The sequence below is a fragment of the Pseudomonas sp. JV449 genome, assembly GCF_032424295.1.
In the GTDB taxonomy this organism is placed as follows: domain Bacteria; phylum Pseudomonadota; class Gammaproteobacteria; order Pseudomonadales; family Pseudomonadaceae; genus Aquipseudomonas; species Aquipseudomonas marginalis.
The window spans coordinates 393,571-491,365 of sequence record NZ_VYKD01000019.1; the positions used below are offsets into that span (position 1 = coordinate 393,571).

Here is a 97,795-nt window from a genome sequence, read left to right on the forward strand (position 1 = left end):
ACCATCAAGGCCCAGGCCCTGCACGTGCCCGGGCATACCCCGGCGGACATGGCCTACCTGATCGACGACCGCTTGATCCTGGTGGGCGACACCCTGTTCATGCCCGATGTCGGCACCGCCCGCTGCGACTTCCCCGGCGGCGATGCGCGCCAGCTGTATGCGTCGATGCGCAAGCTCTTGGCCTTTGCCCCCGATACCCAACTGTACGTGTGCCACGACTACCCGCCCGAAGGCCGCGAGGCCAAATGCCTGACCACTGTGGCGGAGCAGCGCGCGGGCAATATCCATGTGCATGACGGAGTGGATGAAGCGGCGTTCGTGGCGATGCGCACCCAGCGCGATGCCGGGCTGGGGATGCCCACGCTGTTGTTGCCGGCGATCCAGGTGAATGTGCGGGCCGGTCATATGCCGCCAGCGGAGGAGAACGGGGTGGTGTACTTGAAGATTCCGTTGAACCAGCTCTAAAGCCGTCCTGCCTGGCGTCCATGCCATTCCATGCTCCGGGGGTGCTGCGCAGGTGTGATCAGGCTACGGCAAATTTCGACACGATCTGCTTGAGGTCCACCGCCAGCCTCGACAGTTCCTGGCTGGCGATCGAGGTCTGGCCGGCCGCCGAAGAACTCTGGATGGAAAGATCACGGATGCTGATCAGGTTCTGGTCCACCGAACGGGCCACGTGGGCCTGTTCCTCGGAGGCCGTGGCGATCAACAGGTTGCGGTCATTGATATCGGTAATGGCTTCGGTGATCTGAGTAATCGCCAGGCCCGCTTCATGGGCAATCTTCAAGGAGTCCACCGCTTCGTTGCGGTTGAGGGCCATGGAAGACACCGCTTCGCTGGAGCACGTCTGGATTTTCGCGATCATCTGCTCGATTTCCTGGGTCGAGGTCTGCGTTCTGTGGGCCAGGGCCCGCACCTCGTCGGCCACCACCGCAAAGCCCCGGCCCTGCTCCCCTGCCCTGGCGGCTTCAATGGCGGCGTTCAAGGCCAGCAGGTTGGTTTGCTCGGCAATCGAGCGGATCACTTCAACCACCCGGGCAATATCCTGGGCCTGCCTGGCCAGCCCTTCGACTTCGACGCCGGTCTGCTGCACCGTGGCGCTGAGTTTCTTGATGGAGGCGATGGTTTGCGTCACACGCTCCTGGCCCACTTTGGCCGAGCGTTGGGAGTCCTGGGTGGACTGGGACGCTGACACCGCATTGCGCGCCACTTCTTCAACTGCTGCCGTCATTTGGTTAACCGCCGTGGCGGCCTGATCGGTTTCCATGCTTTGGCGTTCAATACCGGCACTGGACTCGCGGGTGATGGCGCTCATCTCCTCCGCCGCCGCCGCCAATTGCCCGGACGCCTCGGAGATGTGCTGCAAGGTACTTTTCAGGTTCATTTGCATGGACGCCGTGGACCGTTGCAACGCGGTCAACTCGTCATTGCCATTGATGGCAATCGCCACGCGCAGATCGCCGTCGGCGATCTTGCCGGTCGATACCAGCAATTCACGCACCGGAGTAATGATGCTGCGAGTAAACAGGCTTGCTACCACGACGGTGATCAGCAAGGAGGCGGCCATCAATATCCAGGTGAACAGACGCGCCGCGTCATATTCGCTGGAAGCCACCTGCACCGCCGCCTTGGAGCCCCGTTCATTCAACGCGATCAACTCGCTGATGGAACGCTGCACATCCAGGGCAATCGGCCCGTTGACTTCGCGCAGGTAGGTCGACATCTGTTCAGCGGACAGGGTGGAGGCTTGCGCAAGAAATTCGTCCATCTTCTGGCTGTAGTTCTTTATGCCGGTTAAGGCGTCGTTGTACTTGGCCTGTTCTTCGGGGCTCGAGACTAAAGGCCCATAACGCTCGGCAACATCGAGGGCTTCCGTACGGGTCGCCTTGAGTTTTTCCAGGGAGGCCGGATCCTGGCGGCTGATATCCATGGCATAACGACGTAGATCGAGACGAAGTTTATAAAAGGCCGAATCTATTTCACCCGCCAAACGAATACTGGGGAGCCAGTTAGTTTCGATTCAACCGTCGACGAATAGACCTTATCGACTTTTACCACGGTCATTGCGCCTTGTATCAGCAGCAAAAGGCACACCAGGCCAAAACACAGTGTGGTACGGAAGTTCAACTTCAAGGCTCTCATGGACATCGCGGCTTACCCCTTTCCTGGGCCGCGAACTTCACGGCCTGATGGAGGCCAATGTGTTGAAATACGTGTGAAAAATACGTGACCGCTGATGCAATTTTTCATTAACCAAAAATAAAAAGCCCGCCCTGATTATTACTTGGCTAACTATCAGGATCAGCGGTGCAGCCCCCTATTGAGATCAAACCATTAATCCACCCGGCGGCAATGGCAGCGCCGTCTTGTAGCGCACTTGCTTGAGGGCAAAGCTCGAGCGGATGTTGGCGACACCCGGCACCTTGGTCAGAAAGTCCATCATGAAACGCTCCAGCGACTGGATCGTCGGCACCAATACCCGGATCAAATAGTCCGGGTCGCCGGCCATCAAGTAGCACTCCATCACCTCGGGCCGGTCGGAAATCGCGCCTTCGAACTGCTGCAACGCCAACTCGTTCTGCTTTTCCAGGCTCACATGGATAAACACGTTGACGTGCAGCCCCAGCAAATCGGCGTCGAGCAGGGTGACTTGCTCGCGAATCAGGCCCAGTTCCTCCATCGCCTTGACCCGGTTGAAACAGGGTGTGGGCGACAGGTTGACCGAGCGGGCCAGGTCGGCGTTGGTAATCCGCGCATTCTCCTGCAGGGCGTTGAGAATGCCGATATCGGTACGGTCCAGTTTGCGCATGAGACAAAATCACCTGTTTATTATGTTTATGCAGGTTTTTTATCCGCAAATGATCGCGGGCGCAATAAAACACAGATAAATATTCTTCTACGCCACGCCTATGATTGTTGTAGGACAAGATTTCTCTTACCCGGAGACTGACTGTCAGCTAGCGCGCCCACTACAAGAAATTCACAAGATCGAGCGTAGAAAGCCATGAATCAGCCGTATGCCCCACTGCGCCTGCACGTTCCCGAACCCTCGGGCCGCCCAGGCTGCAAGACCGACTTTACCTACCTGCGCCTGACCGACGCAGGCACCGTGCGCAAACCCGCCATCGACGTAGAACCCGCCGACACCGCCGACCTGGCCAAGGGCCTGATCCGCGTGCTCGACGACCAGGGCCAGGCCTTGGGGCCATGGGCCGAAGGGGTTCCCGTTGAAGTCCTGCGCAAAGGCATGCGCGCCATGCTCAAGACGCGGATCTTCGACAACCGCATGGTGGTCGCCCAGCGTCAGAAAAAAATGTCGTTCTACATGCAAAGCCTTGGCGAAGAAGCCATCGGCAGCGCCCAGGCCCTGGCCTTGAACATCGACGACATGTGCTTCCCCACCTACCGCCAGCAAAGCATCCTGATGGCCCGCGACGTGCCGCTGGTGGACCTGATCTGCCAGTTGCTGTCCAACGAGCGCGACCCGCTCAAGGGCCGCCAGTTGCCGATCATGTACTCGGTCAAGGATGCAGGCTTCTTCACCATCTCCGGCAACCTCGCCACCCAATTCGTACAGGGTGTGGGCTGGGGCATGGCCTCGGCGATCAAGGGCGATACCAAGATCGCCTCGGCCTGGATCGGCGACGGCGCCACCGCCGAATCCGACTTCCACACCGCCCTCACCTTCGCCCACGTGTACCGCGCCCCGGTGATTCTCAACGTGGTCAACAACCAATGGGCCATCTCCACCTTCCAGGCCATCGCCGGTGGTGAAGCCACCACCTTCGCCGGACGCGGCGTCGGCTGCGGCATCGCCTCCCTGCGCGTGGACGGCAACGACTTTATCGCGGTGTACGCCGCCTCCGCCTGGGCCGCCGAGCGTGCGCGCCGCAACCTCGGCCCAACCCTGATCGAATGGGTCACCTACCGTGCCGGTCCGCACTCCACCTCGGACGATCCGTCCAAATACCGCCCCGCCGACGACTGGAGCCACTTCCCGCTGGGCGACCCGATTGCCCGCCTCAAGCAGCACCTGATCAGGATTGGCCAGTGGTCCGAAGAGGAACACGCGGCAGTCAGTGCCGAACTGGAAGCCGAGGTGATCGCCGCGCAGAAACAGGCCGAACAGTACGGCACCCTGGCCGGTGGCCAGATCCCAAGCGCCGCGACCATGTTCGAAGACGTCTATAAAGAGATGCCGGAGCACTTGAAGCGCCAGCGTCAGGAGTTGGGGATCTGACATGAACGATCACAACAACAGCATCGAATTGGAAACCGCCATGACCACCACCACCATGACCATGATCCAGGCCCTGCGCTCGGCCATGGATGTGATGCTTGAACGTGATGACAACGTGGTGGTGTTCGGCCAGGACGTCGGTTACTTCGGCGGTGTATTCCGCTGCACCGAAGGCTTGCAGACCAAATACGGCAGCTCGCGGGTGTTCGACGCACCGATCTCGGAAAGCGGCATCATCGGCGTGGCCGTGGGCATGGGTGCCTATGGCCTGCGCCCGGTGGCCGAAATCCAGTTCGCCGACTACGTCTACCCCGCCACTGACCAGATCATCTCCGAAGCGGCGCGCCTGCGTTATCGCTCGGCCGGCCAGTTCACCGCGCCCTTGACCATGCGCATGCCCTGCGGCGGCGGCATCTACGGCGGCCAGACCCACAGCCAGAGCATCGAAGCGGTATTCACCCAGGTCTGCGGCCTGCGCACGGTGATGCCGTCCAATCCCTATGACGCCAAGGGCCTGCTGATCGCCTCCATCGAAAACGATGACCCGGTGATCTTCCTTGAACCTAAACGCCTGTACAACGGCCCGTTCGACGGCCACCACGACCGCCCGGTAACACCGTGGTCGAAACACCCGCAAGCCCAGGTGCCGGACGGTTACTACACGGTGCCGCTGGACGTGGCCGCCATCGTGCGCCCTGGCTCGGCTGTCACTGTGCTGACCTACGGCACCACTGTGTATGTGTCGCAGGTCGCCGCCGAAGAAACCGGCATCGACGCCGAAGTCATCGACCTGCGCAGCCTGTGGCCGCTGGACCTGGACACCATCGTCAAGTCCGTGAAGAAGACCGGCCGTTGCGTGGTGGTGCACGAAGCCACCCGCACCTGCGGCTTTGGTGCCGAGTTGGTGGCGCTGGTGCAGGAGCATTGCTTCCACCACCTGGAAGCGCCGATCGAACGCGTCACCGGTTGGGACACCCCCTACCCGCACGCGCAGGAGTGGGCGTATTTCCCAGGCCCGTCCCGAGTGGGCGCGGCGTTGAAACGGGTCATGGAGGTCTGAATGGGCACGCACGTTATCAAGATGCCGGACATTGGCGAAGGCATCGCGGAAGTTGAATTGTCGCAGTGGCATGTGAAGGTCGGCGACATGGTCGTCGAAGACCAGGTGCTGGCGGATGTGATGACCGACAAGGCGATGGTGGACATTCCCTCGCCGGTCCATGGCAAGGTGATTGCCCTCGGCGGCGAGCCGGGTGAAGTCATGGCGGTGGGCAGTATCCTGATCAGCATTGAAGTAGAAGGTGCGGGCAATGCCAAGGACGTGCCCGTGGTGGCGGAGCCGGTGAAAGCGGCTGCCGTTGTCGAGGCCAAGCCGGCACCGGTGGTCGAAAGCAAGCCTGCACCGGTGGCAGCCGCACAGGCCCCCGTGGCCCGCGATGCCGACGAACGCCCCCTGGCCTCTCCCGCCGTGCGCAAGCATGCGCTGGATGCCGGGATTCAACTGCGTCTGGTACAGGGCTCCGGCCCCGCCGGGCGGATCCTGCACGAAGACCTCGAGGCCTACCTGCAACAAGGGGCTTCAAAGCCTTCGACGGCCGCCAATCCTTACGCCGAACGCAACGACGAAGAACAGATCCCGGTGATCGGCATGCGCCGCAAGATCGCCCAGCGCATGCAGGACGCCACCCGGCGCGCCGCGCATTTCAGCTATGTGGAAGAGATCGACGTCACCGCCCTCGACGAGCTGCGCGTGCACCTCAACGAGAAGCACGGCGCCACGCGCGGCAAGCTGACGTTGCTGCCGTTTATCGTGCGCGCCATGGTCGTGGCGCTGCGGGAGTTCCCGCAGATCAACGCGCGTTACGACGACGAAGCCCAGGTCATCACCCGCCTCGGCGCGGTGCATGTGGGCGTCGCCACCCAAAGCGACGTCGGCCTGATGGTGCCGGTGGTGCGTCACGCCGAGGCGCGCAGCCTGTGGGGCAACGCCGAGGAAATCGCGCGTCTGGCCAGCGCCGCGCGCAACGGCAAGGCCAGTCGCGATGAGCTGTCGGGCTCGACCATTACCTTGACCAGCCTGGGCGCCTTGGGCGGTATCGTCAGCACCCCGGTGCTGAACCTGCCGGAGGTGGCCATTGTCGGCGTCAACCGCATCGTTGAGCGGCCGATGGTGATCAAGGGCCAGATCGTGATCCGCAAGATGATGAACCTCTCCAGCTCCTTCGATCACCGCGTGGTCGATGGCATGGACGCGGCGCAATTCATCCAGGCCATTCGCGGCCTGCTCGAACAACCCGCCAGCCTGTTCCTGGAGTAAGGGCATGACCCAGACATTGCATACCACGCTGCTGATTATCGGCGGCGGCCCTGGCGGTTATGTGGCCGCCATTCGTGCCGGCCAGCTGGGCATCCCGACCATCCTGGTGGAAGGCCAGGCGTTGGGCGGCACCTGTCTGAACATCGGCTGCATTCCGTCCAAGGCCTTGATTCACGTGGCCGAGCAGTTCCAGCAAACCGTGCACCACAGCCAGGGTTCCCGGTTGGGAATCGAGGTGGATGTGCCGACCCTGGACATCCGCAAAAGCGTGGAATGGAAAGACGGCATCGTCGACCGCCTGACCAGCGGTGTCGCTGCGCTGCTTAAAAAGCACAAAGTGCAGGTGATCCATGGCTGGGCCAAGGTGGTAGACGGCAAGACCGTCGACGTCGGCGACCAGCGCATCCAGTGCGAACACCTGTTGCTGGCCACCGGATCGAAAAGCGTCAACCTGCCGATGCTGCCGATCGGCGGGCCGATCATCTCCTCCACCGAAGCCCTGGCGCCAACCCGCCTGCCCAAGCGCCTGATTGTGGTGGGCGGCGGCTACATCGGCCTGGAGCTGGGGATTGCGTATCGCAAGCTCGGCGCCGACGTGAGTGTGGTCGAAGCTCAGGATCGTATCCTGCCGGCCTACGACGCCGAGCTGACGCAACCGGTGCACGAATCGCTCAAGCAGTTGGGCGTGAAGCTGTACCTCAAGCACAGCGTGACGGGTTTCGAGCACAACAGCCTGCAAGTGCGCGATCCGAATGGCGACACGTTGTCGCTGGCGACGGACCAGGTGTTGGTGGCCGTTGGTCGCAAACCCAACACCCAGGGTTTGAACCTTGAGGCGCTGAACCTGGAGATGAACGGCGCGGCGATCAGGATCGACAGCCGCTGCCAGACCAGCATGAGCAATGTGTATGCCATCGGCGACCTGAGCGGCGAGCCGATGCTCGCCCACCGAGCGATGGCCCAGGGTGAAATGGTTGCCGAACTGATCAGCGGTCAACACCGCGAATTCAACCCGGCGGCGATCCCGGCGGTGTGCTTCACCGACCCGGAACTGGTGGTGGTCGGCAAGACGCCCGATGAAGCCAAGGCCGCCGGCCTGGACTGCATCGTGTCGAGCTTCCCGTTTGCCGCCAACGGCCGCGCGATGACCCTCGAGTCGAAAACCGGCTTCGTGCGGGTGGTGGCGCGACGGGACAATCACCTGATTGTCGGCTGGCAAGCAGTCGGCGCCGGCGTGTCCGAGCTGTCCACCGCCTTCGGCCTGAGCCTGGAAATGGGCGCGCGCCTGGAAGACGTGGCCGGCACCATCCACGCCCATCCGACGCTCGGCGAAGCGGTGCAGGAAGCGGCGTTGCGTGCGCTGGGCCACGCGTTGCACCTGTAAATAAACACCCCCTGTAGGAGCGAGCTTGCTCGCGAAGAACCTGAGGGCGCCGCGTTCATTCTGGTTTGACGCGTTATCGTTGACGATTTTCGCGAGCAAGCTCGCTCCTACAAGGGACGCGGGGGATGCGAATGGGCCCGGGAATGAAGTATTGTTGCGCCCATTCAGAAAAAAACCGACTTGACCAAAGATAGAGGGTGTCATGGGTAACGAAAGCATCAATTGGGACAAGCTGGGTTTTGACTACATCAAGACCGACAAGCGGTTTCTCCAGGTCTGGAAAAACGGCGAATGGCAAACCGGCACCCTGACCGACGACAACGTGCTGCACATCAGCGAGGGCTCTACCGCCCTGCACTACGGCCAACAGTGCTTCGAAGGCCTCAAGGCCTACCGCTGCAAGGACGGCTCGATCAACCTGTTCCGCCCGGACCAGAACGCCGCGCGCATGCAGCGCAGCTGCGCCCGCCTGCTGATGCCGCACGTCCCGACCGACGCGTTCATCGACGCGTGCAAGCAAGTGGTCAAGGCCAACGAGCGGTTCATCCCGCCGTACGGCAGCGGCGGCGCGCTGTACCTGCGCCCGTTCGTGATCGGCACCGGTGACAACATCGGCGTGCGCACCGCGCCGGAGTTCATCTTCTCGGTGTTCTGCATCCCGGTCGGCGCCTACTTCAAGGGCGGCCTGGTGCCCCACAACTTCCAGATCTCCACCTTCGACCGCGCCGCGCCACAGGGCACCGGTGCCGCCAAGGTCGGTGGCAACTACGCCGCCAGCCTGATGCCGGGCTCGGAAGCGAAGAAATCCGGTTTCGCCGATGCGATCTACCTGGACCCGATGACCCACTCGAAAATCGAAGAAGTCGGCTCGGCCAACTTCTTCGGGATCACCCACGACAACCAGTTCATCACACCGAAGTCACCTTCGGTGCTGCCAGGCATCACCCGCCTGTCGCTGATCGAACTGGCCCAGACCCGCCTGGGCCTGGAAGTGGTCGAAGGCGAGGTATTTATCGACAAGCTGGATCAGTTCAAGGAAGCCGGTGCCTGCGGGACTGCGGCAGTGATCTCGCCGATCGGCGGTATCCAGTACAACGGCCAGTTGCATGTGTTCCACAGCGAGACCGAAGTCGGCCCGATCACCCAGAAGCTCTACAAAGAGCTGACCGGCGTGCAGACCGGCGACGTCGAAGCGCCAGCGGGCTGGATCGTAAAAGTCTAAGCCAGTAGCACCGCAAAACCCTGTGGGAGGGGGCCCCCTCCCACATTTGCTCTCCGGTGTATTCAAGATTCTTTCGGGATATTCTCGTCAATCTTCTTGCCCATGCTGATCCTCGGCTCCACCCCATACCCCAGCGCCTCATAGAACCCCACCACCGCCTCATTGCCACCGGTGATCTGCAGGTTGATCTTCATGCAGCCCAGGGCCGTCAGTACTTGTTCCGCATGCCGCACCAGCGAGGAACCGAGGCCATGACGCCGATAGCCCGGGTGCACGGCCACCGAGTACAACCAGCCGCGATGACCGTCGTAGCCGGCAAGCACCGTCCCGATAACAGTCTTTTTGTCCGTCGCCACAAAAAACAGCCCGTCATTGACCGCCAGTTTCTTATCGATCGCCAGGGTCGGCAGGTTATGCGCCGTGTCATACCCAAACGCCTCCTGCCATAACGCCACCACTTGCCCACGGTGCTGGCGGTCGCGATACGGACCGATGGGATGGCGTGACAACAGCGCTTTTTCCATCACCAACGTGCGCTCATTGCCGTGGTAGACGTCACGTACCGTGTGAAAACCCAGCTTGGTGTAGAACGGCTCGGCGGTCAGCGAGGACGGCACACTCAGCGTCGTCACCGCCGCTTCCCGCGCCCGCAGTTCGATTTCAATCATCAGCAACCGGCCAATGCCCTGCCCTTGCAGCGTCGGGTTGACGAACACCGAACGCACCACATTGGCATCCAGGGCCGCCGTGGCGACGATCACCCGGTCCTGGACCGCCACCAGCACCACACGGCGCTTGAGCAGGTCGAGCACCGCGTCCGGGGTGAAGTTGCTGGCCACCCGGGCAATCACATCCGCCGGATAGTCCCGCGCATTGCTGCTGTGCAAGGCCGCCAGGATGACCTGGCTGATCCCTTCGGCATCGTCGGATTGGGCAAGACGTACGACGGTAGACATGATTCCTCCTGGCTGACGGCGTTATTACAGTGGCCACTGTACCAATGTGGGAGGGGGCTTGCTCCCGATGGCGGTGTGCCAGTTGATGGATTGAGTGACTGATATACCGCAATCGGGGGCAAGCCACCCTCCCACATTTTGACCGCGCTCCAGCTCCCACCGCCGATTCGGCTGCCTCACCCCCCTTTTCAGCTTTCCCGGCTGAGCCGCCCCTTGGTTTCAGCCGGGATTCCCCTGCCACAGCGAACAAAATAGCCCCACTGCTCAACCCCAGGGATTCGTGCACCCATGCAAACCACCAACACCGTCCTGATGATTCGCCCGGCGCGCTTTGCCTTCAACCCGGATACCGCGATCAACAACCGTTTCCAACGCCCACCCCTCGACCCGCTCAGTGCACAGCAGAAAGCGCTGGAAGAGTTCGACGGCTATGTCGACACCCTGCGCCGGCACGGCGTGGAAGTGCTGGTGGTGCAAGACACTCCGGCGCCCCACACACCCGACTCGATCTTCCCCAACAACTGGTGGAGCAGCCACGCCGACGGCAGCCTGGTGCTGTACCCGATGGAAGGCCAGAACCGCCGACTGGAACGTAACAAAGGCGTGCTGCAAGTGCTGGAGCAGCGCTTTGCGATCAAGGACACCATCGACCTCAGCCACCTCGAACAACAGAACATCTTCCTCGAAGGCACCGGCAGCATGGTGCTCGACCGTCAGCACCGCATCAGCTACGCCTGTCACTCCGGGCGCACCCACCACGACGCGCTGCGCCAGTTTGCCGAACGCCTCGACTACCGGCTCTGCGTCTTCCACGCCGTCGACCGCCACCACGCACCGATCTACCACAGCAACGTGATGATGAGCGTCGGCCGCGACCTCTCGGTGGTGTGCCTGCAAGCGCTGCCCGACGCCGACGAACGCCAGGCCCTGGAACGCTCGCTGCGCGACACCGGCAAAGACATCCTCGGCCTCGACTTCGACCAGCTCGAAGCCTTCGCCGGCAACATGCTCGAAGTCCACGACCGCGACGGCCAGCCGCTGCTGGTGATGTCTGCCAGTGCCTGGGGCGCGCTGCAACCGGCCCAGCGCCGGCATGTGGAGCGCCACACCCGGCCGGTGGTGGTGAACATCGACAACATCGAACGCATCGGCGGCGGCAGTGCCCGCTGCATGCTGGCAGAAGTGCATCTGCCCGCCCGTCCCTCATTTCAATAAGGAGTCTTGCCATGACCCGCTATATCGACGTCAACGACCTCAGCTATCTGGTTTCGCAAAAAGGCCTGCACACCTGCATCACCGAGATGGCCGAGTACATCCGCGCCGACTACCTGCGCTGGCAGGACTTTGAGAAATGCGCACGCCTGGCCAACCACTCGCCGGATGGCGTGATCGAGTTGATGCCGGTGTCCGACGCCTCGCTGTACGCCTTCAAGTACGTCAACGGCCACCCGAAGAACACCTTGGCCGGCATGCTCACCGTAATGGCCTTTGGTGCCCTCGGTGACGTCGACACCGGCAAACCGGTGCTGCTGGCGGAAATGACCCTGACCACTGCCATTCGTACCGCCGCCACGTCGGCCCTGGTGGCCCGCTACCTGGCCCGCGCCAACAGCCGCAGCATGGCGTTGATCGGCAACGGCTCCCAGAGCGAATTCCAGGCCCTGGCCTTCCACGCCATGCTCGGCATCAACGAGATCCGCCTGTTCGACATCGACGCCAAGGCCACCGCCAAGCTGGCAGCCAACCTCAAGGCGTTCCCGGCAATCAAGGTGATCCTGGCCGGCAGCGTGGCCGAAGCGGTCAAAGGCGCGGACATCGTCACCACCGTCACCGCCGACAAGGCCTACGCGACCATCCTCACCGACGACATGATCGAGCCCGGCATGCACCTCAACGCCGTGGGCGGCGACTGCCCGGGCAAGACCGAACTGGACCGCCGCATCGTCGAGCGCGCCCGTGTGATCGTCGAGTACGAACCGCAAAGCCGCATCGAAGGTGAAATCCAGCACATGCCGGAAGACTCGCCGGTGACCGAGTTGTGGCAGGTCATCAACGGCCAGGTCGCCGGCCGCGAGCATGAGCGCCAGGTCACCCTGTTCGACTCGGTGGGCTTTGCCATCGAAGACTACTCGGCCCTGCGCTATGTGCTGGACGTGGCCAAGGCCCTGGATGTCGGCAGCGAACTGGAACTGGTGCCGGACCTGGCCGACCCCAAGGACTTGTTCGCACGCCTGGCCCAACAGCCTCGTGCACAGCACAAAAAGCGCGCCTGAGACCGCTCTGGCCTGCCCCTTTGCGCCAAGGGCAGGCCGGATTTCCAGGACTGAAAAGCCGATTCATAGGGTGCTACAGCCGATTCCGCTGCATTACGTGTTTTAACAGCGCAATTTGCGCTTTGAGCGCGGGGTAAACGACACAAAAAACGCACCATCATGAAGCATTCTGAGCCCGACCAAAGCGTCACAGAATGAATGCACGCTGCGCCCTTTTGACTGCCCTGACATCAATTACAAAATATAGGGACCGACACATGACTCCACTGCGATCACTCTTCGCTGCGTTGCTGTTGCCACTGTGCGCCAGCGCCGCCCACGCCCAGGATTGGAAAGAAATCCGCTTCGGCGTATTCCCCGAGTACCCCCCGTTTGAATCCGTGGCCGCCGACGGCAGCCTGCAAGGCTTCGATATCGAGTTGGGCAACGCGATCTGCGCCAAGCTCGAGGTCAAATGCACCTGGGTGCACAACGAATTCGACGGCATGATCCCGGCCCTGCGCGCGCGCAAGTTCGACGCGATCATGTCGTCCATGGCTGTAACCCCGGCGCGCGAGAAAGTCATCGACTTCACCGACCGCCTGTTCCTCAGCCCCACGTCGGTGATCACGCGCAAAAACGCCGACTTCGGCGGCACCCCGGAATCGTTGAAAGGCAAACAGGTCGGCGTGCTGCAAGGTTCGTTGCAGGAAGCTTATGCCCGTGCACACCTGGCCAGGCTGGGCGCGCAGATCAAGGCGTACCAGTCCCAGGAACAGAACTACGCCGACCTGCAGAACGGCCGTCTCGACGCTACCCTGACCGACAAGCTCGAAGCCCAGCTCAACTTCCTGTCCAAGCCTGAAGGCGCCGACTTCAAGACCGGCCCGGCCTTCAAGGACCCGACCCTGCCCCTGGACATCGCCATGGGCCTGCGCAAGAACGACCAGGACTTGCGTGCGCTGATCAACAAGGGCATCGCCGCCGTCCAGGCCGATGGCACCTACGCACAGATCCAGAAGAAATACTTCGGCGATCAAGACATCTACAACGAATAAGCCAACACAATCCCTTGTGGGAAGGGGCTTGCTCCCGATAGCGGTGGGTCAGTCAATACAGGTGTCGACTGGCACGCCCTCATCGGGAGCAAGCCCCCTCCCACAGGGGTATGTCTGCGCCCTTTAGAGATCTCCCCATGAACGAACTCCTCAACCTGCAAGGCTACGGCCCGATGCTCGCCCAGGGTGCCTGGATGACGGTCAAGCTGGCGCTCCTGGCGCTGGCCCTGAGCCTCGCCCTGGGCCTGATCGCCGCCGGCGCCAAACTTTCCAGCGCCCAATGGCTGCGGGTGCCGGCCACGCTGTACACCACGCTGATCCGCAGCGTGCCGGACCTGGTGCTGATCCTGCTGATTTTCTACAGCCTGCAACTGTGGCTCAACGACCTGAGCGAAGTGTTCGGCTGGGACTACTTTGAAATCGACCCGTTTACCGCTGGGGTCATCACCCTGGGGTTTATCTACGGCGCGTATTTCACCGAGAACTTCCGTGGCGCGATCCTCAGTGTGCCGGTCGGCCAACTCGAAGCCGCCACCGCCTACGGCCTGAGCCGCTGGCAGCGTTTTCACCTGGTGCTGTTCCCGCAGCTGATGCGCTTTGCCCTGCCGGGCCTGGGCAATAACTGGCTGGTGCTGCTCAAGTCCACGGCGCTGGTGTCGATCATCGGCCTGTCGGACCTGGTCAAGGCCGCGCAGAACGCCGGCAAGACCACCAACGAGCCGTTGTACTTCCTGATCCTCGCGGGCCTGGTGTACCTGGTGATCACCACCCTCTCCAACCGCATCTTCAAGCGCCTCGAACGGCGCTACAACCTCGGCATCAAGGGGATGGCGCGATGATCGAACTGTTCCAGCAATACGGCCTGGCCTACCTGTTCAGCGATGGCACCGGGTTGTCCGGCGTTGCCATGACCTTGTGGCTGTTCATTATCTCGGTGGTGCTGGGGTTTTTCCTCTCGATCCCCCTGGCGCTGGCCCGCGTGTCGGAACACTTCTGGCTGCGCTGGCCGGTGGAGGTCTACACCTACCTGTTCCGCGGCACGCCGTTGTATATCCAACTGTTGATCTGCTACACCGGGCTGTACAGCCTGGAGGTGGTGCAGGACAACGCCCTGCTCAACCAGTTTTTCCGCAATGCCCTCAACTGCACCTTGCTGGCCTTTGTGCTCAACACCTGCGCCTACACCGTGGAAATCTTCGCCGGGGCGATCCGCAACATTCCCCACGGCGAACTCGAAGCGGCCCGCGCCTATGGCCTGCACGGCTGGCGCCTCAACCTGTTTGTGGTGGTGCCTGCCGCACTGCGCCGCGCGCTGCCGGCCTACAGCAATGAAATGATCCTGATGCTGCACGCCACGTCGCTGGCGTTTACCGCCACCGTCGCCGACATCCTCAAGGTGGCGCGCGATGCCAATGCCGAGACGTTCCTGACGTTCCAGGCCTTCGGCATCGCCGCCCTGCTCTACATGCTGCTGTCCTTTGCACTGGTGGGCCTGTTCCGACTGGCCGAACGTCGCTGGATGCGTTTTCTTGTTCCTACCCGAGGCTAACCCATGAATCAGTCCGCGCAGGCCCTGGCCACTTATCCTGTCGATGTACCCGTTACCCAGGCGGCAACTGCTGCCGTCAAGCTGCAGGTCGAAGGCATCCATAAACGCTACGGCGAACACGAAGTGCTCAAGGGCGTGTCCCTCAACGCCCGCAATGGCGACGTGATCAGCCTGATCGGCGCCAGCGGCTCGGGCAAAAGCACGATGCTGCGCTGCATCAATTTTCTCGAACAGCCGGACGCCGGCGTCATCACCCTGGACGGCATCAGCATCGAAATGCGCCAGGGCCGCGCCGGCGCCCGTGCGCCGCACCAGGAACAATTGCAGAACCTGCGTACGCGCCTGGCCATGGTGTTCCAGCACTTCAACCTGTGGAGCCACATGACCGTGCTGGAAAACATCACCATAGCCCCGCGCCGGGTGCTGGGGGTAAGTGCCGCCGAAGCGGAAAAACGCGCGCGCATGTACCTCGACAAGGTCGGCCTGCCGGGCCGCGTGGCCGATCAGTACCCGGCGTTCCTGTCCGGCGGCCAGCAACAGCGCGTGGCCATCGCGCGGGCCCTGGCGATGGAGCCGGAAATCATTCTGTTCGATGAACCCACCTCCGCCCTCGACCCCGAACTTGTAGGAGAAGTCCTCAAAGTCATACAGACGTTGGCTGAGGAAGGTCGTACCATGCTGATGGTCACCCACGAAATGGGCTTTGCCCGCCAGGTGTCCAGCCAAGTGCTGTTCCTGCATCAGGGCCGAGTCGAGGAACAAGGCGGCGCCGAGATCCTCGACCACCCCAACAGCGAGCGCTTGCAGCAATTTCTTTCCAACCGTTTGAAGTGAAACCCATGGATACCAAGGCCAACGGACCCCATACCTCCCCTGCGCTGGATCGCATCGATGAGGCGATCATCGAAGTGCTGCGCCACCAGGGGCGTATCACCTATGAAAAGCTCTCGTCACTGGTGCACCTCACCCCCAGGCCCTGCCTGGAGCGGGTGCGCAAGCTGGAGCGACGCGGGGTGATTCGCGGGTACGGCGCGATCATCGATGTACAGATGGTCTCGCCCGGACTGTCGCTGCTGGTGCTGGTGGCCTTGTCCAACCAGAGCGGGCGCTCGGCGCAAAAGGCCTTCGAAGCCTGTATGAAGGCGTGCCCCCAGGTGTTCGAATGCCAGCTGATCAGCGGGCCGTTCGACTACAGCCTGCGCATGCGCTGCCGGGACATGGAGCACTACCGGGTGGTATCGGAGATCTGGCTGAACAATGATGAGTTGCACATCGATAAGTTGGTGGCACATCCGGAGTTGGCGGTGGTGAAAAATACCGCCATCGAACTGGCCTAGATCCTCAAACACTGGAAATCCAATGTGGGAGGGGTTTGCCCCTCCCAGATTTTTAACCGCGCCCGCTTGAAATACGCTTGCCGAGCTTGGTGCCAATCATCTTCGCCTGCCCATCCTTCTGCTTCCCCGTACGTGCCTCGCTGATCAACCCCGGGATCAACTTGCCCTCCGGCAGATTCTTCCAGAACCGGCTCGGCAAGTGCCCTTCCATCACCTTGGGGTTCAACCGCGCCGGGTTGAAGATATGGCTGTAGTACGTCAGCCACATCGCACTGTGGGGATCTTCGACATTCTGCGCCAGCTGCTGCCAGGCCTCAGGGCATTGGCGTTGATGAATCAACTGTTCGCCATCGTAATAAACCCCATCCAACGGCGTGGCGATCATCCAGCGATGGCGCCCCATGCGCCCGACAAAATGCTGGCTGGCGCTCTTGAGAATGTCATGGGCCGGCTCATGCCAGGCCACGTACTCCGGCAACTCGGGCCCTGCCCCTGCCGGCAAGGCGATAAAGCGCACAAACGCATGCAGATGATGGGCCTCGCGGCTGACCTGCTTGATGCGCTGCTGCAGCTCAGTGCCGAGTTTATCCCCCGCCAGCATCGCGGTGCGGTCGCCATGGCTGACGCGCCAGAGCACTTCGTACAACAGGCTCCAACGCTGGTCGCCGTGGTAGCAGGCGGCCGACTCCAGCAACTCCAGCAGCGCCTTGGGAATGCGCGCCTGGAACGGCCCCAAGCCTGCGGGGATCGGCTCATCGGTCGCAAACAGATCCGCCGCCTGCATCTCGCCCCAGCTGACCTGGCTGGGGTCGACCTGATGGCTGAGCAGCCAGCGCGCCTGTTCGCGCCAGGTGCTGAAAAGGTTGTCGCATTCCAGGCTGATCATCCCCACAACCCCATCTGCTGCGGCTGCGGGCGGTCGCGCAGTTGCTCGCGCAGCAGCACGCTGGTGCTGTCCGCCTGTTGCGGGTGGTAGTCACTGGTGATGAAAAACGGCTTGGCCTTGGCCAGCACACAGCGCATGCGCGCCAGGTCTTCAAAGCGGATCTTGCGTTCGCGGCGCAGGTCCACCAGGCGCTGGGTGGTGCGCAGGCCGATCCCTGGGATGCGGGCGATCAAGGTCGGCTCGGCGCGATTCAGGTCCAGGGGGAATACCTCGCGGTGCTCCAGGGCCCAGGCCAGCTTGGGGTCGATGTCCAGGGCCAGGTGGCCGGGGCCTTCGAACAGTTCGTTGGCACTGAAGCCGTAGCTGCGCAGCAGGAAATCCGCCTGGTACAAGCGATGCTCGCGCATCAACGGCGGCGCGGCCAGTGGCACGCTTTTCGGGCTGTTGGGGATGGGGCTGAAGGCCGAGTAATACACGCGGCGCAGCTTGAAGTTGCCATACAGCGCCTCGGCACTGTGGAGGATGGTGCTGTCGTCGGTCTCGTCGGCGCCGACGATCATCTGGGTGCTCTGCCCGGCCGGGGCGAAACGCGGTGCGCGGGGTTCGTTCAGGACCGTCTGCTCGCCGGTGTAGATGGTCTGCATGGCCTGCTTGATCGAGACGATCTGTTTTTCCGGCGCCAGGGTTTGCAGGCTGGCATCGGTGGGCAGTTCGATATTCACGCTGAGGCGGTCGGCATAGCGCCCGGCCTCGGCAATCAGCGCCGGGTCGGCTTCGGGGATGGTCTTGAGGTGGATGTAACCGCGAAAGTCATGCTCTTCGCGCAGCAGTTTGGCCACCCGCACCAACTGCTCCATGGTGTAGTCGGCCGAACGAATGATGCCGGAGCTGAGGAACAGCCCGCTGACGCAGTTGCGCTTGTAGAAATCCAGGGTCAGGGTGACCACCTCCTCCGGGCTGAAGCGTGCACGGGGCACGTCGCTGGAGCGGCGGTTGACGCAGTATTGGCAGTCGTAGAGGCAGAAGTTGGTGAGCAACACCTTGAGCAAGGATACGCAGCGACCGTCCGGCGTGTAGCTGTGGCAGATGCCCATGCCATCGGTGGAGCCCAGCCCCGCCTTGCCTTCGGAACTGCGCTTGGGCGCGCCGCTGCTGGCGCAGGAGGCGTCGTACTTGGCGGCGTCGGCGAGGATGCTGAGTTTTTCGATCAACTGCATGGAGGCTTACCGATACTGGTTTTTTGTACAGTATCAGAGCATAGCTACAAGCTACAAGCTACAAGCTTGTAGCCTGCAGCTTTCGTCAGCTGGCGGTGGCCAGGAGCAGATCCTGCACCGAACGCCCCTTGCCACGGCTACGGTCGTTTTCAAACAGCGACGCCGCAATCTCATCCGCGCGAATCGGCAGTACCGACAGCAACGTATCGCTCAAGCCATGGCTGGCCTGGCTGAAGCCCTGGATGTAGATGCCGGCCTTGCAGCGCTCATCGGTGACGATGCGGTAGTCGCGCGCCACTTCAAAATCACCCAGATACTCCTCCAGCGGCGCCAGCAATGCGCGGTGGGTCTCGCGCTCGTAGCCGGTGGCGAGGATCACCGCGTCGTAATGGTTGACGCTGGTTTCGCCGCTGGCGTTGTTGCGCAGGGCCAGTTCGATGCCCAGGGGGCCGGGGGTGGCCTTCTCGACCACGGTCATGGTGCGGAAGGCCTGGCGGGCGATGCCGGAGACTTTCTGGCGGTAGAAAATCCCGTAGATGCGCTCGATCAGGTCGAGGTCGACCACCGAATAGTTGGTGTTCTGGTACTCGGCGACCAGGCGCTCGCGCTCGGCACCGACTTGCTGGAACACCAGGTCGGTGAAAGCCGGCGAGAACACTTCGTTGACGAACGGGCTGTCATCGGCAGGCTTGAGCGCCGAACCGCGCAGGATCATGTCGACCTGTACCGATGGGAAGCTGTCGTTCAGGTCGATAAAGGCTTCGGCCGCGCTCTGGCCACCACCGATGATGGCGATGCGCATCGCCTTGCCGTCCACGCAAGGCTGGGTGGCCATGCGCTCCAGGTACTGGGAATGGTGGAACACCCGGCTGTCGCCCTTGAGGGCCTTGAAGGTTTCGGGAATGCGCGGGGTGCCGCCGGCGCTGACCACCACCGAACGGGTGGTGCGCACATGCTGCTCGCCCAGGGCATCGCGAGAGATCACGCGCAATGCCTCGACCTGTTGCTGGTGCAGGATCGGCTCGATGGCCAGCACTTCCTCGCCGTAGCGGGCCTGGGCCTGGAACTGCCCCGCGACCCAGCGCAGGTAGTCGTTGTACTCCATGCGGCACGGGTAGAAGGTGCCCAGATTGATGAAGTCCACCAGGCGGTCGTGGGCTTTCAGGTAATTGACGAAGGAGTACGGGCTGGTGGGGTTGCGCAGGGTCACCAAGTCCTTGAGGAACGAAATCTGCAATTCGCTCTGAGTCACCAGGGTATTGCCGTGCCAGCGGTAATCGGCCTGTTTGTCAAGAAACAGTACGTCCAGTTTGCCCTGCGCCTTTTCACGCTCCTGCAGGGCGATGGCCAGCGCCAGGTTCGAAGGGCCGAAACCGATACCGATCAGGTCATGAACCGCGGGCGAAGCAATTGCCTGTGTCATTCCAGTGTCCTCTGGATAAGCCCCTTGGCGGTGGGGCGGGAATACCTTCGAGACCTGCACAACAGGTCATGTGTTGATAGGAAACGAGGACAGTGAAAAAAAATTTAACCGATCAGTGATCAGTGCGCGTCCCACTCGCGCATCCGCACCCGGCAGTGCTTCATGGCGTTGACGATGTGTTTTTCCACCAGGGTGCGGGAAATACCCAGGCGCTCGGCGATTTGCAGGTGGCTCAGGCCCTCGAGTTTGCGCAGCAGGAAGCTGTCGCGACAGGCCGCCGGCAGCTCGGCCAGGGCGCGTTCGAGCAAGGCCAGGCGTTGGCCGTAGTCGTGGGTGGCATGGGGCGAACAGGCGGCAAAGCGCTCCTCGCTGTCGAGCACCTCCAGGGGTTCGACCTGGCGCAGGGCATTACGCCGGTGGCCATCGATCACCAGGTTCAGCGCGGTGCGATACAAAAAGGCACGCGGCTGTTCGATGGGCGTCTCGCTGGAACGTTCCAGCACCCGGACATAAGCGTCATGCACCACATCCTCGGCCACCTGACGGTTGCCCAGCTTGGCGTTGAGGAAACACACCAGCTCGCGATAGTAGTTTTCCAACATGACTCCCGGCCACCGGGTGGCGGCATTAGGTCCTGTAGGAGCGAGCTTGCTCGCGAAGTACGTCAACGATAACGCGGGAAACCAGAGTGAACGCGGCGTCATTGAGCTCTTCGCGAGCAAGCTCGCTCCTACACAAATACAGGCCATTCAGTAATGGCAGTTTGGGTAGGTGCAATTTATAGTAATTCTCATCTACTTTTAAACAAGACTTGCACCTACAGGCCGTTTTTTTTCTCCACAAGACCTGTAACCACTTATGTAACAACCTAAATCCTCGGCCAATTCTCTCGTTTAACTGTCAGCTCTGCGCAACTGCGCTCCGAACTTTCCCGGCTGGAACCTAAGCATGAAACGCCCTCGACCTGCCCGACGCGCCTTGCTCGCTATCGCGTGCCTGATTCCCATCATCGCCGTCGCCGCCTGGCAGGTGTTGCCGCCGGGGCGTGACAACCTGACCACCGTCACCGTCACCCGCGGCACTATCGAAAACAGCGTCACGGCCCTGGGCACCCTGCAACCGCGCCGGTATGTCGACGTGGGCGCCCAGGCGTCCGGGCAGATTCGCAAGATCCACGTTGAAGCCGGCGACCGGGTGCAGGAGGGCCAATTGCTGGTGGAGATCGACCCCTCGACGCAAAAAGCCAAGCTCGATGCCAGCCGCTACGCCATCGAAAACCTCAAGGCCCAGTTGCAGGAGCAAAAGGCCCAGCACGCCCTGGCCCGCCAGAAGTACCAGCGCCAGCAGCGCCTGGCCGCCGGCAACGCCACCCGCGAGGAAGACGTGCAAACCGCCAAGGCCGAACTGAGTGCCACCCAGGCCCGGATGGACATGTTCCAGGCGCAGATTCTCCAGGCCCAGGCCAGCCTGCGCAGCGATGAAGCGGAACTGGGCTATACGCGCATCTACGCACCGATGACCGGCACCGTGGTCGCGGTGGACGCGCGCGTCGGCCAGACCCTCAATGCCCAGCAGCAGACGCCGCTGATCCTGCGGATCGCCAAGTTGTCGCCGATGACCGTGTGGGCGGAAGTCTCGGAAGCCGACATCGGCCACGTCAAACCGGGCATGACCGCCTACTTCACCACCCTCAGCGGCGGCAACCGGCGCTGGACCAGTACCGTGCGGCAGATCCTGCCGATCCCGCCCAAGCCGCTGAATGAAACCCAGGGCAGCGGCAGCCCCAACAGTTCCAGCAAGAGCGGCAGCGGTCGCGTGGTGCTGTACACCGTGCTGCTGGACGTGGACAACAGCGACAACGCGCTGATGGCCGAAATGACCGCCCAGGTATTTTTCGTCGCCAGCCAGGTCAAGGATGTCCTCACCGCACCGGTGGCCGCGCTGCTGGGCACCTCAAGTGCCGACAAGCAGATCGCCCGCGTGGTCGCCACCAACGGCCGCATCGAAGAACGTGAAGTGCACCTGGGCATCAGCGATCGTCTGCGGGTCGAAGTGCTCGACGGCCTGCACGAAGGCGATCATCTGCTGATCGGCCCGGCCGACGGCAACGGGGGTTGAGGTGACCACGCCCCTGATCGAACTCAAGAACATCCGCAAATCCTACGGCGGTGGCGACAGCCCGCAGGTCGACGTGTTGCGCGGCATCGACCTGTCGATCCACGCCGGGGAATTCGTCGCCATCGTCGGGGCTTCCGGTTCCGGCAAGTCCACGCTGATGAATATCCTCGGTTGCCTCGACCGCCCAAGCCTGGGCGAGTACCTGTTCGCGGGGGAAAACGTCGCCCACCTGGACAGCGACGAACTGGCCTGGCTGCGCCGCGAGGCGTTCGGCTTTGTGTTCCAGGGCTACCATTTGATCCCCTCGGGCTCGGCCCAGGAGAACGTCGAGATGCCGGCGATCTACGCCGGCATCAGCGCCGCCGAACGCCATGCCCGCGCCCACGCGCTGCTCACACGCCTGGGCCTGGCCGAGCGCACCGGTAACCGTCCGCACCAGCTGTCCGGCGGTCAGCAACAGCGTGTCTCGATCGCTCGGGCGCTGATGAACGGCGGCCACATCATCCTTGCCGATGAACCCACCGGCGCCCTCGACAGCCACAGCGGCGCCGAGGTAATGACCCTGCTGGACGAACTGGCCAGCCAGGGCCATGTGGTGATCCTGATCACCCACGACCGTGAAGTCGCGGCGCGGGCCAACCGCATCATCGAGATTCGCGATGGCCTGATCATCAGTGACTCGGCCGATGACGAAGCAGCGCCCCCACCCGCCACCCGCGGCGCGCTGCAAGCCGTGGACCTGCGCCAGCGCCTGGCCGACGGCGCCGAACACAATGGCGCGTGGAAAGCCGAATTGCTGGACGCGGTCCAGGCCGCCTGGCGGGTGATGTGGATCAACCGTTTTCGCACCGCGCTGACCCTGCTGGGGATCATCATCGGCGTAGCCTCGGTGGTGGTGATGCTGGCCGTGGGCGAAGGCAGCAAACGCCAGGTCATGGCGCAGATGGGCGCGTTCGGTTCCAACATCCTCTACCTCAGCGGCTCATCGCCCAACCCGCGCACGCCGCTGGGTATCGTCACCCTCAATGACGTCGCGGCGCTGGCGGCGCTGCCCCAGATCAAGCGCATCATGCCGGTCAACGGCACCGAAGCCGGCGTGCGCTATGGCAACGTCGACTACATGGCCTATGTGGGCGGCAATGACACCAACTTCCCGGACATTTTCAACTGGCCGGTGGTCGAGGGCAGTTACTTCACCGCGGCCGACGAGCATGCGGCCGCCACCGTGGCGGTGATCGGCCATCGCGTGCGGGAAAAGCTGTTCAAGGGAGAGGTCGACCCCATCGGCCAGTACATCCTGATCGAAAACGTACCGTTCCAGGTGATCGGCGTGCTGGCGGAGAAAGGCGCCAGCTCCGGCAACAAAGACAGTGATGACCGTATCGCCATCCCCTACACCGCCGCCAGCGTGCGCCTGTTCGGCAGCTACAACCCCGAATACGTGGTGATTGCCGCCGCCGATGCGCGCAAAGTCCACGAGGCCGAAGTGGCCATCGATCAGTTGATGCAAAAGCTGCACAACGGCAAGCGCGACTACGAGCTGACCAACAACGCGGCGATGATCCAGGCCGAGGCGCGCACCCAGAATACCCTGTCGCTGATGCTCGGCTCGATTGCCGCGATTTCCCTGCTGGTAGGCGGCATTGGCGTGATGAACATCATGCTGATGACCGTGCGCGAACGCACCCGCGAGATCGGCATTCGCATGGCCACCGGCGCGCGCCAGCGCGACATCCTGCGCCAGTTCCTGACCGAGGCGGTGATGCTGTCGGTGGTCGGCGGCCTGTGTGGCATTGCCCTGGCCCTGCTGGTGGGTGGCGTGCTGGTGCTGGCCAAGGTGGCGGTGCAGTTCTCCCTGGTGGCGGTGTTTGGCGCATTCGCTTGCGCACTGGTCACCGGCGTCGTATTCGGCTTCATGCCGGCCCGTAAAGCTGCCCGGCTCGATCCGGTTAAGGCGTTGACCAGTGAATAAACGATCCATTCCCCCGTACCTGCCCGCACTTGGCCTGTGCCTGCTGCTCACGGCCTGCGCCGGTGACCCGCCCGCCGTGGACAGCGCTATTGCGCCGCCGGCTGCCTGGCAGTTCGCTGAACGCGACGCCGCCCAGGCCACTAACCAGCGCTGGTGGACGCAGTTCGGCAGCCCGCAGTTGAACCGCCTGGTCGACCAGGCCCGGCGTGACAGCTTCGACGTGGCCGCCGCCATGGCCCGCGTGCGCCAGGCCCAGGCCACGGCGGTGATTGCCGGGGCGCCACTGTTGCCCGAGGTGAAGTTCAACCTTGCCGCCAGCCACCAGAAGTTGTTGCACGGCACGGGCGGGCCGGACCTTGACGCCTCACAAAGCGATGACGCCGTCGATAATTTCGGCGCCAACTTCACCGCCAGCTACGAAGTGGATTTCTGGGGTGGCCGCGCCGCTGCCCGTGACAGTGCCCTGCACAGTCTGCGCGCCAGCGAGTTCGACCAGGCCACCGTGGAACTGACCTTGCTCAGCAACGTCGCCGACCGCTACGCGCAAACCCTCGCGGCGCGCCAGCGCCAGCAGATCGCCGAGTTGAACCTGACCAATGCGCGTAACGTCCTCGGCCTGGTGCAGACCCGTTACGACGCAGGCTCCGCTACGGCCCTGGAACTGGCCCAGCAGAAAAGCCTGGTGGCCAGCCAGCAACGCCAGCTGCCGTTGATTCAACAACTGGCCGAAGAATCCCAGATCACCCTTGCCGCCCTCCTCGGCCAACCGGTCCAGGCCTTGGACCTGGGCACCGAACCCTTCCAGGAGCTGACCTGGCCAACCATCGGCGCCGGCATGCCCAGCCAGCTGCTCAGCCGCCGGCCGGACATTGCCAAGGCCGAGGCCGAACTGGCGGCAGCCCAGGCGGACGTCACCGTGGCCCGCGCCGCCATGCTGCCGGCCCTGACCCTCGGCGCCACGCTCGGCTCCGATGCCTACAAGGCCGTGGACGTCCTGCGCAGCCCCTACTACACGCTGACGGCCGGCCTGGTCGGGCCGATCTTCAACAACGGCCGTTTAAGCGCCGAGCGCGACAAGGCGCGCGCGCGCCAGGATGAGCTGTTGCAAACCTACCGCGGCGCGATCATCAACGGCTTTGCCGATGTGGAAAAAGCCCTCAGCAGCATCACGCGCCTGGACCAGCAGCGCCACTGGCAAACGGAAGAACTGCAACAGGCCCAAACCGCCTTCCAGATCGCCGAAAGCCGCTACCAGGCGGGTGCCGAGGACTTGCTGACGGTACTGGAAACCCAGCGCACCCTGTATGCCGCCCAGGACTTGAACGTGCAATTGCGACTGTCACGCCTGCAGGCCAGCATTGCGCTGTACAAGGCATTGGGCGGCGGTTGGAAAACCAGCATCTGATAAACGAAACTCCAGTTTCGTACATAAGTCGTCTACCGCCCCTACATTCTTCGACTCAGGTTCCTTGGTAAAAAATGCCGCTATCACACGGCTGCCAGGGAACACTGGATGAATGTTGCAAAATACCTCGCGTGCGGCTGTCTCTGGTTGATGGCAAACCTTGGCCAGGCAGAGCCACTGATCAAACCCACCGCCATTGATTGGCTGCTCGATTGCCCCCTCCCCACCACCGAACGGCTTGACCCCGAGGTGCTGTCGCGCACCCAGTGCGGCATCGTCACCGTCCCGCGCAACCATGCCGCCCCCTGGCAAGGCCACCAGCGCCTCTACCTGACCCGTGTCGGCGCCCGCGATCCCCTGAACCGCAAGGGCGTGGTCTTCACCCAGGCCGGCGACACCGCGCAAAAAAACTACGGAAGCACCTTCGCCATTCACCTCGCCAGCCGCTGGGACACGTATTCCACACAAGCCTATCGCACGCTGCTCAACCGCTACGACATGATCGAACTCAGCCCCCGCGACCTCACTCAGGAGCATGGCGTCGAACAGGCCGTACGGGACATGGAGTACGTCCGCGCCCAGTTGGGCGACGCCCAACTGCATTACCTGGGGGACACCATCGCCACGCGCCTGGGCAGCCGCTATGCCGCAGTGTTTCCCGAGCGCGTCGCACGCATGGTGCTGGTCAACGCCGAACACACCATGGCGGGTAGGCTTGGGGTCGAACAACTGCGCCTCAAGGAGCCCGCCAAACCGGACGCCGGCGGCTGTATCAACCGATGGGTGGGTGACTTCCTCGCCTATGGCAAACAGCCGCCACCGTCGACTCGCTGCCTTGACGTGGCAGGCAGGCAGTAGCGCGTCGTTTACGACCTGTTGCCGCCGAAAACGACACCCTGCGTTGACGCTCCGTCGCAATCGTTATTAAGTGCTATTTATCCGCATTAATACGATAAATCGAACCCATGCTGAGTCGCCCGCTACGCCGCAAACGCCAGAAGCTGTCCGACGTGATTGTCGAGTCGGTCAAGCGCTCCATCGTCACCGACGCCTTGAAGCCCGGCGACCGCCTGCCCACCGAGCGTGAGCTGATGGAGAGCTTCCAGTGCTCCAAGGGCTCGGCCCGTGAAGCGCTCAAGGCCCTGGAGGTCGAGGGGCTGGTGAGTACGCGCACCGGCCCCAGCGGCGGTGCGTACCTGAACCAGGCCGGCACTGAACCCGCCAGCCGCGCGCTGCGTAACTACCTGCACTTCCAGCACCTGGACGGCGAGCAGGTGTACCAGTTGCGCAAGGTCATCGAAGTGGAACTGGCGGTGTCGGTGCTCGGGCGCCTGAGTGAGGACGACTACCGGGCATTGCAGGACAACGTGGATTTCTGCAGCGCCCCCGAAGACAGCGAAGCCGGCCAGCGTGAGCAACGCCTGGCGGAACTGGAGTTCCACAATTTGCTGGCCAAGGCCTGCCCCAACCCGTTGCTGAGCTTTATGGCGCAATTTCTCAACGACCTGCTGCGCGACCTGGTGGTACTGAAAAAAGCCTACAAGCCCAAGCGCAAGCAGTTCGACGCGGCCAACCTCGACTATCACAAACAGCTGCTGAACGCCTTTCGCGCCGGGGATGAAGGCGCGGTACGCAGCCTGATGCATGAACATATGTGCGACGCCGAACACCATATGACCGCGCTGGAAGGCCAGGTCAGCCCGCACTTTCTACTGGAGTTCGACCACAACCACTGAAAACACCCCTCCCACAGTTGACTGCATTCACTGCGTTATCCCAATAACAGGCCTGCCCACAGGCCCTGCTCCACCGTATCGCCCTTGCTACTCCTGCCAATAACTAAACCAGGGAGTCACCCCATGCAGCGTCGTACGTTATTGAAAGCCAGTCTTACCGCCGCCGCCGCCCTCAGTCTTCCACTGAGCGTGCGTTCGGCATTCGCCGCCGAGCCCTTTACCTTTTACGGCCTCAAGTCCATGTCCGGCGCCTTTGCCAGCTATGGCAAGTTTGCCGACATGGGTTCGCGCCTGGCGGTGGCACAACACACCGAGCTACTGGGCCGCCCCTTGAACTACAAGGTCATCGACACCGAGGGCAACGCCGGCAAGGCCGTGCGCAAGGTGCAGGAGGCGATCCAGCAGGACGGCGCGCGCTTCTTCCAGGGCTGCACGCTGTCGTCGTCGGCACTCGCGGTGGCCAAGGAAGTCGACAAGGTCGGCGGTGTATTCATGACCCCGGTCGGTGCCGATGAAGTCACCGGCAAAGACTGCAACCACGCCACGTTCCGCTGGTCGGTACCTACCTACGGCGCGATCCGCGAAACCATGGTGCCGCTGATCAAGCTGCTGCCGGATGCCAAGCGCTGGTACACCATCACGCCGCAATATGTGTTCGGCGAAGCGCTGCTCGAAGGCGCCAGAAACGTACTCAAGGAACATGGCCTGGAGCATGTCGGCAACAGCTACCACTCGCTGCAGGAGCAGGAATTCTCCGGCTACCTGACCAACGCCATCTCCACCAAACCCGACGTGCTGGTGTTGCTGAATTTCGGCAGCCAATCGTCCAACACCCTGCGCCAGGCGGTGAACTTCGGCATCAAGGAGCGCATGAAAGTGCTGCTGGTGTGGTCCGCCGGCCTCGACCAGTTCCAGGAACTGGGCAGCGACATCCTCGACGGCGTGTACCTCGGCGCGCAGTACTGGCATCAGGTCGACACCCCGCTCAACCGCGAGCTGGTCAAGCTGACCCAGGCCAAGTACGGCATCAACCCCACCTACCCGTTGGCCGCCGACTACATCAGCACCAAAGTCATGCTCGACACCATCATCGCCACCGCCAGCTTCGACGGGCCGACCGTGGCCAAGGCCATGCAGGGCCTGAGTTTCGAAGGCCCCACCGGCAAGGAGTCGATCCGCGCCGGCGACCACCAGGTGATCAAGGACTACTACCTGCTGGTCGGCAAGGCCGCCGGCGAGATGGCCGACAAGGATGACCTGGCCAAGGTACTCAGCGCCGGCCAGTCCTTCCCGCCGGTGGAAGCCACGGGCTGCACGCTCGCCTGATCCGCTAAAACACCACCGTTGTACACGGCAGGGCCGCCCGGGCGGCCACCTGTTCGAGGGTTTCTGCATGCTTAATCTTTACCTGTTCCAGATACTCAACGGCCTTGGATTGGGAATGATCTACTTCCTGATCGCGGTCGGGCTGACGATCATTTTCGGCCTGCTCAACTTCGTCAACTTCGCCCACGGCGCGTTCTTCCTGCTGGGCGCCTACATCTGCTACACCGCCGTGAGCCTCACCGGCAACTTCTGGCTGGCGCTGTTGATTGCGCCGCTGGTGGTGGCCGCGTTGGCCTGGGTGATCGAGCGGCTGTTGATCCAGCGGATCTATCACTTGCCGCACATGTTCCAGATCCTGGTCACCCTGGGCATCGCACTGATCATCCAGGAAGCCAGCGTAATGATCTGGGGCCCGGTGGGCAAAAGCGTCGCCGTGCCGGAACTGCTGCGCGGCGTGCTGGTGGTGGGTGATTTCGTCTACCCCTACTACCGCCTGTTCCTCATCGTGTTTTCCGGGCTGGTGGGCCTGGGCCTGTGGCTGCTGCTGGAACGCACACGCTTCGGCGCCCTGGTGCGCGCCGGCAGTGAAAGCACCGAGACCGTGTCGCTGCTCGGCACGAATATCTTCCGCCTGTTCTCCATGACCTTCGCCCTCGGCGTGGGCCTGGCCGGCATGGCCGGGGTGCTGTTCGCGCCGTTGCGCGGTGCGCAGCCGTTCGTTGGCCCGGAGATTCTCGGCATCGCCTTCGTGGTGGTGGTGATCGGCGGCATGGGCTCGTTCAGCGGTGCGCTGGTCGGCGGTTTGCTGGTGGGCGTGGTGCAAAGCCTGATGACCACACTCTGGCCCCAAGGCGCGAGCCTGATGATCTACGGCGCCATGGCCGTGGTGATTCTGGTGCGGCCTTACGGCCTGTTTGGGAGAGCCTGACATGAGCGAGAAAAATCCCCTGCCGTTTGCCAAAACCCAATCACGCGCCATGTTGCTGTGGGTCGTGGCGGTGCTGATCGGCCTGCCCGTGCTATTGCCCTCGGCGACCCTGGCCAGCGAGATCCTGATCTTTGCCATGGCGGCCCTGGCCTGCAACCTGTTGCTGGGCTACACCGGGCTGCTGTCATTCGGCCAAGGCATCTTCTTTGGTGCCGGTGCCTACTGCGCGGCGCTGCTGATGATCCACCTGCAACTGGGCCTGTTCACCGCGCTGCTGGGCGCCGCCATCGCCGGTGGTTTCCTGGCCTTGCTGGTGGGTGCCCTGGCGATCCGGCGCACCGGCATCTACTTCGTGATGCTCACATTGGCCTTCAGCCAGATGGCGTACTTTGTCGCCTACACCTTGAGCGACTGGACCGGCGGCGATAACGGCCTGCTCAGCGTGCCACGCCCGGAAATCCGCATCGGCGACGCCGTACTGTTGTCCCTGGCCGACGCCCGCGCGTTCTATGGTTTTGTCGCGGTGCTGTTCCTGCTGATCTTCATCGGCGCACGCCGGGTGATCGCCTCGCCGTTCGGCAGCACGTTGATGGCGATCCGCGAAAACGAAACCCGCGCCTCGGCCATCGGCTACGACACGCGGCACTTCAAGATCCTGGTGTTCGTGCTGTCCGGCGCAGTCACCGGAATTGCCGGGGCGCTGTACGCCATGCTGCTGCACTTTGTGCCGCTGTCGAATATCGACCTGGCGATGTCCGAAAACATCCTGATCATGACCATCATCGGCGGCACCGGCTCGCTGTTCGGTTCGTTGCTGGGCGCCGGGTCCATCGTGCTGCTGGGGGATTTTCTTTCCGACCTGTGGCCCCGTTGGCTGATGCTGCTGGGGGTGATCCTGATCCTGGTGGTGATCTTCATGCGCGGCGGTTTGTGGGGCGGCCTGGCCGCGTTGTTCGAGCGCGTGCGCGGCCGTCGCAAGGCCGTCGTCGTCGCCAAGGAGGAAGGGCTATGAGCATCTTGTTGGAAACCCAGGACCTGGAACTGGCCTATGGCGCGTTCCGTGCGGTGAACGGCGTGAACCTCAAGGTCGAAGCCGGCACCATCCACACCATCATCGGCCCCAACGGTGCGGGCAAGACCAGCCTGTTCCACTGCCTGACCGGTGAACGCCAGGCCACGGCCGGGGCGATTCATTTCAACGGCAAGAACCTGATGCGCAAGCCCGCCCACACGCGCGTCGGCCTGGGCATGGCGCGCTCGTTCCAGCTCACCAGCCTGTTCCAGAACCTCAGCGTGCGCGAAAACCTGCGCCTCGCCGCCCAGGGCCGCGACGGTGCACGTGCGTTGAATTTCTGGCGCCGCGTGGACAGCAAGCGCGAACACCTGGAGATGGCCGACCAGGTGCTCGAACGCCTGCAACTCAGCGCCCGCGCCGAGACCCTGGCCGGCGAGTTGTCCCACGGCCAGCAACGGGTGCTGGAGGTGGGCATGTCGATCTGCTCCAAGCCCAAACTGTTGATGCTCGACGAGCCCACCTCGGGCATGGGCATCGATGACATCCCGATCATGACCCAGTTGATCAGCGACCTCGGCCGCGACCACACGGTGCTGTTGATCGAACACAACATGAGCATCGTCATGTCCATCAGCCAACGTATCACCGTGATGAGCCACGGGCAGATCCTGGTGGAAGGCACGCCGGAGTTCGTGCGTGCCGATGAACGCGTGCGCAGTGCTTACCTTGGGGAGGCTGCCTGATGTTGATCGTCGAGAATATCCATTCCTACTATGACAAGAGCCACGTGCTCGAAGGCGTGTCGCTGAGGGTCAACCCCGGCGAACTGGTGACCCTGCTCGGGCGCAACGGTGCCGGCAAGACCACCACCCTGCGCAGCATCCTCGGCATCATCTGCCCACGACAGGGCCAGATCCACTTCAACGGCCAGGCGCTGGTGGGGCAGAAAATCTTTGAAATCGCGCGCCAGGGCCTGGCGCTGGTGCCGGAGAATCGCGGGATCTTCCGCCTGCTGACCGTCGAGGAAAACCTGCGCATTGCCGTCCGCAAGAGCAGCCGCTGGCAGCTTGAAGACGTGTACGGCATGTTCCCGCGCCTCAAGGAGCGGCGCAGGAACGCCGGCCATGCGCTCTCCGGCGGCGAGCAACAGATGCTCGCGATCGCCCGCGCCCTGCTCAACGATCCGAAGCTGCTGATCCTCGACGAACCCACCGAAGGCCTGGCCCCGGTGATCGTCGACGAACTGGTGAAGATCCTGCGCAAGGTCAAGGACGACGGCCTGCCGGTGCTGCTGGTGGAACAGAACCTGATGGTCTGCGACAAGCTCGCCGACCGCCATTACGTCCTCGAACAGGGCCGCGTGGTCTACGAAGGCAGTGCCGCCGCCTTCCGCGCCGACCCGACGATCAAGAACCGCTACCTGGCGCTGAGCGCCTGACGGGAGAATGCAGATGAACAGTTTTGCGCAACCGCTCCAGGGCAACGCCCCGCTGATCAACCGCGACCGCCTGTGGCAATCGCTGATGGACCTGGCGCAACTGGGCGCCACGGTCAAGGGCGGCGTGTGCCGCCTGGCCCTCACCGACCTGGACCGCCAGGCCCGTGACTTGTTTGTGCAGTGGTGCGAGGCCGCCGGGTGCAGCGTCAGTGTCGACGCCATCGGCAATATCTTCGCCCGCCGCCCTGGGCGTAATCCGGCACTGCCGCCGGTGATGACCGGCAGCCATATCGACACCCAACCCACCGGCGGCAAGTTCGATGGTTGCTACGGGGTGATGGCCGGGCTGGAAGTGATCCGCACCCTCAACGATTTGAACATCGAGACCCAGGCGCCGCTCGAAGTGGTGGTATGGACCAATGAAGAAGGCTCGCGCTTCCCGCCGTGCATGATGGGCTCCGGGGTATTTGCCGGTAAGTTCGACTTGCAGGACACCCTCGCCAAACAGGACGAGCAAGGCCTGTCGGTGGGCGCCGAGTTGCAGCGCATCGGCTATGCCGGTGCCCGCGCGGTGTTGGGCCACCCGGTCGGCGCGTATTTCGAAGCGCATATCGAGCAAGGCCCGGTGCTGGAAGACCAGGCCACCACCATTGGCGTGGTCATGGGCTGCCTGGGCCAGAAGTGGTTCGACCTGACCCTCACCGGCGTCGAAGCCCACGCCGGGCCGACGCCGATGCACCTGCGCAAGGATGCCCTGGTGGGCGCCGCCGAGGTGGTCAGCGCGGTCAACCGTATCGCCCACCAGCAGCAACCTCACGCCTGCGGCACGGTCGGCTGCCTGAGCCTGCACCCGGGGTCGCGCAATGTGATTCCCGGCCAGGTGCACATGACCCTCGACCTGCGCCACCTGCATGCCGACAAGCTGCAGGCCATGGTCGATGAAGTACGTGGCGTGATCGAAGCCACAGCAGCCCGGCACGGGTTGACCTTCGAACTGACGCCCACCGCCGACTTCCCGCCGCTGGACTTCCACCCGGCCTGCGTCAACGCCGTGCGTGATGCGGCGAGTGCCTTAGGCCTGAGCCATATGGACATCGTCAGCGGCGCCGGGCATGACGCGATTTTCGTCGCCGAACTGGGCCCGGCCGGGATGATCTTTGTGCCGTGCGAAGGCGGCATCAGCCATAACGAAATCGAAAACGCCGCGCCGGATGACCTGGCGGCCGGGTGCGCCGTGTTGTTGCGCGCCATGGTCAACGCGGCACAGGGGAATAGCCATGAGTGACATAGGTGAACTGACGGCCGTACAACTGCTGGCGCATTTTCGCGACAAGACCCTGTCGCCGGTGGAGGTCACCGAGGATGCATTGCTGCGCATCGAACGCTACAACCCGATGGTCAACGCCTACTGCCATGTGGACCCCGAGGGCGCGCTGCGCGCCGCGCGGGCCTCGGAGCACCGCTGGTTGAAGGGTGAGCCCTGCGGTGCCCTGGATGGCGTGCCCGCCTCGATCAAGGACCTCACGCTGACGCTCGGCATGCCCACCCGCAAGGGCTCGCGCACCTCGTCGGCCGAGGGTCCGTGGGACGTCGACGCGCCCTTCCCAGCCTTTATGCGCAAGGCCGGCGCGGTGCTGCTGGGCAAGACCACCACCCCGGAATTCGGCTGGAAAGGCGTCACCGATAACCCGCTGTACGGCATCACGCGCAACCCGTGGGACACACGCACCACCGCAGGCGGCTCGTCTGGCGGCGCGGGCGCGGCAGCTGCATTGAACCTGGGCGTGCTGCACCAGGGCAGCGATGCCGGCGGCTCGATCCGCATCCCCTGCGCGTTTACCGGCACCTTCGGGATCAAGCCGACGTTCGGCTATGTGCCGCAGTGGCCGGCCAGTTCGATGACCATCCTGTCGCACCTGGGGCCGATGACCCGCACCGTGGAAGACAGCGTGCTGATGCTGCAGGCCGTGGCACAGCCGGATGCGCGGGATGGCCTGATCGGCGCGCCGAGGACCACGCCATGGCTCACGCCGCACACGGATTTGAACGGCCTGCGCGTGGCCTACAGCCCCACGTTTGGCTACGTGGATGTCGACCCGCAGGTGGCCAGGGTGGTCGCCCAGGCGGTCGAGGGCCTGGTGCAGCTGGGTGCCCATGTCGAGCAGATCGACCCCGGTTTCAGCGATCCGCTGGAGGTGTTCAGCACCTTGTGGGCGGCGGGCGCGGCGCGCCTGACCGGGGCCATGAGCGAGGCGCAAAAATACCTGCTGGACCCTGGGCTGCTGCGCATTGCCCAGCGTGGCGAGCAGTTGAGCCTGGATGACTTCAACGCAGCCCTCGAAGCCCGCGCCGCGCTGGTGGCCCGTATGGCGGCGTTCCACGAGCATTACGACGTGCTGGTCTCGCCGATGATGCCGATCACCGCGTTCGAGGCCGGACACAACGTACCGCCCGGTTCCGGGATGCAGGAATGGACCGAGTGGACACCGTTCACCTACCCCTTCAACCTCACCCAGCAACCGGCGGCGTCGGTGCCGTGCGGCTTGGCGGCGAATGGCTTGCCGGTGGGGTTGCATGTGGTGGCGGCGCGGTTTGCCGATGAGCAGGTGTTGAGGGTATGCCAGGTGTATGCGCGAGCATTTCCAACCCGACACTTGCATGCCCCGGTCTGATAAATAGCCACTGTGCCTGCGGAATGCGTTGACGCCTGACTCAGTGCTATTCTCGCGCCCTCAATGTTTTCAGGAGTTTTACGCAATGCCAAGAATACTCACATGGACAGGTCTTTTCTTGGCGCTTGCCTGCTTGCAAGGCTGCGCGCATACCGACCCACTGCTGGGTCAGCCTTACTTCACAACGCCAGCCCAGACAGCCAGCGACAAGGCCACCGTTTACTTCGTGCGCGAGTATCGCCTCATGAGCCCGCAATTCATCACCGAAGTCCACGTCGATGGCCAGAGCCTTGGGGGGCTGCCTACCGGCGGCTACTTCAAAGTGGACTTGCCAGCCGGCGTGCACCGCGTCAGCTCCAACAAAACCTCAATCCTCACGGACGAAGCCACGCGCCAGTTTGACTTGTCCGTCAAGGCTGGCCAGAGCTACTTCGTGGTGGATCAGGATTTGTGGGCAGAACCCAAGGACGGTTTGACCCTGGGCGACATGAACAACAATATCTATCGAGGCTCCATGCACTATTTCCGGTGGGCGCTACTGCCTGCCGATACTGCCGTGAAGTTCATGCCCAAGTACCGCTTGGCCAAATCCAAATAAATCTATCCCTTTTGAACACCCTGGGCATCCCAGAAGGCGTCTTCAGAGGCAAGCCCCCTCGCACATTTTCTGAGCGCACTCCAATCCCCTGCCTCTACAATGTCCCCCATTCATCCCCGGGGGCTTCATGGACATCGAACTGGCACGCACTTTCCTGGAAATCACCCGCTGCGGCAGCCTGGCCGCCGCCGCCGAGAAACTGCACGTCACCCAGACCGCCATCACCGCACGCGTTAAAAACCTGGAAAGCCAGCTGGGCAGTACGCTGTTCGTGCGCAACCGCGCCGGTGCACGCCTGACCGCCGACGGCGAGGCGTTTGTGGTGTACGCCAACCAGTTGCTGCAAACCTGGGAAGCCGCGCGGCGCGACCTGCCGTTGCCCGATGGCTACCGCAATGTGCTGCATATCGGCGGTGAAGTCAGCCTGTGCAACCCGCTGATGCTCGGTTGGGCCCGGGCCCTGCGCGAACAGATCCCCGGGCATGCCCTGCGCACCGAAGTGCGTGAAGGTGAATACCTGCTGCGGCAGCTGGAGCTCGGCGTACTCGATGCCGCGCTGGTGTTCCAGCCGCAGTACTGGCCGGGGTTGCAGGTGGAACAGGTGCTGGAAGAAAAACTGATCCTGGTGCAATTGACGAGTAAACCGGCCCCGTACGTCTACATCGATTGGGGCCCGGGTTTCCGCCAGCAGCACGACGCGGCCCTGCCCGACAGGGCTCGCGCGGCGGTGAGTTTCAACCTCGGGCCGCTGGCATTGCAGTACATCCTCGAGAACGGCGGCGCCGGCTATTTCCGCACGCGGGTGGTACAGAGCTACCTGGACAGCGGCGTGATGCAGCGCGTGCCCAAGGCCCCGGAGTTCAGCTTCCCGACGTTCCTGGTGTACTCGCGGGCACGGGATTCGGCGGTGTTGCAACAGGCCCTGGGGCTGCTGCGTGAAGTGGTCAAGGCCGAGAGTGACTGGTCACAGCGCTGGGACCCGTTGATCTGAATCCCTTCCCCGGCGCAGCGCGCAAAACTCGCAGATTCCCGTGTACCAACTAAGCTCAGTCTCCAACAAAAAAACCTGAGCAGCCCGCCATGGTCCATCCCACCGAGACGTTTCGCAGCCGCTACCGCGCCGAGGTCAGCCCCCATTACAACCCCTGGCTGCACGCCGGCTTTGTGCTCGGCTATGGCGTGTGCTGCATCGGCCTGGCCGGGGCCTCCACCCACCGAGTTACGCCGTTCGAGTGGCTGACCGTGCCGCTGACCCTGGTGCTCTTCAACCTCTGTATCTACCTGGTGCATCGCCACCTCGGCCATCACAAGCACGCCTTGGCCCGCCTGTTCTATGCGCGCCACACCGGTGATCACCACAGCTTCTTTACCCCCGGCCACATGACCTACGACAGCCCGCGAGACTGGCGCGTCATTCTCTTCCCGGCGTGGCTGATCGTGCTGCACAGCCTGGTCATCACCCTCCCCGCCTGGTGGTTGCTCCAGCACCTGAACGCCAATGTCGCCGGGCTGTTCGCCGGGAGCATGATCCTCGGTTACCTGCTCTACGAAGTGTTCCACGCCTGCGAGCACTTGCCCGCCGACCACCCGCTGGCGCGCCTGCCGTGGATTCGCCAGATGCACCGACTGCACGCCCTGCATCACCGCCGCGAGCTGATGCAGGGGCGCAATTTCAATATCGTCCTCCCGCTGATGGATTACCTGTTCGGCACCCTGTACTGGGAACCGAACCCCAACGACAACCAGGAATCGTCATGAGTACCCGTCGAAAGAAAATGCGTCATCTGCTGTTTGTGCTGCTGCTGGCGGTGATCGCTTTCCTGCTGTTGATGCCGACCAAAGTGCAACCGGTGAACTGGGCTCCGCCCAAGGCGCCATCGATGAAGGAAGGTGCCTATGCCGACAACCAGCGCCTCAAGGCTGTGCAGAAAATCGGCGCCCAGGGCATCGCCGGCCCCGAGGCCTTGCTGCTCGATGCCCAGGGGCTTCTGATCAGCGGGCTGCATGACGGCCGCATCATCCGCACGTCGCCCGACAGCCCCACCCTGGAAGTACTGGCCAACACCGGTGGGCGGCCGCTGGGCATGGCACTGCACCCGGACGGGCGCTTGATCATTGCCGACGGGGTCAAGGGCTTGCTCGCGCTGGATCCCCAGCGCCAACTGACCGTCCTGAGCGCCAGCGCCAATGGCGTCCCCTTTGGCTTTACCAATGACGTGACCATCGATGCCGGCGGGCGCTATGCCTACTTCAGCGATGCTTCGAGCCGCTGGGGTTATGGCCAGGATGGCGAGGCGGTGATCGAGCATGGCGGCGATGGTCGCCTGCTGCGCTATGACTTTCGCAACGGCACCACCGAGGTGTTGCTGGACCAACTGCAATTCGCCAACGGCGTGGCCCTCGGCCCCGATGAAAATTACCTGCTGGTCAATGAAACCGGGGCGTATCGCATCAGCCGCTACTGGCTCAAGGGCGAACGTGCGGGCAACCACGACTTGTTTATCGACAACCTGCCCGGCCTGCCGGACAACCTCAGTTTCAACGGCCAGGACCGTTTCTGGGTAGCACTGTACTCACCGCGCAACCCGCTGCTGGACAGTTTTGCCGGTTACCCATTGCTGCGCAAGGTGATGGTGCGCGCGCTGATGGTGGTGCCCAAGCCCATTGAGCGCAAAGCCTTCGTGCTGGGGCTGGACACCGACGGCAAGGTCATCGCCAACTTGCAGGATGGCAGCGCCGGCAATTACTCGCCCATCACCACGGCCCGGGAATATGGCGACTGGCTGTACCTGGGCTCATTGAAGAATACGAGCATGGCGCGCTTGCCGTTGAAGCTGGCGTTGGCGCAATAACGCAAACAGGGCATACAGGCGCCTGGCCTGTATGCCCTGGGTACTACGGGTCACTCATGTTCAGCTCTTGGTGCTGCTCAGCAAGGTCTGTTTGCACAGGTGGCCGAAGCTGACGAACTCGGTGTTGTCACCACCGACGCCGATACCCGGGTATTCCAGTACTTCCATGCGCCACACGCCGTAGTTGAAGTCGGTACGCCAGGTGTTGTTGTAGCCCTGGGCATAGTCGACAAAGGTGGTCTGGAAATCACCGAAGCAGGTGCCCACGTTGATCGTGCCCGCCGCTTGGCCCGCACTGTCGGTCGCCGCCGAATACGCCTTGTAGACGATATCGCCGTTGGCCGGGTCGATCCGCTGGTCGAGATAGACGATCGGGTGCAGGCCCACCAGTGGTGCACCGGTGCTGTCCGACAGGCCCATGGTCCAGGTCAGGTCGCGATAGGCTTGGGTGGTCATGTAGCCGTAGCCCACGTCGGAAGCCGAATACGGAATGCGCAACACGTTCGCCTCGCCCTTCACATCCGGGCTGTTGACCCGCGGGTTGGAACCAAACGACAAGTTGTACTTGCCGGTCGCGCTCCACGGCTCGTTCGGGTGCTGGTTCGGCCGCACACGTACCTTGACCACGCCACCGACACCCGGGCTCGGGATCGAGGTCGACACGACGTTGGCCCCCACGGTGACCCACTGGGCGCCATCGAAACGCTCGAGGATCCACTTGTTGCGCGTGCTGCCACTGGTCGCATCGGCCGTCAGCGCAATACCCACACTCTGGCCACGGACGGCGGTGAAATCGAAGTAATCGACATCATCCAGGCTGTCGGCATTGCCGTTGATGTAGTTGAGGGTGTCCGGCAGTTGGAAGGCCGTGTCCGGGGTGTCATTGGGTTCGAACGCATCAAGGTTGGTATCGACCGCGACGCCGAACTGAAAGCTCGAGCCCTGGACCGCCGCGTTGGCCTCCATGAACCAGTAGTAATCGCCGGCCGGCACCACGCCGCCAAGGCTTTCATCGCCCGTGCCGGGGTTATTGGAGGTGCCCAGGGGCAGCGGATTGCCCTGGCCGTCGTCCTGGAACAGCGACAACGACATGTCGGTGCCTGCGGTCTGGTTGACCAGCAGAACATTGATCCGCGCCTTCTGCGGCAGGTTGAAGTGGTAGCACAGCAGGTCGCCGGTTTGCACGCCATCAATCGTATAGAGCGAGTTGATGTCCAGCGTCTGCTCACAGCCCTGGACCAGCGCAGCCTGCACGGCGGGCGCCGACTGGGCCGTGGCTTTTTGTACCTTGGCCACCCTGGCCGGCGCAGTGTTGTCTTCCACCACCGAGTCAGCCTTCGCCTTGGGGGCAAACAGGGTTTTCTTCTGCTGGGCACCCGCCAGCAATTGCTGTTTGAGGGCAGCCGTCGCCTTGTTGGCCTTGACCTTCGCAGCGCTTTTCAAGCCTTGCTTGACCGCAGGAGGCGCCGCTTGCGCAGCCAGGTGAGGGTATTGTTCAGCGAGGGCAAAGGTCGAGACAAAGCAGGTGGCCGCCATGGCCGCACCGAGCATAAAGGCTTTTTTCGATTTCATTTTTTATCCATCCATAGTTAAAAACTGAAGGTCAGGTGACATCCGGTCACCTGGGATGGAATCTAGCCAACAACTGTATGCATGTCCAGTATTTTTGTAGGAAATTTCTTCATCTAATACCCGGTCATCTCCAGGTACCCCACCCCACCCTCAAACCGCACCGGCCCTTCCCAGTACGGAATACTCAGGTTCATCCAGGCCTTGGGGTTGACGGCCTGGGTGGTGATATCCAGCTGCTTGCCGGGAATTTTCAGCGACCAGCGTGTGGGAATCTGGCGGCCGTCAATCGCCGTGGTGTCCAGCGGTGCCAGTTGGATGTCGGCGTTGTGCAGGGTCTGGGTGTGGCCTTCGCGGTCGATCCAGGTGCCGGTCAGGTAGGACGCGCCGTCGGTTTGCCGCACCCGAAACAGCATCAGTTGCTCGCCTCGGTCCAGGTGCAGGGAGAACCAGTCCCAGCCGGTCTGGCTGGCGGTCAGCGGTTGGCTGCTCCATTCGCGGTCGAGCCACGCAGGGCCGCTGACCTGATACGTCTTACCGTCGATGCTGACACTGCCCTCGGCGGTAAAAAAAGGTTGGCTGTAGTAGTACGACGCCTGGCCCTGATCGGATTTGCGGCTGTAGCCATGGTCGCCTTGCAACACCAATGGCCGGCTGGAGGTGAGGCGCAGGTCGTAGGCAAATTGCGCCCCGCTGGCCTTGAGTTGCATGTCCGCCAAGGCGCTCGCGGCGCCGGGCTGGCTGGCGAAATTCCAGTCGTCGATCCAGGCGTTGAACGGCGCGGCCTGCGCCCCGGCCTGGCCGACGCCGCCGCGGGCGAAGCGTTCGGCGGCGTAGTGGTGGGTGGCGGAGGTGACGGCGGCGTGGCCGAGCCATACGGTCGAGTCGTGCCAGCCCGCCTGCGTCGGCCCGGCCTTGAGGGCGTTGCGAAACAGCGTCCATTGCACGCCGAACACATTGCCCTGGGCGTCCTTGAGGTTGGCGGTGACGTACCACCACTCGATCCGAAAGCCGTCGTGGGGGCCGTGGTCCTCGGGAAAGCTGAAGACCTTGCCGGGCAGCACCTGGGCAAAGTCGGCCGCGTCACTGCCCAGGCCGGCGAAGCTTTCCGGCGGCGCAGGTTGTTGGTCGCACGCGCCTAACAGCAACAGAAGAAGCCCTGTAGGAGCGAGCTTGCTCGCGAAAAACGTCAACGATAACGCGGGCATTCCGGCTGCACGCGGCGCTCTCGGGTTTTTCGCGAGCAAGCTCGCTCCTACAGAGAGGACAGCCAGGAACAGGGGCTTAATCTTCATGGGCAAACGTCCTCAACAAATCCGCCGGACGGCTGCGGTACAGCTGCCACAGCGGCCAAGCCGACGCCAACAACGTGGCCAGCAGCGCCAGCCCCAGCAATTGTGCGAGCTGCCACGGGAACACTTGCAACGGCAGGCGCCAGCCAAAGGCCTGCACGTTGATCACCGCGTCCAGGCACCACGCCAGCAACAGGCCCAGCGGCAACGCCAGCAGCAACGTGAGCACCGCCAGCAGCCAGGTTTGCCCCAGGTTCAGCAGCATCAATTGCCTGCGCGTCACCCCCAATGCCCACAGCGGGGCGAGTTGGCCGAGGCGGCTCTGGCTCTGGGTCAGCAGGCTGATGAACAGTGCCACGCCGGCCACGCCCAGGGTCAGGCTGTTGAGCGCGGCGGTAGCGGCGAAGGTGCGCTCGAACACTTGGCTCGACCAGCCCTTGAGTTGCTGTTGATCGACGATACGGCTGTCTTCCAGGGCAAAGGCGCGCTGCACTTCAGCCACCAGCGGCGCCACGTTTTCCGGCAACAGCCGCAGGTTGAAACGCGCCGGTGCCAGTGTCGGCCAGCGGGCCAGCAGGTGCCGGGAATTGACCAGCACGTGGCCCTTGGGGTTGCCGTAATCGGCGTACACCCCCACCACGGTCGGCGACCACACACCCTGGGGCGTGGGAATGCTCACCGTATCACCCAGCGTCACCCCGAGCCGCCGCGCCAGCTGTTCGCTGAGCATCAGGGTCTCGCCTTGCTGCAACTGGTCCCACGGCGCGCTCGCCGCTTCCAACAACGGCCAGTGCTGGCGATAGGTCGGGTCGTCGACCACGCCAAACAGATCCGCCGGCCAGCCCTGCAATTGCACCGCGATCTGCCAGGTGGGCAACACGGTATGCACCAACGGTTGCTGCGCCAGCCAGGCGCTGAGTTGCTCTGCCTGGGCCGGGGTTTGCGGGTTGAGGTACAGCTCGGCGGTGAGGCGTTGCTCCAGCCAGTTGTTGAACGTGTGGCGAAAGCCTGAGGTCATGGAGCCCGCGCCGATATTCGCGGCCAGGGCCAACAGCAGCGCCATCAACGCCAGGCTCAGGGCCGGCAGTTGTTGACGGCAGTCAGCCAGGAACCACTGGCCGAGTACCGAACGGCTGCGCCCCAGCAGCGCCTCCAACAGGCCATTGAGCAGCACCGGCAAGCCCAGGGCGGCGCCGAGCAGCAAGGCCGCCATCAACACAAAGCCCGCCGCCAGGCTGTCGCCCAGCCATAACGCCAACAACGCGATCAGCAAGGCCGTAGCCGCGACCCAGCCCTGGCGCCGCAACCAGCGCCCATGGGCCTCGTGCCAGGCCTGGGCGTTGGCCAGCGCCAGCAACGGCAAACGCGCCGCGCGCCATAGGCTGCTGGCGCCGGCAAGCAAGGCGCCGAGCAGGCTCAAGCCCAACCCTGCCGCCCACCACCAGGGACTCAAGCTCAATTGGCCCGGCACCTCGGCGCCATACAAGCCACGCAGGCTGGCGGCCACATCCGGCAGCAACAGGCTGGCCAGCAGGTAACCGCTGGCGACGCCGAGCACGCCCCCCAACAGCGACAACGCCCCCAGCTCCACCCCCAGGCCGAGGATCAACATCCGCGCACTCACCCCACAGGCGCGCAAGGTGCGCAACAACCCGCGCCGCTGCTCCAGGGCCAGGCCAATGGCCGCGTGCACGATAAACAGCCCCACCACAAACGACAGGAAACCCAGCGCATCAAGGTTCAGGTGAAAGCTCTCGGTCAACCGTGCAAGGTTATTCTCCTCGCCCTCCTTGAGCTGCAGCCCGGCGGGCGGTGTGGGATGGCGAGCGGCGAAGGCCTTGTCCACCAGCAGGCGCGAGAGCTGGCCGGGCATCTCCAGCAGCGCCTGGGCAAACCCGATATCGGTGAGCAACAGGCCGGGCGCCATATCCGCCTGGACCTGCAACGGCGGCAGGCGCTGCCCATTCAGCGTGAGCGGTTGCTGGCCCTCACGCAGTCCCAGGGCCTGCAAGGTGTGCGGCGCAATCCAGGTAAGACCCGGCGGTTCAAAGAAGGCCAGCATCTGCGCCTGGCTCAGGCGCTGCCCCGCCACCGCGCCGCTGCCGGGCAACGACAATGGTTCGATGCCCATCAACTGCAGGCGTACGTCCTCATGCCCCTTGAGTTGCAGCCGCCCCTGCACCACCGGCGACACCGGCCACCCGGCACGACGCAGTTGGGCAAACAGCGTTTGCGCGAAACTGGTGGCGTCCGGCGCACTCAGGCTGGCCTGGGGTTCGCCGCCGATCAATTGGCTGGCGCGCGCGTAACTGTCGCGGGCCTGGCTGTTGAGGGCCTGCACCCCGGTCAGCAGCGCGGTGGCCAGCCACAGGCCGGTAAGTACGCTGAAAAACTGCACCGGATGCCGTCGCCAATGGCTGAGCAAGGCACGCAAGGTCCAGTAAAACACCCTCACGTCGGCATGACCTGTCCATGATGCAGCACCACTTGCCGGTCCAGTCGGGCGGCGATGCGTGGGCTGTGGGTCACCATCAACAGGCTGGTGGGACTGTCGCGCAGCAGGTCCAGCAGCAGTTGCAGGACCTCGTCGCTGGTGGCTTCGTCGAGGTTGCCGGTGGGCTCGTCGGCCAACAGCAAACCTGGGCGCGAGGCCAACGCCCGCCCGACCGCCACCCGTTGCTGCTGGCCGCCCGAGAGTTGTTCCGGATAGCGCTTGAGCAAGTCCCCCAGGCCCAGGCGTTCGACCAATTGCGCCTGCCACTGCGGATCAAAACGCCCCGCCAGGCGGGCCTGGAACGCCAGGTTGTCGTCGACGCGCAAGCTGCCGATCAGGTTGAACTGCTGGAACACCAGGCCAATCTCGGTACGCCGCCAGTGGGCCAGTTGCGCCTCGCTCATCCGGTCGAGGCGCTGCTCACCCACCTCTATGCTGCCGCCGTCCACCCGATCAAGCCCGGCAACCAGATGCAGCAGGGTGCTCTTGCCGCTGCCGGACTCACCCATCAACGCCAGGCTGCTGCGCGCCCCCAGGTGCAGGTCGATCCCCGCCAACACCGCCAACGGGCCTTGGGGGGTGGCGTAGCTTTTGAAGACACCTTGCACCTGCAACATGGCAACACTCGTTTGATGGCTGGCAATCGAGAATAACGGCTGAGGATCAAGGCCACGCAAATTTTTCACATGGTTTTCACCGGCCGCCCACCCACCGCACTTTAAATTGCCGGCCAAGCGTCACTCGTCGACAACTTATTAGTTGCCACGCCTGGCAACTTTTAACCGCAGCATGTTCAGCGAAAAGACAGCCACCCTGTGACAGCCTCGCGCTTCACTTCGGGCACTTGCCGACAAGTTGCGCCTAATTAATACAACACAGCCGATAGTGACCATGGTGAATGTAGTGGTTGACCTTACCCTGATTAAACCACGCTCGCGCCGAGCCTTTTTCAAGCGCCTCAAACCGCTTTGGCTCGGGCTTACGGTGGTCGCCGTGCTGCTCACTTGCGCGCTGTTCTGGCCGTCCTCCCCACGGGACCTCGGCGTGGGCAACCGCCTGCTGACGTCCCAGGTGCTGCCGCTGTGGCGCGACGGCGACCTGATCGTACTGGTGCGGCATGAAGAGCGCTGCGACCGTTCGAGCAACCCGTGCCTGGGCCCGGTGGAAGGCGTGACGATCAATGGCAGCCAACACGCCGAAAACCTGGGAAAAGCCTTTAAATCACTGGGCATGGACGGCACTGACGTACTCTCAAGCCCCGCCATTCGCACGGCTCAGACCTCGCGCTTCATGTTCGGCAAAACCGACATGACCTCCAGCGAACAAGCCGTCTGCGGCAAGGCCATGGGCGAAGAACTGCTCAGCCACAAACAGGCTGGACGCAACCTCGTATTCGTCACCCACAGCGGTTGCATCGCCGACTTTGAAACCGCCCTGGGCTTCCCCCACGCCAAGTTTTCCGAGTACGGCAGCGCGCTGTTCGTGCAGGTGCTGGCCAACGGCAAGTTCAAGGCCCTGGGCATCATGAAAAACCAGGACTGGCCTGCCGCGCTTAAACAAATCTAAGTCATTCCCTTCCCGCCGCCAGACTTATGTTCAGCAAAAAGACAGCCCTGTTCTGGCATGTTTAGTTGCGTCCTTAATTAAGGTCGTTATGACTATTTCCTGTTATTTAGTGAACGCCGTGACGACTTTCGCCATTACTTCATTAGTTGAAAAAAACACCATCGGACGTCAAGGAGCGACGTTTTCATGACTCGCCTGAAACCCCTGCCGGTACTCTTGCTGGCCTTCGTCGCGTTTTATCTGTTGCCACTGGGCCTGCACGGTTTGTGGATACCGGATGAAACCCGCTACGCCCAGATCAGCCAGGAGATGCTCCTGAGCGGCAACTGGGTGGCACCGCACTTCATGGGCATCCGCTATTTCGAAAAACCGGCCGCCGGTTACTGGCTGATCGCCCTGGGCCAGGCCGTGTTTGGCCAGAACCTGTTCGGTGTACGCATCGCCTCGGCCCTGACCACCGGCTTGAGTGTGCTGCTCGCTTACCTGATCGCCCGTCGCCTGTGGAACGACCCGCGCAAAAGCTTCGCCTGCGCCCTGCTCTACCTGAGCTTTGGCCTGGTGGCCGGGCAAGCGGGGTATTCCAACCTCGATCCGCCATTCACCTTGTGGGTCAACCTGAGCCTGGTGGCGCTGTGGTTTGCCCTCGACAGCAGCACCCTGCGCAGCCGCCTGGGCGCCTGGGCCGTGTTGGGATTTGCCTGTGCCATGGGGTTCATGACCAAGGGTTTCCTGGCGTGGGCGCTGCCGGTGCTGATCGCCGTGCCCTATATGCTCTGGCAGCGGCGCCTGGGCGAGTTGCTGCGGTATGGCCCGCTGGCCATCGGCGTGGCCGTGCTGGTGTGTTTGCCCTGGGTGCTGGCGATCCACACTCAGGAACCGGATTTCTGGCGCTTCTTTTTCTGGAATGAACACATCCGCCGCTTCAGCGCCGACAACGCGCAACACGTGCGACCCTGGTGGTTCTTCCTGCCGATCATGGCGGTGGCTTGCCTGCCGTGGGCCGGGCTGCTGCCCAACACCCTGCACCAGGCCTGGACAGAAAAGCGCCACCCGGCAATCGCCTTCCTGGCCCTGTGGTTGCTGCTGCCCCTGGGCTTGTTCAGCCTGAGCAACGGCAAGCTGCCGACCTACATCATGCCGTGCCTGCTGCCCCTGGCGTTGCTGATGGGGCATACCTTGAGCGAGCTGGTCAGCCAAGGCAGAACCCGAACCCTGCGCCTCAATGGCCTGTTCAACTTCGTGATCGGCATGGCCGCCATGGTCGGGCTGATCTACCTGCAAATCGCGAGGCCGCTCTACGGCAACAGCCATGCCGAGATGTTCAGCCTGTCGCTGGCCTTTATCGTGCTGCTGGGCTGGATCCTCACCAACCTGCTGCAAAGCTTTCGGCCGCTGACGTTGTGGGCAATGCCAGCCCTGGGCATCGGCCTGCTGGTGGTGCTGCTGCCGTCGAGCATGCCGGCCTACATCGCCGATAACGAAATGCCCGACCAATTTGTGCTGGAGCATGTGGATGAGTTGCAGCACACCCACGCGCTGCTGAGCAATGAACTGGAGAGCGCCAGCGCCTTGGCCTGGCGCCTGCAACGACCCGACGTGGCGCTGTATGACACCGAAGGCGAGTTGCGCTACGGCTTGCAGTACGCCGGTGCGGTCACACGCAAAGTGGAGCTGGAACAGCTTCAGGGCTGGCTCAAAGAGGCGCGCCAGCAAGGCTCGGTCGGCGTGCTGCTGCGGGTCAACAGCACCAGTGAAATGCGCGAGGCCGGGCAATTGCCGCCCGGAGGCAAACGCTATTACAAGGGCTCCCTGGAACTTATCCTCTACCCGCAGGCGCCATGATGCCGGGTTATCTCAAGACCGAACGCGGCGCCCTGCTGCTGTTGCTGGGCGTCTCGGCCCTGCTGCTGCTCACCGGCCTGGGTGCGCGTGACCTATGGGGCCCGGAAACCCGCTGGGCGAATATCGCCTTGCAGATGCTGCAGAGCGGTGACTATTTCGACCCATACCTCAAGGGCGGGCCGTATTACGACAAACCCCTGCCCTCCTACTGGCTGATCACCGGCGCGGCGCACCTGATGGGAGGCCTCGGGCCCTGGTCATTGCGCCTGCCGTCGGTGATCGGCGCGTGGCTGAGTGTGTGGCTGGTGTACCTGATTGGCGAACGCCTGTTCCGCAAGGGCACGGGGCTGATCGCCGGCTGGATGCTCGCCACCACCTTCTACTTCCTGTTCTGGGCCCGCGTGGCTACGGCGGATGAGCTCACCGTGTGCGGCGTGCTGGCAGCCGTCGCCTGGTATTGGCGCGGCCCAGACGACACGCGGCTGTGGCGCTATACGGTGTTTTTCCTGTTGCTGGCCCTGACGTCGTTGCTCAAGGGCCTGCTCGGCTTCGTGCTGCCCGGCCTGGTGCTGCTGCCGCACCTGCTCAGCGAACAGCGCTACAAGCGCCACCTCAATCTGCGCCTGCTGCTGGCCGTGCTGATCGCGGCCGCCGTGTATGCCGTGCCGTTCGTGCTGTCGCACTTGTACGGCGCACCGACCTATGGCGAGAGCGGCCTGGCGTTGGTGTTCCGGGAAAACGTGGTGCGCTTCTTCGACCCGTTCGACCATATGGGACCGATCTACACCTACCTGATCTACCTGCCCGCCTACACGTTGCCCTGGACCCCGTGCTGGCTGCTCGGCCTGTGGCTGGCCGTGCGGCACTGGCGCCACACCCCGCCCAACGTGCGCTGGCTGGTGTGGGGCCTGGGCCTGCTGTTTGTGTTCTTTACCGCCAGCGGCAGCCGGCGCAGCTACTACGTGTTGCCGCTGGTACCGTTCGCCCAATTGCTGGCGGCGTGGTGGCTGAGTGAGCGCGTGTTGAAAAAGCCCGCCAGCTGGCCGCGCTGGCAGAAGGGTCTGGGGATCGCTGCCACACTCATGCTGTTGATCCTCGGCGTGGCCTATCCCTGGTCCAACGGCAACGGCGGCGTGACCCGCTTCGCCGAGGATGTGCAAGCCGAGGCCGTGAAAAGCACGCCCTGGAACCAATGGCAGATGGTGCTGGTGGAAGTCGACAACAAGGTACCGATGTACCTGCAAAATGGCGGCAAGCCGTTCTACTACATCGCCGAGACCCAGGACTTTCCCCGCCAGGGCGACAGCGCCGCGTTCATGGCCTGGCTGGAAAAAACCAGCAGCCAGGCTTTCGACCCGCAGCGCACGATCATCGTCGCGCAGTTTTCCAAGGAGGATCCGACGCCGTTGGCATTCCTGGGGGCGGATCATCAGGTGATCACGACCCAGCCGGACAATGGCGAGCGGCTGTTTCACAAGCGTGAGGATGGGAGTGTGGCGTTTATCCCTGCGTCACGTTGATAGCTGCGCATCAGGTGTGCTTGCTCTTAAGATCGTTCCCACGCTCCTGCGTGGGAATGCAGCCCGTGACGCTCGGCGTCACCTGTGCACAGCAGCCGAAACGTGCAGCGGTTGGTTTTTTTGTCGGACCGCTCTTACGCAACTTTCGGGTTGCGTCTGATCAACCTCGCCGCTAACCTTCGCGGGTCGCTGCAAATTCAGCGAATGGGTGTGGTAGCCCAGTTCTTTCATAGACCCCAAAACGCTCAAGGGCGTTTTTTTGTGCGGGCTGCTTTGTGGCGGCTGTGCATGGGAGGCTTCGGCCTGCCGGGTTTCTATGACCGGTCTACCACCCCGTGTACAGTCGCCTCCTGACTTCGTGTGGTAGCGAAATGGAGGTGCTCATTCATAGGAGCTTCGCCATGAAAAAAGTCACACCCAATCCCCCGCTACCCACCTCGGATGACAATCCGCAAATCCCCCCCGATGTCATCTTCACCGTGCGTCCCGGCCTGAGTACGGAAGCGGCCTTGAGCAACGCCAGCGAGATGCTTGAATCGGCCACGGTCTGCGCATACGGCTGCGCCGAACGTCTTGACGGTCACAACCGCCGGCATGTGCTGGCAATGGTGCAGATGATCGAGATTGCGCAGTTACTGGTGGATGAGGCGCTTAATCGGGAATGCCCGGCGGCCTGATCACACAGCGCAAATCCAATCAGCACAGCAAAGCCCCCTGTGGGAGTTGTCGAGCTTCAGCGAGGCTGCGATGGGGCCGGGGCGGGCGGTCAATTCGTCGACTGACCGGACGCTATCGAAGCCTCGCTGAAGCTCGACAACGCCCGCGCTGGATCTTCATCAGGCAGGATAAATGCAGTGAAGTTACCAACTGCCCATCGCCAGACTGAACGCTGACATTTGCGCAAACTAACAAGACGGCCGGGCCCACGGTACCTGCCATTAACGCTGAGCCTCTGCGATCCTGGAAGGGTTAAAAGTCTGTGATGTCGAAGTTCAGATTGACCTCGTAATTATTAAGCACAATTGATTTGGTTTTGAACCACAGCGTTCCGCTAATCGGTTTGTCAGGGTAGCTGTTTTTCAACTCAACCCAACCTTCAAGCCCTTTGTACTCTCTGGTTACACCGGTCTCTCGGATAAAAGTCTTGTAATTCAGCGTCAGTTTCACCTGCGCGTCGCCAATCCTATAGGTGCCGCTGGAAACGTCCTCGCGATCAAGATGAAGACCAATGAGCGCTGTCTCACCAGGTTTTTCCAGATCATCCACGGTGCCATGGAAACGTAACGTCCCCTCCTGGTTGTCACGCCAGATCCATTCAGCGTCAAAGAACGACTCTACATTGGTGTACAGGTTCTTGACCGTCCCGGTCATAGTACCGGTGGCCGTCCCTCTACCAGGCTTCGGAAGTTCGATACCTTCAAACATGTTCATCTCCTCTCCAGTATCAGTGTGTAGTTGCCGCACCAACCTGTATTGGATAGAAAAAAATGAGGTCCGTAACCTGTGATTTATGACAGGTTTAAGCACGTACTTTTTATTACTTGTTGTCATTAGCACACGGTTCACTTTAACCAGGACGGCACACACGCTACCAACTCCCCATCCCCAAACTGAACGGCGAAAACTCCGCGAACTGCCAGCGCAACGCCAACGCCGCCGGGCGGCGGACCAGGTGTTCCACGGTCACTGTCCATAACCGCTGCGCGCCCTCGAAGCGGGCGACCTCAGGCCCGTCGAGAATCAACGAGGTACGCCCGGCGACCTGCAACATGTCCCCCGATTCAAAGTCGATAAACAACAACCCCGCCACCGGATTGGCCGCCAGGTTGCCCAGGGTGTTGAAGAACAGGTTGCCGGCAAAATCCGGGATGGTCAGCACGTCGCCCTCCACGCGCACGAAGCCGGTGTGGCCGCCGCGATGGGAAACGTCCACCGAGCGTTCACCGTCGACATCCACGTAGCTGGCGACGAAGAATGTGTCGGCGTTGCGGATCATGGTTTCGGCTGCAGCGTCCAGGCCGCCCATGCGCTCGACCTGGCTGCCAGGTTTGCGTGCAACCCCATCGACCGGCCGCAGTTGGATGTATTTGGGGCAGTTCCCGAAGGTCTGCACGACGTCGATTGACAAGCCGTACTGATCAAGTCCGCCGACACGGCCGTTCATGCGGTTGCGGCGCCGGGTGTTCAGGTCGATGCCGAGCAGGCCCACTGCGGCACCCTCGTGCAAAGCGGCCCGAGCCGGGTCGCTGGCAGAGGGCAGGCTGTCAATCTGCAAAGTATAAGGATCGGGAGAATGGGCAAACCCCGGCGCGCCTTCGACCATCGTCGCCCAGGGAATCCCCTGCTCATCCACCACGCCGAGCATCAGGTACGGCAACAAGGGATAGAAGTCCCGATGCTGCTCCGGCAGGTGATCGCGTATCACCTTGGGCCCGACCACCGCCATGCGCTCGGCCACGCCGACCGCTGCTTGTAACTGCCGTTCGCCGGCATGCCAGGGGGACTGTTCGGTAGGGTTCATGGCGATCACCTCAAGTTGGTTGCCCCCATGCTGCGCCCTACCAGCCAAATGCAGAATGCCCACCCCAGGCAATCCACTATTACGCCAACTGAAATGCCGAGTGCTCACGCAGCGCCGCCACGCAGTGGTCGACGAAGCTGCGCACGCGCATCGGCGCATGCCGGCCCTCGCGGTACACCACGTGCACCGGCAAGGGCGCTGGCTCGTAGCTCGGCAGGAGGCGGCATAACTGGCCGCCGAGCAGATGCTCATGCACCGGGTAGCTCAAGCAACGAACCAGCCCCGTGCCGTGCAGCGCCGCATTGATCGCGCCTTGCACCGTGGCGCAACTCAGCCGCGCGCGGGCCTTGAGCTGGCAACCCTGGAATTCCCAATGCACCGGGTTGGCATTCGCGATCAGGCGATGCTGCTTGAGGTCGTCCGGGTGTCGGGGTTCGCCGTGCGCCGCCAGGTAATCGGGACTGGCGCAGAGGATCTGCCGCACGTGCCCGACCGGGCGCGCGATCAGCGATGAGCTGGGCAACTCGCCGACCAGGATCGCCACGTCCAGCCCCTCTTCGTGCAGGTTGGGGTAATAGTCGTGGTAGTGGGCGGTGAGCTGCACCGCAGGGTAACGATCCATGTAGCTGGCCAACAGCGGCGCCATCACATAGCGGCTGAACAGCAACGGCATGAACACCCGCAGATTGCCCTGGGCCTGCACATGCAAGCCCTTGGCCGAGGCTTCGGCGGCGTCCACGGCGGCCAGCAGGTGCACGCAGTCGGCCAGGTACGCGTGCCCGGCGTCGGTCAGGTTGACGCCGCGCGTACTGCGCGCCAGCAATGCCACGCGCAGGCGCGCTTCCAGGCGGGCCACGGCGCGCACCAAGGTCGGGCCGGATACCTGGGCACTGCGCGCCGCCGACGCCAGGCTCGTTTGCCCGGCCAGCGCGGCGAACAGTTGCATGTCGCGATAACGTTCCATCAGCCGCGCCGCTGCATCGCCGGGTTCAAAGCTGCGTCCTGGCCGAGGCGATGGCTGAGGAAATCGACAAAGGTGAGGATCTTGGCCGGCACCCGTGGGCTTTTCTGGAACACCACCTGGATCGGCAGCGCTGCCGGTTCAAAGTCCTCCAGGACAATCTCCAGCTCACCCGCCGCCACCGCCGCCGCGACCTGATAGGACAGCACCCGCGTGATGCCCCAACCCACTCTCGCCAGATTGATCGCCGCGTTGTTCGCCGTGACCACCAGGCGCGGCTCCACCGGCACCGCCAATGGCTGGCCGCCCTCGACAAATGTCCACTCGCTCAGCAATTGGCTGGAAGACGAGGCAGCAAGCTTCGCCTCGCGTAACTGCGACGGGTGCCGAGGCCGGCCCTGCTGCGCCAGGTAAGCCGGCGCCGCACACACCACCCGGCGCACCTCACCGACCTTGATCGCCTGCTGCCCCGGCTCATGCAGATGACCGATACGCACCGCCACATCCACCCCTTCGTCGACCATGTTGACCACCCGATCCACCAGCAAGGCATTGATATTCACCAGCGGAAAACGGTCAAGGTACTCGCCCAGCACCGGCGCCACATACAACTCGCCAAACAGTACCGGTGCGGTCACCGTGAGGTGGCCGCAGGGGATCGAATAACTGCCCGCCGCCGCTTCTTCGGCTTCGTCCAGCTCGGCGAGGATGCGCCGGCAATCTTCGAGGTAACGCTGGCCGGCCTCGGTCAGGTGCAGGCTGCGGGTGGTGCGCGCCAGCAGCTGGGTGCCGATGCGCGCTTCCATGGCGGCGATGGCCCGGGTCACGCTGGGGGGCGAGGTGTTCAGGCGGCGCGCCGCGGCGGCAAACCCCTCCTCCTCGGCCACTGCCAGGAACACCTGCATTTCGTGAAATCGGTCCATCGATGCGCCTCAGCAACGTTAATGTGATTGCAACCCTACCGCCGTACGCGGCATGCCCACAAATCCCGGCAAGGCCTCGATACTGGCAAGCCAGGCGCGCACCTTAGGGTAGTCGGCCAGCGACACATTGCCTTCCGGCGCATGGGCCACATAGGTGTAGAACGCAATATCGGCGATGCTCGCTTGCTCCCCCGCCAGGAAGCGGGTTTCGCTCAGTTGCTGCTCCACCAGTGCCAACAAGCCATGGGCACGACTGATCGCCGCCGCCGCATCCACATCGGCACCGAATACCACAGCCAGCCGTGCGGTGGCGGGCCCGGCGTGCAGCTGGCCGGCGGCCGCCGACAGCCAGCGCTGTACGCGCGCCTGCCCCACCGGGTCGCTTGGCAACCATTGGCCCTTGCCGTATTTCGTGGCGAGGTAGACCAGGATCGCGTTGGAGTCCGCCAGTACGGTGCCGTTATCGTCAATCGCCGGGACCTGGCCGAAACGGTTGATGGTCGCAGTGAAGTCAGCGCTTTTATGCGCGCCTTGCTTGAGGTCCACCAGGATGAACTCGCTGGGCAATCCCAGCAGGGACAGCATCAGCTCGGCCCGATGGGAATGGCCGGACAAGGGGAAACCATAGAGTTTGATCGCAGGCTGGGACATGTAAGGCTCCAAGGGTGGGGTTTTGACACCGGCATGTTCCACCGCTGCGCCGACCACTGGAATCACCAGCTTTTACAATCCAGCATTTCAGCCGGTGAAACAATCACTCGCCAAACAATTCGACGATCAACGCAAACAGCGTGGTCTTCACCGCACTGTCCAACGTGGTCCAGGCCAACCCCGTACGCGCCTGAAACGCCCCCAACGCCAGTGGCCGCGACACACAATTGGCCGGCAACGCCCGCGCGGCCTGCTGCGGCAGTACGCCGACGCCCAACCCGGCGCAGACCAGCGCGAGCATGGTGGTGAACTCGCCCAGTTCGGACGCGATCTGCAAAGGGATGCCCACGGCCTGGATAAATTCGTCGTAGAACCCCGGCGCATAGCGCCGCGCAAGGATGTACACCGGCACGTCGAGCAGGTCGCCGGGCTGGATCGACGCCTGCGCGGCCAGCGGATGATCCATCGGCAGGGCCACGCAGAACGGCTCGCGCAGCACCACGCGGGTCTGCACCCCAGGGTAGGCGGCAGGCAGGCGCATCAGGCCGAAATCCAGGCGATCGTTCTTCAGCGCGGCGGCTTGATCGGGGCCGGGCATGTCCTTGAGTTCCAGCTCGATACGCGGGTAGCGCTGATGCACCGTGCGGATCAACTCGGGTAACAGGTGCGGCAATACCGACGACACAAAGCCCAGGCGCACCCGGCCGATTTCCCCCCGGTTGGACGCCCGCGCCGCCTCCGCCGCCCGCGCGGCCTGGTGCAGGGTCGCCTGAGCTTCGGGCAGGAATACCCGACCGGCATCGGTCAAGGTCACCGAGTGGCGATTGCGGTCCAGCAGGCGTACGCCCAGGCCAGTTTCGAGCAGCTTGATCTGCATGCTCAGGGCCGGTTGCACAATCGACAACTGCGCCGCCGCCCGGCCGAAATGCAGCTCCTGGGCCAGTACCACAAAGGCGCGCAAGTGCTTGAGCTCCATCGATCCTCCCCGGTTATCACGGATATTGATCAGCCGATCATAAATGAACATTGGACCTGCGCCCTACACCGGAGTGAAGTTAAGCCAATCAGCCGTTGTTTTGATTATCACAAGCGCGCCCGGAGAAACATGCCCATGCAAAGCGTTCTAGACACCTTTCGCCTCGATGGCCGGCTGGCGCTGGTCACCGGCTCCAGTGCCGGTATCGGCCTGGCCATCGCCCGAGGCCTGGCCCAGGCCGGTGCGCGGGTGGTGCTCAACGGGCGTAACCGCAGCACCTTGCGCGACGCGGCCGCGCTGCTGACCCTTGACGGCCTGGAGGTGCACACCCAAGCGTTCGATGTGACCGACAGCGCGGCGATCCAGGCCGGCGTGGCCGCTATCGAGGAACGCCTCGGGCCCTTGGAAATCCTGGTCAACAACGCCGGCATGCAGCGCCGTGGGCCGTTGGAAGACTACAGCGAGCAGCATTGGCGCGAACTGATCAGCACCAACCTCGACAGCGCCTTTCTGGTAGGCCAGGCCGTGGCGCGAGCGATGATCCCGCGCAAGCGTGGGCGCATCATCAATATCTGTTCGGTGCAAAGTGAATTGGGCCGCCCGGGCATCGCGCCGTATGCAGCGAGCAAAGGCGCGTTGAAGATGCTCACCAAGGGCATGGCCATCGACTGGGGCCCCCACGGGCTGACGGTCAACGGTATCGGCCCCGGCTACTTCAAGACCGAGTTGAACGCCAACCTGGTGGCCAACCCCGAGTTCAGCGACTGGCTGGTGCAACGTACGCCGAGCCGACGCTGGGGCGACGTCGCTGAGTTGGCCGGTGCGGCGGTGTTCCTGGCCAGCGATGCCGCGAGTTTCGTCAACGGTCATATCCTCTATGTCGACGGTGGCATCACCGCGTCGCTGTAACCCTGGAGAACCTTATGCACGCCATTGTCTGCCACGCCTCAAAAGACCTGCGGGTCAGCCCCCAGGACGAACCTCACAGCCTGGGCCCCGAGCAACTGCGCGTGCGCATTGCCCGCGGCGGCATCTGCGGCTCGGACTTGCACTATTACCAGCACGGCGGCTTCGGCACCGTGCGCCTGCGCGAGCCGATGGTGCTCGGCCATGAAGTGTCGGCAGTGATCGATGCCGTGGGCTCCGACGCCGGCCGGTTCAAGGTCGGCCAGCGCATTGCCGTATCGCCCTCGCGCCCGTGCGGTGCTTGCCGTTATTGCCATCAATGCCTGCCCAACCACTGCCTGGACATGCGCTTCTACGGCAGCGCGATGCCCTTCCCGCATATCCAGGGCGCGTTCCGCCAGAGCCTGGTGATCGAGACGCATCAGGCACATCTTTTGGCCGATCATGTCAGTCTCGCCGAAGGTGCACTGGCCGAACCGCTGTCGGTGGGGTTGCATGCGATCCAACGGGCCGGCGCAGTATTCGGCAAGCGCGTGCTGGTGACCGGTTGCGGCCCCATCGGCAACCTGCTGATCGCCGGCCTGCGCGCCGCCGGTGCGGCTGAAATCGTCGCGGTGGACCTGTCCGCCAGCGCCCTGGCCTGCGCGAAAAAAATGGGCGCCACGCGCACCCACAACATCGCCGACGGCATCGACGCGCTCAAGCGCTACACCGCCGAGAAGGGTTACTTCGAGGTGATGTTCGAAGTCTCCGGCAGTGCCCAGGCCCTGCGTAACGGCCTGGACTGCATCGCCCCACGCGGCGTGCTGGTCACGGTCGGCTTGGGCGGTGAGGTGTCGCTGCCGCTGAACCTGCTGGTCAGCCGCGAGATCGACCTGCGCGGCACCTTCCGCTTCCACAGTGAGTTTGCCCAGGCGGTGGACTTGCTCAATCGCCAGGTCGTCGACGTACGCCCGGTGATCTCCCACACGGTGCCGTTCGAGCAGGCGGTGCAGGCGTTTGAACTGGCGGCGGACAAGACCCAGGCGATGAAGGTGGTGCTGGATTTTGGCGTGGTGGATCAGCCTTGAACCTGTGATGAGCCCTTCGGGGTCAGCCATACTTTTGTGGCGAGCGGGCTTGCCCCAGGCTTTTTGTAGGAGCGAGCTTGCTCGCGAAAAACGCCCAGACAACGCGCTCATTCTCGATAAGCGCGGTGGCCCTGAGTTCTTCGCGAGCAAGCTCGCTCCTACAGTGAATCACTTTCGCTTAACTGAACGCTTAGCGCTCTTGCAAGCGCTCACGCAAAAACCGGTGGCTCCTGGAAAACAACCGCCGATAGGTCAACAACACCGCCCCCACCGTGCCCAACGCCGACGACGCGGCAATCAGGAACATGATCACGATCTGATAGCGCACCGCGTCCACCGGGCTTTCCCCCGCCAGCACCTGGCCGGTCATCATGCCGGGCAGGCTGACAATGCCGACCACGGTCATTTGGTTCAGCGTCGGGATCATCCCCGCGCGTACCGCCTGGCGGATCGCTTCCTGCGCCGCCTCCCAGCGTGAGCCGCCGAGGGCCAGGATCATCTCGATGGTGTTGCGCCCCGAGGTCAGTTCCTGGGTCATGCGTTCGATCCCCAGGGACACGCCGGTCAGGGTGTTGCCGAGGATCATGCCGAGGATCGGGATCGCGTACTGAGGCTCGTACCACGGGTGGATGCGGATCACCGCAAACAAGCCCACTGCCGTCACCAGCCACGAACTGCCCCACACCGACAGGATGCTGTCGCCCCTTTGCCCCCGGTACGTGCGACGCCCACGCCCCGCCGCCGACAGCCCGGCGATCAGGGTCATTGCGCCCATCAACGGCAGTACCACATACCAGTAGGCGAACGCGAACACCCAGCCCAGCAGGTAACCGATGGCCGACAGTTGCACCACGGTACGCACCGCCGCCCACAGCAACTGGCGGCCCAGGCCCAGGCGCAGCAGCAGGGAGAGCGCACCGTTGACCAGGATCAGCGAAGCGGCGATGGCCATGTCCAGGGCGGTGAGGTTTTGATAGTTCATGGCTGGACCGCCTCGCTCAACACCCCGGCACTCATCTGCCAGTGGATGTCGCTCATGCGCCGGGCCTGGTCGAGGTCGTGGGAAACCCAGACATAGGCGCGGGCATTGTCGCCGGCAAACCAGGCGCTGATCAACGCTTCCACATCGCGGGATGAGGTGGGGTCGAGGGCGGCGGTGGGTTCGTCCAGCAGCAGCACCTCGGGGTTGAGTTGCAGGGTGCGGATCAGCGAGACCACCTGGGCCTCGCCACCCGACAGGTCCAACGCGTTCTTGGTCAAAAAATCCGCCGCCTTACCGGCATGCCCCAGCAAAGTGGTCACCGCTTCCGGGTCGAAGCGACGCTGGCGCAGGGTCTTGAGGCTGAAGGGAAAACGCAGGTTGTCCTCCACCGTGCCTTCGAGCAGCGCCGGGCGTTGGGACAGGTAGCTGATATGGCTGCGGTAGTGCGGAATCTGCGCATCGACAATCGGCTGGCTATTCCACAGCACCTGCCCGCTGGTGGGGGCGTCCAGCAACGCCAATGCGCGCAGCAACACACTTTTGCCAGAGCCGGAGGAACCGGTGATCGACACCCGGTCGGCGCGGTTCAAGGTGAAACTCGTGGGTTGGAGCAACAGCACCTGGCGGCGCTCGTCCATGCGCGTGAGGGCGCGGGTTTCGATCAGTGCACTCATGGACGCGGTGTTCCTCTTAAACCTGTTGGGCGCAATGGTGCGGCAGGCGCGGGAAGTTTTCATGAGAAATTTCAAACTATCGCCACCACTACGGCGAAGGCCTTTTGCTTACTTTTGGGCCTTTCCAAAAGTGAGCCGCCGTAAGGGCGGAACCCATAGCGGCCGTTACCGCAGCAACGGATATGTACCCGGCCCAATCCAAAAAAAAGGTCGGCCCAGAGGCCGCCATCGGGGCATAGGTATCTACACAACTTTGGCTCAACGCTGAACGCCCCGCAGATTGGGCTGTTGTGGCGAGCGGGCTTGTCCCGCGCTGGGCTGCGTAGCAGCCCCAGTAAAGAAGAACGCGGTGTATCAGACACTCTGTAGAGGCTGGTTTTGGGGCTGCTTCGCAGCCCAGCGCGGGACAAGCCCGCTCGCCACAGGGAGATTTGTCAGGATCTGAAAAGTTGTGTAGATACCCATCGCCATCGGGAGCAAGCACCCTCCCACACTTGACCCCGTGCAACCCAAAAAAGAGTACGGGTTTGATCCCAAGCCCGATTTGCAATCAAACGCCGCAGTGCCTATATTTCCCGCCTGGCGCTCTCTACGCCACCTTCCGCGGAAAGGGCTGCGCCCAGGACAATGAAGCTCTACCTCATTTCTACGACTCCCAACCTTAAAGCGGAAAAGGTTTGTGCAAGGAGATCGTATGTCGCAACGCCCTGTATCCTCCAACACCGATGGCCGTCTCAACCTTGAGCAACAGCGCAAGCGCGCCAAGGAACTGTTGCGCCAGCTGAAAGCCCAGGACCCCGGCGCCACCCTGTCTCAGGCCCAATGGCAGATCGCCAGGCAACTGGGTTTCAGCAGTTGGCCCAAGCTCAAGGCCCATGTCGACGCCATTGATTTCGCCGCCCGCCATCCCGACTTTGCCGCCAGCGACGAAGCGCGCACCACCCACTGGCGCTGCGGCAATGACATTGCCCATAGCCTTCAGATTGCCGGGTTCAAGGGCCACTTCCACATGCTGAGCGACCCGCTGTGCATGGGGCCGGTTCGCGACATACCCACCGCAGAATTCCGCGCCCTGCGCAGCGCGTTCATCAGCCAGGCCTTTGCCCTGCCCTTAGCGGACGTCACGCGCCGCGTCGACGATGAATACGATCAGCTCCACACCTTGGCCAGTGCCGAGCACAGCGTGCTGTGGTGCGAGGCGGACGCCTATGACCAGTTGTTCCTGATCCGTGCCCTGGCCGGCCTGGAGCAGGCACCGCCCAAGCTGGAGCTGATCGAGGTGGAACGTATTCCCGGTGTCGAGCGTTTTATCGGTATCGGCCAGTTGGCGCCGGATGTATTGGCGTGGCTATGGCCACAGCGGCGCCTCATCGGTGACGATGCGGTGCAACTGGCCAAACAGGCCTGGTCGGCCTATTGCGACAGCTCACCGACCCCGTTGGCCGAGCTTGCCCATGGCAAACACCCGGCCCTGCCCTTGCTGGCGCCGGCGCTGTTGCGTCAATTACAGGAGTTGCCGGGAACACGCGATGGCCTGTCGCTGACCGAGCGCCTGGCCCTGACCTACCTCGCCGAAGCCGGGCCGCTGCCGTTTGGCCGTGTGTTCGCCGAACTGGCGGCCAGGCGCGACCCGCTGCCGTTCCTGGGGGACATGATGTTTCATGCGCTGTTGCGGCCGTTGATCGATGGCGAGCAGCCGTTGCTGACGGAAACCGAGGCGCATCTGGACTGGCCCCGCCGCCCGCTGTCGCTGACCCCCTTGGGCCATAGCGTGCTCAACGGACAGGCGTACTGGCTCGACCATGCCAGCCACGAACGCTGGGTGGGCGGAACGTGCATCAGGCCCGGCCAACCGCACTGGATGATTGATGAGGCCCTGCGCCCCCAGTACAGAACACCGTAAAAAAACAGCCCGCCGTGCATCACCCACGGCGGGCTTTTTTACAACCGCCAGCGCTTACGGCAACGGCTCGAACTTCAAGGCGCTCAAGCTCTGCACCTTGTCCTCGCGGACCATCTTGTATTCGGTGTTCGGGCCGATCCAGCGGTCCCAGATCGCATCGATCTCCCCTGCCTTCTCCATCGCCATCAACGACTCATTGACCTTGGCCAGAAACGCCGGCTCATCGCGGCGCATGCCGGCGCCGATCGGTTCGAGGGCCATCGGCTCCTTGGCCAAGGCCAGTTCGACACCACCGGCCTTGGCCTGGTTGACCAGTTTCAGCGCGGTCATGGTGTTGGTCACCAGGCCCACCACCTTGTTCTGTTGCAACGCCATATAGGCCGAGCCGGTGTCCTGGAAGGTCACCGGGGTGGCCCCGGCAAGGCGGATCGACTGCTCGGAGGTGGAGCCCTTGGTGGAGCTGATGCGCTTGTCCTTGAAGAAGCTTTTCGGCTGGTCGGCATTCGCCGCGCGTACCACCAGGGTTTCCTTGGCGATGTAGTACGGGTCGCTGAACTGGATCTGTTCGGCGCGGGTCTTGGTGTAGGCCAGGTTGGCGAAGATCACGTCGACGCGGCCCATTTTCACTTCGGGAATCCGCGCTTCAACCGACAGCGGCTTGAGTTCCAGGGCCACGCCCATGGTCTTGGCCAGGGCCTTGCACAGGTCCACGTCCATGCCCACCAGCTCGCGGGTTTTCGGGTCCGGCGCGGAGAATGGCGGCACATCGGCGTAGACGCCGCAGCTCAGGGACTGCTTGGCCAGGATGTCGCTCAACTGGTCGGCCTGTGCGACGGAAATCGCCAGTGGCCCCAATGCCAGTGCGGTAAACAGATGCTTCATACCCATGGGAAATCTCCGGAAAGTTGGACCAGCAAAAATGGCAGAGGGAGCAAAGCCGCCGCAGCTCAATGGGCCCGCAGGTCGGCGATAAAACGTTGCGCTCGCGGGTGCGAAGGCTGGGTGAAGAACGCATCGGGGCTGCTCTTTTCCAGAATCTGCCCCGCGTCCATAAACCAGATGGTGTCGGCCACTTCACGGGCGAAGTTCATCTCGTGGGTCACGCACATCATGGTCATGCCGTCCTTGGCCAGGCCCTTCATCACGCTCAGCACTTCACCGACCATTTCCGGGTCGAGGGCACTGGTCGGCTCGTCGAACAGCATCACCGGCGGTTCCATCGCCAATGCCCGGGCAATCGCCACGCGCTGCTGTTGGCCGCCGGACAACTGCGCCGGGTAGGCACCGGCCTTATGGGCCAGGCCGACGCGGTCGAGCAATTCCATGGCCTTCTGTTTGGCAGCGGCGCCCTTGAGGTTGCGCAGCTTGTTCGGCGCCAGGGTGATGTTTTCCAGCACCGACAGGTGCGGGAACAGGTTGAAGCTCTGGAACACAAACCCCACGCGGCTGCGCAGGCGGTTGATCTGCGCGTCGGTGCCGTGCACGTCCTGCCCGTCGAACAGGATCTGGCCGGCCTGGATGTCTTCCAGGCGGTTGACCGTGCGGATCAGCGTCGACTTGCCAGAACCCGAGGGGCCGCACAGCACCACCACTTCACCGGGTTGCACCTCGGCGGTGATGTCGGTGAGCGCCTGGTACTCGCCGTACCATTTATTGATTTTCGAAAACATGATCATTGGATGCATGAGCGCAGCCCTCTTCAATTATCGGTGGTCAGCAACGGACCGCCCGCCACGGTTTGCCCGCCATCGCCCAGGCGCTTGCGGGCAATGCGTTGCTCCACCCAACCGGCCAGGCGGGTCAGGCCGAAACACAGCAGGTAGTAGATGATCGCCAGGATGAAAAACACCTGGAACGGCTTGGTCAGCAGCTGGTTGTTGACCTGGTTGGCGGCGAAGGTCACTTCCTGCACGTTGATCACGTAGCCCAGGGAGGTTTCCTTGATGATCGAGATGAACTGGCTGATCAGGCTCGGCAGCGCGTTATACAGCGCCTGGGGCAGGATCACCCAGACCGTGGTGCGCACATAGCCCAGGCCCAGGGCGCGGGACGCCTCGTACTGCCCGGCCGGCAGCGCCTGGATGCCGCCGCGAATGATTTCGCACAGGTAGGCGCTCTGGTAGATCACCAGGGTGCAGAGCATGGTCATGAAGCCGGTGATGTTATGGCCGATCAGCAACGGCACCAGGAAGTAGGTCCAGAAGATCACCATCAGCAACGGGATGCCACGCAGCACGTAGACCCACACTGTCGCGACCCAGTACAACCCCTTCCACGGCGACACCCGCGCCAAGGCCAGCAGCAGGCCGAACGGGAACGCCAGCAGCAACGCCAGCGCCGCCAGGATCAGGGTACTCGCCAGGCCACCCAGCGGGCCGTGGGGGTATTGGCCGATCAGGAACAGCGTCCAGTTCTGCTGCACGATTGAAAACATATCGAACATCGCGGTCTACCTCGCCAGGGCTTTGCTGAAGTGGCGGGCGAGCAATGCCCCGGCGCCCATCAGCAGCAGTGAAAACACCAGGTAGAACACCGTGGCCACCAGGTACGACTCAAAGGTGCGGAACGTGTAGTTCTCCACTTCGCGGCTGGCGTAGGTCAGCTCCATCACGCCGATCGCCATCGCCAGGCTGGTGTTCTTGAACAGCAGCACGGTGTGGTTGATCAGCGACGGCAGGCAGTTGCGTACGCCCTGGGGCAGGATCACGTAGCGCATCGAACGCACGTAGCCCAGGCCCAGGGCCCTGGACGCTTCGGTCTGCCCGGCGGGAATGGCGCGCAGGCCGCTGCGCATGTCTTCACAGAAATACGCAGCCTGGCACAGGCCCAGGGCGATCACCGAGAACAGGTATTCAGTGTTGTGGTTGGCCAGCCACAGTTGCGTGGACTCGCCAAGCAACGTCGGCACGCCGAAGTACCACAGCATCAGTTGCACCAGGGTCGGCACATTACGGTGGTACGACACATACCCCGCCACCAGGCGGTCGGCCAGCGTGTTACCGGTCAGGCGCACCGTGACCAGTGTCAGCGCCAGCAGCATCGCCAGCAGCCAGGCGAACAGCGCCAGCTGCAAGGTCATTTCGATGCCCTTGACGATCAGCTCGGCGTACTCGCCTTGCAGAATCGCGGCCAAATCGAAGTCTTGCTTCATGGTCAATCCCTATCGGCATTGGGCTAGGGCAGAAATCAAAATCACCCGGCGTGGCCGTGGCGGGATGCAGCGTTGACGGATCGATCCGTTCTTTTGATGGGGCTCGGATTCAGCCCTGGTAGTCCTGGGGCCGCGCGGTGGAAAGCCCGCCCGGCACCTGCAAGGTCGGGGTGATTTCCATGTGCCCGATGTTGACCGCAATCGGCGCGGCAATCGCGAAGGCGATGGCATTGGCGATGTCCTCAGCCTGGGGCAATTCAAAGCCCTCGACGAAGCGCTTGTAGGTTTCCTCGGAGTCACCGTGCACGTGGGCAAAGATGTCCGTGGCGACCCGGCCAGGGCAGATCTCGGTGACCCGCACGCGCTTGCCGAACGCATCGATGCGCAACTGGCGCGAAAGCATGCTCACGGCGGCCTTGGTCGCGTGGTAGGTGGAGTTGCCGCCAAAGTTGTAGGCCGCCGCGATCGAACTGATGTTGATGATGTGCCCGCAGTCGCGCTCGACCATGCCCGGCAGCGCCAGCCGTGCCAGGTGCAGCACGGCGCGCAGGTTGACGTCGATCAGCAGGTCGATGCCGTCGGCGTCGGCCTTGAGCAGGGAACCGGGTTTGTCGACGCCGGCGTTGTTGACCAGGATGTCGAAGGTGTTTTCGGCGAACAGTCTGGTCAGCCCGGCAAGGTCGGTGACATCGATGGCGTGGGCGATGCAGCCGGTCCTGGCCGCCAGTTCCTGCAACTTGTCGGCACTGCGAGCCAGGGCATGCACCTGCACGCCTTCCTGGCAAAGGCGCTCGACAACGGCGGCGCCGATGCCGGAGGAAGCCCCGGTGACCAGCGCGGTTTTGTAGTCGGAAAATGGCATGGGGTGGTCCTTGTGCTACGGGTTATGGTTCGACTCTATCCAGCCTTCGGGCGCTGGACCAAGACGCAATGGTTGTGTGGCGATAAGGCCTGCTTATGACGCGGCCAGCAGCTGGGAAATCGGCGTGATACGGCCGCCCAGTTGCTCGATTTCGGCGCGAATGGTGCGCGCCAGTTCGACCGCGCCGGGGGTATCGCCGTGCAGCAGGATCGAATGGGCCGGCACCCGCAGCACCTTGCCGCTGAGGGCGGTCACGGTGCCCTCCTCCAGCAACTGCCGCACCCGGCGCAGCACCGCTGCCGGCGCCTTGATCACCGAACCGTCGACCTTGCGCGGCACCAGCAGGCAATCGTCGTCATAGGCGCGGTCGGCGAGAAACGTGGTGGCGACGCGCAGGCCGCACTTCTCGGCAGCGCCTTCGATGGCGCGGCTGCTGGAGGAGCTGATGATCAGCGTCGGGTCAAACGCCGCCACCGCCCGCACCAACGGTTCCGCCAGCGCCGCATCGGCGGCGGCCATATTGCCCAGGGCGCCGTGGAAGCTCATGTGGGTCATGGGATGGCCGTTGACCGCCGCGATCCCCGCGAGCGCGCCGAGCTGGTAGATCACATGGGTGGCGAGTTCCTTGATCTCGATGTTCATCTGCCGACGGCCAAAGCCCATCAGGTCCGGGAAGCCCACATGCGCGCCCAGGTCGATGCCACCGGCCTTGGCCAGGCGCACCGTGTTGTCCATGATCAGCGGGTCGCCGGCATGGAAACCGCAGGCGACATTGGCCGATGAAATCAGGTGCATCAGCGCTTCATCCTCGCCCATGCGCCACGGGCCGAAGCCTTCGCCCAGGTCAGCGTTCAAATCAATCTTCATGCGGGGTACTCCACTCCGAGGAAGGCTTCGCCGTAGCCGACAGTGGTGCCGCACGGCACACGCACATCGACAACCCGCGCGGCGCGGGGCGCGCGCAAGGGCAACAACAACTCACCCACTTGCAGCAGCGCGACCAGTTGCCCGGCGCTGAGCTGATCGCCCACCGCCACGAACGGTTGATCGAGTTGGGGATGGGTCAGCAGCAAGCGCCCCAGGCCGGTGGTGCGCAGCACCTGGTCTTCAACCACGGCAACGGCAGGCGCCGCAACAGCAGCGGCCGAGGCACCGCGCTTGAGCGCCAGGTGCACCCCGGGGCGGCTCATTTCGGCACCGGCCAGGTGGTGCTCCTTGAGCCACAGCGCCAATTGGCGAATTTCCTCAAGGGTCATGCTTTCACTCCTTCGCGGTGCAGTTCCAACAGGCGGCTGACTTCACGCAGATACGCGCGATTGGTTTCCAGGGCCTCGACGGCCTCCAGGTAGCTGCACTCGATAAAGCGCACCTTACCGCCGATGGGCGCCTGGCCCAGGCGCCACAGGTCGGCCTCGATCACACTGCCGAACTTGGGGTAGCCGCCGCTGGGCTGGGCGTCACGCATCTGGATGATGGGCTGGCCGCCGTGGGGCACCTGGATCACCCCCGGCATGATGCCGTGGGAGCGAATTTCCATCGGGGCGATGGGCAGCAGCGGCTGGCCTTCCATGCGGTAGCCGTAGCGATTGCTCTGGGTGGTGATCTTCCATTCACCGGCCCAGAACGCCGCGCGGGAAGTTTCTTGGAAACGCTCGTATTCGGCGGCGGGCAACACGCGCATGGCAGGCACCCCATCGACCTGCAACGGCAGCGCCAGGCTTGGCGCCAACACCCCGACATCCAGCGGCAACGGGCTGATACCGGGACGCAGTGCCCCCAGCCGATCACCCTGTTGCAGGGCGCGGCCGTCGAGGCCGCCGAACTCGCCGCGCAATTGAGTGCTGCGCGAACCCAGCACCGACGGCACATCCACCCCGCCCGCCAAACACAGGTAGGCACGGCTGCCTGACGTCGGATAGCCCAGGCTCAAGACCTGGCCTTCACGGCCCTGGCACACCCAGTTCGGTGGCAAGGACTGGCCGTCCAGGGTGGCGTCGCAAGCGGCGCCGGTCACCGTAAAGGCACAGTCCTGCAACAGCCGCACGTCGAACGGGAACAGCGGTATTTCAATCGCGGCGGCGTCTTCGGGATTGCCCAGCAACAGGTTGCCCAGGTCCAGGGCCAGCTGGTCCATGGCGCCCGACGTGCCCACGCCGTAACCCAGGCTGCCGAAGCGACCGAAGTCCTGCACGGTGGCCAGGGCGGTGGCCGATAGAATCTCGATCATCGAATGATCCTCTCGATGCGCAAGCGCAGGAAATCACCCGGCCGCAAGATCGCGGGCGGGGTTTGGGCGGGGTCGAAAAACGCCATTTCAGTACGTCCGATGGTGTTCCAGCCGCTGGGGCCAGCCGAGGCGGACACCCCGGTCTGCACCCCGCCGATGGACACCGAGCCCGCGCCGATATTCAGCACCGGCACCTGGCGCCGTGGCGTGGCCAGGCGTGGGTCCATGCCGCCGAGGTAGCAATAACCGGGGTGGCTGCCCAGGGCATACACCGGGTACAGCGGTTCGCAGTGCAGGTTGGCAATGGTCTCGATATCCAGTCCGGTGTGGGCAATCACGTCCGCCATGTGCGGACCGAACTCACCGCCGTACACCACCGGCAATTCGACGATGCGCCCTTCCAGGGGCAGCGGCTGGCTCTGTTCCCAGGCCTCCAGCAGGCGCTGGCACAGGCCGTTCAGTTCACGCGGCGGCGTGAGGAAGGTGAGCATCAGGTTGTTCATACCGGGCACGGCTTCGTGGATCTCGGGCCATTCGCCGGCTTGCAGGGCCAGGCGCCAGATACGCTGCTGCGGGGCCAGGTCCAGTTCGCCCGGCGCCTCGAACAGCAAGGCGCTGGAGCCCAGCAGGCTGATGACAGGGGCGGTGTTCATGTCGGACTCCTTTGCTGCAACCAGCGCTCCAGGTGATGAATATCGACGCCGGCGGCGCAGAACGCCGGGTCATCCAGAATCTCGCGGTGCAACGAAATGTTGGTGCTGATGCCGTCCACAATCATCTCGCTCAGGGCCAGGCGCATGCGTGCCATGGCTTCTTCACGCGTGGCGCCGTGGGTGATGACCTTGGCCACCATCGAGTCGTAGTACGGCGGCACGCGGTAGCCGGTGGTGACATGGGAGTCGACCCGCACACCAAAGCCGCCGGGCACTTCCCAACGCTGGATCAGGCCGGGGGTCGGCATAAAGGTCAGCGGGTCCTCGGCGTTGATGCGGCACTCCAGGGAGTGGCCGTTCAGCTGCACGTCTTCCTGGCGCACGCTCAGCACTTCACCGCGGGCCATGCGCAGTTGCTGCTGGACGATGTCGATGCCGGTGGTCATCTCGGTAACCGGGTGCTCCACTTGCAGGCGCGTGTTCATCTCGATGAAGAAGAACTCGCCGTCCTCATACAGAAACTCGAAAGTGCCCACGCCGCGATAGCCGATGCGGCGGCAGGCCTCGGCGCAACGTTCGCCGACCGTGGCGATCAGCGCGGGATCGATGCCCGGCGCCGGCGCTTCTTCCAGGACTTTCTGGTGGCGGCGTTGCAGGGAACAGTCGCGGCAGCCGAGCCAGATCGCATGGCCATGGGCATCGCACAACACCTGGATTTCCACGTGCCGGGGGTGGCCGAGGAATTTCTCGATATAGAGCTCAGGGTTGCCGAACGCCAACCGCGCTTCTTCGCGGGTGAGGCCGATGGCAGCGAGCAAGTCGCCCTCTGCCTGTACCACGCGCATGCCGCGACCGCCGCCGCCACCGGCGGCCTTGACGATCACCGGGTAACCGATTTCGGCGGCGATGGCGAGGATGCTCGCATCGTCGCTCGGCATGCTCGAATCCGGCCCCGGCACGCACGGCACACCGGCTTCACGCATGGCGCGCTTGGCTGCCACCTTGTCGCCCATGGTGCGAATGCATGCGGCGCTCGGCCCGATAAAGGTCAACCCGGCCGCTTCGATGCGCTCGGCAAACCCGGCGTTTTCCGACAGGAACCCGTAACCGGGGTGGATCGCCTGGGCGCCACTGACCTTGGCGGCAAACAGCAGCGCGGTCTGGTTGAGGTAGCTCAGCCCCGGTGCGGCCGGGCCGATGCACAGCGACTCATCGGCGTTTTGCACATACTGCGCATGGCGGTCCGCTTCGGAGTGCACCGCCACGGTTTTGATCCCCAGGCCATGGCAGGCACGCTGAATGCGCAGGGCGATTTCGCCACGGTTGGCGATCAGCACTTTGTCGAACATTGAATTCACCTGAATAACGAATACGCGTGGGGGTCAATCGAGCCGGAACAAGGCTTGGCCCGCTTCGACTTCGACGCCGGCCTGGGCAAGAATCTCAACCAACTTGCCGGCAACCTTGGCCTTGACCGGGTGGAACATCTTCATCGCCTCGATCACCGCCACCGTCTGGCCGGCCTCGATGGCTTGGCCCACGGTGACAAACGGCGCCTCACCGACGGCGGGCGTCAGGTGCAAGACGCCATAGAGGCTGGCCTTGATCTCCACGGCGGCGCTGGCCACGGCGGTGGCGGGTGTTGGAGCTGAAGTCACGGTCGGTGCGGCGCTGGTGATCACCTGACCTGCCTGCTTGAACAGCCGCAGCGTGCTGTCGCCTTCGGTCAGGCTCAGTTCCAGCAGATCGGATTCGGCCAGCAAATCCATCAACCCCTTGATACGTGCTGAATCCATGTATGGCCCCTGCCTGTCGAGCGTGTCTTGAGTGGATGGGCCCAATCTACCGAGCCCCTCGAAAAGCGGCCAAGACGCTTTGGCTTTGGGGTGATAAGCCGACCTTATGACCGCTCAAATCAGGCTGCCACGCATCTTCGCCACCAGCTCCAGCAGGATCGCCTTGACCGCCTGGGCCGGCACCGACAACGGCAAATGCCCCGACAGGCACAGCGCCAGCGGCGCCTCCACCTCGGGTTCGACGATGCGGCACATGTGCACCGAAGTGGCCGCCACCATCACCCGCGCCGACGACTCCGGCAGGATGGTCGAGCCGAAATGGTCGGCCACGGCGGCGGTCAGCGTGGTCGAGGATTCAATTTCGGCCACCACCCGCGCACTCAGGCCAATGCGCAGGAAGGCTTCGTCCACCAGCCGGCGCATGACGTTGTAGGGACGCGGCAGCAGCATGTCCATGTCGGCCAGTTCGGCCAGGGGCACTTCTTCACGCGTGGCAATCGCCGGGTCGGCACTCACCAGGTACAGCGGCTCGCGCAACAGCGAGACAAAACTCAGGCCATGCACCTCGCGCCCGCCATACAGCACGGCCATGTCCATGCGGCCGTTCATGATCAGCTCGCTCAAGGTGGTACCGAAGTTTTCATTGAGGTACAGCAGGATGCCAGGGTGGCGCTCACGCACGGTGCGCAGCAGCGGCAATGACAACGCCGACGCCGCAGTGCCCGGCGCCAGCCCCACCGACACCTGCCCGGACAACGCCTGGCCGGTGGCATTGATATCGCTCTGGGCCTGCTCGCACTGACGCAAAATAATCTGCGCATGGGCATACAACACCTTGCCCGCCTCAGTCGGCGTGACGCCGCGCTTGGTGCGAATCAACAGCTGCTGTTGCAGCTCGGCTTCCAGGGTTGCCAGTTGTTGGCTCAACGCCGGTTGCGCCACATGCAGTACATCGGCGGCCTGGGTCATGCTGCCGATGTCGACCAGTTTCACGAAATACTTCAGGCGGCGCAGGTTCAAAATGGCGATGCTCATGTAATGGACAAGTGATGCCTTAAATGTGGGAGGGGGCTTGCTCCCGATGAGGCAGTGTCAGTTGATGCATCTGTGACTGACATACTGCTATCGGGAGCAAGCCCCCTCCCACATTTGGTTTTGCGTACACCTGGCAGGTTTGCAAAAGACAGGCCATCCGTATAACCAGCCATAAGGCTTTGCTATGGCTGTCCCTGATCTCCGATCCAAAGCACCCGCCCGGAGCAGCCAGGACTGGAGGCACCACAACAGTGCAACCCCAGCCATAAGCACTGCCTATCAAACCAGAACGAACTCATCTTATGGCGCCCTTCCCCGCGCCTCGTACTGTGGCCCCTGTCAACGCCATCAACGAGGAACGCCCGTGACTGCCTCCCGCATCGCCGCCCGTGTGCAACGCATCAAACCATCGCCCAGCAGCGCCGCGTCCGACCGCGCCAACGAGCTGCGTCGCCAGGGCCAGTCCATCATCAACCTGGTGGTGGGCGAGCCGGATTTCGATACGCCACCTAACATTCGCCAGGCCGCCAGTGCCGCCATCGAGCGCGGTGAAACCCGCTACACCCAGAACGCCGGTACCCCGGAGCTGCGCCAGGCCATCGTCGACAAGCTGGCACGGGAAAACGCCCTGATCTACACCGCCCAGCAAGTGCTGGTGACCAGCGGCGCCAAAAGTGCGATCTTCAACGCCTTCGCCGCCACCCTCGGCGCCGGCGATGAGGTGCTGATCCCGGCGCCATACTGGGTGTCGTACCCGGACATGGTGCTGGCCTGCGAAGGCGAGCCCGTGACCCTCGCCTGCCCTGAACACAACGGCTTCAAGCTGACCCCAGGCCAGCTGCGCGCGGCGATCACCCCGCGTACCCGCTGGCTGCTGCTCAACTCCCCCAGCAACCCCACCGGCGCCAGCTACAGCCACAGCGAATTGCGCGCCCTGGCCGATGTGCTGCTGGACTATCCCCATGTGCTGCTGATGACCGATGACATCTACGAGCACATCCGTTTCGACGGCCTGGACAACCCGCATATCCTCGCCATCGAGCCGGCCTTGAGCGAGCGCAGCCTGGTGGTCAACGGCGTGTCCAAGACCTACGCCATGACCGGCTGGCGCATCGGTTACGCCGCAGGCCCCACCGACCTGATCGGCGCCATGGCCACCCTGCAATCGCAGTCCACCAGCAATGCCTGCTCGATCAGCCAGGCGGCGGCGGTGGAAGCGCTCAACGGCGACCAGAGCTTCGTCAAGCAAAGCGTGTTGGTCTACCAGCAACGCCGCGACCGCTGCCTGGAGCTGCTCAATGCCATTCCCGGCCTCAGTTGCCGCAAGCCCGATGGTGCGTTCTACCTGTATGTGAATTGCGCTGGCCTGCTGGGTAAAACCACGCCCGAGGACAAGGTGCTGCACACCGACAGCGACGTCGTGATGTACCTGCTGGAAAGCCAGGGCGTGGCGGTGGTAGCCGGCACGGCGTATGGCCTGGCGCCGTTTTTCCGTATGTCGATCGCCACCGCGATCGCTACTCTCGACCAGGGCTGTGCACGCATCGCCACCGCCGTCACCGCGTTGCGCTGAGGGCCGACCATGACCGTGGCAGCCCACCCGCCCTTGAGTTTCCAGCAAGCCTTGCTGGCCATGCTCGGCATCTCCCTGGTGCTGATGCTCTCGGCACTCGACCAGACGGTGATCGGCAACGCCTTGCCAAGCATCGTCGCCGAACTCGATGGCTTTGAACTCTACGCGTGGGCGGCCACCGGTTACCTGTTGGCGTCCATCGTCACCATTCCGATTTTCGGGAGGCTGGGGGATTACTACGGGCGCAAGCCGTTCGTGCTCGCCGCCACGTTGATTTTCACCCTGGCCTCCCTGGCCTGCGCCGTGGCCGATGACATGCGGGTGCTGGTGATCGGCCGCGCCTTGCAAGGCGTGGGCGGCGGCATGCTGATCGGCACCGCGTTCGCCTGCATTCCCGAACTGTTTCCCGATACCCGTCAACGCCTGCGCTGGCAAATGCTCTTGAGTGCGCTGTTCAGCGTGGTCAATGCCATCGGCCCGGGCCTGGGGGGTTACCTGACCGGCGCCTTTGGCTGGCGCTCGGTGTTCTACCTCAACCTGCCCCTGGGGTGCCTGGCGCTGTTGATCGCCTGGCGCTTCCTGCCCTGGTACCGCCCGCAGCAACGCAACGGCATTCGCCTGGACTGGCCCGGCGCGCTGCTGATCGCCACAGCCCTGGGCAGCCTGCAATTGTTTGTGGAATGGCTGGGGCATTCGAGCCTGGCGTTGAGCGCCGCCCTGGGCCTGGGCTGTATTGCCGCGATCATCGCGCTGTGGCACTGGGAGCGGCGTTGCCCGCATGCGCTGTTGCCGGCGGCGTTATTCAGCTTGCCGAGCCTGCGATTGTTGTTCGTGCTGTCGGTGGCGGCCGGCGCGATCATGTTTTCGCTGTTGTTCTACCTGCCGCTGTTGCTGCAAGGCGCCTACGGCTACTCGCCCCAGGACGCCGGCCTGCTGATCACGCCGCTGGCGTTGAGCATCACCTTGGGGGCCATCGTCAACAGCCGCATCGTGACCCGTTTGCGCAACCCCAACCATTTGCCGCTGGCGGGCTTTGTCGCGCTGCTGCTGGCGTGCCTGGGCCTGGCCGTGGTCGGGCGCGGGGCCGAGTTCAACCTGTTGCTCGGTTTGATCCTGCTGGCCGGCCTGGGGCTGGGATTTATCCTGCTCAACCTCACGGTCTTCACCCAGACCCTGGCCGAACGGCAGTTCCTGGGGATTGCCACGGCACTGACCCAGTCCCTGCGCCTGGTCGGCGGGCTGCTCGGCACCGCGGGCATGGGGGTGCTGGTCAACCTGCTGTACAGCGCCAATGTGCAGCGGGTGTTTCTCGCCGCGAATCACGCCGAGGGCATTGCCGTGTACGCCGATCCGCAAACGCTGTTGCATGCCAGCCTCGACGCCTCGCCGTGGCTGAACCTGGCCCGGGATGCCCTGGCGCAGTCCGTTGGCGTAGGCCTGTTGCTGTGCGCCGGGATCGGCGTGCTGGCGCTGTTCATCCTGTACCGCTTGCCGCCGGTGCGACTGCATGTCGTGCCGGCCACCGTCGCTCCTGAAAAACCTGCTCCTGAAAACAAATAGAAAACCTTCACTGCCGCTTTTGACTGCCCTCAAAAAAACCAAACACACATGGGGATGACACCGATGGAGCTTTTCAATCGCGCACCGACAGTACTCGCCGGCCTTTGTGGCCTGCTGATCGCCCAACAGGGCTACGCCGCCGGCCTGGTGGAAGACAGCAAGCTCAACGTGCTGGCCCGCAACTTCTTCAGTAACGCCGACAACCGCAGCGGCGCGGCCGACCCCAACTACACCCAGGAATGGGGCCAGGGCTTTATCGCCAACTTCGAGTCGGGTTTCACCCAGGGCACGGTGGGCTTCGGCATCGACGCCATCGGTATGTTCGGTGTGCGCCTGGACTCCGGCAAGGGCCGTCACTACAACCCGCAAAGCACCGCATTCAACGGCAACGTGTTCCCCACCGATCACGATGGTCGCGCGGTGGACGAGTTCGGCAGCCTGGGCCTGACCGCCAAGGCACGCTTTGCCCGGACCGAGCTGAAATACGGGACCCTGGTGCCCATGCTGCCGGTGGTGATGTCCACCGACCGCATGCTGCAACAGACCTTCAACGGCGGGCAGGTACAGTCCAAGGACCTGGACCATTTCACCTTCACCCTCGGCCAGTTGGAACACGTGAAAGGCCGTGGTTCGAGCAACCAGATGGGCATGTCGATCCCGGGCGCCAACAACGCGGTCAGCGGTGAGTTCGTCAACAAGTTCTACTACGGCGGGGTCGACTACAAACCCACCAAAGACCTGACATTGCAGTACTACTACGGCAACCTGCAGGACTTCTATAAGCAGAACTTCCTGGGCCTCAAGTACGACTGGCAGATCGGCCCGGGCACCCTGCGCACCGACCTGCGCCACTTCGACAACCGCTCCGACGGTGCCAACGGCAACGACCCGGCGTTCTACACCTTCGGCTACTACGGCGACGGCGTGACCAAGGGCAAGGTCGACAGCCGCCTGAGCAGCGCCCTGTTCAGCTACCTGGTCAACGGCCATACGATTGCCGCCGGCCTGCAACAGGTCAGCGGCGACAGCGATGCGGTGTGGCTGAACCAGGGTGACGGTTCCACGGCCTACTTCATGACCGAGTCGATGATCGGCAAATTCCAGCGCGCCGGGGAAACCACCTGGCAGGTGCGTTACGGCTATGACTTCGCCACGGTCGGCGTGCCAGGCCTGAGCTTTATGGGCATGTACGAAAGTGGCTCGAACATCCGCACGCCAACGGGTGACAAGAGCGAGTGGGAACGCAACCTGACCGTGAGCTATGTGTTCCAGCAAGGCCCGCTGAAGAACCTGAGCATCGCCTTGCGCCATGCCTCATTGCGCACCGAAGTGACCACCCAGCGTGACAGCGATGAGCATCGGGTGATCATCAGTTACCCGTTGAGCATCTTGTAAGCCGATCAAATGTGGGAGGGGGCCTGCCCCCTCCCACAGTTTGACTGGCGTTATGGCTGGCTGATGTGTTCCAGGGTGTAGCGCAGCGATGCCGGCAACATCGAGCTGGCGATGAGGCCGATGCTAGATGATAAGTTTCACAATCACGTCAATTTCGCATCCGGCAAAAGTTTCGCAATGTGGTGAATCCACGCCGGATTAGGCTAAGGTGCCGCCCACGCGCCCTTTCCCTGCGAGACCTCTGCATGCGACCCCTGATCTTCGCCAGCCTGTGCCTGCTGGCAGGCTGCCAACAAACGCCGCCGGCCAACGACCAGCTCGACGCCGTACTCTGGACCCAGACCTCCATCGAACACGAGTTGATCTATCGCCAGGTCTTCGCCCATGCCACCCGCCAGCTCGACGTGGCGCTGGCCGATCCCAGCTGGGACGCGCTGCCCTTCCCGCCCCGCAACCTGAGCGGCCTGCCGCCGGCGGTGGTGGTGGATATTGACGAAACCCTGCTGGACAACGTGCCGCTCAATGCCCGCGACGTCATCAATAACCAAGTGTATGGCTACGACCGCTGGAACACCTGGGTCGACCAGGCCAAGGCCCAGGCCCTCCCCGGTGCCGTGGCGTTCCTGCAAGCGGCGCAACAAAAAGGCATCACGGTTTACTACCTGACCAACCGCGAGCACAGCCAGGTCGCGGCCACGGTGGCCAACCTGCGCCTGCGCGGTTTTCCGGTGGAGAGCCATCAACAGGTGCTCGCCGCCAGCACGCCTACCGGGCACTGCGAAAGCGCCGGCTACGGCAAGAACTGCCGCCGCCAATGGGTCGCCAGCCAGGCTCGCGTGCTATTGATGGCCGGTGATTCCCTGGGGGATTTCGTCCAGGCCGAACGCAACACCCTCGAGGCCCAGCGCAAGGCCGTCGAACCCTATGTGAACTGGCTCGGGCAGCGCTGGTTTTTGCTGCCCAACCCGACTTACGGCAACTGGTACAGCGCGCCCTATGGGGACGATGAAAAGCTGCCGTTCGCGCAGAAACGCCAGCTCAAGCAGCAGGCGTTGCAGTTGCAGGAATAACGCCGGCCTAGTGCAAGCGCCCGCCCAACGGGTACTCGACCGCCAGGCGGATCTGGTTGGCATCCAGCTCCGCCTGGGCCGCATTGCCCCGGTGCACGGCATGGCGCAGGGTAAAGGCGAGATTTTTCGCGGCCCCGGACTGCACCACGTAGCGTGCTTGCAGGTCGCGTTCCCAGTGTTTGCCCCCATCACCGTAGCCGAGCCATTGGTAGCCACCGCCAGGATCCATGTGGCGGCCGTCGATGCCACTGCCGCGTACATACAACGCCGCCAGGCTCAGGCCGGGCATGCCATGGGCCGCCAGGTCCAGGTCATAGCGCGCCTGCCACGAGGCCTCCCGTGGGGCGTTGAAGTCGGACAACGCCACGGCGTTGCTCAGGTAAATCGCCCCGCGCGTCACGTAGTCGAACGGCGTGTCGCCACTGACTTTCTGATACCCCACGCCCACACTGTGGGCACCGAACCGATAGGTCGAGAGCAGGCTCCAGGTGGTGTTATCGATGCGCCCCGACAACGCCTTGCCAGTGTCCTGGGTGCGATACAGGTTCAGGTCAACGGTCAGTGCCTGGCCGGGAAACAGCGGCCGGGTGTAGACCGCCCCCAGGTAATGCTGGCGCCAGGTGTCTTCATAGACAGCACTGAACACGCTGGCGCTCAGCCCCTTGATTGCCGTATTGCGCACGCCCACCAAGTCAAAGCGGTCGCCTTGCCTGCCGTTGGAATAGTTGACGACAAACCCTCGGTCATGGCTGCTGGCGTTGCGGTCGGTGCTCTCATTGAAGTGCCCCGCGAACAGGGTGGTGGCCGGCAACTCGCGGCTGGTCAACCACCATCCCGTCGCGGTTTCGGGCAGCAAGCGGCTGTCGGACGAGGCAAACACCGGGGTTTTCACCCGCTGCTCGCCGTAGCGCAATTCGGTGGAGGAAACGCGTAGTTTGGCAACTGCGCCACCGCGGCTGAACTGCTCCTTGGGGTGGCCGTCATTGTCCACCGCCAATAGCCGTGCCTTCCCGGCGCGCCCACCGCCACTGTCCAGTTGCCAGGCGGAATAAACGTGCGCATCCAGGCCAAAACCCAGGGTACCGGTGGTGAAACCCGAGGCGTAGTCAGCCATCAGGCCATAGGCCCATTCTTCCGCCAGGTCGCTGCGCTGGGATCGCGGTTTGTAGGCGTTGCGTGCGCCGTTGCTGAGGGCGCCATGCTGGTAGTCGCGGCGGTCGTAGACACTGCGGTTGAGCAGGTTCCACTGGCTGTCCTCGATAAAGCCTTTGGCGGTGTCTTGTTCGGCGGCGAAGGCGAGCAGGCTCTGCCCTCCCAATGCCAATAGCAGGGTGCGGGTCGATAGCATCTTCACGGTTTGACTCCAGAACGTGTCAGGCAAAGGTGTTCCGCAGGACGCAGAACACCGTTGGTTCCGTCAGAGGTATTTGAGAATCGCGATGTCGCGACGACGCTGTTTGAGGTCGGCGAACCAGCGTGTCGGGAAGAACAGCAACACCCCGAGTATCACGCTCCACAACCACACCATCGGCAGGTCGTCAAAACCGTAGTAGGTGCCTTGGTTGGCGCCCCAGATCGCCAGCGCGACCAGGTACATGGCCTTGAGCACGTACAGGTGCAGCAAGTAGAAAAACATCGGCGCCCCACCGTAGATCGCCAGGGTCGCAGTGGCCCAGCGGGCCTGCCACTTCTCGAACAGCGCCAACAGCAGCAGCGACAGGCCCAGGGTGGGCATCAGGAACATCAGCGACGGCGGGTATTTCTTCGCGCTCATGAAGCTCATGAAGGTGCGCAGCGCATCACCGGTCTGCACCCAGGGTTTCTCGCCATACACATTGAGGTAGCGGATAAACACGAACGCGACCAGCAGGCCTGCACCCAGCTTGACCAGGCGCGAGATACGCTCCGCCGACGGCATTGCCTTGCCAAACCACGGGCCGATGCCCCAGCCCAGCAGGATCACACCGATCCACGGCAATATCGGATACGTCGTGCGGGCGCGGGTGAATTCGGTAATGTCGATAAACACCCGCTGATGCAGGATCGACCAGGGCACGAAGAACGGCGACTCCGGCCCGACGCTCACGCCGTCGAGCAGGTTATGCCCAGCGACAATCGCCACCCCCAGCACGATCAGCCAGGCGCGTTTGAGGTGCAGCAAACCGGCGAGCACGATCATGCACAGGCCGATACACCAGATCACTTGCAGCCACAACGTCTTGGGTGGGAATTCGGCATTCCAGGCAAAGCACACGAAGGTGATTTCCAGGAACACCAGGAACAGCCCGCGCTTGAGCAAAAACACCGAGGTCTCGCGGGCGCTGTGTTTCTGGTTGTAGAGCCAGGCCGACAAGCCCGTCAGGAAGATAAACGCCGGGGCGCAGATCTCGCTGAGCATACGGGTGAAATACAGGTCCGGGGTGACACTCAAGGCGTCGATCGGGTCGGTGACCTGCCGGTGCAGCAAGAAGGTTTCGCGCACATGGTCGATGAGCATCAACAGCATCACAAAACCACGCAGCGCATCGATAGCCAGCATGCGCGTGGCCGCCGTGACGTTCGTGCGGGCAAGCGTCGGCGCAACAGTGCCCGCCTGACCGGCCAATCCTGAAGAAAGGGTCATATCAATCACTCATGAAGGAGGCAATGAATCAGGCAGACTTTTTCAGCCTGGCGACTTCCGATGCCGGCAGTTGCGACGGCGCGCGAGGTAACGCCGCCTGGCCTTGCTGGCGGTGGAACGACAACGTCGAACTGAAGCGTTTGACGTCAAACCGCTCGGGCTTGCCCGCCGGATCAAGACGCTCCCCAGGGCTGTTGTCCTGGTACTCGACGGCCACCACGTAAGTGCCCTGCCAGGGCAGCTCGAAGCTGACGTTGCCGGCGGCATCGCTGCGCTGCTTGAAGACTTCACCGGAGGCGGTTTCCAGCACGACCTCCTGGCCCGTCAGCGGCTTGCCCGCGTAGAACACCCGGAACTGCGCACGGCCCGCCTCGGCAACGCCGGTGGGGACGATATCCAGGGTCAGCTCCGGGCTACGGGCCCGCAGGTCACCGACCCAACGCGTGGCCGGGGTCCAGGCGGCTTTCAAGGTCTTGGCGCCTTCATGCACATCGAACATCGGATAGTGCATGTCTTGCGCCAGCAGCGAATCCTCTTGCCCGGGCTGCTCCGCCAGCAGGAACGCCTGGCGCTGCAGGCTCAGCTGCAGCGGTGCCGACCGGTCGGCCATCGACCAGGCCCGCAGCTGCCTGAACCGGTCCATGCCCCCCGGGGTCACCTCCAGAACATTCTTGTCATACTCCCCGTAGTACAAGGCCAATGGCTGGCCGGGAAGTTGTTCGTACCAAATCTGATGCGCCTCGCTGGCGGTCGCCAGCATGAACGCCCCATAACCCAACAGTGCTTTTGCGTTGCTCATTCGCATTTTTTTCGCTCCGATTGGTGGTGTTCAACCCAAGGCTGTCGCGGCTGGAAAACACCGCACAACCCTGCGCTCCCTCACTCTGCGAGCATTACAGCGCAGGCCCTTTTGCGTTTTTCGCCGAATTGCACCCACGGATCGGTGCAGACCACTGTTTAAGGGCCCGAAAAAGTGTTTTATGCGGGTTGCGTCGAGATAAGGCGTTTAGCCAAGACTACGAGGGGGAGTGTCCAATTGAGGTGCAAAAGCAGTGAGCTTTGATCGTTCCCACGCCCTGCGCAAAGCTGTGTACCTGATGTACCGAGGTGCCTGCATCGCAGGCCAGCTCCCACATCTGAACCGGTTCCCCCCATAAAGCGGGGTCAGCTGACAGACCGTCATTGGGGCATAGCTATCTACAACGTCGTAGCCGCCAACAGTAACCACGATGCGAAGCGAGCCGCCCTTGATCTTGATCTTGCTTTTGATCTTGATCTTGATCTCAGGCGCCCCGTTAAACCACGCTGGCCGGAATTCGATAGTGATTTGGGGGGTAAACCGGCAGGGATGCCGGTTTAGCCGCCCCGCGCCATGGATGGCGCGTGGCGGCGGCCCCCCAAATCACTGTCGGATTACGGGCACACCGAGCCTGGGCGAGGTGCCGAGTGGTGGGGCGAAGGCCTTTTGCTTACTTTTGGGCCTCTCCAAAAGTGAGTCGCTGTAAGAGCGAAACCATAAGTGGCCGTGACCGCAGCAACGGATATGTACTCATTCCACGCCAACATCCTGGTCGGCTGTCAGGCCGCCATCAGGGGCAAGCCCCCTCCCACAGGAAAGCGAGCGTGTGTCAGTGCCGCAGCAACTTGCGCAACGGCACACCATCCTTGAGCACCGGTGACTTGATCACGATGTAGCTGAAGTACTTGGAGATGCCAATGTTCTTATCCAACAGGCTCTCGACCACTTCCTGGTAGTGCTGGATGCTGCGAGTCATGAAACGCACCAGATAGTCGTAGCCACCGCTGATCAAGTGGCACTCAAGTACCTCGTCCACCAGGCGGATATTCGATTCGAACTTGGCGAAGTCTTCGCGTTTATGGTCGCTGAGGGTGATCTCGGTAAACACCGTCACCGAGTCGGTGATCTTGGCCAGGTTCAAGTGCGCCTTGTAGCTGGAAATATACCCGGCCGACTCCAGCCGCTTGACCCGTTGCAGGCAGGGGCTGGCGGACAGGCCCACGGCGTCGGCGAGGCTGACATTGGTCATCCGCCCGTCTTTTTGCAGTTCAACCAGAATACTGATGTCGATCCGGTCCAGCTTGACTTGCCCTTCCATCACGTACCTCTTGACTGCCGTTTGTAAGACAATCTTCTAGCAAAATCAGCGCCGTAAAGACAGCTGATGCTGCGCCACCAGATCCGCCATGCTGTTGATGCAGTACTCCGCCGCACAAGGCGAAGGCTGCCGTGCCCGGTGGCGGCCGATCAAACAGCGGTCCAGCGCCCCGTGTGCGCCGACCGCCGGTCGCGTCACATGCAGCACCGGTTGCAGCTGCGCGCCTCGGTCCGTGAGCCATTGCGGGTCTTCGGCCAGGGAAATGAAATCTTCCGGTGCAATCCCCAATCGCTCGCACAACACCCCGCGGTCCTCGGCATCACGGTCGCCACGCACCAGCAAACGGTAGAACTTGCGCAGGTACAGCATGGCCCCCGGCGCATCCTCGAACAACGACCAATTGCCCGCCGAACGCGCAAAGCTCATGCCCTCCTCCCAACTGGCGTGCAGCCCCCAACTTTCGGCCAGTTGGCGATGGGCAAAACACAACACGCCACTGAAGCCCAGCTCGGCGAAACGCGGGTAGAGCCTGGCAACCTGCGTGTTGAATTCGGCCAGCACCTGATCCTTGGCCGGCTGCCCGCCACGGCTGTCGAGCAGCGGCTGCAACGCCGCCCACACCCCTGAATCGCGATCCACCAGCACTTCATCGCAATCGATCAGCAACGCTCGATAATCTGTCAGTCCCATGTGGGGTCAAGCCTCCAATGCCGCAGTTGGCCCGTAGCGGGCACAGCCTCAGTTCAAGACCCGTGCCAAGGCGCCGTCGAGGATTTCCAGCGCTTCGTCGACCTGGGCTTCGCTGGTCACCAGCGGCGCGAGGAAGCGCAGCACATTGCGATGCACCCCGCACTTGATCACCAGCAAACCACCGGCCCGGGCTGCATCGATCAGGCGTTGGTTGAGGTCGGCATCCGGGGTGCGGGCCGGGTCATCCTTGATCAACTCCATCGCCAACATAAAGCCGGTGCCGCGCACATCGCCGATGCGCGAGCAGCGCGCCTGCAAATCGAGCAACCCCTGGCGCAGGCGCTCGCCCAGTACTTGGCTGCGCGCCAGCAACTGCTCCTGCTCGAACGCATCGATCACCGCCAACGCCGCCGCACAGGCCAGCGCATTACCACCGTAGGTGCCGCCCAGACCGCCGGGCAGCGGTGCATCCATGATGTGCGCCTTGCCGACCACGCCGGACAACGGCAAGCCGCCGGCCAGGCTCTTGGCCACGGTGACCAGGTCGGGCTGGATACCCGCGTGCTGGAAACCGAACCAGGTGCCGGTGCGACCGAAGCCGGTCTGGATCTCGTCGAGGATCAACACGATGCCATGCTTGTCGGCCAACGCCCGCAGCGCCTGGAGAAACTCAGGGGGCGCAGTGAGGAAACCGCCATCGCCCTGCACCGGTTCGATGATGATCGCAGCCACCCGCTCCGGCGCTACCTGGGTCGCCAGCAACTCATCCAGGGCCTTGAGCGCGATGTCGCTGGTCACGCCGCGATAAGCGTTCGGGTAAGGGGTATGGAACACCTCCGGCGCAAACGGCCCGAAGTTCTGCTTGTAGGGCTGGCTCATGCCGGTGAGCGTGGTGCCCAGCAATGTGCGCCCGTGGAAACCGCCACGGAAGGCGATGACCGCCGAGCGATTGGTATGGGCGCGGGCGATCTTCACCGCATTTTCCACCGCCTCGGCGCCGGAGGTGAAAAACGCCGCTTTATAGGCTTCCTGGCCGCCGATCATTTCACACAGGCGCTGGGCCAGGTCGAGGTAAGGCTGGTAGGCCACCACCTGGAAGCAGGCATGGGAAACCTTCTGCAACTGGGCCTGCACGGCGGCGACCACCTTGGGGTGGTTATGGCCGATGTTGAGCACGCCGATACCGCCGACGAAGTCCAGGTAACGCTTGCCATCCACGTCCCACAATTCGGCGCCCTGGGCGCGGTCGATCACCAGCGGGTGCGCGGTCACCAGGCCACGGGGCACGAACTGCTCGCGCTGACGGAGCAAATGAGGGGTTTCGTCGACTTTGCTATTCATGGCATTTCCCATCGTGAGTCCGGCAACCGGAAGGTGGTTGCGATGCAGTCCAGAGTACGGCCTGCGGGCAACCAACTACGCCGAACTTGCCCCGTGAGAAATTCGGATCAACTGTTTTCGCCCCGCGTTTCAACAGATCCTGCGCCGGGCTTTGGGCGATGATGATGCTTCCGTTTATCCAGCAGGAAATGCCCATGGCCTTGCTCTACAAAGCTGACCCGGTGCGCGGCCGACACTGGCAGGCACTGTTCGCCCAACACGCGCCGGATATCGAGTGGCGCACCTGGCCCGACCTCGGCAACCCCGCCGAGGTCGACTACCTGGCCGCCTGGCAGGCACCGGAAGATCTGGCCCGCGTGCTGCCCAACCTGAAGGTGTTGTTCGCCTTGTCGGCCGGTGTCGATCAGTTGGACCTTGATCGCCTGCCTGCGGGCCTGCCGGTGGTGCGCCTGCTGGACCCGGGCATCACCCGCGGCATGTGCGAGTACGCCAGTTGGGCGGTGCTGAGTCTGCACCGCGACATGCTGCGCTATCGCCAGCAGCAGGTGGCGCGCTGTTGGCAGGCGCACCTGTTGCAGCCAGCTGCGAACCGGCGTGTGGGCGTGATGGGGTTGGGTGCCCAGGCCCAGCAGATCCTGGCGACCTTGGCACCCCTGGGCTTTGCCCTGTCCGGCTGGGCGCGCAGTGCGCACCAGGTGCCGGGGGTGGAGTGTTATGCGGGGGAAGCGCAACTCCCGGCGTTTCTTAGCCAGTGCGATATTTTGCTGTGCGTGTTGCCGTTGACGGAGCAGACCCAGGGGATCCTGGACCGGCGCTTGTTTGCGCAACTGCCACGGGGGGCGGGGTTGGTGAATATGGGCCGTGGGGGGCACCTGGTTGAAGAGGATTTGCTCGAGGCGCTGGAGAGTGGGCAGTTGAGTGGGGCGGTGCTGGATGTGCTGCGGGAAGAGCCGGCGGCACCGGAGCATCCGTTCTGGGGGCATCCGCAGGTGTTGTTGACGCCGCATATTGCGGCGATGACGCAGCCGGAGAGTGCGTTTGCGGTGTTGTTGGAGAATATTCGGCGATTTGAGCGGGGGGAGGAGATGGTGGGTGAGGTGGATCGGTTGCGGGGGTATTGAGTACCTATTCGGTTCCAAGGCCGTCGGTTCCAAGGCCGCAAGAGCAGGCCAAGGTTTACCTGATGTATGCAGATCAAATTGTGGGAGGGGGCTTGCTCCCGATGGCGGTGGGTCAGTACCAGATGCATCCACTGACACCGCCTCATCGGGAGCAAGCCCCCTCCCACATTTTTAACCCAGTACATCAGGCAGAACGCCGGTCGGCTATAAGGCCGCCGCGCTTTGATCAATTCGTCTCAGTCAACCGCGTCGCAATTGCCAATCCCACATCCTGAGTCGATCCCCGGCCCCCCAAATCCGGCGTCACCACCCCTTCTGCAATCACCGCCTCAATCGCCCGCAATATCCCATCATGCGCGTCCCGATAACGCCCTTCCCCATTGCCCAAAAAGTCCAGCATCAATGCCCCCGACCAGATCATCGCAATCGGATTGGCAATGTTCTGCCCATAGATATCCGGCGCAGATCCATGCACCGGCTCGAACAACGACGGAAACCGCCGCTCCGGATCCAGGTTCGCCGACGGCGCTATCCCGATGGTCCCCGCACACGCCGGCCCCAGGTCCGACAGGATGTCGCCGAACAGATTCGAGGCCACCACCACATCAAAGCGGTCCGGCTGCAACACAAACCGCGCACACAGGATGTCGATGTGCTGCTTGTCCCACGTCACCTCGGGATAGTTCGCCGCCATCAATGCCGTGCGTTCATCCCAGTAAGGCATGCTGATGGAAATCCCATTGGACTTGGTCGCCGCCGTCAGCTTCTTGCGCGGACGAGTCTGGGCCAGGTCGAAGGCGAACTTGAGAATGCGATCAACCCCACGTCGAGTGAACACCGATTCCTGCAGCACGAACTCATGCTCGGTGCCTTCAAACATCTTGCCGCCCACCGAGGAGTATTCGCCCTCGGTGTTTTCGCGGATCACCACAAAGTCGATGTCCCCCGGCGCGCGCCCGGCCAGAGGGCAAGGCACGCCGGGGAACAGCCGCACCGGGCGGATGTTCACGTACTGGTCGAAGTCGCGGCGGAACTTGAGCAGCGAGCCCCACAGGGAAATATGGTCCGGGACTTTGTCCGGCCAGCCCACGGCGCCGAAGTAGATCGCGTCAAAGCCCTTGAGCTGCTCGAACCAGTCCTCGGGCATCATCTGCCCGTGTTCCAGGTAGTAATCGCAGTGGGCCCAGTCGAGCACTTCGATGCTCAGGTCCAGGTCCCAGATCCTGGCGGCCTGCTCCAGTACCCGCAGCCCTTCGGGCAGGACTTCCTTGCCGATGCCATCGCCGGCAATCGCGGCGATTCTGAATGCCTTGCTCATGGTGTGTGCCTCGCAAAAATTCAGTTCAAGCCGCCGATATGGAAGGCTTTGACTTCAAGGTATTCGTCCAGGCCGTACTTGCTGCCTTCGCGCCCCAGGCCCGATTGCTTGATGCCGCCGAACGGCGCGACTTCCATCGAGATGATCCCCGTGTTGAGCCCGACCATGCCGAACTCCAGGGCCTCGCCAAAGCGCCACGAACGCTGCAGGTCCTGGGTGAAATAGTAGGCGCCCAGGCCGTACGGGGTGGCGTTGGCCAGGGCGAGGGCCTGGGCTTCGTCGGTAAAGCGCATCAGCGGTGCCACCGGGCCGAAGGTTTCTTCATTGGCCAGCAACATCCCGGCGAGGGTATCGCCAAGTACCGTGGGCTGCACAAACTGGCTGTCACCGCTGGGGACGGCGCCGCACAGCAACTGGGCGCCCTGGCTCAGGGCGTCGTCGATATGCCGCGCGACTTTGCTCACCGCTGCGGGGTTGATCAGCGGGCCGATGGTCACGCCGTCGTCCAGGCCGTTGCCGACCTTGAGCTTGCCCACCTCCTCCACCAGTCGCGCCGCGAAACGCGCATAGATACCCTCCTGCACCAGGATGCGGTTAGCGCACACGCAGGTTTGCCCGGCGTTGCGAAACTTGCTGAGCATTACCCCGGCCACCGCCTGTTCAAGGTCGGCGTCATCGAACACGATAAACGGCGCATTGCCGCCCAGTTCCAGGCTCAAGCGCTTGATGTGCTCGGCACTCTGGCGCATCAACAGGCGGCCGACGGCGGTGGAGCCGGTAAAGGAAATCTTGCGCACCGCCGGGTTGCCGGTCAGCTCTTCGCCAATGCCGGCGGGTAAGCCGGTGATCACATTGAACACCCCGGCCGGAATGCCGACGCGCTCGGCCAGCACCGCCAGGGCCAGGGCCGACAGCGGCGTGAGGTCCGAGGGTTTGACGATGATCGGGCAACCGGCGGCCAGCGCCGGCGCGCATTTGCGCGTGATCATCGCGTTGGGGAAATTCCATGGGGTGATGGCGGCGCATACGCCCACCGGTTGCTTGAGGGTCAGCAAACGCCGATCACCGCTGGGCGCGGGCATGGTTTCGCCGTAGACCCGGCGCGCTTCCTCGGCGAACCATTTGACGAAACCGGCACCGTAGCGCACTTCGCCACGGGCTTCGTTCAGGGGTTTGCCCTGCTCGCAGGTCATGATCAGCGCCAGGTCATCGAGGTTGTCGATCATCACCTGGTACCAGCGCTCCAGCAGCGCCGCGCGTTCGGCAGCCGGGCGTGCGCGCCAGGCCGGCCAGGCACGCTCGGCGGCTTCGATGGCGCGGCGGGTGTCCACCGCGTCCATGGCCGGCACCTGGGCAATCAAGTGGCCGGTGGCCGGGTCGCGGATGTCCAGGGTGGCGCCGCTGTCGGCAGCGATCCACTGGCCATCTACGTAGGCGAGTTCAGCCAGCAGGCTGGGGTCTTGCAAGCGATTCTTGAGCATGGTCGAGTCCTGATCCGAGACACGCTCCAGTCTAGGGAGGCGCCGCAAACGAGGATGCCGAAAGCGCGGTTAAAGCAGCGTGCCGTGCTGAAATTGCGTTCAGGACGGCAGGCTCTGCTAGGCCGTCAGCGAACCGAGCAAGCCTTGCAAAAAGCGCTCGCCGGCGTCCATCTGGCTGATCTCGATAAACTCGTCGGGCTTGTGCGCCTGCTCGATGGAGCCCGGCCCGCACACCACCACCGGTACGTCCAGGCGCTGCTTGAACAGGCCGCCTTCGGTGCCGAACGAGACCTTGGAGGTGCCGGTGCCCGGCGCGGCGAATTGCTTGAGAAAGTGCACCGCCTCGACACTGGGATGGGTGTCGAGGCCAGGATAGACGTTGATCGTTTCGATCTCGATGGCCGCCACGCTGGACAGCTTCTGCGCCTCACGCACGATCACCTCGGCGCGCTCGCGCATCTGCTCCAGGAACGCGTCCAGGTCGTCGGCCGGCAGGTTGCGCACTTCGAAGTCCAGGGTGCACAGGTTGGGCACGATATTCAGCGCCTTGCCGCCGATAATCTGGCCCACATGCACGGTGCTGTAGGGCACGTCATAGTCATTGTCCTGGGCACCATGGCGTTGCAACTGCTGCTGGCTGTCACGCAGGGCGGCGATAAAGTCGCAGGCCACGTGGATGGCGTTGACCGAGCGCGGCGCCAGGGATGAATGCGCCTCCTGGCCTCGGCAGTACGTGCGGTAGGAGCCCTTGCCCTTGTGGCCGAGGACAAACTGCATGTTGGTCGGCTCGCCGATCACACACAGAAACGGCCGTACCGGCGCCAGGTGCAGCACGTCGAGCAAGCGCCGCACGCCGACGCAGCCGATCTCTTCGTCATGGGACAGGGCCAGTTGCAGCGGGCGGTTCAGGCTGTGGTCGGCGGCATCCAGCATGGCGTCGATGGCCAGGGCGATAAAGCCCTTCATGTCGCAGCTGCCACGCCCATAAATGCGCCCGTCCTGCACGGTGGCGGCAAAGGCGGGAAAGGTCCAGGCCTGCCCCGCCGCCGGCACCACATCGGTGTGCCCGGACAGCAGCACGCCGGGCTGTTCCCTGGGCCCGGTGCTGGCGAACAGGTTGGCTTTCTTGCCGCTGGGGTCCTTGACGATCAGCGAGTCGATGCCCTTGGTCAGCAGCAGGTCGCGCACATACTCGATCAAGGCCATGTTCGACTCCGATGACACGGTGTCGAAGGCCATCAGCTGTTTCAGAATCTCCAATACGCGGGGTTTCATGAGGCCTGGCTCCGTTGCTCGTCAGGTAGGGCGAACCGGGTGATGGAGAATGGCTCGATCGGGGTACTGGTGCTGCCAGTGGCGAGCAGCTCGGCCATCACATCGCCGACGCCCGGGCCAAGCTGGAAACCGTGGCCGCAAAACCCGAAGGCATAGAACAGCCCGTCAACCGTACCGCTGGGGCCCATCACCGGCAGCGAGTCCGGCAGGTAGCCTTCGATGCCGCTCCACACGCGGATGATGTTCAGGTTGCCGACGCCCGGCAGCAGGCGGCGCATCTGGCTGACCTGGTTGAGGATGCTGCGCGGTTCCACATAGGCGCGGCGGTTGAGCATGTCCGGCTTGCTGCGGTAGCCGCCGCCGATGACGATATTGCCCCGGGGAATCTGGCGGAAGTAGATCACCTCTTCGGGCACCTTGGTGTACACGCCGATCACGGTGGGCAAGGCATAAGGCACCGGCTCGGTCACGGCCATTTGCGGGCCGTGGGTGTCCAGCGGCACCGGTTCGCCGAACTGCGCCGAGAGCTTCTGGCCCCAGGCGCCGGCGGTGATCAACAGTTGCGCGGCGTGGAACTGGCGGCCGTCGGTGGTGGTGACCTGGAAGTCGGCGCCGACCTTCTGCACCTCGGCCACTTCGGTGCGTTCTTCGATCTGCGCGCCCAGGCGCCGGGCGGCACGGGCAAACGCCGGCGCGGCCAGGCGCGGGTTGGCATGGCCATCGTGGGGCGCGTAGGAGCCGCCCTTGACGTCCGGGCCGAGGAAGCCGAAGCGTTGATGCAGTTCGGCGCCACCATAAATCTTCAGGTCCAGTTGTTGCGCTTCCGGTGCGGCGGCGTAGGCCTCCAGCTCGGCAATTTCATCCTCGCGGTAACACACACGCATATGCCCGCTGGGGATGAATTCCAGGTCGTCGTCGATCAGTTCCGGCAGGCGCTTCCACAGCGCCCACGAGCGGTTGGCCAGAGCCAGTTGGCCGAGGAAACGCCCTTGCCGGCGCACATTGCCGAAGTTCACACCACTGGCGTACTGGCCGATCTGGTCGCGCTCCAGCAGGATCACCGACTGCCCGCGACGGCGCAGAAAAAACGCAGTCGCCGAGCCCATCAGACCCCCGCCGACAATCACCACATCGGCTTTTTGCACACTCATGACGAGACCTCCTCGGTGATCAGCATCGATAACGGTTTGACCGGCGCCTGGCCGCGCTGGCGCCCGACCGCCTGCACCGGCACGCCGGCAGCGGCGGCGATCACTTCGGCCCCGGCCTGGGAGCAATAACGCCCCTGGCAACGACCCATGCCCACGCGGCTGAACGCCTTGGCGCGATTGACTTCGCAGGCGCCCTTCTCTTTCACCGTGCGCCGCAGCTCGCCAGCGCTGATCATCTCGCAGCGGCACACGATGGCGCTGTCCGGCAACGCCTTGGCCTGTTCGCTCGGCCACGGGAACGCCTGGGCCAGGCCCAGGCGGAATTGATCCATCACCGCCAGGGCCTGCTGTTGCTCATCCCGCAGGCCGGTGTCCACCGGTTGTTGCAGGTCTTCCAGCAGCGCCAGCGCCACCAGGCGCCCGGCATGCTCGGCGGCATCGGCGCCGCGAATTTTCGCACCGTCACCGGCCGCGTACACGCCCTTCACCGAGGTGCGCCCGGCGTCATCCGTGGCCAGCCACCATTGGCTTGATGCCTCATCGAACGCCATGCGACAGCCGGCCAGGTCACCCAGCTGGGTTTCCGGGCGCAGGTGGTAACCCAGCGCAACGGCATCGGCCTGCACCGTGACGGTCTGCCCGTTACCAGTGGTAAAGCGCACACCGCTTACACCATTGGCCGCGTCGCCCATCACTTGCAGCGGCTTGACCCCCAGGTGCACCGCCACCTTGGCGCGGTACAGTTGCGCCAATAGCTTGATCCCGGTGAACAGCACGCCAGGCCGCGCCAGCAGTTTGGGCAAGGCTTTCAGACGCAGGCTCAAGGCTGAGGTGTCGAGCACCGCCGCCACCTCGGCGCCGGCCTTCACGTACTGGCTGGCGACCAGGTACAGCAACGGCCCGCTGCCCATGAACACCACGCGATGACCGATGGACACGGCCTGGTTTTTCAAGGCGATCTGCGCCCCGCCCAGGCTGTAGGTGCCCGCCAGTTGCCAGCCCTCGATGGGCATCAGGCGGTCGGTGGCGCCGGTGCAGAGGATCAGTGCATCGTAATCCACCGTGGTGTGGCGGCCCTGGCTCACGCAGCACAGTTGCCCCGGCGTGAGGTTCCACACCAGGGTGTCGGGGCGGTAGTCGATGGCGTCGCGCAGGCGGTCGAAACTCTGGTGCAGCGCCTGGGCCTTGGCGGCCTCGCTGCCGTACAGGGTCGCGTAGTCGCGGGTGAAGCCTTCTGGCTGACGCCGATAGATCTGGCCACCGTCGCGGCGGTTTTCATCGATCAGGATCGGTTTGATCCCGGCCGCCAGCAGGGTTTCGGCGCAGCGCGCCCCGGCCGGTCCGGCGCCCACAATAACTACCCGTGCAGTGGCCATGTCGCCTCCGGTTGTGTGGTAACGATGTCCAGCCCGTCACGGACTTCATTGGAACAGGCGCGCAGGCGTTCGCCGCTGCGGGTCCACACCCAGCAATCCTGGCACGCGCCCATCAAGCAGAAACCGGCGCGGCGGCCGCTGTCGAATTCCGACTGGCGCAGCGCGTTGCCCTGGGTCAGCAGCGCGACCATCAAGGTGTCGCCCTGCAGGGCTTGGACGGCGGCGCCATCCACGGTCAGGCTGACCGTCGGCCGGCCCTGTTCGGCCAGCCTCACAAAACGCCCGTTCATGCATAGGCTCCCACAGTGAGGGTGTTGACGCCCTGCTGGGTATCCAGCAAATGGGCGCTGTCGTGGTGGCAAAGGATTTCACCACCGTCGTCAAGGCGGCGGCGCGGCGGCGCGGTGCGGTTGCACAGGCCGTCGACGCGCACCGGGCAGCGATTGAGGAAGGTGCACAGTTCCGGCCCATTGGCCCGCTCGCCGAGCGCTGGCAGCGTGTCGCCTGCAGTACCGCAGGTTTCCAGCCAGCCCTGGCGCAACTCGGGCACCGAGTGAATCAACAGGTCGGTGTAGGGATGGAACGGCGGCTCGGCAAACGCCTGGCGACTGCCGGCCTGGACCTTGCGGCCGCTATACATCACCACAATGTCATCGCACAGCGCGCGCACGGTAGAAATGTCGTGGCTGATAAACAGGTACGACACCCCCAGTTGCTGGCGCAGGTCGCGCAGCAGTTCGAGGATCGCCGCCCCCACCACGGTGTCGAGGGCCGAGGTCACTTCGTCGCAGAGGATCAGGTCGGGCTTGGCCGCCAGCGCGCGGGCCAGGTTGACCCGCTGCTTTTGCCCGCCGGACAGCTCATTCGGGCGCCGTTCGGCGAGGTCCCTGGGCAGGCGCACCAGGTCGAGCAGTTCGCCGATGCGGGTTTGCAGCGCCGTGCCTTTGAGGCCGAAATACATTTTCAACGGTCGACCGATGATGGCCGCCACGCTGTGCATGGGGTTGAGCGCGGTGTCGGCGTTCTGGAACACCATCTGGATCCGCCGGAACTGTTCCGGGGTGCGCTCGGCGAGGCTGCCGCCCAAGGGTTGCCCGTCGAAGGCCAGGCCGCCGAGGGCCGGGGTCAGCAACCCCGCCACCACCCGGGCCAGGGTGGACTTGCCCGAGCCCGACTCGCCGATCACGCCGATGGCCTGGCCACGGCGCACGGTGAGGTCGATGTCTTCCAATACTCGAATCGACGGCATGCCGTGCAGGTTCTTGTTGCCGTAGCCGGCGGTGAGGCCGGTGATGGTCAGCAGCGGTACCTCCCCGGCGACGCCGCAGGGCGGGCGAATAGTGGTGTCGGGCCGTGCGGCGGCCAGCAGGCTGCGGGTGTAGGCGTGGGTCGGGGCATTGAGCAGCGGCGCCGTGGCGCTCTGTTCGAGGATCTGCCCGCCGTTGAGCACCACGATCTGGTCGGCCATTTGCGCCACCACTGCGAGGTCGTGGGACACGTACACCGCCGTGGCCCCACGCTCGCGCACCACGCGCTTGAAGGCGCGCAACACGTCGATCTGGGTGGTCACATCCAGTGCGGTGGTCGGCTCGTCGAGCACCACCAGCAGCGGGTCGCTGATCAGCGCCATCGCCGCCATCACCCGTTGCAGCTGCCCGCCGGAGACCTGGTGCGGGTAGCGTTGGCCGATGCGTTCCGGGCCCGGCAGCGCCAGGTCGCGGAACAGGCCGATAGCCTTGGCGTGCAGCTCGGCGCGCGTGCCCAGGCCGTGGATCAGTGCGCCTTCGATGACCTGGTCGATGAGTCTTTTCGCCGGGTTGAATGCGGCGGCGGCGCTTTGCGCGATATAGGACACACGGTTGCCGCGCAGGCCCTGCAATTGGTGTTCGCCCAGGGCGAGCATGTCGTGCTCGCCGACCTGCACCACGCCGCCGGACAAGCGACACCCGCGCCGTGCATACCCCAGCAAGGCCAGGGCGATGGTGGTCTTGCCCGAGCCGGACTCGCCGATCAATGCCAGCACTTCACCTTGTTTCAGGGCAAAGCTCACGCCCTTGACGATTTCCACCTCGCCGCGCTCGCCGCAGGCGACCACGCGCAGGTCTTCGACGCGAATCAATTCAGTCATTTCAATGGCCTCCCGTGCGTCGACTACGTCGCGACGACAGATAGTCGATCAGCAGATTCACGCCGATGGTCAGCGTGCCGATGGCCAGCGCCGGAAGGATGATGGCCAGCGCGCCCTGGTTGAGGCCGCCGATGTTTTCCCGCACCAGCGAGCCGAGGTCGGCGTCCGGCGGTTGCACGCCCAGGCCAAGAAAACTCATGCCGCTGAGCAACAGCACGATGTAGCCGAAACGCAGGCCCAGGTCGGTCAATACCGGGTTGAGCATGTTCGGCAGGATCTCCACGCACGCCACGTAAAGCCGGCGCTCGCCACGGGTACGCGCGACCTGCACGTACTCCAGGGCTTCAATGTTGACCGCCATGCTGCGGGCGACGCGGAAGGAGCCGGGGATATAACTGATCACGGCCGTACAGATCAGCAACGTCACCGATGAGCCAAAGGCCGAGACCATGATCAACGCAAGCATTTTGCTCGGGATCGAGATGAAGGCGTCCATGATGCGGCTGATGATTTCGTCCAGCCACTTGGGCGAGACCACCGACAACAGCGCACACCCGGTGCCGAAGATGCTGGCCAGTAACGCTGCCACCAGCGCCAGCCCGACAGTAAAGCGCGCGCCCACCAGCACCCGGCTGAGCATGTCGCGGCCCAGGTAATCGGTGCCGAATGGATGCGCGAGGCTGAAGCCTTCGAAGATGTTATCGGACACCACCTCCCCCACCGGGTGAGGTGCCAGCCACGGGCCGAGCAGCGCCACCAGCAGCCAGGCGACGCATACCACGCCGCCCAACAGCCCCAGCCACGACGGGCCGCTGGACACCTTGGCGAGTGCCAGGGCGGAGGAGACAGGCTTGGATTTCGCAATGAGGTTGTTCATTGGTTTCTCAGCCTCGGATTGGACAGGATCGCGCACAGGTCGGCGAGCAGCACCAGGCCCAGGTAGGCCGCGCAGAACAACATGGTGCACGCCTGCACCAGCGCCATGTCGCGGTTGGTCACGGCATCGACCATCAAGCTGGCAATGCCGGGGTAGTTGAAAATGGTTTCGACAATCACCACCCCGCCCAACAGGTACGACAGGCTCAGGGCAATGGCGTTGGCAATCGGCCCGATCGCATTGGGCAAGGCATGGCGCAGCACGATGCGGATCGGGCTGACGCCTTTGAGGCGGGCCATTTCCACATAGGGGCTGTCGAGCTGGTCGATCACGGCGGCGCGGGTCATGCGCGCCATTTGCGCGACGATCACGCAGCACAGCGTCATCACCGGCAAGGCATAGGTGCGCAGAAATTGCAGCGGTGAGCTGATGTCGCTGGCATAGGAGAGGGCCGACAACCAACCGAGGTTGACCGCAAAAATCAGCACCGCCAGGGTCGCCACCAGGAATTCCGGCACCGCGACCATCGCCAGGGTGATGAAGCTCAGGCAACTGTCGATGCGCCCGCCCCGGCCCATCGCCGAGCCGATGCCGAGCACCAGTGCCACCGGCACCGAGACCAGCGCCGTGGCGCCCGCCAGCATCAGGGTGTTGGGCACCCGGCCCGCCATCAGCTCACCGACCGGCATGGCGTTGGAGACCGACACGCCCATGTCGCCAGTGAGCAGGCTCATCAACCAGTGCAGGTAACGCAACACACCGGGCTGGTCCAACCCCAGTTTCAGGCGCAGGGCCGCCACCTGTTCAGGGGTCGCGAACTGGCCCAGGGATTGTTGCGCCGCGTCCCCCGGCAGTACCGCCGTGATCGCGAACACGACCATGGACACGATCAACAAGGTCAAGGCCCCGGCGCCGAAGCGCCGGCCGATCAACCACAGTGTATTGCTATTCATCCCACCACCCTCCTCAAGCGTCCAACCACACCTGCTCGGCAAACATGTAGCCCATGAAACCGCCCAGTGGGTTGCTGTCGTAGCCTTTGATGCGCTGGTCGACGCCGTCGATATTGCTGATGAACACCGGCACGCCGATGCCGCAGTGGTCGTGCACCAGGACCTGCATGTCGCCATACATCTTGGCGCGCTTGGCGTCGTCGGTTTCGCCACGGGCCAGCATCAGCAACTGGTCGAATTGCTCGTTCTGCCAGCCGGACTCGTTCCACGGCGCCTTGGACTGGAAGAACTGCGAGAACATCACGTCGGCATTCGGCCGCGGGTTGATGTTGCCGAAGCTCAGCGGGTGCTTCATCCAGTGGTTGGACCAGTAGCCGTCGCTCGGCAGGCGGTTCACGTCGAGCTTGAGCCCGGCCTGTTTGGCCGACTGCTGCAACAGCACGGCGATGTCCACCGAACCGGTGGCGGCAGGCGAGGCCATCACGGGCATGGTGATGCTTTCCATGCCGGCTTTCTTCAGCAGGAACCTGGCTTTTTCCGGATCGTAGACCGTCTGCGGCAAGTCGGTGTTGAAGTAGCGCGAACCCGGCGCAATCGGGTGGTCGTTGCCCACCACCGCAAAGCCACGGAATACGGCGGACTTGACCTGTTCACGGTCGAGCAGCAGCTTCATGGCCTGGGTGAATTCCGGGCTTTTGCCGGGCAGTTGGTCCTGGCGAATGATCAAGTCAGTGTAGTTGCCCGACGGCGCGTCGACCACGCGGTGCTTGGCGCTGGCCTTGATGCGCGTGGTGGAGCGCGGGTTGACCTCGTTGATCATGTGCACGTCGCCCGACAGCAGTGCATTGACCCGCGATGGCTCGTCGGCAATCGCGATGAACTCGATCTCGTCGAGGTACGGCAGGCCCGGTTTCCAGTAGTTCTTGTTGCGCACCGCAATCGAACGCACGCCGGGCTTGAACTCGCCCACGGTGAACGGTCCGGTGCCGATGCCTTTGCTGAAGTCGCTGGTGCCCTCGGGGACGATCAACAGGTGTGACACCGCGAGGATCGACGGCAACTCGGCGTTGGCCGCGCTGAGGCGGATCTGCACTTCGTTCGGCCCGCTGGCCTTGATCTCGGCGAACTGCTCCATCAGCGGCATGACCTTGGAACCGGTCAGCGGGTCTTTGTGGCGGTTCAGGGAGAACACCACGTCGGCGGCGGTCAGGGCCTTGCCGTTGTGGAAGGTCACGTCCTTGCGCAGGGTGATGGTCCAGACGGTGGCGTCGGTGTTGTCGATGCGCTCGGCCAGTTCCAGTTGCGGCACCAGATGCTTATCGAAACGGGTCAGGCCGTTGTAGAACATGTAGTGGCGCACATAGTCGGTGGACAGCGCGCCCTTGGCCGGGTCGAGGGTATCGGCGGTGGAGCTGGACATGCCGGCCACGCGGATCTTGCCGCCTGGCTTGCCTTTGCCGGCCACGGCGGCCTCGTCGGCGAACAGCTTGCCGGCGGCGCCGAACAGGCTGCCGGCACCGGCGGCGGCGACACCGGCCACGCCCAGCATTTGCAGGGCGTTGCGGCGCGACATGCCACGGTTGAGACGTTCGAACACCCGCAGGCTGTCCTGGCCGGAGATGAGTTCGGGGGTGTTTTTGTTGTCAGTCATAGCAAGGCTACCTGTCGATAATCGGAAGAATCGAGTGCTCACGGATGTCCGGAGCGTCCTGGAAACGCAAACGACGGTGACGCAACAACGGCAACTCAGTGCAGATAGTCCTGGAAGCGGTAGTAAGCCCCCACGAACGGCAGGAACCACGGCTTGCCGAAATGCCCGGGGATCGCCGGCCATTCCAGTTCGCGCCAAGGGTTGGCGGCCGCATTACCGGCCATCACTTCGGCCATTACCTGGCCCATGTGCACCGACATCTGCACGCCATGGCCGCTGTAGCCCATGGAGTGGAATACGCCGCCATGCTGGCCGGCGCGGGGCAGGCGGTCGGACGTCATGTCCACCAGGCCACCCCAGCAGTAGTCGATCTTCACGTGCGCCAACTGCGGGAACATGTTCAGCATCGCCGCTTGCAGTACCTTGCCGCTCTTGGCGTCGGAGACACTGTCGGACATGGCAAACCGCGCACGTCCGCCAAACAGCAGGCGGTTGTCCGGGGTCAGGCGAAAGTAGTTGCCGATCATGCGGCTGGTCACATAGGCGCGATGTTGCGGCAGCAACTGGTCGATCAGCGTCTGGGGCAAGACTTCGGTGGCAATGACAAAACTGCCCACCGGCACAATCCTGCGGCGGTACCAACCCAGGTCGCCATGCTGGCAGGCACCGGTGGCCAGCAGGACTTGCCCGGCGTGCAGTGAACCCTTGGCGGTGTTGACCTGATAGCCGCCGGCCTGGGCCTTCCAATCCTTGACGGGGGTGTGCTCGTAGATCATCGCACCACGCCGCGCCGCCGCTTCGGCCAAGCCGACGCCGAAGCGGCCGACATGCATCTGCACGCCGTTGCGTTGCAGCAGGCCGCCATGAAACTGCGCCGAATTGACTTCCGCGTGGGTCTGCTCGGCGCTGAGCAACTCGACATCGGCATCCACCTCCTGGCGGATCAGCTCGCAGGTGCGGGCCAGGCCTTCGTAGTGCATCGGCTTGGCCGCCAGCTTGAGCTTGCCGTTGCGCACCAGGTCGCAGGCGATCCCTTCCTGCTCGACCAGTGACACCACCGTCTGCACGGCACTTTCATAGGCCTGGTAATAGGCGCGTGCCTTGGCGGCACCGAGGCTGGCGTGCAGCCCGGCGTAATCCTGGGCCACCCCGGTGTTGCACTGCCCACCGTTGCGCCCCGAGGCCTCGCCGATCACCCGCCCGGCGTCGAGCACCACCACACTGGCGCCCTTGAGCGCCAACGCCCGCGCCGCCGCCAGGCCGGTGAACCCAGCGCCGACCACAGCCACATCGACCTGCTTGGGCAAGCCGCCCAGCCGGGCACCGGTAAACGCCGGTGCGGTGTCGAGCCAATAGGATTCACTGCCCATGTCTAGCCCTCAGAGGTGTGCGGTTACAGACCGACCAGCGCCGGCAGCCCACCGATATCGGTGATCTGCTGGTAACCGTAGAACGCGTTGCCCGGCACTTCGTGGCCACGGGCAACGAAGGCTTTGTTTTTGATCTTCATGTCATGGGCCGGCATCAGGTCGTAACGGAAGCTGGACGACACATGCAAGATGTCTTCCGGGCCGCAGCCGAGGTTGTCGAGCATGAATTCAAACGCGGCCAGGCGCGGCTTGTAGGCCTGGGCCTGCTCGGCGGTGAACACCTTGTGGAACGGCGCGCCGAGCTTGTCGACGTTGGACATGATCTGGCTGTCGCTGGCATTGGAGAAGATCACCAGGGGAATCTTGTCGGCAATTTTCGACAGCCCGGCCGGCACGTCTGCATGGGGGCCCCAGGTCGGCACGGCGTCGTAATACAGCTGGCCTTCCTCGCGATAGTCGATACCCCAGCGTTTGCAGGTACGGGCCAGGGCGGTCTTGAGGATTTCATCGTAGGGGCGCCAGTCGCCCATGACCTGGTCGAGGCGGTAGGCCGAGAAATCCTTGACGAACTGGTCCATCTGCTCGGGCTTGATGCGATCGGCAAACAGCTCGCGGGTCATGGTGCCCATATGGAAGTTGGTCAGCGTACCGTAGCAGTCGAACGTAATGAATTTGGGACGAAGAAAGCTCATTGAGTGCGGTCCTGGAGTTCGTTGAGTGTGACAAGCGTTCGCTGCCCTGGCGGCGCGTCGGCCTCGTTGCAGCACAGGTTCATTACACCACTGTGAAATCAGCATATGCCGTCTAAAACGACCTGCGCTCAATACAAACCACCGTTTTGGTGGCCGGGCTCAGCAGACTTTGCGGTGCGCGCCAGGCTTGGGCAGGGCCAGTGTTTGTGCGCTTTTAGGGGGCTTTTGGGGGTGCAGAGGCTTAAGCACGGGGGTGGGGGCGGCAGAAAGTGTGGCGGGTTGAACGGTGGGAGGGAGCTTGGTTCCGTGGCGGCCTTCGGGCCGACCATGTCGTTGGCTTTGAGCGCGTACATATCCGTTGCTGCGGTCACGGCCGCTATGGGTTCCGCCCTTACGGCGGGTCACTTTGGAAAAGCCCCAAAGTAACCAAAGGGCTCTTGCCCCACCACTCGGTACCTCGCCTAGGCTCGGTATGCCCGAACGCAGGCTTGAATCCGTGGGCCGCCGTCATGGGCCATCCTTGGCCCAGGACGGCTAACCCGGCGTCCTGGGCCAAGG

The 97,795-nt window shown here is 63.4% G+C and carries 90 protein-coding genes and 1 pseudogene (1 of these 91 cut by a window edge); 41 read left to right on the forward strand and 50 right to left on the reverse strand.

All coding sequences use genetic code 11. The features are described from left to right. Positions 1–465, forward strand: partial view of an MBL fold metallo-hydrolase gene (locus F6S08_RS19450; RefSeq protein ID WP_315872184.1) — the 3' portion only. It extends 399 nt beyond the left edge of the window; the window shows 465 of its 864 coding nt (coding positions 400–864); its start codon lies off the left edge, out of view; it ends in the stop codon at positions 463–465. Between the two features lie 58 nt (positions 466–523). On the opposite strand, the gene F6S08_RS19455 is transcribed toward F6S08_RS19450, so the two are convergent. Both F6S08_RS19455 and F6S08_RS19460 read right to left on the reverse strand, forming a co-directional pair. Continuing rightward, on the reverse strand, positions 524–1,990 hold the full coding sequence (locus F6S08_RS19455) for a methyl-accepting chemotaxis protein (RefSeq protein WP_409999772.1): 1,467 nt from the start codon (positions 1,988–1,990) through the stop codon (positions 524–526). Between the two features lie 336 nt (positions 1,991–2,326). Then, positions 2,327–2,809 carry an Lrp/AsnC family transcriptional regulator gene (locus tag F6S08_RS19460; RefSeq protein ID WP_027606189.1) on the reverse strand — a complete coding sequence of 161 codons (483 nt, stop codon included), beginning with the start codon at positions 2,807–2,809 and terminating at the stop codon, positions 2,327–2,329. 195 nt (positions 2,810–3,004) lie between these two features. On the opposite strand from F6S08_RS19460, the gene F6S08_RS19465 reads away from it, so the two are divergent. The 4 genes from F6S08_RS19465 to lpdA are packed head-to-tail and all read left to right on the forward strand — an operon-like array spanning position 3,005 to position 7,941. Continuing rightward, positions 3,005–4,240 (forward strand): 3-methyl-2-oxobutanoate dehydrogenase (2-methylpropanoyl-transferring) subunit alpha, encoded by a 1,236-nt coding sequence (locus tag F6S08_RS19465; RefSeq protein WP_065923800.1) that lies wholly within the window; start codon positions 3,005–3,007, stop codon positions 4,238–4,240. 1 nt (position 4,241) lies between these two features. Beyond that, positions 4,242–5,300, forward strand: coding sequence for an alpha-ketoacid dehydrogenase subunit beta (locus tag F6S08_RS19470; protein ID WP_065884833.1), 1,059 nt, complete (start codon positions 4,242–4,244; stop codon positions 5,298–5,300). Continuing rightward, the gene (locus F6S08_RS19475; protein WP_315872185.1) at positions 5,301–6,557 is read left to right on the forward strand and encodes a dihydrolipoamide acetyltransferase family protein; all 1,257 of its coding nucleotides are present in this window, start codon (positions 5,301–5,303) and stop codon (positions 6,555–6,557) included. It abuts the gene before it with no gap. 4 nt (positions 6,558–6,561) lie between these two features. After that, positions 6,562–7,941, forward strand: coding sequence for a dihydrolipoyl dehydrogenase (gene lpdA, locus F6S08_RS19480; RefSeq protein WP_315872186.1), 1,380 nt, complete (start codon positions 6,562–6,564; stop codon positions 7,939–7,941). Positions 7,942–7,953: 12 nt separating this feature from the next. Here lpdA and F6S08_RS19485 read toward each other — a convergent pair. Beyond that, positions 7,954–8,040, reverse strand: a pseudogene (locus F6S08_RS19485) (outer membrane lipoprotein carrier protein LolA); the annotation flags it as partial. 103 nt (positions 8,041–8,143) lie between these two features. Between F6S08_RS19485 and F6S08_RS19490 the strand changes: the two are divergent. Next, a complete protein-coding gene (locus tag F6S08_RS19490) occupies positions 8,144–9,163 on the forward strand; it encodes a branched-chain amino acid aminotransferase (RefSeq protein WP_065940198.1) in 1,020 nt (339 codons plus the stop codon). Positions 9,164–9,225: 62 nt separating this feature from the next. On the opposite strand, the gene F6S08_RS19495 is transcribed toward F6S08_RS19490, so the two are convergent. After that, a complete protein-coding gene (locus tag F6S08_RS19495) occupies positions 9,226–10,119 on the reverse strand; it encodes a GNAT family acetyltransferase (RefSeq protein WP_315872187.1) in 894 nt (297 codons plus the stop codon). A 288-nt stretch (positions 10,120–10,407) separates the two neighbouring features. On the opposite strand from F6S08_RS19495, the gene ctlX reads away from it, so the two are divergent. The 7 genes from ctlX (at position 10,408) to F6S08_RS19530 (ending at position 16,315) form a co-directional block, all read left to right on the forward strand. After that, a complete protein-coding gene (gene ctlX / locus F6S08_RS19500; protein WP_065948429.1) occupies positions 10,408–11,334 on the forward strand; it encodes a citrulline utilization hydrolase CtlX in 927 nt (308 codons plus the stop codon). Between the two features lie 11 nt (positions 11,335–11,345). Then, on the forward strand, positions 11,346–12,392 hold the full coding sequence (locus F6S08_RS19505; RefSeq protein ID WP_065923795.1) for an ornithine cyclodeaminase: 1,047 nt from the start codon (positions 11,346–11,348) through the stop codon (positions 12,390–12,392). Between the two features lie 257 nt (positions 12,393–12,649). Next, on the forward strand, positions 12,650–13,429 hold the full coding sequence (locus F6S08_RS19510; RefSeq protein ID WP_065923794.1) for an ABC transporter substrate-binding protein: 780 nt from the start codon (positions 12,650–12,652) through the stop codon (positions 13,427–13,429). 137 nt (positions 13,430–13,566) lie between these two features. Next, positions 13,567–14,268: an ABC transporter permease gene (locus F6S08_RS19515; protein ID WP_027606180.1), complete on the forward strand. Its 702-nt coding sequence runs from the start codon at positions 13,567–13,569 to the stop codon at positions 14,266–14,268. Next, positions 14,265–14,978, forward strand: coding sequence for an ABC transporter permease (locus F6S08_RS19520; RefSeq protein ID WP_065923793.1), 714 nt, complete (start codon positions 14,265–14,267; stop codon positions 14,976–14,978). The genes F6S08_RS19515 and F6S08_RS19520 overlap by 4 nt, the downstream gene beginning before the upstream one ends. Positions 14,979–14,981: 3 nt before the next feature. Further along, the gene (locus F6S08_RS19525) at positions 14,982–15,812 is read left to right on the forward strand and encodes an ABC transporter ATP-binding protein (protein WP_065948431.1); all 831 of its coding nucleotides are present in this window, start codon (positions 14,982–14,984) and stop codon (positions 15,810–15,812) included. Between the two features lie 5 nt (positions 15,813–15,817). After that, positions 15,818–16,315 (forward strand): Lrp/AsnC family transcriptional regulator, encoded by a 498-nt coding sequence (locus F6S08_RS19530; RefSeq protein WP_053138651.1) that lies wholly within the window; start codon positions 15,818–15,820, stop codon positions 16,313–16,315. Positions 16,316–16,367: 52 nt separating this feature from the next. On the opposite strand, the gene F6S08_RS19535 is transcribed toward F6S08_RS19530, so the two are convergent. From F6S08_RS19535 to F6S08_RS19550, 4 genes are all read right to left on the reverse strand, one after another. Next, the gene (locus F6S08_RS19535; protein ID WP_315872188.1) at positions 16,368–17,201 is read right to left on the reverse strand and encodes a TIGR03915 family putative DNA repair protein; all 834 of its coding nucleotides are present in this window, start codon (positions 17,199–17,201) and stop codon (positions 16,368–16,370) included. Next, on the reverse strand, positions 17,198–18,418 hold the full coding sequence (locus tag F6S08_RS19540; protein WP_027606175.1) for a putative DNA modification/repair radical SAM protein: 1,221 nt from the start codon (positions 18,416–18,418) through the stop codon (positions 17,198–17,200). Before F6S08_RS19540 ends, F6S08_RS19535 begins: the two co-directional genes overlap by 4 nt. 85 nt (positions 18,419–18,503) lie before the next feature. Beyond that, a complete protein-coding gene (locus F6S08_RS19545) occupies positions 18,504–19,841 on the reverse strand; it encodes a lysine N(6)-hydroxylase/L-ornithine N(5)-oxygenase family protein (RefSeq protein ID WP_065923790.1) in 1,338 nt (445 codons plus the stop codon). Positions 19,842–19,960: 119 nt separating this feature from the next. Further along, positions 19,961–20,443, reverse strand: a complete 483-nt coding sequence (locus F6S08_RS19550; RefSeq protein ID WP_065923789.1) for a sigma-70 family RNA polymerase sigma factor — start codon at positions 20,441–20,443, stop codon at positions 19,961–19,963. A gap of 346 nt (positions 20,444–20,789) precedes the next feature. On the opposite strand from F6S08_RS19550, the gene F6S08_RS19555 reads away from it, so the two are divergent. The 16 genes from F6S08_RS19555 to F6S08_RS19630 all read left to right on the forward strand — a co-directional run bounded on the left by F6S08_RS19555 (position 20,790) and on the right by F6S08_RS19630 (position 37,901). Next, the gene (locus tag F6S08_RS19555; RefSeq protein WP_065923788.1) at positions 20,790–21,959 is read left to right on the forward strand and encodes an efflux RND transporter periplasmic adaptor subunit; all 1,170 of its coding nucleotides are present in this window, start codon (positions 20,790–20,792) and stop codon (positions 21,957–21,959) included. A gap of 1 nt (position 21,960) precedes the next feature. Then, positions 21,961–23,931 (forward strand): MacB family efflux pump subunit, encoded by a 1,971-nt coding sequence (locus tag F6S08_RS19560; RefSeq protein WP_065923787.1) that lies wholly within the window; start codon positions 21,961–21,963, stop codon positions 23,929–23,931. After that, entirely contained in the window at positions 23,924–25,336 is a 1,413-nt protein-coding gene (locus F6S08_RS19565; RefSeq protein WP_315872189.1) for an efflux transporter outer membrane subunit, read from the forward strand. Before F6S08_RS19560 ends, F6S08_RS19565 begins: the two co-directional genes overlap by 8 nt. Positions 25,337–25,444: 108 nt before the next feature. After that, on the forward strand, positions 25,445–26,194 hold the full coding sequence (locus F6S08_RS19570) for an alpha/beta hydrolase (protein ID WP_315872190.1): 750 nt from the start codon (positions 25,445–25,447) through the stop codon (positions 26,192–26,194). 107 nt (positions 26,195–26,301) lie between these two features. After that, positions 26,302–27,072, forward strand: a complete 771-nt coding sequence (locus F6S08_RS19575) for a FadR/GntR family transcriptional regulator (protein ID WP_065923784.1) — start codon at positions 26,302–26,304, stop codon at positions 27,070–27,072. Between the two features lie 123 nt (positions 27,073–27,195). Next, complete coding sequence (locus F6S08_RS19580) at positions 27,196–28,398, forward strand: ABC transporter substrate-binding protein (protein WP_065923783.1); 1,203 nt, start codon at positions 27,196–27,198, stop codon at positions 28,396–28,398. Between the two features lie 67 nt (positions 28,399–28,465). Beyond that, positions 28,466–29,326: a branched-chain amino acid ABC transporter permease gene (locus F6S08_RS19585; RefSeq protein WP_065923782.1), complete on the forward strand. Its 861-nt coding sequence runs from the start codon at positions 28,466–28,468 to the stop codon at positions 29,324–29,326. A gap of 1 nt (position 29,327) precedes the next feature. Continuing rightward, on the forward strand, positions 29,328–30,338 hold the full coding sequence (locus F6S08_RS19590) for a branched-chain amino acid ABC transporter permease (RefSeq protein WP_065923781.1): 1,011 nt from the start codon (positions 29,328–29,330) through the stop codon (positions 30,336–30,338). After that, positions 30,335–31,084, forward strand: a complete 750-nt coding sequence (locus F6S08_RS19595) for an ABC transporter ATP-binding protein (RefSeq protein ID WP_065923780.1) — start codon at positions 30,335–30,337, stop codon at positions 31,082–31,084. Before F6S08_RS19590 ends, F6S08_RS19595 begins: the two co-directional genes overlap by 4 nt. Continuing rightward, positions 31,084–31,779, forward strand: a complete 696-nt coding sequence (locus tag F6S08_RS19600) for an ABC transporter ATP-binding protein (RefSeq protein WP_065923779.1) — start codon at positions 31,084–31,086, stop codon at positions 31,777–31,779. Before F6S08_RS19595 ends, F6S08_RS19600 begins: the two co-directional genes overlap by 1 nt. 13 nt (positions 31,780–31,792) lie before the next feature. Then, the gene (locus tag F6S08_RS19605; protein WP_065948437.1) at positions 31,793–33,064 is read left to right on the forward strand and encodes a Zn-dependent hydrolase; all 1,272 of its coding nucleotides are present in this window, start codon (positions 31,793–31,795) and stop codon (positions 33,062–33,064) included. Beyond that, positions 33,057–34,451 carry an amidase gene (locus tag F6S08_RS19610; RefSeq protein WP_315872191.1) on the forward strand — a complete coding sequence of 465 codons (1,395 nt, stop codon included), beginning with the start codon at positions 33,057–33,059 and terminating at the stop codon, positions 34,449–34,451. The genes F6S08_RS19605 and F6S08_RS19610 overlap by 8 nt, the downstream gene beginning before the upstream one ends. Positions 34,452–34,569: 118 nt before the next feature. After that, positions 34,570–35,049 (forward strand): DUF2846 domain-containing protein, encoded by a 480-nt coding sequence (locus tag F6S08_RS19615; protein ID WP_051429361.1) that lies wholly within the window; start codon positions 34,570–34,572, stop codon positions 35,047–35,049. A gap of 127 nt (positions 35,050–35,176) precedes the next feature. Next, positions 35,177–36,040 carry a LysR family transcriptional regulator gene (locus tag F6S08_RS19620; RefSeq protein WP_027606159.1) on the forward strand — a complete coding sequence of 288 codons (864 nt, stop codon included), beginning with the start codon at positions 35,177–35,179 and terminating at the stop codon, positions 36,038–36,040. Between the two features lie 89 nt (positions 36,041–36,129). Further along, positions 36,130–36,807, forward strand: coding sequence for a sterol desaturase family protein (locus F6S08_RS19625; RefSeq protein WP_065948439.1), 678 nt, complete (start codon positions 36,130–36,132; stop codon positions 36,805–36,807). Continuing rightward, the gene (locus tag F6S08_RS19630; protein ID WP_065948440.1) at positions 36,804–37,901 is read left to right on the forward strand and encodes an SMP-30/gluconolactonase/LRE family protein; all 1,098 of its coding nucleotides are present in this window, start codon (positions 36,804–36,806) and stop codon (positions 37,899–37,901) included. The genes F6S08_RS19625 and F6S08_RS19630 overlap by 4 nt, the downstream gene beginning before the upstream one ends. A 60-nt stretch (positions 37,902–37,961) precedes the next feature. Here the strand turns inward: F6S08_RS19630 and F6S08_RS19635 are convergent, their stop codons facing one another. From F6S08_RS19635 to F6S08_RS19655, 4 genes are all read right to left on the reverse strand, one after another. Beyond that, on the reverse strand, positions 37,962–39,473 hold the full coding sequence (locus F6S08_RS19635) for a hypothetical protein (RefSeq protein ID WP_315872192.1): 1,512 nt from the start codon (positions 39,471–39,473) through the stop codon (positions 37,962–37,964). A 113-nt stretch (positions 39,474–39,586) separates the two neighbouring features. Further along, entirely contained in the window at positions 39,587–40,678 is a 1,092-nt protein-coding gene (locus tag F6S08_RS19640) for a lipocalin-like domain-containing protein (protein WP_315872221.1), read from the reverse strand. A 76-nt stretch (positions 40,679–40,754) separates the two neighbouring features. Next, positions 40,755–43,217, reverse strand: coding sequence for an ABC transporter permease (locus F6S08_RS19650; protein ID WP_315872193.1), 2,463 nt, complete (start codon positions 43,215–43,217; stop codon positions 40,755–40,757). After that, positions 43,214–43,873, reverse strand: a complete 660-nt coding sequence (locus F6S08_RS19655) for an ABC transporter ATP-binding protein (protein WP_315872194.1) — start codon at positions 43,871–43,873, stop codon at positions 43,214–43,216. Before F6S08_RS19655 ends, F6S08_RS19650 begins: the two co-directional genes overlap by 4 nt. A 274-nt stretch (positions 43,874–44,147) precedes the next feature. On the opposite strand from F6S08_RS19655, the gene F6S08_RS19660 reads away from it, so the two are divergent. From F6S08_RS19660 to F6S08_RS19675, 4 genes are all read left to right on the forward strand, one after another. Further along, positions 44,148–44,822 carry a histidine phosphatase family protein gene (locus F6S08_RS19660; protein ID WP_065923764.1) on the forward strand — a complete coding sequence of 225 codons (675 nt, stop codon included), beginning with the start codon at positions 44,148–44,150 and terminating at the stop codon, positions 44,820–44,822. A 186-nt stretch (positions 44,823–45,008) separates the two neighbouring features. Continuing rightward, positions 45,009–46,664: a lipid IV(A) 4-amino-4-deoxy-L-arabinosyltransferase gene (gene arnT, locus F6S08_RS19665; RefSeq protein WP_315872195.1), complete on the forward strand. Its 1,656-nt coding sequence runs from the start codon at positions 45,009–45,011 to the stop codon at positions 46,662–46,664. Beyond that, positions 46,664–48,184 (forward strand): ArnT family glycosyltransferase, encoded by a 1,521-nt coding sequence (locus tag F6S08_RS19670; protein WP_315872196.1) that lies wholly within the window; start codon positions 46,664–46,666, stop codon positions 48,182–48,184. The genes arnT and F6S08_RS19670 overlap by 1 nt, the downstream gene beginning before the upstream one ends. Positions 48,185–48,585: 401 nt before the next feature. Beyond that, positions 48,586–48,861, forward strand: coding sequence for a DUF6124 family protein (locus F6S08_RS19675; protein WP_065923761.1), 276 nt, complete (start codon positions 48,586–48,588; stop codon positions 48,859–48,861). 292 nt (positions 48,862–49,153) lie between these two features. Here the strand turns inward: F6S08_RS19675 and F6S08_RS19680 are convergent, their stop codons facing one another. The 6 genes from F6S08_RS19680 to F6S08_RS19705 all read right to left on the reverse strand — a co-directional run bounded on the left by F6S08_RS19680 (position 49,154) and on the right by F6S08_RS19705 (position 54,216). Beyond that, entirely contained in the window at positions 49,154–49,609 is a 456-nt protein-coding gene (locus F6S08_RS19680; RefSeq protein ID WP_315872197.1) for a hypothetical protein, read from the reverse strand. Positions 49,610–49,772: 163 nt separating this feature from the next. Beyond that, entirely contained in the window at positions 49,773–50,705 is a 933-nt protein-coding gene (locus F6S08_RS19685) for a pyridoxamine 5'-phosphate oxidase family protein (RefSeq protein ID WP_315872198.1), read from the reverse strand. Positions 50,706–50,784: 79 nt separating this feature from the next. Continuing rightward, a complete protein-coding gene (locus tag F6S08_RS19690; protein WP_074847258.1) occupies positions 50,785–51,669 on the reverse strand; it encodes a LysR family transcriptional regulator in 885 nt (294 codons plus the stop codon). Further along, positions 51,669–52,589 carry a LysR family transcriptional regulator gene (locus F6S08_RS19695; protein WP_065926979.1) on the reverse strand — a complete coding sequence of 307 codons (921 nt, stop codon included), beginning with the start codon at positions 52,587–52,589 and terminating at the stop codon, positions 51,669–51,671. Before F6S08_RS19695 ends, F6S08_RS19690 begins: the two co-directional genes overlap by 1 nt. Positions 52,590–52,607: 18 nt before the next feature. Further along, the gene (locus F6S08_RS19700; protein WP_065926978.1) at positions 52,608–53,240 is read right to left on the reverse strand and encodes a glutathione S-transferase family protein; all 633 of its coding nucleotides are present in this window, start codon (positions 53,238–53,240) and stop codon (positions 52,608–52,610) included. A 103-nt stretch (positions 53,241–53,343) separates the two neighbouring features. Continuing rightward, positions 53,344–54,216, reverse strand: coding sequence for a LysR family transcriptional regulator (locus F6S08_RS19705; RefSeq protein WP_065926977.1), 873 nt, complete (start codon positions 54,214–54,216; stop codon positions 53,344–53,346). Positions 54,217–54,351: 135 nt separating this feature from the next. On the opposite strand from F6S08_RS19705, the gene F6S08_RS19710 reads away from it, so the two are divergent. Both F6S08_RS19710 and F6S08_RS19715 read left to right on the forward strand, forming a co-directional pair. After that, positions 54,352–55,125: a glucose 1-dehydrogenase gene (locus F6S08_RS19710; RefSeq protein ID WP_137212461.1), complete on the forward strand. Its 774-nt coding sequence runs from the start codon at positions 54,352–54,354 to the stop codon at positions 55,123–55,125. 14 nt (positions 55,126–55,139) lie between these two features. After that, the gene (locus tag F6S08_RS19715) at positions 55,140–56,192 is read left to right on the forward strand and encodes an L-idonate 5-dehydrogenase (protein WP_315872199.1); all 1,053 of its coding nucleotides are present in this window, start codon (positions 55,140–55,142) and stop codon (positions 56,190–56,192) included. Between the two features lie 190 nt (positions 56,193–56,382). Here the strand turns inward: F6S08_RS19715 and F6S08_RS19720 are convergent, their stop codons facing one another. Together F6S08_RS19720 and F6S08_RS19725 are read right to left on the reverse strand one after the other, a co-directional pair. Beyond that, the gene (locus tag F6S08_RS19720) at positions 56,383–57,174 is read right to left on the reverse strand and encodes an ABC transporter permease (RefSeq protein WP_315872200.1); all 792 of its coding nucleotides are present in this window, start codon (positions 57,172–57,174) and stop codon (positions 56,383–56,385) included. Beyond that, entirely contained in the window at positions 57,171–57,848 is a 678-nt protein-coding gene (locus F6S08_RS19725; protein ID WP_074847263.1) for an ATP-binding cassette domain-containing protein, read from the reverse strand. Before F6S08_RS19725 ends, F6S08_RS19720 begins: the two co-directional genes overlap by 4 nt. Before the next feature lie 694 nt (positions 57,849–58,542). Between F6S08_RS19725 and F6S08_RS19730 the strand changes: the two genes are divergently transcribed. After that, the gene (locus F6S08_RS19730) at positions 58,543–59,751 is read left to right on the forward strand and encodes a DUF1835 domain-containing protein (RefSeq protein ID WP_315872201.1); all 1,209 of its coding nucleotides are present in this window, start codon (positions 58,543–58,545) and stop codon (positions 59,749–59,751) included. A 54-nt stretch (positions 59,752–59,805) separates the two neighbouring features. Here F6S08_RS19730 and F6S08_RS19735 read toward each other — a convergent pair whose 3' ends face one another. The 12 genes from F6S08_RS19735 to nac all read right to left on the reverse strand — a co-directional run bounded on the left by F6S08_RS19735 (position 59,806) and on the right by nac (position 69,460). Next, a complete protein-coding gene (locus F6S08_RS19735; RefSeq protein ID WP_315872202.1) occupies positions 59,806–60,639 on the reverse strand; it encodes an ABC transporter substrate-binding protein in 834 nt (277 codons plus the stop codon). 59 nt (positions 60,640–60,698) lie between these two features. Beyond that, positions 60,699–61,427, reverse strand: coding sequence for an amino acid ABC transporter ATP-binding protein (locus tag F6S08_RS19740; RefSeq protein WP_169899070.1), 729 nt, complete (start codon positions 61,425–61,427; stop codon positions 60,699–60,701). Between the two features lie 23 nt (positions 61,428–61,450). Beyond that, positions 61,451–62,194 carry an amino acid ABC transporter permease gene (locus tag F6S08_RS19745; RefSeq protein WP_053138766.1) on the reverse strand — a complete coding sequence of 248 codons (744 nt, stop codon included), beginning with the start codon at positions 62,192–62,194 and terminating at the stop codon, positions 61,451–61,453. A gap of 6 nt (positions 62,195–62,200) precedes the next feature. After that, positions 62,201–62,902 carry an amino acid ABC transporter permease gene (locus tag F6S08_RS19750; protein WP_027608104.1) on the reverse strand — a complete coding sequence of 234 codons (702 nt, stop codon included), beginning with the start codon at positions 62,900–62,902 and terminating at the stop codon, positions 62,201–62,203. Positions 62,903–63,011: 109 nt separating this feature from the next. Next, the gene (locus F6S08_RS19755) at positions 63,012–63,764 is read right to left on the reverse strand and encodes an SDR family oxidoreductase (RefSeq protein ID WP_101271977.1); all 753 of its coding nucleotides are present in this window, start codon (positions 63,762–63,764) and stop codon (positions 63,012–63,014) included. Between the two features lie 93 nt (positions 63,765–63,857). Beyond that, a complete protein-coding gene (locus F6S08_RS19760; protein ID WP_315872203.1) occupies positions 63,858–64,631 on the reverse strand; it encodes a 5-oxoprolinase subunit PxpA in 774 nt (257 codons plus the stop codon). Continuing rightward, a complete protein-coding gene (locus tag F6S08_RS19765; protein ID WP_315872204.1) occupies positions 64,628–65,020 on the reverse strand; it encodes a hypothetical protein in 393 nt (130 codons plus the stop codon). The genes F6S08_RS19760 and F6S08_RS19765 overlap by 4 nt, the downstream gene beginning before the upstream one ends. Then, on the reverse strand, positions 65,017–65,991 hold the full coding sequence (locus tag F6S08_RS19770) for a biotin-dependent carboxyltransferase family protein (protein WP_315872205.1): 975 nt from the start codon (positions 65,989–65,991) through the stop codon (positions 65,017–65,019). Before F6S08_RS19770 ends, F6S08_RS19765 begins: the two co-directional genes overlap by 4 nt. Next, a complete protein-coding gene (gene pxpB, locus F6S08_RS19775) occupies positions 65,988–66,644 on the reverse strand; it encodes a 5-oxoprolinase subunit PxpB (RefSeq protein WP_315872206.1) in 657 nt (218 codons plus the stop codon). The genes F6S08_RS19770 and pxpB overlap by 4 nt, the downstream gene beginning before the upstream one ends. Then, positions 66,641–67,993, reverse strand: a complete 1,353-nt coding sequence (accC, locus tag F6S08_RS19780) for an acetyl-CoA carboxylase biotin carboxylase subunit (protein WP_315872207.1) — start codon at positions 67,991–67,993, stop codon at positions 66,641–66,643. Before accC ends, pxpB begins: the two co-directional genes overlap by 4 nt. A gap of 33 nt (positions 67,994–68,026) precedes the next feature. Continuing rightward, positions 68,027–68,440, reverse strand: coding sequence for an acetyl-CoA carboxylase biotin carboxyl carrier protein subunit (locus tag F6S08_RS19785; protein WP_315872208.1), 414 nt, complete (start codon positions 68,438–68,440; stop codon positions 68,027–68,029). A gap of 114 nt (positions 68,441–68,554) precedes the next feature. Further along, positions 68,555–69,460 carry a nitrogen assimilation transcriptional regulator NAC gene (gene nac, locus F6S08_RS19790; RefSeq protein WP_150675591.1) on the reverse strand — a complete coding sequence of 302 codons (906 nt, stop codon included), beginning with the start codon at positions 69,458–69,460 and terminating at the stop codon, positions 68,555–68,557. Between the two features lie 379 nt (positions 69,461–69,839). Between nac and F6S08_RS19795 the strand changes: the two genes are divergently transcribed. From F6S08_RS19795 to F6S08_RS19810, 4 genes are all read left to right on the forward strand, one after another. Continuing rightward, positions 69,840–71,048 (forward strand): aspartate transaminase, encoded by a 1,209-nt coding sequence (locus F6S08_RS19795; protein ID WP_315872209.1) that lies wholly within the window; start codon positions 69,840–69,842, stop codon positions 71,046–71,048. 9 nt (positions 71,049–71,057) lie between these two features. Beyond that, positions 71,058–72,608, forward strand: coding sequence for an MFS transporter (locus F6S08_RS19800; protein WP_315872210.1), 1,551 nt, complete (start codon positions 71,058–71,060; stop codon positions 72,606–72,608). A 63-nt stretch (positions 72,609–72,671) separates the two neighbouring features. Beyond that, complete coding sequence (locus F6S08_RS19805; RefSeq protein ID WP_315872211.1) at positions 72,672–74,003, forward strand: OprD family porin; 1,332 nt, start codon at positions 72,672–72,674, stop codon at positions 74,001–74,003. A gap of 245 nt (positions 74,004–74,248) precedes the next feature. Continuing rightward, positions 74,249–75,073 (forward strand): 5'-nucleotidase, lipoprotein e(P4) family, encoded by an 825-nt coding sequence (locus F6S08_RS19810; protein WP_315872212.1) that lies wholly within the window; start codon positions 74,249–74,251, stop codon positions 75,071–75,073. A gap of 7 nt (positions 75,074–75,080) precedes the next feature. Here the strand turns inward: F6S08_RS19810 and F6S08_RS19815 are convergent, their stop codons facing one another. The 6 genes from F6S08_RS19815 to gabT all read right to left on the reverse strand — a co-directional run bounded on the left by F6S08_RS19815 (position 75,081) and on the right by gabT (position 81,844). Then, on the reverse strand, positions 75,081–76,421 hold the full coding sequence (locus F6S08_RS19815) for an OprD family porin (RefSeq protein ID WP_370671272.1): 1,341 nt from the start codon (positions 76,419–76,421) through the stop codon (positions 75,081–75,083). A 69-nt stretch (positions 76,422–76,490) separates the two neighbouring features. After that, positions 76,491–77,696, reverse strand: coding sequence for a DUF1624 domain-containing protein (locus F6S08_RS19820; protein WP_315872213.1), 1,206 nt, complete (start codon positions 77,694–77,696; stop codon positions 76,491–76,493). Between the two features lie 28 nt (positions 77,697–77,724). Further along, complete coding sequence (locus tag F6S08_RS19825; RefSeq protein ID WP_315872214.1) at positions 77,725–78,495, reverse strand: DUF4198 domain-containing protein; 771 nt, start codon at positions 78,493–78,495, stop codon at positions 77,725–77,727. Between the two features lie 829 nt (positions 78,496–79,324). Further along, the gene (locus tag F6S08_RS19830; RefSeq protein ID WP_010449292.1) at positions 79,325–79,813 is read right to left on the reverse strand and encodes an Lrp/AsnC family transcriptional regulator; all 489 of its coding nucleotides are present in this window, start codon (positions 79,811–79,813) and stop codon (positions 79,325–79,327) included. 45 nt (positions 79,814–79,858) lie between these two features. Then, entirely contained in the window at positions 79,859–80,503 is a 645-nt protein-coding gene (locus F6S08_RS19835; protein WP_065926967.1) for a 2-haloalkanoic acid dehalogenase, read from the reverse strand. A gap of 48 nt (positions 80,504–80,551) precedes the next feature. Continuing rightward, on the reverse strand, positions 80,552–81,844 hold the full coding sequence (gene gabT / locus F6S08_RS19840; protein WP_141606817.1) for a 4-aminobutyrate--2-oxoglutarate transaminase: 1,293 nt from the start codon (positions 81,842–81,844) through the stop codon (positions 80,552–80,554). 194 nt (positions 81,845–82,038) lie between these two features. Here gabT and F6S08_RS19845 point away from each other — a divergent pair, with 194 nt between their 5' ends. Next, a complete protein-coding gene (locus F6S08_RS19845; RefSeq protein ID WP_315872222.1) occupies positions 82,039–82,965 on the forward strand; it encodes a glyoxylate/hydroxypyruvate reductase A in 927 nt (308 codons plus the stop codon). Between the two features lie 226 nt (positions 82,966–83,191). Here the strand turns inward: F6S08_RS19845 and F6S08_RS19850 are convergent, their stop codons facing one another. From F6S08_RS19850 to F6S08_RS19905, 12 genes are all read right to left on the reverse strand, one after another. Continuing rightward, positions 83,192–84,283, reverse strand: coding sequence for a tartrate dehydrogenase (locus F6S08_RS19850; RefSeq protein WP_092485781.1), 1,092 nt, complete (start codon positions 84,281–84,283; stop codon positions 83,192–83,194). A 20-nt stretch (positions 84,284–84,303) separates the two neighbouring features. Beyond that, positions 84,304–85,764 (reverse strand): NAD-dependent succinate-semialdehyde dehydrogenase, encoded by a 1,461-nt coding sequence (locus F6S08_RS19855; RefSeq protein WP_315872215.1) that lies wholly within the window; start codon positions 85,762–85,764, stop codon positions 84,304–84,306. A gap of 117 nt (positions 85,765–85,881) precedes the next feature. Further along, complete coding sequence (argE, locus tag F6S08_RS19860) at positions 85,882–87,039, reverse strand: acetylornithine deacetylase (RefSeq protein WP_065948065.1); 1,158 nt, start codon at positions 87,037–87,039, stop codon at positions 85,882–85,884. Further along, positions 87,036–88,190 carry an NAD(P)/FAD-dependent oxidoreductase gene (locus F6S08_RS19865; protein WP_065948064.1) on the reverse strand — a complete coding sequence of 385 codons (1,155 nt, stop codon included), beginning with the start codon at positions 88,188–88,190 and terminating at the stop codon, positions 87,036–87,038. The genes argE and F6S08_RS19865 overlap by 4 nt, the downstream gene beginning before the upstream one ends. Beyond that, on the reverse strand, positions 88,187–89,566 hold the full coding sequence (locus tag F6S08_RS19870; RefSeq protein WP_074847269.1) for an NAD(P)/FAD-dependent oxidoreductase: 1,380 nt from the start codon (positions 89,564–89,566) through the stop codon (positions 88,187–88,189). The genes F6S08_RS19865 and F6S08_RS19870 overlap by 4 nt, the downstream gene beginning before the upstream one ends. Further along, the gene (locus tag F6S08_RS19875; RefSeq protein WP_053138839.1) at positions 89,548–89,856 is read right to left on the reverse strand and encodes a (2Fe-2S)-binding protein; all 309 of its coding nucleotides are present in this window, start codon (positions 89,854–89,856) and stop codon (positions 89,548–89,550) included. Before F6S08_RS19875 ends, F6S08_RS19870 begins: the two co-directional genes overlap by 19 nt. Then, entirely contained in the window at positions 89,853–91,694 is a 1,842-nt protein-coding gene (locus F6S08_RS19880) for an ABC transporter ATP-binding protein (protein WP_315872216.1), read from the reverse strand. Before F6S08_RS19880 ends, F6S08_RS19875 begins: the two co-directional genes overlap by 4 nt. A gap of 1 nt (position 91,695) precedes the next feature. Beyond that, positions 91,696–92,571: an ABC transporter permease gene (locus tag F6S08_RS19885; protein ID WP_092485798.1), complete on the reverse strand. Its 876-nt coding sequence runs from the start codon at positions 92,569–92,571 to the stop codon at positions 91,696–91,698. Beyond that, the gene (locus tag F6S08_RS19890) at positions 92,568–93,524 is read right to left on the reverse strand and encodes an ABC transporter permease (protein ID WP_053138848.1); all 957 of its coding nucleotides are present in this window, start codon (positions 93,522–93,524) and stop codon (positions 92,568–92,570) included. Before F6S08_RS19890 ends, F6S08_RS19885 begins: the two co-directional genes overlap by 4 nt. A 13-nt stretch (positions 93,525–93,537) precedes the next feature. After that, entirely contained in the window at positions 93,538–95,175 is a 1,638-nt protein-coding gene (locus F6S08_RS19895) for an ABC transporter substrate-binding protein (RefSeq protein WP_065948061.1), read from the reverse strand. A 95-nt stretch (positions 95,176–95,270) separates the two neighbouring features. Further along, the gene (locus tag F6S08_RS19900; protein WP_315872217.1) at positions 95,271–96,545 is read right to left on the reverse strand and encodes an FAD-binding oxidoreductase; all 1,275 of its coding nucleotides are present in this window, start codon (positions 96,543–96,545) and stop codon (positions 95,271–95,273) included. A gap of 23 nt (positions 96,546–96,568) precedes the next feature. Continuing rightward, positions 96,569–97,237 carry a haloacid dehalogenase type II gene (locus F6S08_RS19905; protein ID WP_065924408.1) on the reverse strand — a complete coding sequence of 223 codons (669 nt, stop codon included), beginning with the start codon at positions 97,235–97,237 and terminating at the stop codon, positions 96,569–96,571. Positions 97,238–97,795 lie beyond the last annotated feature (558 nt).

What these genes read in the sequence shown, in the direction of transcription:
- F6S08_RS19620 (WP_027606159.1), top strand. Translation starts at nt 35,177, where the DNA reads ATGGACATCGAACTGGCACGCACTTTCCTGGAAATCACCCGCTGCGGC.
- F6S08_RS19900 (WP_315872217.1), bottom strand. Translation starts at nt 96,545, where the DNA reads ATGGGCAGTGAATCCTATTGGCTCGACACCGCACCGGCGTTTACCGGT.
- F6S08_RS19705 (WP_065926977.1), bottom strand. Translation starts at nt 54,216, where the DNA reads ATGGAGCTCAAGCACTTGCGCGCCTTTGTGGTACTGGCCCAGGAGCTG.
- F6S08_RS19610 (WP_315872191.1), top strand. Translation starts at nt 33,057, where the DNA reads ATGAGTGACATAGGTGAACTGACGGCCGTACAACTGCTGGCGCATTTT.
- F6S08_RS19675 (WP_065923761.1), top strand. Translation starts at nt 48,586, where the DNA reads ATGAAAAAAGTCACACCCAATCCCCCGCTACCCACCTCGGATGACAAT.
- ctlX (WP_065948429.1), top strand. Translation starts at nt 10,408, where the DNA reads ATGCAAACCACCAACACCGTCCTGATGATTCGCCCGGCGCGCTTTGCC.
- F6S08_RS19690 (WP_074847258.1), bottom strand. Translation starts at nt 51,669, where the DNA reads ATGGAACGTTATCGCGACATGCAACTGTTCGCCGCGCTGGCCGGGCAA.
- F6S08_RS19725 (WP_074847263.1), bottom strand. Translation starts at nt 57,848, where the DNA reads ATGAGTGCACTGATCGAAACCCGCGCCCTCACGCGCATGGACGAGCGC.
- F6S08_RS19850 (WP_092485781.1), bottom strand. Translation starts at nt 84,283, where the DNA reads ATGAGCAAGGCATTCAGAATCGCCGCGATTGCCGGCGATGGCATCGGC.
- F6S08_RS19870 (WP_074847269.1), bottom strand. Translation starts at nt 89,566, where the DNA reads ATGGCCACTGCACGGGTAGTTATTGTGGGCGCCGGACCGGCCGGGGCG.
- F6S08_RS19865 (WP_065948064.1), bottom strand. Translation starts at nt 88,190, where the DNA reads ATGAGTGTGCAAAAAGCCGATGTGGTGATTGTCGGCGGGGGTCTGATG.
- F6S08_RS19625 (WP_065948439.1), top strand. Translation starts at nt 36,130, where the DNA reads ATGGTCCATCCCACCGAGACGTTTCGCAGCCGCTACCGCGCCGAGGTC.
- F6S08_RS19760 (WP_315872203.1), bottom strand. Translation starts at nt 64,631, where the DNA reads ATGAAGATTGATTTGAACGCTGACCTGGGCGAAGGCTTCGGCCCGTGG.
- F6S08_RS19750 (WP_027608104.1), bottom strand. Translation starts at nt 62,902, where the DNA reads ATGAAGCAAGACTTCGATTTGGCCGCGATTCTGCAAGGCGAGTACGCC.
- F6S08_RS19730 (WP_315872201.1), top strand. Translation starts at nt 58,543, where the DNA reads ATGTCGCAACGCCCTGTATCCTCCAACACCGATGGCCGTCTCAACCTT.
- gabT (WP_141606817.1), bottom strand. Translation starts at nt 81,844, where the DNA reads ATGAATAGCAAAGTCGACGAAACCCCTCATTTGCTCCGTCAGCGCGAG.
- F6S08_RS19545 (WP_065923790.1), bottom strand. Translation starts at nt 19,841, where the DNA reads ATGACACAGGCAATTGCTTCGCCCGCGGTTCATGACCTGATCGGTATC.
- F6S08_RS19755 (WP_101271977.1), bottom strand. Translation starts at nt 63,764, where the DNA reads ATGCCATTTTCCGACTACAAAACCGCGCTGGTCACCGGGGCTTCCTCC.
- F6S08_RS19720 (WP_315872200.1), bottom strand. Translation starts at nt 57,174, where the DNA reads ATGAACTATCAAAACCTCACCGCCCTGGACATGGCCATCGCCGCTTCG.
- F6S08_RS19490 (WP_065940198.1), top strand. Translation starts at nt 8,144, where the DNA reads ATGGGTAACGAAAGCATCAATTGGGACAAGCTGGGTTTTGACTACATC.
- F6S08_RS19550 (WP_065923789.1), bottom strand. Translation starts at nt 20,443, where the DNA reads ATGTTGGAAAACTACTATCGCGAGCTGGTGTGTTTCCTCAACGCCAAG.
- F6S08_RS19465 (WP_065923800.1), top strand. Translation starts at nt 3,005, where the DNA reads ATGAATCAGCCGTATGCCCCACTGCGCCTGCACGTTCCCGAACCCTCG.
- F6S08_RS19460 (WP_027606189.1), bottom strand. Translation starts at nt 2,809, where the DNA reads ATGCGCAAACTGGACCGTACCGATATCGGCATTCTCAACGCCCTGCAG.
- F6S08_RS19875 (WP_053138839.1), bottom strand. Translation starts at nt 89,856, where the DNA reads ATGAACGGGCGTTTTGTGAGGCTGGCCGAACAGGGCCGGCCGACGGTC.
- F6S08_RS19805 (WP_315872211.1), top strand. Translation starts at nt 72,672, where the DNA reads ATGGAGCTTTTCAATCGCGCACCGACAGTACTCGCCGGCCTTTGTGGC.
- F6S08_RS19890 (WP_053138848.1), bottom strand. Translation starts at nt 93,524, where the DNA reads ATGAATAGCAATACACTGTGGTTGATCGGCCGGCGCTTCGGCGCCGGG.
- F6S08_RS19660 (WP_065923764.1), top strand. Translation starts at nt 44,148, where the DNA reads ATGGTGAATGTAGTGGTTGACCTTACCCTGATTAAACCACGCTCGCGC.
- F6S08_RS19845 (WP_315872222.1), top strand. Translation starts at nt 82,039, where the DNA reads ATGGCCTTGCTCTACAAAGCTGACCCGGTGCGCGGCCGACACTGGCAG.
- F6S08_RS19880 (WP_315872216.1), bottom strand. Translation starts at nt 91,694, where the DNA reads ATGACTGAATTGATTCGCGTCGAAGACCTGCGCGTGGTCGCCTGCGGC.
- F6S08_RS19830 (WP_010449292.1), bottom strand. Translation starts at nt 79,813, where the DNA reads ATGGAAGGGCAAGTCAAGCTGGACCGGATCGACATCAGTATTCTGGTT.
- F6S08_RS19905 (WP_065924408.1), bottom strand. Translation starts at nt 97,237, where the DNA reads ATGAGCTTTCTTCGTCCCAAATTCATTACGTTCGACTGCTACGGTACG.
- F6S08_RS19740 (WP_169899070.1), bottom strand. Translation starts at nt 61,427, where the DNA reads ATGATCATGTTTTCGAAAATCAATAAATGGTACGGCGAGTACCAGGCG.
- F6S08_RS19715 (WP_315872199.1), top strand. Translation starts at nt 55,140, where the DNA reads ATGCACGCCATTGTCTGCCACGCCTCAAAAGACCTGCGGGTCAGCCCC.
- F6S08_RS19525 (WP_065948431.1), top strand. Translation starts at nt 14,982, where the DNA reads ATGAATCAGTCCGCGCAGGCCCTGGCCACTTATCCTGTCGATGTACCC.
- F6S08_RS19640 (WP_315872221.1), bottom strand. Translation starts at nt 40,678, where the DNA reads ATGCCCGCGTTATCGTTGACGTTTTTCGCGAGCAAGCTCGCTCCTACA.
- accC (WP_315872207.1), bottom strand. Translation starts at nt 67,993, where the DNA reads ATGTTCGACAAAGTGCTGATCGCCAACCGTGGCGAAATCGCCCTGCGC.
- F6S08_RS19745 (WP_053138766.1), bottom strand. Translation starts at nt 62,194, where the DNA reads ATGTTCGATATGTTTTCAATCGTGCAGCAGAACTGGACGCTGTTCCTG.
- F6S08_RS19710 (WP_137212461.1), top strand. Translation starts at nt 54,352, where the DNA reads ATGCAAAGCGTTCTAGACACCTTTCGCCTCGATGGCCGGCTGGCGCTG.
- F6S08_RS19510 (WP_065923794.1), top strand. Translation starts at nt 12,650, where the DNA reads ATGACTCCACTGCGATCACTCTTCGCTGCGTTGCTGTTGCCACTGTGC.
- F6S08_RS19835 (WP_065926967.1), bottom strand. Translation starts at nt 80,503, where the DNA reads ATGGGACTGACAGATTATCGAGCGTTGCTGATCGATTGCGATGAAGTG.
- F6S08_RS19595 (WP_065923780.1), top strand. Translation starts at nt 30,335, where the DNA reads ATGAGCATCTTGTTGGAAACCCAGGACCTGGAACTGGCCTATGGCGCG.
- F6S08_RS19770 (WP_315872205.1), bottom strand. Translation starts at nt 65,991, where the DNA reads ATGATCGAGATTCTATCGGCCACCGCCCTGGCCACCGTGCAGGACTTC.
- F6S08_RS19810 (WP_315872212.1), top strand. Translation starts at nt 74,249, where the DNA reads ATGCGACCCCTGATCTTCGCCAGCCTGTGCCTGCTGGCAGGCTGCCAA.
- F6S08_RS19815 (WP_370671272.1), bottom strand. Translation starts at nt 76,421, where the DNA reads ATGCTATCGACCCGCACCCTGCTATTGGCATTGGGAGGGCAGAGCCTG.
- F6S08_RS19605 (WP_065948437.1), top strand. Translation starts at nt 31,793, where the DNA reads ATGAACAGTTTTGCGCAACCGCTCCAGGGCAACGCCCCGCTGATCAAC.
- F6S08_RS19895 (WP_065948061.1), bottom strand. Translation starts at nt 95,175, where the DNA reads ATGACTGACAACAAAAACACCCCCGAACTCATCTCCGGCCAGGACAGC.
- F6S08_RS19855 (WP_315872215.1), bottom strand. Translation starts at nt 85,764, where the DNA reads ATGCTCAAGAATCGCTTGCAAGACCCCAGCCTGCTGGCTGAACTCGCC.
- arnT (WP_315872195.1), top strand. Translation starts at nt 45,009, where the DNA reads ATGACTCGCCTGAAACCCCTGCCGGTACTCTTGCTGGCCTTCGTCGCG.
- F6S08_RS19475 (WP_315872185.1), top strand. Translation starts at nt 5,301, where the DNA reads ATGGGCACGCACGTTATCAAGATGCCGGACATTGGCGAAGGCATCGCG.
- F6S08_RS19555 (WP_065923788.1), top strand. Translation starts at nt 20,790, where the DNA reads ATGAAACGCCCTCGACCTGCCCGACGCGCCTTGCTCGCTATCGCGTGC.
- lpdA (WP_315872186.1), top strand. Translation starts at nt 6,562, where the DNA reads ATGACCCAGACATTGCATACCACGCTGCTGATTATCGGCGGCGGCCCT.
- F6S08_RS19470 (WP_065884833.1), top strand. Translation starts at nt 4,242, where the DNA reads ATGAACGATCACAACAACAGCATCGAATTGGAAACCGCCATGACCACC.
- F6S08_RS19585 (WP_065923782.1), top strand. Translation starts at nt 28,466, where the DNA reads ATGCTTAATCTTTACCTGTTCCAGATACTCAACGGCCTTGGATTGGGA.
- F6S08_RS19800 (WP_315872210.1), top strand. Translation starts at nt 71,058, where the DNA reads ATGACCGTGGCAGCCCACCCGCCCTTGAGTTTCCAGCAAGCCTTGCTG.
- F6S08_RS19735 (WP_315872202.1), bottom strand. Translation starts at nt 60,639, where the DNA reads ATGGGTATGAAGCATCTGTTTACCGCACTGGCATTGGGGCCACTGGCG.
- F6S08_RS19535 (WP_315872188.1), bottom strand. Translation starts at nt 17,201, where the DNA reads ATGATCAGCCTGGAATGCGACAACCTTTTCAGCACCTGGCGCGAACAG.
- F6S08_RS19530 (WP_053138651.1), top strand. Translation starts at nt 15,818, where the DNA reads ATGGATACCAAGGCCAACGGACCCCATACCTCCCCTGCGCTGGATCGC.
- F6S08_RS19505 (WP_065923795.1), top strand. Translation starts at nt 11,346, where the DNA reads ATGACCCGCTATATCGACGTCAACGACCTCAGCTATCTGGTTTCGCAA.
- F6S08_RS19590 (WP_065923781.1), top strand. Translation starts at nt 29,328, where the DNA reads ATGAGCGAGAAAAATCCCCTGCCGTTTGCCAAAACCCAATCACGCGCC.
- F6S08_RS19540 (WP_027606175.1), bottom strand. Translation starts at nt 18,418, where the DNA reads ATGCAGTTGATCGAAAAACTCAGCATCCTCGCCGACGCCGCCAAGTAC.
- F6S08_RS19495 (WP_315872187.1), bottom strand. Translation starts at nt 10,119, where the DNA reads ATGTCTACCGTCGTACGTCTTGCCCAATCCGACGATGCCGAAGGGATC.
- F6S08_RS19570 (WP_315872190.1), top strand. Translation starts at nt 25,445, where the DNA reads ATGAATGTTGCAAAATACCTCGCGTGCGGCTGTCTCTGGTTGATGGCA.
- F6S08_RS19700 (WP_065926978.1), bottom strand. Translation starts at nt 53,240, where the DNA reads ATGTCCCAGCCTGCGATCAAACTCTATGGTTTCCCCTTGTCCGGCCAT.
- argE (WP_065948065.1), bottom strand. Translation starts at nt 87,039, where the DNA reads ATGAAACCCCGCGTATTGGAGATTCTGAAACAGCTGATGGCCTTCGAC.
- F6S08_RS19820 (WP_315872213.1), bottom strand. Translation starts at nt 77,696, where the DNA reads ATGACCCTTTCTTCAGGATTGGCCGGTCAGGCGGGCACTGTTGCGCCG.
- F6S08_RS19600 (WP_065923779.1), top strand. Translation starts at nt 31,084, where the DNA reads ATGTTGATCGTCGAGAATATCCATTCCTACTATGACAAGAGCCACGTG.
- F6S08_RS19785 (WP_315872208.1), bottom strand. Translation starts at nt 68,440, where the DNA reads ATGGATTCAGCACGTATCAAGGGGTTGATGGATTTGCTGGCCGAATCC.
- pxpB (WP_315872206.1), bottom strand. Translation starts at nt 66,644, where the DNA reads ATGAACACCGCCCCTGTCATCAGCCTGCTGGGCTCCAGCGCCTTGCTG.
- F6S08_RS19670 (WP_315872196.1), top strand. Translation starts at nt 46,664, where the DNA reads ATGCCGGGTTATCTCAAGACCGAACGCGGCGCCCTGCTGCTGTTGCTG.
- F6S08_RS19695 (WP_065926979.1), bottom strand. Translation starts at nt 52,589, where the DNA reads ATGGACCGATTTCACGAAATGCAGGTGTTCCTGGCAGTGGCCGAGGAG.
- F6S08_RS19680 (WP_315872197.1), bottom strand. Translation starts at nt 49,609, where the DNA reads ATGTTTGAAGGTATCGAACTTCCGAAGCCTGGTAGAGGGACGGCCACC.
- F6S08_RS19580 (WP_065923783.1), top strand. Translation starts at nt 27,196, where the DNA reads ATGCAGCGTCGTACGTTATTGAAAGCCAGTCTTACCGCCGCCGCCGCC.
- F6S08_RS19655 (WP_315872194.1), bottom strand. Translation starts at nt 43,873, where the DNA reads ATGTTGCAGGTGCAAGGTGTCTTCAAAAGCTACGCCACCCCCCAAGGC.
- F6S08_RS19575 (WP_065923784.1), top strand. Translation starts at nt 26,302, where the DNA reads ATGCTGAGTCGCCCGCTACGCCGCAAACGCCAGAAGCTGTCCGACGTG.
- F6S08_RS19635 (WP_315872192.1), bottom strand. Translation starts at nt 39,473, where the DNA reads ATGAAATCGAAAAAAGCCTTTATGCTCGGTGCGGCCATGGCGGCCACC.
- F6S08_RS19825 (WP_315872214.1), bottom strand. Translation starts at nt 78,495, where the DNA reads ATGAGCAACGCAAAAGCACTGTTGGGTTATGGGGCGTTCATGCTGGCG.
- F6S08_RS19765 (WP_315872204.1), bottom strand. Translation starts at nt 65,020, where the DNA reads ATGACCCTTGAGGAAATTCGCCAATTGGCGCTGTGGCTCAAGGAGCAC.
- F6S08_RS19515 (WP_027606180.1), top strand. Translation starts at nt 13,567, where the DNA reads ATGAACGAACTCCTCAACCTGCAAGGCTACGGCCCGATGCTCGCCCAG.
- F6S08_RS19885 (WP_092485798.1), bottom strand. Translation starts at nt 92,571, where the DNA reads ATGAACAACCTCATTGCGAAATCCAAGCCTGTCTCCTCCGCCCTGGCA.
- F6S08_RS19630 (WP_065948440.1), top strand. Translation starts at nt 36,804, where the DNA reads ATGAGTACCCGTCGAAAGAAAATGCGTCATCTGCTGTTTGTGCTGCTG.
- F6S08_RS19685 (WP_315872198.1), bottom strand. Translation starts at nt 50,705, where the DNA reads ATGAACCCTACCGAACAGTCCCCCTGGCATGCCGGCGAACGGCAGTTA.
- F6S08_RS19520 (WP_065923793.1), top strand. Translation starts at nt 14,265, where the DNA reads ATGATCGAACTGTTCCAGCAATACGGCCTGGCCTACCTGTTCAGCGAT.